The sequence below is a fragment of the Psychrobacter sp. FDAARGOS_221 genome, from assembly GCF_002313155.2.
Taxonomy (GTDB): Bacteria; Pseudomonadota; Gammaproteobacteria; order Pseudomonadales; family Moraxellaceae; genus Psychrobacter.
The window spans coordinates 1,845,489-1,960,831 of sequence record NZ_NWFK02000001.1; the positions used below are offsets into that span (position 1 = coordinate 1,845,489).

Here is a 115,343-nt window from a genome sequence, read left to right on the forward strand (position 1 = left end):
AGCGCACTGTCTAATATCCACAGCTTTTTACCGCACTTATTTAACTCTGAAGATGCCAAAGAAGGGATGATGTCTATGGTTGAACGCCGCGAGGCTGACTTTAAGGGACGTTAGTTAACGCTATTTTTTACCCTGACCACAAGCGGTAGTCTTATTTATGATCGACATTATCAATATCACCGTCCCGATTTTTATCATCATCGCACTGGGCTATTTAAGTGTACGTACCCGTATCATTGACCCAAGCCACTCCAAAGGCATGGGCACTTTGGTATTGTATATTGCACTGCCAGCTTTGATGTTTAATGCCATCGCGCAGATGCCTTTTCAGGAGGTTATATCGCCGCGTTATCTTTTGATCTATGCCATCGGGTCGGTGCTGGCATTTGTGATTGGGGTGATACTGACTAAAGGGGTATGGCGTCAGGACAATGTGTCTGCTGCGCTTAACTCGACAGCTCTGGCGTATGCAAACAGTGCCTTTATTGGCTTTGCTGCGTTGTCAGCGGTTATCGGAGCGACGAAGGCAGCCACTTATTTATCTATGGTGGTACTGATAGAAAGTTTTATCATGCTGCCGATGCTTTTTATCATGGCAGGTATGAGCGCTGACGGCAGTCAGTCGTGGGGTCAGTTATTTCGCCGAATCGCCAAAAACCTCTCACGCAACCCACTGATTATTGCCATTATCGTCAGTGTTAGCTTCTCAGTATTTAGTATTCCCGTACCTCAAGTAGCCGCCAAAACCGCGGAGATGCTGTCAGGCGTTGCCGCACCGGTTGCGCTGTTTGTTATCGGTATGAGTCTATATGGATTAGAGCTTAAAGGTGATTTACCCAAAATCACTACCATTGGCTTAGGTAAGCTGATTGTCCATCCACTCATGATGCTGCTTGCGATTATGCTTATCCCAAGTGCGTCCATAGAACACAAATATGTGGCGATGCTGTTTGCATCTGCACCGACCTTCTCGACCATTGCCATTATTGGTCAGTATTATGGCTTGGTCGATCGGGTGTCGGCGATAGTCATTATCTCAACTGTGGGCTCGTTTTTTAGTATGAGTGCGGTGTTGATGTATTGGGAGATGACGATTGGGTTTTAAGGTGTGCAGGGGCGCTTGTAAATCAAATCAATAGGTAGGGAGCTAATCCCGCTTTTCGCTACTATCTGCAAGCCATGACGAGGCATTCGCTAAGCGATGCTGTGTCGCTAGCTTTGCGCGCCACCGCATCGCAAGCTTATGCAACTCGCCTTGTCATGCAGTATATCCGCTTCAATCGGGGCTAGCGTTGACATTACAATCTTGCAACTATGTATTGTGGTTTTGACTATACTAGCTAGAAAAAATTTTGGTTTGCTTGTTAGGGAGCAGTACTTTAGTAGTATCAAATTAAACGTAATATGAATTTATTTAGTTTTTTTGAATAAGTAAACTTAATTATAATAAAAATATATATTATTCAAGGCAATTATATGGATATCCAACATTTACCAAGTCCAAAGCAGTTTCTTAAAAATAGACGTCCCGAGCAATTCTCTACTTCTGAAGAAAAAACCATAGGTCAACTTGATCGAGTACATCTCGAGAACTATTTGGTTAGTCTTAATACGAAGAGCAAAGAACTACAATTTGAGACATTTGCCAAGGAACTTTGTCAAAAAATAATTTGTCCTAACTTACTGGAGCAAACGGGACCCGTAGCGGGTGGAGATGGCAAGACAGACACTCAAACCTTCCCTGTATCAGAGCAAAATAAACTACTTTGGTATGTAGGTGTAAATGATAATGCTAATAACGAGCGTTGGGCATTTGCTGTTAGTACGCAAAAATCATGGAAATCAAAATGTAAAACTGACGTTAAAAAAATAGTCGAAACCGAACGAGGTTATACAAAGGTATTTTGTATCACTAATCAACTTATTAAAGCTAATCAAAGAAGCGCGCTTGAAGATGAGCTATCGAAACATTACAACATTCAGGTATGTATTTTAGATTTAAGCTGGATACTTGATGAAATCTATAAGAATAAACTGGAAAATATTGCTATTGAGACACTACAAATATCTACAAGCTTTAAGCGAGAGGTTAAATTAAGTGAGGATGATTATAGTAAAAAGCAAAGGTTTGATGAGCTAGAGTGTCAAATTAATAGTGAAATTAAACCTGATAATATTAGCCATAATCAAGTTGGAATTTTTTTAGAAGTTGCTAATTTAAGTAAGCAACTAGAACAACCTGTATTTCAAACCCAAGGATACTATGATCGCGCTGTTAACATAGCAAAGCGTTTTGGTACAACAAACCAACTCTTCAATGCTTATTACAGCTACGCACGAGCATCTTATTACTGGTTTGAGGATTTTGATTTATTTAAAAATAACTTCATTTCTATTTATGAATTAATCACTGAATCTAGCAACTCAATACTTTGGGATGATTTCGTAACTCTCTTAACTATTTATATTACTGAAACGTATATAAAGACTAATAAAGAGGGCATACAAGATGATTCGATAGTAGCACACACAATTCATCAATTAAAAGATATCTCAAAGGACAAAAGTCGCCCAAGTAACTCTTTACAGGCTGAGTTATCCTTAACTAGGATTGAACTAATTTTGTTTTTTCAAGACTATGAAAAAATGAATGAGATTTTTTATAGAATACTAAGTATTTGTGAAGATGGTGAGTATTTAGTAGGCTTCCCATTTGAAAATGTTTATGGCTACATTAACGAGCTAGACAACTTTTTTAGTAAGTATACGGGCTATCAGGCTCTACAAGATTATCTTACTGAGCAGTCAATTAAGAGATATGGAGATACAAAAGTCAGTAGACTGACACTCGAACGTGGTTTGAGGCAAGCTGAGAAGAAAAACTACTACAGAGCTATTCAGTTGATTGGAAAAACACTTGCTCCTCTTAATAAAGAGGAGTCCATAGAAGATGTGACATTTGCTAATATGGCTTTAGCAACCATATATACGCAAGTAGACTTACATTGGGCTGCTAGAGGAAGTCTTTTAATAGTTTCTTCTCTATTAACCAACTACTTTCATAAACATGGAGTCATTTTATCTAAAGCTGTTGAAGCTTACTTTTCTCTAGCTTGGAATGAGTTAGTCCTTGGACGTATAACTCAGTCTCTCACATGGTATGAAACTGCTTTGTTAAGTTCTCAAGCAATTAGTAGCGAATTTATCGATGAAGATAAAATTGAGAATTTTGATGGATGTTTAGCACACCTTTTACTTAATTGTGATTTAAAAAACATTCAGGAGCTAGAATATTTAGTCGAAAGTTTAGAGGCTTTTGGATTATTTTACTCTAAGGTTGCTTTACTATATGTTCTTGGCTATGAAGATGAGGTTAAGAAGCTACTCGACTGTGATGATGAAAAAAGAATATTACAATCAATGGTTGATTTTAGAGACAGCGATATAGGGCATCCATCGTCAAAACTATTGTTATCAACTCCCAAATATATTAGCTACTCATCCAAAGTCTTAGGATGTGAGGTGAAAGTATCCTTTCCTAATAAAACCCCTTTTATTGAGTTAGCGGAAGCTATCTATACTAGCCTTGAAAGCTTTCTTGCCACCGCTTTAACAGATGGTATTTATGCAAAAATACCTATAATTTATATTGATATCTCTTCTTTTGAAGATTCCGATACCTTATTAAGTCATGAGTTCTCTGTACAGGACTGAGCTATGCTGAAAAAACCGTAGACAAAAACTTGGTAAACTAAGGAAGACAAATAGGAGTTTACCATGACAAAGAAAGCTAAAAGATACAGTGAAGAATTTAAAGCAGAAGCAGTTAAAGCAATAGAGAATAATGGTGGCAATGTTAGTGCTACAGCTAGGCGGTTAGGGCTGCCAATGCAGACACTGGCTAACTGGCAACGAAAAGCCAATCAAGGCATGCTCAAGGGTACTAAGCAATACGATCCAGAGCTTGTTTCAGCCCTTGAAGAAATGAAGCGTTTAAAGCGTGAACTAAAAATAGCACAAGAAGAACGAGAGATACTAAAAAAGGCCACGGCGTACTTTGCGAAACACGGTCAGTAAGGTACGCCTTTATTGACCATCACAAATATGAATTTAGCATTACCAGCATGTGTAAAACCCTTGATATTAAACCATCAAGCTACTATGACTGGACCAAGCGTAATATCAGTGCTCAGCAAATACATCGTAACCGCTGTGAGCTGCTTGTAAAAGCTGCGCATAGTGAGACTAAAGAGCGATATGGTTATCAGCGTCTGCATGCACATTTAAGTGAGCATGGACATGAGATTAGCAAGTACATGGTGCGTAGTATCAAGGAAGAACATGACATCAAATGTAGACGTCATAAACGCTTTAAAGTGACAACGGACTCAGACCATAACAAGCGAGTCTATCCTAATTTTCTTAAACAACAGTTTGGCGTTAACCGTCCTAATTGTGCTTGGGTCAGTGATATAACCTATATTTGGACAGATGAGGGCTGGCTTTATTTAGCAGGCGTCAAAGACTTATATACCAAAGAATTGGTTGGCTACGCTATCGATAAACGCATGAAAGCAGATTTAGTCTGTAGAGCCTTAAATAAAGCAATCAAGGATAAACGACCTAGCCAAGGGCTTATTGTACATTCAGATAGAGGCAGCCAGTATTGCAGCGAAGATTATCGCAAAATGATCAGTAAATACGGTTTTAAAGGATCTATGAGTGCGAAAGGTAACTGTTATGACAATGCGCCAATAGAGAGCTTCTGGGGCGTTTTAAAGAATGAGCTGATATATCATCATAATTACAAAACTCGATTTGAAGCAATCAACAGTATCATAAAATATATCGAGTTAGATTACAATCAAGTCAGGATTCAGCAGAGTTTAGGTATGAGATCGCCAAGACAAGTTTGGATGGATTTCTATCGTCAAGCTGCCTGATCAAAATCTCCCAAGTTTAGGTGTACGGATTTGACGGCAGGGGTCAATGGGCGACGTGGCTATATTTACCATACACAAGTCTAAGGGGGCAGAGTTTGCTAATGTAGTGTTGGTACTTGAGAAAGAAGAGGAACTTGATTTTATAACTAATCCTGACTTGCATCTAGACGAGAAGCATAGACTTAGATATGTTGCTATTAGTAGGGCTATAAACAACCTATTTATCACTGTCCCGACTTTAGATAATGGGACAGCTCAAATACTAGAGAGTTTGGATATAGTCGATATCATTCGAGTATAGCATCTTAGTGATTTTGGCTATAAAGGAGCAGTTTAGCCCTGATTGAAGCGGATATACTTGGTGCGGTAAGGCGTTACGGGCACTAGGGTAGAGACAGTATCGAGACAACAGGAATGGCTCTGCCCATTAGCGCCCGTCGCCTTACTAACCAAGATAGTAGCGGAAAGCGGGATTAGCTGCTTAATAAACCTTATCTAACACTCAATCCCTACCAAATGCACAGAGCCTTTTGCATTTTGCTTATCTAAGTCTTCACGGCGTTTCAATGGTTCGGTACATCCACGTGGCTGAATATAAGTCTCAGCAATTAACTCTGCCGCATTTTTACTAATACGTTTTTCATCTGTCCGGCGCACCAACACATAATAAGGCTGCTCAAAAGGCACGATAAAAGTGTCCAAAATATAAGTGTCGCCTGCAAGTTTAGTTTCGAGATGATTTTCCTCAACCAAGCTTAAGTCATAAGTTAATTTTTCTATATCAGTAGCCATCTTGGACTTTTGTTGGGTTGATTGCATATTTGGCTGGTTAGTTGATGTAGTTTGACATGCCGTAAGTGGTACTACAAATGCGAATAAAAGGGCGGCTAGTGCTTTAGGTGATGCTGTATTAAATAAGGTCATAGTGATAAATCTCTGTAAATTAAATCAAAGTATTAATGGGCTGAAAATGGATAGGTAACGCTTTAATTGTAATCTTAATATACACCATAAAAGTGGGTGTTTTAATGTTATTCTTTTAACTATATTAGACCAACTAAGGCCAATCCCATGAGCATCCGCCAAATGACCCTCGACGATTACGAAGCTGTGTACCAATTATGGATTAACACGCCCAATATGGGCTTGAATGACGTTGATGACTCAAAAGACGGTATAGCAAGGATGCTTAACCGCAATCCGACCTTAAGTTTTGTGGCAGAAGTTGACCATGAACAAGGCAAACAAATCGTCGGTGTGATTATCGCAGGAGAAGATGGGCGACGTGGCTATATTTACCATACCGCAGTGGATGTGGCTTATCGAAATCAAGGTATTGGCGAGGCGCTGGTCAATCATGTGATGGATGCGATGAAAGCATTATCCATTAGCAAAGTTGGGTTGTTTATTTTTCAGCGTAATGAGATTGGCAACGCATTCTGGGAGCGATTGGGCTTTGGTGTGCGTGATGACTTATACTATCGTAATAAGGCAGTCATTGAGCTTGAGCGGATTGATACGTAAGACAGCCATTTAAATTAAACATCTCAAATAACCACTTTAAAATTTAGATATTCAAATAAAACAACCTAAATCACCTGAGACGAGAACCACACCATGCAATACAACTTTGATGACATTATCGATAGACGCAATACTGGCTCAATTAAATGGCATTATGAAGATGACACCATTCCATTGTGGGTAGCGGATATGGATTTTAAAGCAGCGCAGCCTATTTTGGATAGCATTAGCAAGGTTGTTGAGCATGGTGTGTTGGGCTATACCAAGCAGACTGACGCGCTGTATGACGCCATTATTAATTGGCATAGCAGTCGTTATGGTCTGACGTTAAACAAAGAAGATATCCTGTTTTCACCGGGTGTGATTCCTAGTATGTCACTGATGTTGAACCTATTCACCGAAGTGGGTGATGCGGTATTAATCAATGATCCGATTTATGCACCGTTTGTGATTAAGACCAAGCTTAATGGCTGTAAGGTCATCAATTCAGCATTAAAAGAAGTAAACGGGCGTTATGAGTTTGATTTAGCGGATATCGAAGCCAAGATTAAAAAGCACAAAGTGAAGCTGTTTTTACTGTGTAATCCGCACAATCCAGGCGGGCGTGTGTGGACCAAAGATGAGCTAAAAGCCATTGTTGAGCTGTGTAAAAAGTATCAAGTGGCAATCGTCAGTGATGAGATTCACCAAGATTTGACGTTAAGCGGACATCAATTTACGCCACTTTTGAGCTTAGCAGATGACTATCAGCACATGGTGGTAAGCCTAACCTCGATGACCAAGACCTTTAATGTGGCCGGTATTAAAGGCTCGATGATTTTTGTCAAAGATAAAGCGCTACGCATTCAAATTCAAAAGCAACAAAAGCTCAATGACGAATATGAGCTGAACTTATTTGCCTATACCGTGATGCAAAGCGCTTATGAGCAAGGCGGTGAGTGGCTTGAGCAAGCACTGGCATATATCGAGAAAAATATCGATTTCACCATTGATTATCTCGCCACTCATTTGCCAGATATCAAGGTGATGCGACCTGAAGCGTCGTATCTGATTTGGCTGGATTGCTCAGCCTATGGCAATGATGATAAAGCCTTGTACGACCAGTTAAGAGAGGCCAAAGTAGAGCTCAACTCAGGCATTCAATATGGACAAGAAGGGCATCTTAAGCTACGTATTAATGTGGCGTGTCCGCAGTCGATATTAAAAGAAGGATTAGAGAGAATGAAGCAGGCGTTAGCGGGTCATTAATTTCGATAGCAATTAGACTGCTACTTAATTGAAAGCGCAAAAAAAAGAGGCTGGATTAAATGATTAATCCAGCCTCTTTACTATCACAATAACGATTAGTTTGAAGACGTTTATTTATCTAAATCTTGACGCTGTTTAGGGTCTAGAGTGTCAAGAACCTCATCGGTTTCAGCGTCTTCCTCTTCCTCACGAATCATCTGTTCCCACTCGTCTTGCTGGGCTAACACAGAGCCTTCAGGTGCTTCAGAAGTAATCCCTTCTTCCCAAGGGGCACTGTCGGCAAGCTCTTCAATATGAATAGTTTTCAGATAATAATCTGGCTGATAGTGCAGATCGTAACGTGCGGCCTTAATCAACGACAGCATCATCATCGATAAGATAACAATCAACGGTGCACCGGCCACGATAGATGCGGTTTGTAGTGTTTGTAAGTCGCCTAAGAACATTAAAATGGCAGGTAACAAACATAGGGTAAATGCCCAGAACAAACGGTTCCAGCGGTGTGGTTCATCATCAACTTCTTTTTGCACCACTGACGCTAAGATGTATGAGATAGAGTCAAAGGTGGTAGCGGTAAAGATAATCGCTAAGAAAGTGAACACAGCAACGACCAAATATGACATCGGTAGGCTGTTCAAAATAGCGAAAATTGCGGCGGTTGCTGACTGATTGTTTAAGATATCAATCACATCAACGAGACCGTTCATCTGTAAATACAGACCATAGTTACCTAAGATGATCATAAACATCGCACAGCCCATTGAGCCGTAGAACATTGAGCCGACGACCATATTTTGGATAGTACGGCCACGTGAAATCTTAGCAATAAACAGACCAATGGTCGGTGCAAATACTAACCACCAAGCCCAGTAGAATACGGTCCAATCTTGAGGGAACGTGGTATGCTCAAAGCCATAGCTACCAAAGTCTTTAAATGGCTCGATATAGGTCATCATGCGCGGCATTTCGGTAATCGAGCGACCGATTGCCTCAAGACCTGTGTTTAAGATAAATACCGTTGGACCGGCAATTAGAATAAACAGTAATAGGGCAACAGCAAGGTAGAAGTTGATATTCGATAACTTTTGAATACCGCCTTTTAGACCTTGATAGGCACTATAAGCGAAAATCAGGGTGGTGATAAATAACACCGCCAACTGCATGGTGATATTACGCGGTAGGCCAAATAAGTTATACAAACCTTCGTTAATCAGTGGCGAAGCTAAGCCTAACGTGGTTGCACCGCCGCCGACCATACCGAACACAAACAGCACGTCGAGCATTTTTGCCCAGTTGCTTTGTGCCAGCTTTTCACCCAGTAAGGGCATTAAGGTTTGACTAACTTTCAGTACCGGCGTTTGACGCACATAGTAGAAATAGGCAATCGGAACCGCAGGTACCAGATAAATGGCCCAAGCCACAGGACCCCAGTGGAAAATACCGTAAGTGGTTGCCCAACGAATCGCATCTGGCGTACCGCCTTCAATACCAAAAGGTGGGGTTTGATAGTAATAGGCCCACTCAATCAGACCCCAATACAGGATACTGGCGCCAATACCACCACAGAACAGCATCGCTGCCCAAGAAGAGTCTTTAAACTCTGGCGTGTCTTCTGGTCGACCCAGTTTGATTTTACCGATATCAGAGAAGGTGATATAAATCACAAACATCATCGCCAGCACGCCAAACGCTAAGTAAGCCACACCGAAGTTGGTGGTGACAAAGTTGCGTGCCAAGCCGACCCATTCTTTCCCTTGTTCAGGGAAGAAGATCAACGGAATACAGATGGCAAATAAGATGGCCAACACCATGCCAAAAGTAAACTTATCGATGCTGGTGTCTGGCTCATGATCCGGACGACGCTGTGAAATCTCCATACCTGCGTTGAACGTGCCCAGACGAGGCGGTTTGCGATGTTTGGTGTTGGTTCTAATATAGTCAGGTATATATTGATATTCGGTTGTTATTTTTTTTGGGGTATTACTATTTGAGGTGTTACTAGAGGTGTGGCTATCGTGCTTGCCACTCGATTTGCTCATGAATGTGCTCCTAGTGTTAAGATAACAGTTGTTGTTTTTAAATAAAACTTACAGGTTCTTATATCTTAACATACTAGCGTGTGCGTCTATCTATTTTGAAACGCGACTGCAGAGGTTGCTTTGGATTATCAAATTTAGGGAGCACAGCTTAAGTCTCATAACCCTGTCATCAGGTGTCTAAGAGGACCAACGACCACGGATGGCCATCATGATATAGAACACGACAGTGGTCAGAATACTGAGTACGAATACATAAGTCAGATCTTGACCAAGTGACATGAGTTTATTTAACAAATAGTTAAGAATAAAAACAATGATAAAGAAGATTAATACGGATTTAATTCTGGTAGCAAGGCTTTTTTTCATAATATGATTCAATCAAGGATAACGGCAAAAAGGTTGAAGGTTAAAGGCTATAGTCAGAGGCTTTATAGAAGATGTCAGTTATTAAAAAACACTATAATTAAAGGCACTATAATAAAAGCCACGGTAATAAAAACTACTAGGATAAAAGACACTATAAAGGCGGATAGCCAGTAATCTTCTGAATACTAAAGTACAACGGCTGTAGTCGCTCATACATTTTTAAATACACCTCATTGTACAGGCGTTGATATAAGTCGACATTTTTTGCAATCGGTAAAAACTCATCACCGACACGAGTCATGGCTTCAGTCGCAGTCAAATGATCGGGATAAATGCCAAGTCCTACGGCACAATTAATGGCGGCTCCCAAGCCTGATGCCTCAAAAGTATGTGGGCGATAAGTGGGCATACCAAAGATATCTGCAGTCAATTGCATCGCCGAATCACTTTGAGAGCCACCGCCTGAAACACGCAAGTGCTTGATGCGCTTACCAGTGCGTCTCTCAATGGTGTCAAAGCCAAGCTTTAACTCATAAGCCAGCCCTTCGAGTATGGCACGATAGACGTGGGCTCGGGTGTGCACATCACTAAAGCCGATCAATGCGCCTTTGCCTTCAAGGCCGGGGTGACGTACACCTGGGGACCAATAAGGCTGCATCATTAAGCCCATGCAGCCGGCAGGAATGTCTTTTACTGCCTCATCGAGTAGCTTCTCAGTATCGACGCCTTGGGTTTTTGCCAGCTGTTGTTCATAGTGCGCGAACTGTTCTTTAAACCAGCTGACCATCCAAAAGCCACGATACACCATATACTCATGATTGTAATAATCAGGCGCTGCCGCAGTATAGGCCGGCATGTGCTTGAGCACCTCAATATAATCTTGTGAAGTGGTATTAATGGTGGCGGTGGTGCCAAAGCTTAAGCAGGCAGTGTCTGTGGCAAGACCGGCTGAACCGAGTGCTTCACATGCCTTGTCACTGGCAGCGGCAATCATCGGTGTGCCTTCGGCAATCCCAGTGGCCGCAGCGGCTTCTGCGCTAATAGTGCCTAACGGTTGACCTGGAGCGACAATTTTTGGCATCTGCTCAGGGCGACAGCTGAACAGTCGCCATTTTGGATTTTTGGGTGACATCCAAGTCCGTGCTTTGTAGTCATAAGGCAGGTAGCCTAAGACATGGCCGGCTGAATCTATCAGCTCGCCAGTTAGCTTGTCGGTTAGATAGGCAGATAAGTTGACGTAGTAAGCGGTTTTGCGCCAGATGTCAGGCTCATGGTGCGCTATCCAATTACAGCGCGCCTTTTGCTGCGCTTCTTTTACCAAATCACCCATACCGATCACTGAGGTGACTGCGCCTAATATGCCTAAATTTTTGGGCTTACCTTGGCGCAAGTCCATCCAAACAATAGCCGGACGCAGTGGTTTTTTATCCTTATCCAAGCACAGCATGGTATAGCGCTGGGTAGCAAGACTGACCCCCGCAATCTGCGACGGCTTGATATCACAGCTTTGCCACAATTGCTGGCAGGCTTCAGACAGCTTTTGCCAATAGTAATCGGCATGCTGTTCAGCAAAGCTGGGCTGGGTTGAAAAGTAAGGCTCGATAGGCACCCGCGCTTTTGCAATCTCAGTGCCAAATTGATCAAAGATAAGCGCTCTGACACTTTGGGTACCGTTGTCTATGGCCAATAGGTAAATGGGCTTGGTAGGGCTGTCGGTCATTGTTGTTATCCATCCTTGGCATTAATCTCTAGTGTTGATTAGCGCTTAGTTTTATTATTGTTAACTTGCTGCGCAGCTTAAGCTCAATTTTTTTAGACACTGCTTAGTGTTTGGCGCACGCTATATTTGAGTGTCGGTTATGTGCGCCGAGGACTATATGCATTGCTATATAGAGTCCTATATAAACTGTTATATAAAGCACTATATAAAATAATAGCGCTGCCACAGCTGACGATAGCGATCAACTTCTTGCTGCCACTGCTCATCACTCCAACCCAGCTCTTGTTGGCAGATGTGTTGTAATCGATCTGAAATCAGAGGCGTCAGTCCACCATTAGGAATAATCAGCCCCAAGCGGGTGCGTCTTAGCAATAAGTCGTCCAAATGAATCACTTGTTCATGGCGCGCAGCAAAGCGAAGCTCTGCCCATAAGGTATTGCTATCAGAGACGTAAGTCAGCTCATCAGGTTGTGCCAATGCCAGTAAGGTATCAAGCTGACGACCATAAAAGCCTTGCAATCTGTGTTGTAACTCAGGGGATAGCTGAGCAAACTTTTCACTGTGTGGTGTGGGGTTGCTAAACACCGCGTCACTGTCAGCATGGCCAGTGTCTGTGTTATGAGCCATTTTAGAAGCGGGCAATAGTGGCTCACAGCGTGCCATCACATCCAACGCAATTAAGCGGAAGGTCGTGAGTTTACCGCCACTGACCGTTACCAAGTTATTATCGAGCCAAACACTGTGATCGCGTTTTTCTTTACTTGGGCTGACTCGCTTACCATTGCCTGCTTCGGAGATAAGCGGACGCACTCCTGCCCAAGTACTGATGACATCTTCGCGAGTGAGGTTGGCTTGTTCAAATAAGTCATTGACTCCGGTAAGCAGGTAGTCCACTTCTGCTTGGGTGATAGCGACTTCATTGTCATCTAAGTCTGGGTGATCTAAGTCGGTGGTACCAATAACAGTGCGATTCTCCCAAGGGAAAACAAACAAGGCGCGATTGTCTTGCGGATGTAATAAAGTATAAGCGTGATCAATCGGCAGACGTTCTTGATTGATGACCAAATGACTGCCACGCGAAGGGCGGATCTGGTTACGTTGCATAGATGGTGTCGAAGACTGATTGTGCGATGCCGCCTGAGTACGCAAGGTATCGGCCCAAGCGCCGGTGGCATTGACCACCACTTTGGCAGACACTTCGTAATGGTCTGCAGTATTTGAATCTATGCCATTTAAGTCAGCGCTGTTTGAATCGCTATCGTTTGAGCTGCTGTCTGTATCATTAGCGCGCTTAGGACCAATAGACAAGTTTGTTGAGGTATCTACTAATCGTGCACCGACCACCAGACCTTGCTCATCGGTCAATAGTGACTGTGCTTGTAAATAATTAATGGCATAAGTGCCATCATTGGTGGCTTCATCTAGCACACGCATTACCAAACGTGAGTCATCGGTCACCGCATCACTGAATTGACTGGCACCCAAGAACTTACGTTGCTTAATACCGGTATTTAAGCTTAAAAAAGCGTCCTTTTTGAAATATTTAAAATAGCGTTTGCCCGCCAGTTTGTCATATACCCGCAGCAAAGTATTAAATATCCAAGGTGGCGGAAACTTGCCTTTATAATGCGGCATCACATAATGCATCTCATTGACTAAGCCACTGGCTTCATGCAATAAACGTTCGCGCTCACGCACACTGAGTCGGGTGGTCTTAAAGTCACCGACCGCAATGTAGCGTAGGCCACCATGCACCATTTTACTGGAACGGCTAGAGGTGCCCCAAGCGAAGTCTTTTTGTTCAACTAATAGTACGTCTAGCCCTCGGCGAGCCGCTTCTCGAGCGATGCCGGCACCGGTGATACCACCACCGATGATTAACATATCCCAAGGCTCAGAACGTGATAGAGGAGCCAGTGCGTGTTGGCGCTGTGTGGTTTGAGTCATAAAAGCCCTTAATCTTCCAACAAAACGCCAGGATTCATACGTTGATCCGGGTCTAAACTGGTGAACATATTCTTCGTCACTTGTAAGCCAAGTGTGCCTTTTTCAGCAGCCAGATAAGGGGCATGGTCTCGGCCCACCCCGTGTTGATGCGAAATGGTAGCCTGACCATTGGCGACACTCAAGCTGGCCGCTTTTTTGATCTTTTGCCAACGTGTTAAGGTCTGCGGATGATCTTTGGCGGCTCTAAAGAAGTAGGTGGTATAAAGACTCGCGCCTTGCTTATATACGTGTGAAATATGAGTAAAGGCCATGACGTTTTCGCCCTCATCGGTTAATGAGGTACGCACCGCTTGCTCCATATCTAACAACTGCTGATCGATATTGCGCCAATTAGTTGCGGTCTCAAAGGTGTCTACCATGATGCCTTTTTGCCAAAGCGTGCCACGCAAATAAGGGAATTTAAAGCGGCCATGCGCCCAAATAGAGCCCATTAAGTCGGCCAATTTACCGCCGACACCGCCGTGCTGCTTTAACAGCTTTTTAAATTGACTAAGCGCCAGCTTATTCTGTGCTTTATCGCCGCTGACACCATAGGTCAGCATCACCTTGTCTGAGCCAAGTCCTCTGGCTTTTAAATAGGTGCTAATGGCCATAAACTGGCTAGGAGTGGTGCCTAGATGTAAGTGAGCGTCGGTTTCGATGGCATTGCTCAGGCGTAGCATAGATAAACGAATGTTGCTTTGTACTGCTTGTTGCAATACGGCTTTACCGGCTTCCCAGTTGGGTAGGAATACCACTTTAAACAGCTCTTGCTCAGGCAAAGGCTGAACCCGCATTTTGACTTCGGTAAATATACCGGCTCGGCCTTCGCTGCCCATCATCATTTCACGCAAATCTGGGCCAGCAGAAGAGGCGGGGATATCGGCAATGGTCATCGTACCTTGTGGGGTGACCAATGTACCACCGGCAAACATTTGCTCAATGCGACCATAGCCCAAAGACTGCTGACCACTTGAGCGTGCTGCAATCCAGCCACCTAAGGTAGACAGCTCCCAAGATTGTGGATAGTGACCAAGACGATAGCCAAGTTGGCTAAGCTGTGCTTCGACCACGGGTCCTTGAGCGCCAGCGCCGAATGTCGCTATCTGGCTGTCTTTGTCAAAGTCTATTAGCTTATCCATTTTGCCCATGGCGATGGTTAACACTGGACGAGAGACCTTATTTTTACCAAAACCATTAGACGCATTTGGCGGATTGATATGACCGACCACTGAAGTGCCACCACCATAAGGAATCAGGTGTAAGTCATGCTCAATGGCCAGTTGCATCAGCTGTTCAACCTGCTTGGTACTGGTTGGAAAGGCGACCCCATCAGGGAACGCGCCAAAGTCGCCACTGTGCATCGCAATCCAATCAGGGAAACTTTGACCACGCGCGTGTCTGAGTCGTACTTCTTGGTCGGTTGAGACCATATCTAATGTGGTGAGCTCGTTAGGCAGGCGAGATTTAGGCACTTTTTTTAATGCCTGTTGTAATCGAACGGACGGCAGCTTTTTGGTCTTACCGATGTGCGAGCGAATCAAGCGAGCGCCATGTTTGGAAACGGCTTTGTTGAAATTAATATTACCCCAACCATTCCAGCGGGTCATTTCTTTTGGCGTATTGCCGTGTAAGGCATTGTCTAAAAAAGGGTTGTTACTGTGGCTGCTGTTTTTATTTTTTTTAGAGTTGCTGTTTTTAGGGTCAGCATTGAGAAGATGATCATCGGTTTGATTGATGTCGATGTTTTTTGAGTCAGGATTGTGAGTAGCGTCTGTCTGATTAGAGGCATCCTTGGTATGACGAGGGGCAGAAGTTTTGCGGAAAAAAGCGTCGATTTTGCTCATAGTGGGTACAACCTATCCATTTGTTATTATTGAGACAATATAACAAAACGCCTCGCCATAGCAACTGTATTACTGCATAAATTGAGTGCTTTAAATTATTTCGGTCATTATTTGGCCGTTGTCACAAAACTCAATTCCCATTAATGGCCAGAATCTTGTTAAAATAGGCAGCTATTAACGGTTTTATTTACCTTACTTTGTGCATATGCCTTTTATTGAGTGCTTATTTAACCCTGATTAAATACCAACACCCCCATTATCAACCTTCTAAGCGTTATAGATAGCGCTTTGTATTACCCTGATTTTATTGGTTTATATCCTGACTTTATCAACTTAACTGGACCCAACTATGAGTAATAACCAGCCAACCATCAAGCAAGACCGCATTTTAGTTATCGACTATGGCTCACAATATAGCCAGCTCATTGCCCGCCGTGTACGTGAAGCCGGTGTGTTTTGTGAAATGTACCCATACGATATCGACAGCGACCGTATCAAAGATTTTGGTGCCAAAGGGGTTATTTTATCGGGCGGTCCTGAAAGTGTGCACGACGAAAATAGCCCAAAAATTAACCAAGCACTGTTTGATTTAGAAGTGCCTATTTTAGGTATTTGTTACGGCATGCAAGCCATGGCCGACCATTTCGGTGGTGAAGTGAAAGCCAGTGATGTACAAGAGTTTGGTGCGGCCACTATTGATGTGACGGGTTCAAGCACCCTGCTTGACAGCTTAGAAGATGAGCATAAAGAGCACAGCCGCTTGCACGTGTGGATGAGCCACGGTGACAAAGTGGTCAAAGCCCCTGAAGGCTTTGAAGTTATCGCCAGCACGCCAAGCTGCCCAATCGCAGTGATGGTTAATGAAGACAAAAAATACTACGGCCTACAGTTCCATCCAGAAGTGACGCACACCTTACAAGGTGACGTGCTGCTATCACGTTTCGTGCATCAAGTGTGTGATTGTGCCGGCGACTGGACACCAGACAACATCATCGACATGCGTGTTGACCAATTAAAACAGCAAATCGGTGATAAACAAGTATTACTAGGCCTATCAGGCGGCGTTGACAGCTCAGTGGTTGCGGCATTATTGCACAAAGCCATTGGCGATCAGCTGACTTGTGTATTCGTAGACAACGGTCTGTTACGCTTACACGAAGGCGACCAAGTGATGCAAGTATTCGCTGAAAACATGGGCGTAAAAGTGGTGCGTGTTGATGCCGAAGATCGCTTCTTAGATGCGTTAGCCGGTGAGTCTGACCCTGAAGCCAAACGCAAAATCATCGGTAAAACTTTCATTGATGTATTCGCCGATGCCGCACGTGACATCAGCCAAGGCAGCGACGGCAAGCCTGTTGAATTCTTAGCGCAAGGTACGATTTATCCAGACGTTATTGAGTCTGCTAAATCACACCAAGGCAAAGCACACGTGATTAAGAGCCACCATAACGTGGGCGGCCTGCCAGACGATCTACAGTTTGAATTGGTTGAGCCATTACGTGACCTGTTCAAAGACGAAGTACGTAAACTGGGTATTGCGTTAGGCTTACCGCACAAAATGATTTACCGTCATCCATTCCCAGGTCCAGGTTTAGGCGTGCGTATCTTGGGCGAAGTGAAGAAAGAATACGCCGACATCCTACGTCAAGCTGATGCCATCTTTATGCAAGAGCTTGAAAAGTCAGGTTGGTATGAGAAAACCGCTCAAGCCTTTGCGGTATTCACTCCAGTGAAATCTGTGGGCGTGGTCGGTGATGGCCGTCGTTATGCGTGGGTTATCGCGCTACGTGCGGTTGAAACCATCGACTTTATGACAGCACGCTTTGCGCATCTGCCATACGAGTTAATTGAGACGGTCAGTAACCGCATCATGAACGAAATTAAAGATGTGTCTCGCGTGACTTATGATGTGTCGAGCAAGCCGCCGGCTACTATTGAGTGGGAATAATTTTATATAGTTAGTTTCTATTTTGATTAAAAAAGCACCCGATTGGGTGCTTTTTTGGTTTAATAAGCAAATACTTCACAATTCGAATAATTATAAACAATCTTGTATATTTTTGGAGTAATACAGAATGGATTTGCGTAATCTTACTAAAAATCAGCACTATATTTCTCAAGTAGAGCAAAGACTAAATGCAATGAATCCTAAAGCTAAAAAAGAAAATCAAAGAATTTATGTGTTTAATGTAGAAAGTCGTGATTTAAATCCTACTGTTGTTCTCAACTCGAAAAAGGGAGTTAAAATAGAAAACAACCTAAGCCTAATTGATTTATTTAGTTTTGATGTTCTGGAAGATGGAGAGAAATATAACTTTGAGAGTTTATTTAATAGGTATGAAAAAAGGATTGCGGATAATACTAAAAGTCTATTAGCTAAAATAGAGTCAAATAAGAATGATATTAAAGATGAAGTAATCTATATATTTATCTCTAAATTTATTAATGCTATTAGAAACCCTTGAGCTATGCTGAAAAAACCGTAGACAAAAACTTGGTAAACTAAGGAAGACAAATAGGAGTTTACCATGACAAAGAAAGCTAAAAGATACAGTGAAGAATTTAAAGCAGAAGCAGTTAAAGCAATAGAGAATAATGGTGGCAATGTTAGTGCTACAGCTAGGCGGTTAGGGCTGCCAATGCAGACACTGGCTAACTGGCAACGAAAAGCCAATCAAGGCATGCTCAAGGGTACTAAGCAATACGATCCAGAGCTTGTTTCAGCCCTTGAAGAAATGAAGCGTTTAAAGCGTGAACTAAAAATAGCACAAGAAGAACGAGAGATACTAAAAAAGGCCACGGCGTACTTTGCGAAACACGGTCAGTAAGGTACGCCTTTATTGACCATCACAAATATGAATTTAGCATTACCAGCATGTGTAAAACCCTTGATATTAAACCATCAAGCTACTATGACTGGACCAAGCGTAATATCAGTGCTCAGCAAATACATCGTAACCGCTGTGAGCTGCTTGTAAAAGCTGCGCATAGTGAGACTAAAGAGCGATATGGTTATCAGCGTCTGCATGCACATTTAAGTGAGCATGGACATGAGATTAGCAAGTACATGGTGCGTAGTATCAAGGAAGAACATGACATCAAATGTAGACGTCATAAACGCTTTAAAGTGACAACGGACTCAGACCATAACAAGCGAGTCTATCCTAATTTTCTTAAACAACAGTTTGGCGTTAACCGTCCTAATTGTGCTTGGGTCAGTGATATAACCTATATTTGGACAGATGAGGGCTGGCTTTATTTAGCAGGCGTCAAAGACTTATATACCAAAGAATTGGTTGGCTACGCTATCGATAAACGCATGAAAGCAGATTTAGTCTGTAGAGCCTTAAATAAAGCAATCAAGGATAAACGACCTAGCCAAGGGCTTATTGTACATTCAGATAGAGGCAGCCAGTATTGCAGCGAAGATTATCGCAAAATGATCAGTAAATACGGTTTTAAAGGATCTATGAGTGCGAAAGGTAACTGTTATGACAATGCGCCAATAGAGAGCTTCTGGGGCGTTTTAAAGAATGAGCTGATATATCATCATAATTACAAAACTCGATTTGAAGCAATCAACAGTATCATAAAATATATCGAGTTAGATTACAATCAAGTCAGGATTCAGCAGAGTTTAGGTATGAGATCGCCAAGACAAGTTTGGATGGATTTCTATCGTCAAGCTGCCTGATCAAAATCTCCCAAGTTTAGGTGTACGGATTTGACGGCAGGGGTCACCTTATTCTATTAAAATGATATTAAATACTTTTTCAGATTTAAAAGGGAGCGTTCCAACCAACCCTATACATCGAGAAAATTTTGAAAGGGTTTTACAAGGGAGTAAGCCGCAGCAATCTTATTTATGTGATGAACTAAATATAACCGAAAGTGAATATAAGGAATGGCTTGGAATAGTATTGTAAATACCCCATTCTTAACACAACATCATCGTAGAATAATTAAGCCACCTGTCTATACTGGGCAGGTGTCATATCATTAAGTGAATCATGGGGTCTTTCGGTGTTATAAACCGTGATCCACTCCTCAGTCAGTTGACTGACTTCATTTAAATCATTGAATAAATAACAATCCAAAACCTCATTGCGGTAACTACGATTAAACCGTTCAATATAAGCATTCTGATAAGGACAGCCAGGCTCAATATAGTCAATATAGATACCGTGAGCCGTTGCCCAATCAGTAAACACTTTAGAGGTGAACTCACTACCATTATCCACACGAATTTGCTTAGGATAACCATGCCACTCGGCTAACTGGTCAAGGTAGCGAATCACTCGGAGTGAGGGAATGCTGGTACCAATATCAATGCCGAGTATTTCGCGGTTGTAATCATCAATCACATTAAAGGTTCGAAAGCGAATATTATTGTGCAGCTTATCGCTCATAAAGTCCATAGACCAAGTATGACCCAATGCGTTTGGCACACTTAACGGCTGGGGGTTACGTGTTGGTAGCCGTCTTTTAGACTTACGGCGTAGGTTTAAGTTTAAAGCTTTATAAACACGGTGTACTCGTTTATGATTCCATGAATAGCCAAGCTTGCGTATACGCTTAAAACACTTTGGGAAACCCCAACGATTGTGCTTATCTGTTAGTTCATTTAAGACATCAATAATCTCACTATCATCAGATAGCTTAGGCTTATAGTAATAAGCGGTTCGACTCATACAGACCACCTGACAGCTCGATGCAATACTGACACCATACTGCGCCTGCAATTCTTGAGCCCAGACTTTGCGCTCACAAGCAGGCGCTATAGCTTTTTTATGATATCTTCCTGCATTTGCGCTTTGAGGCTTAAATCAGCATACATCTGTTTAAGCCTACGGTTTTCTTCTTCAAGCTCTTTTAGTCGCTTAACATCAGAGGCTTCCATGCCTCCATACTTGGAACGCCATTTATAGAAAGTCGAATTAGCAATTCCGTACTTACGGCACAGCTCTTTAGCAGGTATTCCTGCTTCTGCTTCTTTTAAAATGGATACTATTTGGGTCTCAGTCATTCGTTTGCTCATATTAAAACTCCTTATGGGTATTTTATAAGAAATTCTACGTTTGAGCTGTGTTATTTTAGGGGATAGTTACAGTATTTCTTTTATTAACTCCTATGGATGAAGATAGACAGCTTAATCTTCTGGAAATGATTGTTAAAAACATTTTGGAAAATCCTAATCTTTGTATAAGGATTCGCATATATACTTTTAATAATGAAACATGCCTTCTATCGGATCGGGGGTTTAACTTGAATCAAAGTAATGACTTTGACAAGGAAATGGTGTGGGAGTTTAATTTAAGTAGTAAAAGTTTTATAAGGTATATCTTTATAAGAGATGATTTAGAGAACTTAATACCAGATAATCCTAATATTCTTTGGAAAGAGATTCTTGACTTTTACAAGTCCCAGCCTAAATCTATTAGTTATGAAAGCAAGAATAATGATTTAAGAGAATTAGAGCAATATAACCAAAATACTGTTACTTATTGCCATGAAAGGGTATTTAACTCACAGTCTAATTGTTATGGTGTTGAAGTTATTAAGTCTTGAATAGAAAAAGCAGTGATTCTGATACGACTTTTTCACTACTTCTATAAAATAAAATTTTTTTAGGCTTTAATGCTCTATTCACTTTCCTAATTCAAAGCCACCATACACAACACCCCAACAATCAGTTGCAGATACAGCACTTTGTGTATGCTTTTATCAGACCAATAACACAAATACGTTTCTATTAAGTAGATAAGCCTTACAACAAGTATTATTCTTTTGGATAATATTAAGAGCAAGCATTCAAGCTAAAAATATAAATACACCCAAATAGGTGCTTTCTTAGGTTCGATCAGTCATTAAGTTCAATCGCACTTTTCAAAGTTAAAATAGCGTCAAAATTATTTAGTAAAGAAACTATTCCGACATTAACCAACGTTCACCGTCCCAGACAGCGTCACTATCATCTAGGTGAACATGCCATGAGGCATTGTCAATCACATGACGTATTTCGGATAAGCAGGCAAGCCAGTAGTCTATTGAATGTAATATGGCATGCACATCATCAAATGCAGAAATTTTTACTGAACCTGAGAAAATTTCTGTTGGCTCATCAGTATCATATTCATAGGGAGTGAAGGTCTCAGCTTCGTCCGCATATTCAAATTCGTTATTATATTTACTGATAATGGTATTTATTTGAGACTGCTCATTTTCTGTTAATTTAGTATCACGCTCTGCCGTCCAATAAATAGAAACGCCCATAACTTACTCCTTGTTATTTGTAGTGATTTTAATTATGCACACTTTCTTATACTAAACCAAGAATTGATATATAAATTCATAAATAATTAATAATTCTCTCATCTTTTTGTTCTTGGATATTTGTCTTTATTGTTTGCAACTACGCTTACTTTTTTAATCATCACTGATGCTAAAAGCTGTATTTCATCTCTTTTCCATAACTGCTACTTAGCAATCACATATTCAAGGTTTAGCATGATGTTATTAACAGTTATATAGCTTAACTATAAAAAATGACTTTAAAAATAAATCAAGGTTTTGGCGTATGAATAGGGATAGCTCAATAGCTCTAAGATGGATTAAGTTTCTTGCAAAACCAGTCGTTTTAACGTTACTGATTATTATTGTTTTTAATGGTCCTTGGCTTGGCACCTTCGGTGAGGTTGTCTTGTTTTTTGGATTTATTATTTATTTGGTAGTTGCTGTCATTCGTTGTGTTGTAGAGGTTATGGCAATAGGCTTTAAAAAACCTGAAGCCTATGTGGAACTAGTCAGACTATCCGTTATTTGTGCTGTCTTTATAACATTTGCTGGGTTCGAAATGGGATATAGGGTGCATTATCTGATCAATAAAAACAATTTTGAGACGATAGAGGCTGTCAGTGAGGCGCAAGGTATTTATTCGTTAAGCGATATGCGACGATATCACAAGGTGCTAAACAGCACATTAATTTCAAATGATGAGCAGTATTTAACAAGAGCAGCTATCGAGAAGGCGTATGCGACGACGATTGAAGCGGATAAGTTAGATATTGATTCAGTAGTCATGCTACGTGACAAGCTCGATTCGGTTTTGGCGATACAGTTAGATAATGAACAAGGATATACGGTGTTAACGGTCGGTGGGTTTTTGGATAATGAATATGGTTATATTAAGTCTGATATCTATGGTATTAAGGTTGGCGATATGATTCCGCCTTATGGTTCAACCGTTATTTCTTTAGAAGCTATGGGCGGCGGTTGGTATATGTATCGCACCACTTAAGGTAGGACTCCCTTCCTTTTCCTATTAACCAAGCACAGCTTGGCTCTTGCGAATCTAAAAAACTCCGCAGAGCTTTTATTAATATATCTCAGTGCATACACTATCCTACTTAACCCTACATACCTGAAGCGAGCGTTAGCACAATGCCAAACAAGATCAAGGCGACTACCATAGGAGCCAGTTGCAGATACAAAGGCTTGCGTATGCTTTTCTCAGACCAATAGCGTGAATAAAATATGACCTTAATCGCTAATAAAGCAACTCCCAATACCTGATAAAAACTACCAGCAACGATAAATACAAGAGTTAAGCCCAGCAGTAAAAATTCCTTCTTTTTACCCATGCATACCAGCTCCCAGATTTGTCCAATCATAGAGATTAGTGCCAGTATGAGACCTAAGGTGCTTAAGTTGAGATTCATTTTTAGTCCTTTTAAATAATGTTGTGTGCAAGCACTGTTTTATTTTATTGAATGATTAAACCGCAAGCTGATAAGCAAGAAACAAATGTTAAATTAAATCATAACACCCTATACCCATAAAATTATTAAGGATTTAATACTATTGTCATATTAAGGTTGTATTCTGATGATAGCCGAGGTGTTGCCTTAATTTTGTAATGCAAAAATGAGCATGACAAGATTTAGTATTACACAATTTATCGGTGCGTTTGTCTTTTCTTAATAGACGATAAAGAGGGTGTTATGATTAAGGATCCGATTTATACCATCAGAGCAGTGTCACTGATTGTGTTGATTATTACGTTTGCCCTGATACTGTAAGCTGCTGAGGCGGTATTAACATCAAGTCGGTGTATATAAGCCATTAAGTCGTGGCATATAAACGGTTCGAGATTTAAATAGCTCGATAATAACCGCAGCGACCAGCCTCTTTTAGTGAGGCCTAACAGTGACACGCTCATCAGATATGCTAGGATACGATGAGTATATTTTATGATTTAGGCTTTGATGATAGAGGTTGGTATATGCTATGCACAACTATTTTGACAGCCCTTTTAAAGGCATACCGCTAAAGGAGCAGGTCACCAATCCTAATATTATCGTTGGTGATTACAGTTATTATTCTGGCTATTATCACGGTCACAGCTTCGATGACTGTGCCCGCTATTTGGCGCCAGACAGAGATGATGTGGATAAACTCATCATTGGCCGTTATTGCTCTATTGGCTCTGGCGCGGTATTTATGATGGCCGGTAATCAAGGTCATCAAGCGTCTTGGGTCACCACCTTTCCCTTCTTTTATCAAGACAATGTCCACTTCGTTGATGCCGTCGATGGTTTTGAGCGGGCAGGTGATACTGTGATTGGCAATGATGTTTGGATTGGAACAGAGGCGATGATTATGCCAGGTGTCACCGTTGGCGATGGGGCGATTATTGCCAGTCGTGCAGTGGTTACCAAGGATGTCGAGCCGTATGCAATCGTGGGCTCAAACCCTGCAAAGCTGATTCGTTATCGTTTCTCACAATCTGAGATAGAGCAGCTACTTGAGATGCAGTGGTGGTTTTGGACAGAAGCACAAATCAAAGATGCCATGCCGTTATTATGCTCTGCCAAAATTAATGAGCTTTATGAGTATTGGCAGCGACAGATATCAGGTTAAAATTTGATTTAATAAAAAAAGCAGCGGTGTCACCGCTACTTTTTTTATGGGTATGATGTTTGTTAAACCTGCCCGAATTAAGCACTTTTAATCTTTTAAAATCTAAGTAAAGCCTTACGCCTCTATACCTTCTTACAGATACCGTTTTTAATATCTGATACACTGCATATACCTATAAATCAAATATAACAGCCTGCCAATTAGAGCCTATATGACCACAGATGACATCGACAAACCCTCGAAGAAAATAAAGCACCCTACGCCTGTAAATCAAGCGGATGAGCTTCTTTCAGCATTTGTTGGTGATCAATATAACCGTTACTATCGCAATAAATGGTTTAAAGGCAGTCAAGCCCATCTTAATTTCTCTAAGATAGCGTTATCACTACCAAGCTTTAATCTTGCTGGTCTTATTTTTAATATAGCTTGGCTTTGTTATCGCAGAATGATTATCTATGCAGCACTTTATTTGTCATTCGTTAGCCTCATCGATGTCATGCTGATGCATGTATTGGGCAGGGCTGCCTATAATGAGCTACCTGTCGCATCCTATTTTATCTTCGGCGTTATCTTAGCCTTCTTTTGTAACCATATTTATTTATACTTTAGTATCAAACAAGTCAACAAAGCATTGGCGCAGTCCGATAATATCGAAACAGCCAAGGCTTGGTTGATTGAACGAGGTGGTACCTCTCTAGGTTCAGCAATTGGTGGTACGCTACTTATATTAATAATATCTGCTATTTTAAGATATATGCTTGCACCTAATTGGTATGGGTAATTTAAAACATCGAAAATATCATTATAGATAACCAAGATAGACTAAGGTGTTGTGATTACACCGGCTATCACTGTTGCTGATGGAGCAGAACCTACGCTATTTTCAATAGTTAATTTAAACCCTAGAGCTATTACTGGCTTAATATTAACTACTCTGTCTCTTCTTCTGTCATCATTCCGCCTTTAATCACTTCAAATTCGCTATTTACCATATCCGCTAATAAAGGCTCGCCTTGCTGGTTAACTCGAAACAGGCCATATTCAGCCGCTTCATAGTCTTTTGCATGACCTTCCTGAAAGAAAAAGGCATTGGTCGCAAATTTGATGCTACCATTGCGAATCCTAAAGTGTAACGCCATTTCATCAGAGGCAAGGCTAGCCCTATCAAAGCTGTCTACCGATTCAAAAGGCACCAAGCGTTCAAAGTGGGCCACGTTATGGTCATCTACTTTGACAATGGCAATGCCGTCACTGTTGTATTCGAAGTCATGGGTGATGTTTTTATCGTCTGCTCGGTTTTTTCGAATGTCTTTTAATGCCTCAGTAATATCATCAGCAATGGCAAAGTTAAGCCGCATATAATCGCCTTGCATCAGTCCTCTAGGGTCAACTGGCGCTAGCTCTAATAGCACAGTATCTCCTGTGTTCAGATGCGTTTCATACTTGTTAATGGTGACATTCATTATCACTAAGACAGCAATCAAGGTCAGCAAAGCGATGCTAATTTTAATCGGTGTCGATAGTGGTTTGTTTACACCCGATCCATTATTAGAAATAGCAATACTCATTCGCCTGACTCCTTGTCGTTAGCCTGACCTTGGTGGGTGTTAAGACTGTGATTGTCAGTTTGCATGGTTTTAGTGTTTGTTTGAGATACTAAGTCGGTATAACTAAGCGACTTAGCAAAATAATTACTGATCAATAGCCAACGGATTACTAGCAACGCCACACCGACGGCAAGCATTGATAGTGATTTGACCAGTAGCGTGGTATCTAGCTGATAGTAATACCAAAATATATAGCCGACCAGTGCGATGGTTGCCAATGCTATGATGCGCTTTTGCTGATTTGCCATAGCAATCACGATGACCAAGCAGGTTGCTAGTAGCCCTGAGACATAGACCGATAAGATGCCCAGTGTCATCACTGTTGCTGCGATAATGACGCCAGTTTTGGAATTTAAACCGCTGTTATAACGGCGCAATAAAATATGTGTCGCATATAAGCTGACAGCAATCAGTAAGCCTTGAGCTAGAGGGTAGTGGTAATGGAATTCATTGACTGTGTTGGCAATAGCACCGCCATATTCAGCGGAGATAAACAACACTGAAACCACCAGTAACAGTAGCATGCTGGCGTAGGCCAACGGTTGGAATAATGCACGCGCTTTAGGACGGTTGCTGGGTTTAATAAATTGTAAAAACTGATCAGCTTGTAAGCTAAACACACATAAAGTAAGTGCCAATAGCGCAGCAGAAAGCTCTGGCGCTTGATAGTAAGCCAGCAGCCACAGCACGCAGGATAGGGCAACAGCCGCATTCATTAAACGATGCAAGAAGTCATTAACCAATAAATATAACAGCAGCTGTAACACAATCAGAATGGTCACGCTTAGTGGTGCTGAGTCGAGTGTGCCAAAAAGTGCCACTGTTAAAAATAGTTGACCAGCCACACTAAACGGATAGGCAAGGCTATTGATAAAGGTTTGGGACTGTTGGCTATTGATTTTAAAAACGAGCAAGCTTATTGATAATAAAATAAACCCGACAATCATTTGTGTGATAGTGCTATCAAGACTGTTAGACATTAATAGCACCAAAAAGCCAATCATTAATAGCCCGGATACCAAGCCACTCAAGCCTAAAAATAGGTGTAAATACCAAGGCGTGGACTCTGATGCTTGGTTGCTGTCTATGCTGTCTAATACGGCTGAAGGCTCTGATGTGGCATCGTCTGATGGGTGCTGACTGGCCGTATAGGCGGGTGAGTCTGACTGAGTTTCTTTAATCTTATCAGCCTCTTTAATCTTAATAACCGATAGAAGCCAAGATACGGTACCGGCACTGATTGCACTAAATAAAATGGTTAATAGGAAAAAACCAAACACATCTAACGAATCTAATAGGAAGTCTGCTGACCAAGCCATCACCACGATGATTATTGAGCCACACAAATAGGCCAGCATTAATATATCAATCTGCTTTACCCGAAAGCGCCAATATAGGTATCCCATAAAGCCCGCCCATAGTAGGAAGGTCACAAATACTGAGAGGTGATTGTCATAATAGCCCCAGATGCCAAATAAGCCCAAATTAGTGGTGTAAAAAGTCGCTACTGCTCCAACCACATAGGTGCTCCAGTGATACTCGCTATTGAGTAGGCGAGTATGCAGTGCTTTGTATTGTGCTAATCCACTATGTTCAGTATTGTGCTCGCTAATATGCGCGGTAGGGTGTTCACCATTTAATGAGACACCATGCGCTCGATTGGGCATAAATACTAGCCATAAAACCAGTGCTGCGATGTTTAATACAGCAGACGCCATTAAGTAAACCGATGTAATATCTAGACCCATCAACCCATGGGTGGCCAACCAAAAGCCAGCGCTACCAGCGGACAAACTCAAGCTTAGGTTGAGAAGACCGAGCCAAACGAGCCACAGTGCTGGCAGGCGTGCAATCAGCACCCAAGGGATGATAAACAATGCCCAATTAAAGAACAGTTGCCAAGTATCTGCGCCTGTTTGATAGACCTGACCAAATAACGCTAATAAGCTGCCGGTTAAGATACTAGCGACAACCAACAGTAACTGCTGCGCTAACTGAAAGCGGCGCTGATAGGCAAGCAGTGCATAGCCCAAAATACTAGCAACCAATGACCCCTCAACCAGTGCAAACTTTGCCATCTTGCCCATATCTGACCAGTTATAAGCCACAAAAAACACCAACGCCAATACCACGGCAATGGCGCCAATAATCAGTAATGACTTATCAAAGAACTGTAGCCAACTCTGACGGCTGGGGAGATGGTCAGTTTGGTTATGATGGGGATAACCAGACAGTGATTGGTTTTGAGATTGAGTAGCGTCGGTGCTGCTATCTAAAGCGTCAGTAGCTGAATGAAGCGGTGGCCTTGAGGGCATGAGTAAATACGTCCTGTAACTTGTAGCCTGTAATAATAGGGAGTTTGAGTTTTCAACACTATAAAGCTGTAAACCCTATTAAGCGTTAAACAATAAAGGTTTTAGAAATATAGATAAATAATAGCATTAATAACAACCACTGATGATGACAATCAGTATAACCATTGATATAAAAAAAATAGCGCTGCCCAGATGGACAGCGCTATTTTTTGTAGTGAATAGAACTCTATTCAATAAGTGATTTAAAGCTTTAACAATACCTTGCCTGCTTTGCCTTTTTGCACCTTACCTGATACCGCTTGTTTGATATCGTCTAAGTCATAAACCGCTTCAATCGGCAGAGTCATTTGACGGTTCAGCGCACGTTGAGTAAGTTCATTAATGAGGCGGCGTTTGTTTTGCAAATCCATCTCACGACTGGTTTTACTGCCCCAAAAACCTTTAACAACTGCTTGCTTAAAGATAAGCATGCTGGGGTTTAAGATCATCGGCTGACCCGACATCACCCCAAAAGATACCAGCGTGCCGCCTTCGCCAAGTAGTGATAGCAAGTCACCACTGGCTTCACCACCAAGCGAGTCTGCTGCGGCACTGATTGGCGCGTCACCAACGATGCGACGTACTTGATCCTTCCAGTCTGACTCTGAGGTATCGACCACATGCTCAATACCCAAGTTTTTTAATGCTTGCACGGCTTCGGCACGGCGTACCAAGCTAATGCTGTGCACACCGCGCGCAGCGGCGAGCATGGCAAAGGTTTTGCCCACTGCACCATTGGCGGCATTTAATATAGCCCATTGACCGGGTTTGACGTCTAAAAACTCAAGCAGCATTAAGGCACTTAACGGCATCGCAATCAGCTGAGCGGCCATCTCATCTTCTAGTTCATCAGGCACGGGGAATACCATTTTCGCAGGCGCGGTGAAATACTCGGCCCAAGTGCCAGTGACGCTGGCTGCGGCAACCCGTTGACCGACCTCAAAGCCCTCAACCTCAGAGCCAATGGCATCGATAACCCCAAGAGCCTCACTACCGGCAATGGCTGGCAGCTCAGGTTTATCACCGTACTGCCCTCTGATGGTGACCAAATCATGGTTATGGATAGAGGCCAAGATGGTTTTGATACGTACTTCATGTGGCGCTGGTTCAGGTTTAGGCGCATCGACAATCTCTAATACGTCAGAGGGTTTGCCATAACTATTATAAGAAGCTGATTTCATAGTGAATGTCCTTAAATTTTTATCATTAGAATTTTTGTCTTTGTTATTAGAGCTTAGCTATCAAGTAAGCTTAAATTTATCAATCAATAGATAAGTACTACCGTAACAAGCGTGACGGATTATTCTCAGTTAGATTTTGGTTACTTTGTGGCTATTGAAGCAGTATTCGGCTGTTTATGGTGTCAGATTTGATGGTTTGAGGTTTTATGATGTGAACGGGTGTTTTAGCCTATTATTTGTTTTTATCCTATCGATGTTGATAAACCATACTCTGATTGTGGTTAAGTTTATAAGCGTATATTGATCATTAATTTTAATAAAAGCGTAATAAAAACAATATTTTATGACTATAAGCAAAGTGAATAGCGAGTATAGCGTTAATAAATTGTATTTCTGTAATGCTCTAAAAACCTAGCCTAACAGGTCGCTGATACTGCCTATATAACAGGTTGTTATGAAAATTTATTGACAAGCACATATATTTTTTTTATTAATATGTTTACAATCTAAGACAACCGTTAAGTTTTGTCAGTGTCATAATGACAAATGTTAAAATAATTCTCTAAAATAAAGCCCGCTATCAAAGGGCTTATTACTATTTTATACAGTCCCTAAGATGACAGGTCATATTCTTGTCACTTAAGGCCTTTTATTATTTTTATATAACGGATGATATTAGAATTTTAGCAATTTATTTACTCGCTCCCAATAAAAAGGACTTCATTGTGCATAAAACAACTGTATTAAATCGTCTATTTCTACCGACTACCCTTGCGCTATCAGTAATGATGGCAGGCTGTGGTGGTGATAACAGTGCAACCAGCAGTTCAGCAGATATTGACCCGAATGTCATGGCAGACAAACAAGAGATGGTCATCAATAATGGCGCTGAGCCTGAATCATTAGACCCGCACAAAGTATCGGGCGTACCAGAAGCCAATATCTTACGTCAAATATTAGTCGGATTGGCCTCGACAGATAGCGAAGGCAAAACTGTACCAGGTATGGCTGAGAGCTGGGAGTCTGAAGATAACAAGGTATGGATCTTCAAATTACGTGATGCCAACTGGTCGAATGGCGATCCAGTGACCGCCGAAGACTTTGCTTACAGTATGCGCCGTGTGGTGGATCCGAATACCGCATCGCCTTATGCCAGTTACTTCGCTGATGCCAAAGTGGTTGGTGCTGATGCCATTATTAATGGTGAAGCCTCGCCTGACACTCTAGGGGTTAAGGCTATTGATGATAAGACGCTACAGGTGACTTTATCAGAGCCAGTTCCTTATTTTCCTGACATGCTAATCCATACCTCAACCAAGCCGGTGCATAAGAAGACGGTTGAGCAATTTGGTGATAAATGGACAGATCCTGCCAATATGGTAGTCAACGGTCCTTACAAGGTACAAGATTGGCAAGTTAATGATAAGATCGTATTAACCCGTAACGAAAGTTATTTTGACAATGCCAATACTAAGCTAGAACAAATTACCATGTTGGCCATCCCATCAAGTACGACCGATGTGTCACGTTATCAAGCTGGTGAGATTGATGTCACTTATAATGAAATTCCAGCAGAGCAGTTCAGCTCACTAAAAGATCAGTTAGGCGATCAGGTGCAGGTATCTCCAATGCTATGTACCTATTATTATGAATTTAATACAGTTAAAGCGCCATTCAATGATGCGCGTGTGCGTCGTGCGTTAGCGTTGGCATTAGATCGTAATACCATTACCGATAAGGTAGTGGGACAAGGTCAAACTCCAGCCTATCAGCTGACGCCTGTGGCAACCAATAACATGAGCAATAACACGCCTGAGTGGGAGAGCTGGGATCAAGCAAAACGTGTTGAAGAAGCGAAGAAACTGTTAAACGAAGCCGGTTATAGCGCCAGCAATCCTTTAACCTTTGAGCTACTTTACAACACCAATGATAACCACAAGAAAATCGCTGTAGCGGCAAGCTCGCTTTGGAAACAAGCACTTGGCGAAGACATGGTGAATGTGGAGTTGGTCAATAAAGAATGGAAAACCTATCTAGACACACGCCGTAACGGTAACTACCAAATATCACGTGCCGCTTGGTGTGGTGACTATAATGAGCCGTCTACCTTCTTAAATATTGTCAAATCTGGCAACAGTAATAACCATGGTAAATATTCAAGCACTCAGTTTGATAACTTAATGACTCAAACCCTTAAGACTGGGGTGACTGCTGAGGAGCGTGCTGAGCTATATAAGCAAGCAGAAGTCCAGTTAGATACTGATATGCCATTATTAAATATATATCACTATGTTAGCCCACGTTTGGTTAAGCCGTATGTTATTGGATTCCCAACCAAGGATGCGTTGGATAACTGGCAGGGCAAAGACATTCATATTGCTAAGTATTAGACCTTGTTATAGATTTTAATTGCCTTAAACCCAAGTCGGCTGACCAGAGTCAGCCGACTCACCTCAGAATAAGGTAGCTTTGCTTGGTGTCATTGCAACGATGCAACAAGCTTGCACCCGCCATGCACAGTGCCTTCTTCTACCGGTGGTATTAATATCGTTATTCAGCATTAAATCGTTACAGTGTCAGACTCGCTTAACGTACGCCGTACTGTCTCCTGTCTGCTTTGTATCGGCTTAACCGCTGACTGACTGTTGCTCAGAATTTCTTATTTTTAATTTTATACTTTATTTTAAAATCTCGGCTGAGAGGCCGACCCCATTTGCCTCGTGCTATTGATATGCGTTGTGCTAGAGTCAGAGAAGTCTAAAATGGTTACAAGGCAACCGAGCGCAAGTACTACATAATGTAGGCTTAGCGAGGTTAACACCGTAACCGTTTAGTCTTTCGCTGACTATATCGAAATAGTACTTGGCGTCTTGTTATGTATCGTTTCATCGATATTGCCGTTAACTTAAACAAGGACGTCTATATGATTAGGTCTCCGCGTATCCAGTCAATCGCTAAGCCATTGGCCAAACCATCGTTAGCATTGGCTTTAACCGCTTTACTCAGCATATCTTTAGTCGGGTGTGGTGATAAAGAAGCCGTCAATAATCAAAGTATTGACGATACCGTGCTAGCAGAGGACCAAAGTATTGTTATTAACAATACCGCAGAGCCTGAATCTATTGACCCGCATAAAGTTTCCGCTGTGCCTGAAGGCAACATCATTCGCCAGTTATTTATTGGTCTGGTTGATACCGACCGTCAAGGTAAAACTGTGCCAGGTATGGCAGAGAGCTGGGAGAGTACCGACAATAAGGTCTGGACCTTCAAGCTACGTGATGCCAAGTGGAGTAATGGCGACCCGGTGACGGCCGATGACTTTGTTTACAGTTGGCAGCGTTTGGTAGACCCAAATACCGCCTCGCCTTATGCCAGTTACTTGGTCGATGCCAAAGTAAACGGTGCAGAAGCGGTAATGAATGGCAATGCCAGTGTCGATACCTTAGGTATCAAAGCACTTGATGACAAAACGGTACAGATTACGTTGATTGAATCAGTGCCTTACTTCCCAGATATGCTAATTCACACCTCGACCAAACCGGTGCATAAAAACACCGTTGAGCAGTATGGTGATGATTGGACCAATGCCGATAATATTGTCGTCAATGGTCCTTATACCTTGAGTGATTGGCGAGTCAATGACCACATTGAGCTTAAGCGCAATCCGCAGTATTTTGATGATGCCAATACGGTTATCGAAACCGTAACTATCCTTCCTATCTCTTCTCCAACGACTGACGTTTCTCGCTACAAAGCAGGTGAGGTGGACGTGAGCGCTGAAGTACCGCCAGAGCAATTTGACGATATCAAAGCGTCAATGGGTGATGAGCTTCGCGTTGCACCGCGTCTGTGTACCTATTACTACAAATACAACACGGTCAAACCGCCATTTAATGATGCGCGTGTTCGCCGTGCGTTAGCGCTTGCGTTAGACCGCGACATTATCGCTGAAAAAGTAATGGGGCAGGGGCAAGAGCCTGCTTATCAGCTGACACCGCCATCGACCAACGGTATGAATAACTTCACGCCGCAGTGGAAAGCGTGGAGCAAAGAGAAGCGTATCGAGGAGGCGAATAAACTATTAACGCAGGCCGGTTATAGCGCTAGCAATCCGCTTAAGTTTGAACTGCTTTATAACACCAGTGACAACCACAAAAAAATCGCCGTCGCCTTCAGCTCTATTATCAAAGATGCGCTTGGCGATGACACGGTAGATATCGAGCTGGTGAACAAAGAATGGAAGACCTATCTAGATACGCGCCGTAATGGCAATTACGACATCGCACGTTCGAGCTGGTGTGGTGACTATAACGAACCATCGTCATTCCTCAATACCTTAAAGACGGACAACACGAATAATCACGGTAAATATAGCAGTATGCAGTTTGATAGCTTACTCAATCAAACACTGCTTGAGGGTGTGGACGCCAAACAGCGCGCCAGTTTGTATCAGCAAGCAGAAGCTCAGCTTGATACCGATATGCCAAATTTAAATATGTTCCATTATGTAGGTGTTCGCTTGGTTAAACCGTATGTGATTGGCTTCCCAGACCAAGACCCGCTTGATGTGTGGCACATGAAAGATGTGTCCATTGCAAAGCACTGATAAATCGTAAGTAATAAGCACAAAATATAGTCAGCGAAATACTAAACGGTTACGGTGTTAACCTCGCTAAGCCTACATTTGTAGTACTTGCGCTCGGTTGCCTTGTAACCATTGTAGATTTCTTTGACTATAAGAATGACAGATTAACGGACTATTGATAACTAGAGCGTACGTTTTAACTAAATCAACGGCCACAACGCCGCAAACAGTTACCACTACGCAAATAGGATTACTTTAAACAGAGGGTTTATGTTAAAGCTTATATTTCGGCGGTTATTAGAAGCCATTCCGACCATGTTTATCCTTATTACTGTGTCGTTTTTTATGATGCGCTTGGCTCCAGGTAGTCCTTTTAGTGGTGAGCGTAGCTTTTCTCCAGCGGTCATGGCCAACATTGAAGCCAAGTATCATCTAAATGACCCGATGTGGCTACAGTATGTGAACTACTTAAAGCAGATTATGGTGGGCGACTTCGGTCCGTCTTTTAAATACAAAGACTACACCGTCAACGAGCTATTGGCTCAGTCGCTGCCCGTATCTATCGAGCTTGGTTTGTACGCCTTTATCTTAGCCGTCGTACTTGGGCTGATATTTGGTATCGTGGCGGCGCTTAAGCAGAACTCATGGATTGATTATATCGTGATGGCGTTTGCCAACATTGGTGTGGTGATTCCAAGTTTTGTGAAAGCCCCATTATTGGTGCTTATCTTCGCCATTACCTTAAAGTGGCTGCCAGGTGGTGGTTGGAACGATGGCGCTATACAAAACCTTATCTTACCGGTGACCGCGCTGGCCTTGGCTTATGTCGCCAGTATTGCTCGTATTATGCGTGGCTCGATGATTGAGGTGATGAACAGCCAATACATCCGTACCGCACGCTCCAAAGGTTTACCGATGCAGCGCATCGTGCTCAAGCACGCACTGCGTCCGGCGCTGCTGCCTGTTATTTCTTATTTAGGCCCTGCGTTTGTGGGTATTATCACCGGTTCAATTGTGATTGAGACCATCTTTGGTCTGCCCGGTATTGGTCAATTATTCGTTAACGGTGCACTAAACCGTGACTACGGCATGGTGCTGAGTCTGACGATTTTGGTTGGTGTATTAACCATCGCCTTTAATGCCATCGTCGATATTTTGTATGCCGTTATCGACCCACAAATTAAATATTAAATGTCTGTGAGTAAGTCTCAGGTACGTTAAAAGAGGCGCACGATTTGTCCTCACTATTAATGACCCAAGAGCTCTTAAACACCTTAATTTAAATAGCAAGATTTAAGCAACAAGGACGACTATGAGTGTTATCACTGATAAGCCAATTGATTTAATAGAGCCAACCGCTCAGGCAGTTAAGGGTAGAAGCCTATGGCAGGATGCATGGCGTCGTTTTTACAAAAACAAAGCCGCCATTGCCAGTTTAGTGATCTTATTTTTGGTCACCTTATTCGTGCTTTTTGTACCTATGTTTGCACCATTTGGCTATGCAGAAACCGATTGGGGTTATATGCAGGGTGCGCCCTCATTAGAGAACAAGCACTATTTCGGTACCGACTCTCTTGGGCGTGACCTGTTAGTGCGTACTGCGATTGGCGGGCGTATTTCTCTGTTAGTCGGTATTGCCGGTGCAACCGTTGCGGTATTATTTGGTACGGTTTATGGCGCAACCTCAGGTTACTTAGGTGGCAAAATCGACGCAGTGATGATGCGCTTTTTGGAAATTCTAAACGCTTTCCCATTCATGTTCTTCGTGATTCTGCTAGTGACTATTTTTGGTCGTAACTTGATGCTGATTTTCGTAGCGATTGGCCTTGTGTCATGGCTAGATGTGGCGCGTATTGTGCGTGGTCAAACTCTAAGCCTTAAGAGCAAAGAGTTTATTGAAGCGGCACATGTCGGCGGTGTGTCTGGTTTTAACATCATCATGCGTCATATTGTGCCAAACGTGTTGGGTGTGGTTGTGGTCTATGCCTCACTATTAGTGCCAAGCATGATTTTGTTTGAATCTTTCTTAAGTTTCTTAGGCTTGGGTGTGCAAGAGCCGATGACCAGTTGGGGTGCGCTATTGCAAGAAGGCTCACAAACCATGCAGGTTGCACCGTGGCAGATTTTGATTCCTTCGGTATTTTTGGTTGTGACGCTGTTCTGTTTTAACTTTATTGGTGATGGTCTGCGTGATGCGTTTGACCCGAAAGACCGTTAATACAGCAACTAGCCAATTCCAATTATCTGACAGTATTGCAATCGTCAGAAGCCAAAATAGGTAGACTTATTATGACAGCACAACACAACACGATAGGACAACAAGCGAGCGCTCAAAAGAGCCTCATTGATAGCTCGATAGCGAGCGCCCCTGAGTTATTACAGGTGAAAGATTTATCCGTAAAATTCAGCACCGAAGATGGTGAAGTAACCGCCGTTAACGGTCTAAATTTTAATCTACACCAAGGCGAGACCTTGGGTATCGTTGGTGAGTCGGGCTCAGGTAAATCACAAACTGCCTTTGCCATTATGGGTCTGTTGGCCAAGAATGGTAAAACCAACGGCTCGGTATTGTTTGAAGGGCGTGAGTTATTAGGCTTATCGGAAAAAGAGCTGAATAGACTGCGCGCCGAGCAAGTGTCGATGATCTTCCAAGACCCAATGACCTCGCTTAATCCGTACATGAAGATTGGTGATCAGCTGGCCGAGGTGCTGATTTTGCACAAAGGGATGAGCAAGAAGGACGCGTGGGAAGAAGCCATCAAGATGCTTGATGCGGTGAAGATTCCAGAAGCACGCAAGCGTATTGGCATGTATCCGCATGAATTCTCAGGCGGTATGCGTCAGCGTGTGATGATTGCGATGGCACTGTTATGTCGCCCTAAGTTATTGATTGCCGATGAGCCAACCACCGCACTGGATGTAACGGTACAAGCACAAATCATGACGCTGATGAATGAGCTGAAGCGTGACTTTGGTACCACTATTATCATGATTACCCATGATTTGGGTGTGGTTGCCGGTATCTGTGATCGCGTCTTGGTGATGTATGCCGGACGCACCATGGCCTATGGTGAAACCGACGATGTTTTTTATAACCCAAGCCATCCTTATACCAAAGGCTTGCTGCGTGCGATTCCACGCTTAGACAATACCAGTGGCCACCTAGAGACGATTCCAGGCAGTCCGCCAAACTTGCTTAATCTACCAGCCGGTTGTCCTTTCTACGAGCGCTGCACCTATGCGATGGATATCTGTAAAGATGTACCGCCACCATTGGAGTTCTTACCACACGAGCGTCAACGTGCGTGTCACTGGAAATCAGAAGATGTCGCCAAAACGGAACCAAAAGATGCACAAGCGCAAGTTGTGACAGGGATGGAGGGATAAGCCATGACACAGACAACGAAGATTAACGTGGTAAATGACGCGCCTTTATTACAAGTAAGGGATGTGGTGACCAGCTTTGATATCAAGCAAAAGGGCAGTTATTTTTGGCAAAAGCCAGCGACGCTAAAGGCGGTTAATGGTGTGTCTTTTGACTTATATGCTGGCGAGACCTTAGGTGTGGTCGGTGAGTCGGGCTGTGGTAAATCAACCTTGGCGCGTACCATCATTGGACTGGTCAAAGCCCGTTCAGGCAGTATCAAATTCAACGGTCAAGAAATCATGGGCGCCTCTAAAAAGCAGATGCGCTTAACCCGTAAAGACATTCAAATGATTTTCCAAGACCCACTGGCATCACTGAACCCACGTATGACAGTGGGCGATATTATCGCTGAGCCACTGCGTACTTATTATCCTAAAAAGCCCAAGGCTGAAGTGGAGCAAGAAGTACGCGATATGATGACTAAAGTGGGCTTACTTGCCAACCAAGTAAACCGCTATCCGCATGAGTTCTCAGGTGGTCAGTGTCAGCGTATTGGTATCGCGCGTGCGCTTATCTTACGTCCAAAGCTGATTATTTGTGATGAGCCGGTATCTGCACTCGACGTGTCGATTCAGGCGCAGGTGATAAACCTACTGCAAGAAGTACAAAAAGAGATGGGCTTGGCACTTATCTTTATTGCGCATGATTTGTCAGTGGTGAAGCACATCTCAGACCGTGTACTGGTGATGTATTTAGGTAATGCGGTCGAGCTTGGTATCGATAAAGCGGTGTATGGCCATCCAACCCATCCTTACACCAAAGCATTGATGTCAGCTGTGCCGATTCCTGATCCTGAGATTGAGCGTAACAAGACCATTGAGCTGTTAGAAGGTGACCTGCCCAGTCCGATTAATCCGCCGTCAGGGTGTGCGTTCCGTACCCGTTGTCCGATTGCTGATGATGGCTGTGCTCAAACCAAACCGGTGTTAGAAGGTACGGCTGAGCATCAAGTTGCTTGTTTAAAAAATAAAGTGGCGGGTGTGCATGAGGTCGCTTAATAAAGCGACTGACCACAGCACTGCCTGATACAAAATACGAGGTGTTTGATAAAAATAGATTGCTACTACATAGACTATGCAGTAATATTAAATCATTAATAATCATAGGGAAATGACATGCAAGTCAATCAACAACCACAAAAACACTCATCAAATTTCGTTAAGTCTAACGCTAAATCACTGCTATTCGGTAGTTTGGCAGTTGCTGCTTTAGGACTATCAGGCTGTGCAACTTCTGAAGTATTAAACTCAGGTAGTAGCAGCACCCGTACTACCAGTGCCACTCAAGTATTGGTCGAAGATCAACTGGTTGCTTTTGGTCGTCCGGCTACAGCGTTACCAAATATGCCGGCCAGTAGTGTGGTCATCGTTGGTGAAAAGAACAGCTATGTGCTGAGTCAAGGCGGCCCAGAGATGGTTAAGCTGCTAACCAACCTAACCCCACAAAATATCCGTGTCGACAATGAAATGAGCTTTTATTCACCGAACAATGACGGACATTTCCAAGGTGAAATGAAGCTGTCTTATGCCAAGCTGAAAGATGAGTTTAAGCGCAGTGACTATCAGTTCTTCTTACAAAGTGGTGGTAAGGAATGTACCGATGCCAGCGATGAGCGTATTCAAGCGCAGCGCTTCTGCTTTACTATTCCTATCAAAGGCGGGGTCTATCCTGCGGTCAGTAATCTGAGTCTGATTCAGTCAAAATACAATGCGTTGACCAAGCCATATCCAGTCTCTATCTATACCAAGACTGAAACCACACGTACCACCAATGATGGCGCAACGACAGCTGGTAAGCTGGTAATGTTACCGTTTGCTTTGGCGTTTGATGTGGTGACTTTCCCATTCCAGCTATTAGATGCGGCAAGCAAGTAGCTCAGCAGCCAAGCAGTAAGCTCATTAGCTAAGTGCTAGGTAAATGATGCCCCAATATCGATAAAAAAGCAGAATGGTTAGGAAGTATAAAAATGACTAGAGGTATAAAGACGTTGGCTGTGGCGCTGGCTTCGCTGTTAACGATTAGTGGCTGCGCAACCCTCAAAGAGGTACAGGAGCGAAATATAGAAAAACAAGCTATGAGAAGCTTGCCTACAGCCGAAGAGTATCAGGATATCTTGGATGCGGTTAAAACCATTCAGCCTACTACGTTAGTGGGTTCGGAAAAACCCAAGCGTTGGCTGTTGGTCAATGAAACGCCACCGCTATTTGGTAATGCTGAAAACGAAAAAGAGTATTTGGATGTGGATAGTCCTTACCGCTCAAGCAATGTGGCATTTGGTGACGTGAAGAGTGTGAAAGCCAGTGGCGCGTATACTGATACCAGTTATCGCGTATTTTGTGAGGATGGTTACTATCGAGCCTATACAGTCACTCAATATACTCGAAACCATAATAAGATACCGTGGCTATTGTCACGCAGTGACGATCATGACACAGGTGTGTTTGATCATCATATTAAAATGGCGAAGCATATCTGTGCGCTATCTGGATTCTATAAAGGTATGCCAGACTCTAGCAAAAAATAACTGCATGCTTATGATTGGCTGCTCATTAGAGCAGTGACTCATTAAAGTGAAAAACTAGTCTATTAAAAAAGCCCCAAGCGTCATGTTTGGGGCTTTTTTTATCTAATATGTGCGGTGTTGCTGATGAGCGTTACTCATCATCATGGAAGTCAATACGGGTCAGCACCTTAGTCTGGACCAGATACGCACACACATAGGCACTGGGCCAAGCGAATGCAAACGAGGTGCCCCATGAACGCAGCAACTCGTGAAAGAACTGATCGCTATAGCCTTGTTTTACCAAAATAAGTGCGGCTGAAATAATCAGCGACATCAATAGCGCCATCAGACCAGTAAAGATGAGACGCTGATATTTGCGGTGAATCCGCAAAACAGTCGACTGAGATCTATGGGTTGTCATTTATGTTAGCCCTATCATTTTTGTCTTGTATTTTAGTACTGATTATTGTGATTTTGTATGGCAATTGGTTATGGTGTTTGCGATTAAGCATAACTGATTTGTCAGCAATGATTAAATTGTTAATTTTAATAATTGCGATTAACAAAAGGTCAGCGTAACTATTACGGGCTACACAGCGAGGTTATCTTCATTTAAGTGCAGACAGGTTTAAAGAGCAATCAGGTTAAAACCATCAGGCTAAAAAAACAAACAGACTAAACAGCAAACAAGTTATACACCAGTCAACTGCGTCATTAGCTCATGCACCGATAACGCTTGCACCTGACTTACGCCTTGCCCAGCCCATAGCGACATATATTCTGGATTGCTGGCTTGTGCAGCAGCCGCTCGCATCGGCTTGGTCATGGCATTGAGTTGTGGATACGCAGGCAGGCTAGTGTTGTCATAGGCAGCAAATTGTTCAAGATAATCATTTACCAAGCCGCGAGCTTGTTTGCCAGAGAATAAACGTGTTAATCGGGTGCGCCCATCACGCTGACCATTGGCTACTTTGAGCAGTTCGCTCTTGTAGGTGGCGCTGATACCACTTTCAGTGGTGGTCAAAAATACTGTACCCATCTGTGCCAACGCTGCGCCTGCGGTCTGTACCGCCTTAATGGCATCAGCAGTCATAATCCCACCGGCAGCGATAAGCGGCACATCAGTGATGGCTTTGGTTTGGCTAATTAAAACTAATAACCCCATTGGATCTTGCTCACTTTGTGCAAGCCAACCGCCGCGGTGACCACCGGCTTCAGCCCCTTGCACACAGACCGCATCGGCGCCGATATCTGCCCAGGCTTTGGCTTCTAACGGATGGTTTGCTGTGCCTACCACTTTGGTTCCGACCGCATGTAACACATCGACCTGTGCTTGGCTGATAATACCAAAGGTAAAACTGGCCACCGCTACTGGATTGTCTAGCAACACTTGAAACTGCTCATCAAACAGCTGAGCAGGCTTATCGGCCAATACGGGCTCAATGCTTGCCTTCTGATAATAGCCGCTTAACCAGTCCGGCATCGATGTATCAAAAGTAGTGGATTCTGCTGCGGATAGCACCATTAAATTCACCGCAAACGGCTTGTCTGTCAGTGCTTTGATTTGGTTAATCTGCTCATTAATGGTATCAGGCGCTGTCATTCCAGCACCCAAGCTGCCCAATCCGCCAAAGTTACTCACCGCAGCGATCAGCTTAGGTGTGGTTGCACCGCCTGCCATCGGGGCTTGGACGATGGGGCAGGTTAGGTTCAGGGTCGTGAGTAGGTTGTCGGTGCTCATAGTCTCTCCGCGGGTTGTGTTTGGCGATAGGCTGCTGCTTTAGCCGAGTGTTGGTCATTGCTACAATCGTCTGGGCTGATGTCACAGTCTAGCTATGGCTATTAGGCTTAGAGTTAGGATTAAGGTTACGGTTACGATTTACTTTAACAAAAATCGGGCGGTTAGCGGTGATAATACTGTTTATTTAGTTGCGAAATACACAATTGCGGTCCGTCATTAACTATCCAAACAGTGATCATTCAGTGTTTAATAATAAATCCAATCAAGCTGGCTAAAGAACTGTGGCTGTGTTAAAAATGAATCATACCAACCTGTCTTTGAGCGATTAGGATTTAACCATGGCATCTAAGAAATTTCTGCTCGTCTTCACACCGTATCTGCTGATTTATATCGGTTATATCCTTTATGAGCTCACCGTTGCTAATAATGCTGATGTTAAGGGGTGGTGGCCGCTGGCTTTACTGGTGACAGCCTTGTTCCATGGCATCGTGAGCAGGGTGTATTGTGCTATTGATCGTCGTCAGCCATCGTCTTATGGCTACACCGCGCTTTATGGCGTGCTGTTTACGCTGCCTTTTATCGGGCTGCTGTTGATGAATAAGCTATGGCAGCCGATTGATTGGTATGCCGTAAATACTGGGCAGGCTGAGCTGACCATGACCCAAGCCGTAGTCAACAGTATCTTTTATTTGCCGATTATGGCGGCTCTGATTTTATTGAGTCACTTTATTATCAGGCAGGTGGTGCGTGCCAAGGCTGATCGTTAAATCAAGTTGAAAAACCGACTGATTTATATCACCAGTCAAGCGGCTTCAATGTTAATAAGCTATCTAAAACACTTTAGCAGCGAACATCATCACACAGCGCTAACCATAGGAAACCTATCCCATCATGAGCTTGATACTGCGCAAAACCATCTGTCTTGGCCTAGTGTTTGCCTCAACTTACAGTTTTGGCTGTTTGCCATTATCAGCCGATAACACGTTACTGGCACGATTAGAGAGCATCGAATCGGCCAATCAAGTGCCGTCTTATACTTCGGATAAAACCGGCTATCTTCTTAATCTGTCACAGCCTAAATTTGTGTTTGGCTCGATGTGGGATAGGCTAACCAAAACAGCACCGCCGCAGCTTGAAGCGACGTTTCATCCAAACAATGTACAGCCGCCGCAGTTAGTCATCGCTCTAGCGGATACTTATAGTGACCCTAAGCCTGTGAAATATCGAGTTTATGCCATCGCTGCAGTGACTTGTGATAATGATGTGATTGAACTGGGTAAGCCGATATTGGCGCCGGACAATCCAGGTTGGAATCGACAGACTCAGCAATGTGGTGCGAGTGCGTCGGCGGGTATTTTGGATGGGTTTGTTGGTGAGAAAAGCCAAGCCGATTATTTGGCACAGTTACAGGCCAAATATCCGACTTGCGAGACGCTATACGCTGCATTTAGCAATGATCAGTCTGCTGAGGGCCGTTCTAATGATAGCCAAAAAGGGTTTTGGCACTGGCTTAAGCAGTTGTTTGGGTAGAGGCTTGAGAAAAGGTACAAGGTGCAACTTAGAGCAGTTACTTATTCCACAGGCTTCGGGTTAGTCTACCGGTTTGACTATAAATACCGACTTGATCGATAAAAGCTTCGTAATCCTGATTCTCTTCTACGATACGGTTCACTGAAAGCCAGTCAATATTAGTACGCTCTCGAGCAGGAATTAGAATTTGACTGTCAAATAAAGACTGCTGGTTTAATAATAAAACACCAACGCCATGTAGCCCCGATAGCATTTGTAGTTCAGCTTCTACCGATGAATCCAAATGAGCGGTTACCAAATAAGCGAAATTTGCCCAGCTAGAGTTTGATACAGCTTGGAAGAAACTTTTGCGTACATTGCTTTTATTTAATGTCTTTTTGACCTCAAATGACCACAGTCTGAAAAACGAGTCGTTACTACCTCGCACACAAGCACGAACCACATCGCTCCAACCTTTATCCAGTGTTTCTAAAGCGACGATATCTGGATGCAACCAATGGTTACCTCCTGAACCACGCGTGTTTTTGGACCGACGCTCATCAATTCTACGGCAATACAAACCAACATCTTCTGACAAATAAGAGATGAGCATCGGATATAAATCATGCTCTGTAAAAGAGGCGTCATTAGATGAGGTGTTATCTGCTACGTCCTCGTCATCACTATTGTCATCATCGTTCAGCAAGGTATTGTTTTGCAGTGTTTGCCAGTAGTATTTTCGAGGTCGTGGTTTGTCTTGAGTGGCAACATTAGGACACAAGCGTTTGGCAGCTTCAGTACGCTCACCGCCAATCTCTGCGGCAAGCTGTACGATAAGATCTTCTTCGGTTTTATAACGAGGGTTAAGTCTTTTTTCAGCTAAGTCTTGTGGGTAACGGTCTAGGAATAGTTCTGCCAGTTGTCTTGCTGTAAACATCTGGTCTGGATAATCGCGTAAAGTTTCTATTATCATCTGAACACGAGTGGTCATGTCATCTTCCTAGTATCTAATGTCGAATAAATAAGATTATAGCAGCCTAAAGCAAGCTTTTAACCCCTTTAGACTTATGACTTCATACAGGAGTGACATGACTTAAATAAACCCACAATCAAGACCGATGAGCCACAGGCGTTGATTCCTCAGAGCGCTCCCAAGCAGTCGTCGGCTCATAATCACGGCAACAGGCATTACAGCCGCCATGAGCACGGTATCCTTCAGTAATTTGTGCGGCTTCTTTGGGCGGTAATACTTTACCTTTACGCCACGCACCATGTAGATACAGCCCTGCACCCATAATAGCCGTCGCCATCATACCCGCTGGGAATGACAGCCAAAGCGCATCGGAACCAAGCTTAGAATAAAAGCCAAAAGCAAAGCCAAGACGCACCGGATACATAGAGATAATCATCACGATGAGTGGCCAAATCACATAGCCGTTAGCGCGCATGGCACCAAACAGAACCTGTGCGATGCCAAAGAATAAAAAGCCCCAGGTTGCCATCAGCTGAATATGAGTGGCAATGGGCAGCGCGGTACTGTCATCGCCTAGGAATAGACTTAAAACCGGCTTATCAAAAATGGTCATCAGTCCAATCAGAGACCCTGTCAGTACGATATTAAAGATAAGACCCCAACGTGTGATGCCGGATACTCTGTCCCACTGATTAGCGCCAATATTTTGAGCGACCATCGCACTTGCTGCCGCACTTAGCGCCATGGCTGGCATCTGCACATAAGTCCAAAGCTGCTGAGTGGCACTATAAGCCGCCGTCGTCTGCACGCCCTCACGGTTAATCAGCGACAGCATGGTCAATGCCGCTGAAGAGATGACAATCATTTGCAGCCCCATCGGTAATCCTTTTGAAAACATCGATTTAAGGATATCTCGGTTAGGGCGTAAAAAGCGTAAATCAGACCTATTGAGCGCCAATACAGAGCCGCGCAAATACAAGGTGGTAATCATACCGACCAGCGCGACGGTGTTGGCAGTCGCTGTGGCAAAGGCTGAGCCAAAGATACCCCACTCAGGGAAGGGGCCGATGCCCATAATGAGTAGGGGTGTCAAAATCAAATCGATAGCCACGGATAACGCGATGAACCACAGTGGTGTTGTTGAGTCACCCGTTCCCCGCAGCGCCATCATCAGTAACGTAAAGGTCAGCGTGATTGGCATGGCAATAAAAATCATCCGCAAGTAGGTCAATGCCAAGTCAAAAGCACTGCTTGGCGTGCCTAATATTTCTAGCAGTAACGGCCCAAGCAGCCAACCGGTCGCCGCTAATATCATGCTTATCGGAACGATACTACCAAGCGCTGTGCCCAGTGTTCGCTTGACCATCACAGTGTCTTTTTGGCCGATGGCTTGACCAATCAAAATGGTAGAGGCCATGCCAAAGCCAAACACGAACGAGATGAGGATAAACATTAAGATATTGCCATTGGTGGTGGCCGCAAGCGCTTCTTCACCCAAAAATCGGCCTACCCAGATGGCATTAATCGATCCATTTAACGACTGTAATACCGATGATCCAAGTGTTGGTAGAGCGAATAGCAGCATCGTTTTGGCAATCGATCCTGAGGTTAGGTCACGTTTTTTGTCCCTGGGTATTGTGTCACGCAATGCGAATCCTTTTATGTCATCTAACAGGTTTAAGGGGAGGTCGATTGAATAAAAAGCCAGTAAGCCAAAGGCCAGTTATATTATTAAGTAGAAAGCTTATGTGCTTACTTGGGCTAAATCTGACTATGGTAAGAAATAAGGCGCGTAACGTCATTATTAGAGCTGTAATGATATTTGTATGCGGGTTACAAAGTGGCTTAGAAACAGAGTGTGAGGTAGGTAAGCACGGTAGCTATTAAGACTAGACAATAAAGATAGAACAATAAAAAAGAGCCATCAATAACGATGGCTCTTTGCTGTTCGGACACACAGATTACATCTGCGGTGGCCACGGTCTATCCGCATCACTTTCAATCCATTCAGCAACATAGCCTGCTGGCGGTAAATCCCAATTTGGTCTGCCAATGGCATCCAATACTTGTTGAGTGTCAATCACACGACCGCCTTTGGTCACACCGGTACGCAGCAGTGCCGATGAACACGGCTTGCCCTTAACCCACATTGACTGTTCAACATAAATCCAGCGCTCATCAATCGCCGCAATACGGGTCTTAATAGTCACCAAATCAAAGGCTCGAATACGCTTACGGTATTGAATGGTGCTACCGGCAACGACCAATCCCCAACGCTTTTCCAGTAGCTTTTTGCCAAGCCCAGAGCGAATGGCAAAATCGGTACGGCCCAAGTCGTATAAGGTAAATACACGGCCGTTATTCATCTCAAGATAGTTATCGATGTCGGTTAAGCTGCAACGAAACTGCATCTCTGCGACATCATCTAAGTCAACCGTATCGCCCTGCTTGCGTGCTGCAATCGCTTTAACGATAGATTTTGTATAACGATAAAAGGGATACATAAGTAGATCTCAAAATTGAAATAGGACACTGATTATGCGCAAAAAAATCATCATTTCAAAGCATCAGGCGTGCCTAGTCCGTCATTAAAAGTGTCGGTTATTAAAATAATTTAGTCAGATCAGATCAGTATCAACCATCGATACCGACAGATTTAAAGTAAGCACTGACTGTTTCTGGTATCCAATTAATATCAAAACGTTTTTTGGTGACAGGGTCAGGCTTATGTTGATAACGCAAATAGCCAATGTGGCCGCCATGTGCTGTTTTTAACAGCGATACCTGATCGGAGACATCATTGGCAGTGGCAGTAAAGCCAATAAACGGATCATCATCTGCGCTAATTAGTAACAGCGGATGAGTAACATCAGCAAGGTAGGGCAGCGCGGATGAACGGCGATAATAGTCATTGTTCGAGCGGTAGCCGTGGCGTGGCGCGGTGAAGATGTGATCAAAGTCGCTGATACGGTCAACCGCTTTAATGGCGGCAATCTCTTCATCACTGATTTCGTTTTTTAGGGCTTTTTTGATAATAGGATTGAGCAGATACGGGGTGTATATCTTTTGTCCTAAAAAGCGGTGCATATTCATTGCCGCAGATGACATATCAACCGGCGCAGAGATGGAGACCGCAGCGTTACAAATGGCATCATCACCATATTCACCCATATATTTGGCCAGTGCATTACCGCCAAGCGAAACCCCAACGGCGTAGATGTTGGCGTAATGTTGTTGCAGCTGGGTGAGCATATGATGTACTTCACCAGTATCACCGGCGTTATAAAACACTCGACCACTGGCAGGAATACCACCACAGCTACGGAAGTGAGCGACCACAAAGTGCCAGCCTTGAGCGTGAATGTAGTGCGCTAAGGCACGCGCATAATGACTGTCGCTACTGCCTTCCATCCCATGAAATAGCACAATCAATGGGGTGGTGTCTTTATCACTGCCTGTGATTGAGGCTGGCGGGTGCGCATCATAGAAGTCATAGGCCACATCGCTTTCATCCAGTGAGTCACGGTATATTTCACGTCGATATGACGGCACTTCTGGTGCAAAAAACTTAGGCAGGATGGTTTGTAGGTGAGGGTTGGTTAACCAAAATGGAGGCTTAAACGTATGTGGTGGTTGAAATTGAGATGCTGCTTGTGTGGTCATAAATACTACCTTTTGTGTGAATAAAAAACAGCCCTGTTGTCAGCCGTTGGTCTGAGCCAGTGAGCTGATCCAATGCTTAACCAGTCGAGTCACTGATTGGGCAATGAATCGACTGGTTAACATTATTATGGGTGCTGTAGCCGTTGCTGTTGGTACTGCTGCTGTTGTTAATGCTGTTAAGGGTTCTATCATTGCACCTGCAACGCGGCTTATGCTTGAGGCTATTATTGACCTTGTAAGCGTTGGAAGAACTGTAGCGTGGTTTCGGGGAACCAGGAGGCGTCGAGTTTCTTATTTTTCCAACGGATAAAGCCAATATGGCCGCCATATTTGGGCTGATAAAGAGTGACCTGCTCTGAGATATCACCCGGCGACGGAATAACCCCGACAAAGGGATCATCCTGCGCATTAATAATTAATGTGGGCTTGGCGATGTTATGCAAGTAGGGCATGGCTGACGCTTTATGGTAATAGTCGTTTTCTGAGCGATAACCATAACGAGGCGCTGTAAACACGCGGTCAAACTCACCAATATTGCGACTGGCCTTAATGTGCTGTATCTCCTCTTCGGTTAACTGCTGCGCTAACGCTTTGGAGACAATAGGGTTTAACAAATAAGGGGTATAAATCTTACGCCCCAAGAAGTTCTCCATGGCGGTGGCCGCAGAGGACAAATCAAGCGGGGCTGACAGGATAGTAGCCGCATCACACACGGCCTGCTGTGCATACTCACCCATATATTTGGCCAAGGTGTTGCCGCCCAGCGAGATGCCAACGGCATAGATGGTCTCATAGTATTGCGACAGATGTTGCAGGGCGTGATGTGTCTCTATGGTGTCGCCGGCACTGTATAACAAGGGTCCTTTTGCATCGACACCGCCGCAGCTACGGGTGTGCGCAACCACAAAATGCCAGCCCTGTTGATGGACAAACTTCGATAAGGTGCGCGCGTAATGACTCTGACTGCTGCCTTCCATACCGTGAAACAATACGACCAAAGGTGTCGATGAACGCTGAGTAGAGGCCGGCAGTGTATCGGCTGCATTATTGATATTGGTGGCATCAATAAAGTCATAAGCTACTTCGCTCTCATCACGCGAGTCGAGTACCAAGTCACGGCGATAAGGCGGTGGCTCGGGCATGATGTATTTGGGCAAAATGGTTTGCAAATGCGGATTGCGCAGCCAAATGGGAGGATCAAACGCTGCGGGTATAAACGGAATCGGTGTCGGCATAGGCGTTGGTTAATCTGTGAGCTTGTTGTTATAGGACTGAGTTATGGGACTGAATTATAGGACTGATGTTATTAATATACTTTAAATCATGTGTTTAGTATTTTATACGCTTATAACGAGCCATGCAGATTTTTGAAGAATTTTAACGACGCCTCAGGCATCCAATTGGCATTAATCTTTTTGTTCTCCCAATGGATAAAGCCAATATGGCCGCCATGCTTAGATTCACACAGCAGCACATTGTCCGAAATATCTGCTTGGGTAGGAATAATACCCAAGAAAGGATCATCCAGCGCGCTAATAATCAGAGTAGGCTTTTTGATGGCAACCAGATGCGGCATGGCGGATGCTTGACGGTAATAGTCATTCTTGGAGCGATAACCATGGCGCGGCGCAGTGAATACTTGATCAAAGTCGCTCAAGCGACGACAGGCTTTAATACCAGCTAATTCTTCCTCTGACAGCGCATACTGTAAGGCTTTATTGACGATAGGGTTAAGCAAATAAGGGGTATATACTCGGCGCCCTAATAGCTTATCCATTGCCATCGACCATGACGCCAACTCAAGCGGTGCTGAGACGATACTGGCGGCATCACATAAGGCGTCATCGCCATATTCGCCGACATATTTTGCCAATACATTGCCGCCCAATGAGGTACCGACCGCATATACCGTTTCATAGCGTTTGGTTAAATATTCAAGTGAGTGGTGTAGCTCAAGCGTATCGCCGGCTTCATAAAACACATTGCCATTGACGCGCGTGCCGCCACAGCTGCGGAAGTGGGCGACCACATAATGCCAACCTTGGGCGTGAACGTAATGACCTAAAGTGCGGGCATAGTGGCTTTGGCTACTGCCTTCAAGGCCATGGAATAAGACTACCACCGGTCTTTTATAGCGTTTGCCTTCAGCAGGTGCCGGCTCAGAGGCGTCATAAAAATCATAGGCCACTTCACTTTCATTGAGTGAATCCAAAAGCAATGCCCGGCGATAAAGCGGAGCATCTGCCATAGTGAATTTGGGCAATATGGTTTGGATATGGGGGTTGGCAAGCCAAAACGGTGTTTTAAAAGGTTTGATATTAAAGTCAGCTAATGAGTTCAGCATGGGATAACAGGTCTCGTTTTTATAATAAAAATGACAAGCTGGATTGGCATTCATTATAAAGTGAATATTTTCAGTGTACAATTGATTACTGAAAATATTATTTGTCGAGACCAATAACCGCGCTCAATTAATTAATGTGGTAACTCTGACTCTGTGACGGCTTCGATAAACTGTACGATGGTTTCTGGTATCCAGTTGGTGTCGAGACGCTTGTGCTGCCAACGTATAAAACCAATATGACCGCCATGAGCCGGCTCGTATAACACCACACTGTCAGAAATATCGCCTAAAGTGGGCTTAATACCTAAGAAGGGATCGTCTTTTGCAGTAATAATTAAAGTCGGTTTACGGATCTTATGTAGATGCGGCAATGCTGAGGCTTGACGATAATAGTCATAAGGAGAGCGATAGCCGAGACGGGGCACTGTAAAGATTTCATCGAATTCAGCAATACGCTGGGTGGCTTCGATACGAGCCAATTCATTGAGATCAAGCTGTTGATCGAGCACCTTATGCAGCATCGGGTTTAATAAATAAGGGGTGTACAGTTTGCGACCAAAGAAGCTTTCCATCGCTGTGGTGGCCGACGCTAAATCAAGCGGTGCTGATATCACAGTGGCTGATTCACAAATGGCATCGACGCCATAATCACTCATATATTTGGCCAATAAGTTACCGCCTAAAGAGACACCAGCCGCATGAATGGTTTCATAGCGCTTGGCCAATAGCTGTAAGTTGTAATGGGTTTCTGTGCTGTCGCCGGCGTGATAGACCACATCATCACGCACTTCGACCCCGCCACAGCTGCGAAAGTGGGCAACCACAAAGTGCCAGCCGCGTGCTCTGACATAAGCGGCCATATTACGCGCATAATGGCTTTGACTGCTGCCTTCCATACCGTGAAATAAGACCAATAATGGCGTTTTGTAGCGGCTGCCATCTGCTGCATGTAGCTCATCTGTGTCTAAAAAGTCGTAGACGACGTCGCTTTTGTCTGCGGCATCTGGGACAAGTTCGCGTCGATAAGGTGGCTGCTGTTTGATGACTAATTTGGGCAATATGGTTTGGATGTGCGGATTATTTAACCACATCCGCGGGTCGAAAGGGGTAGGCTTAAAGTTTAAGTATGAGCGAGCGGTGCGGTGGGGATTTTAATGTTTTCAATGGGTATACTCATGGCGGGCATCTTAGTTATTATCTGATTCGTTATGGGTGAACGATGGATATGGGTTTATATTTATAATGAAAGCAGCAGGTGTTTGTACAAAGGTATCTGTATATGGTTGCTATTGACTGGGGTTTATTTTTAGCCAAAAAATGAATGAAGGTGTTGACAGCATAGCAGTTTTTGAAGCGTGGGCGTGTGGTGGCAGTGTACAAAAGCTTTAGGTGGCGCTGACTGTTTGTATATCGATTAATTATTGCTAGTATTCATCGTATAACCAATAACTAAAGTTGGTAAGTCTAACAACGGCAATTTAAATCCAATATAAACAACAAGGTGCAAATCAATGTCTATCAAACAATGGATTGTGTTAACTCCGTTATGCATCGCCGCAGCCGCCTGTCAGGCAACTAGTACTCAAAATAGCAATAGCGCAGCGGTATTCAATGAGCAAGACTATTCGCAATTGCTGCCTGTGTTGCAACAAGAAGCCAGTGAGGGCAGTGCCGATGCACAGTATAAGCTTGGGCTGATGTACAATCAGGATCAAGGCACGAAACAAGATGATGCCAAAGCCATTGAGTGGTTTAAAAAGTCAGCCGCCCAAAACGATGCGCGCGCAATACGAGCTGGGGCTTAAGTATGATAATGGTGAAGGCGTCGCCACTGATAAGAATCAAGCAATGGCTTGGTATCAGCAGTCCGCAAACCAAGGATATGCCAAAGCGCAGTATAACTTGGGCACCATGTACCGACTTGGGGAAGGGGTAGCAAAAGATGATGCAAAAGCCGCCTATTGATATCAAAAAGCAGCGGCTCAAGGCGTTGCGATAGCACAGCACAACCTTGGTTTTATGTATGAAAAAGGCTTTGGTGTGGAGCAAGATATATCCAAAGCAAAGCAGTGGTATAAACAGGCCTGCGATCAAGGCACAGCGGTTAGCTGCCGGGTGTATCGTGCTTTATCTGATGCCGGACGTTAACCTTGTACGCTTGTTTTAAGATTAAACCCAAAGCTCACATTAAAACCAACACCAATAATTGAGTTAACCAATAATCTAATCTTAAGCTAACGACAGCCGGTTCTGGCCGTGGTTAGCTTAGAAATACTAGTTTAATAGTCATTAGTTTGATAGTTGTTAGCTTAGGTCAATCATTCTCATCAAGCACTCGGCCATCCATACCTAATCGTTCTTTTAACGTCTCCACATCCGCCTGCGGCAAGGTCACATTTAGGGTAACCAGCTTGCTATAACCGACCTCATCGATGCTGCCACCCATAGCTTCTACCACATAACGCACTTGCGATTCATTGGCAAAGTCGGCCTCAATTGCCACTTGTGTCATTGGCACATAATCGGTGAGCGTCATTTGATCGACCGCTGCTTGGGCAGAGCCGGCGTAAGCACGAGTCAGACCGCCCGCACCAAGTTTGATACCGCCAAAATAGCGCACCACAATCACAATCACGTTACCGATGCTTTTGTGCTGGAGCACATTTAAGATAGGGCGACCGGCCGTACCTCCGGGCTCACCGTCATCATCGAAGCCGGCACTGGTAGTATTATCCGGATCACCAATGATATACGCCCAGCAGTGGTGGCGAGCATCGGGGTACTTTTCACGCAGTTGTTCCACGTGGAACATGGCTTGTTCACGGCTGTGTACGGGGTACGCATAAGTGATAAATTCTGACTTTTTTATTCCAAGTCTGGCAGTTACCGGTTTGGCTAAAGTTTGATAGGTCATAAGTTTTTCTATTTTTAAGGGTGTCGTTATCAATAACGGTCTATCAATTGTCACTGGTGAGCGGTTTATTCTGAGTGTTTAACAAAGCGGTTTAACAAATTACTTAAACGCGGTTTAAAAAGTCATTCATCTTGATAACAGCGGGTGTGTTAAACTGTGGGTCATCATAGTTATAGAACAGCTATAGAATAATTATAGAACCAAGGATACCATAAATGCGTTTAGACAAATTTATTAGCAAGGCAACTGAGCTATCACGCAAAGAAGCCAAAAAAGTACTACACGCCAGTGAAATTACGGTCAACGACAAGGTCGTTAAAGACGGCAGCCTTCACGTTGATGTACTCAATGACGAAGTAATGTGGGCCGGCGAGCCATTATCGGTTGCTGCCGGTAGTCGCTATCTTTTATTGTACAAGCCAGAAGGTTTTGAGTGCACGCTTAAGCCAAAAGAATACCCTATCGTTACTGAGCTGATTGCAGTGCCTGAGCTCGACAGCTTGCGTATTGCAGGCCGACTCGATGTGGATACCACCGGCGCACTGATCTTAAGTGATGATGGCCGCTGGTTGCACCGTGTGACTAGTCCAAAACATCTACACGAAAAGGTGTATGAGCTGACTTTGGCCGATCCAATGAGCGAAGAAGAGCAAGCTCATGCGGTCAAAAAAGTCGGCCAAGGCATCTTATTAGACGGTGATTTTGAGCCGACCAAGCCGGCAACGTTAGAGTTCATCGATGACACTCATGCGCGTTTGATTTTGACCGAAGGCAAATACCATCAAGTAAAACGCATGATGGGTTACTTTGGTAACAAGGTCACTGAGCTACATCGTGCCAGTATTGGCGGCATTACGTTAGAGGGATTAGAAAAGGGCGAAAGCCGCTTTTTAACCGAAGAAGAAGTCGCTAGCTTCTAACGTTTTTGGCGTTAAGCTGAACCCCTAAAAAATGGATGCTATTGGCGTCCATTTTTTTGTGTCAAATGTGCTGATAACTGTGCAATATGCTCGGTCCCGATGCCGCAGCAGCCTCCGATAATGGTTGCTCCTGCTTGCTGCCATTGTTTTGCCCAGCTGAGATAGTTTTCTGGCGTGGTGTCTTGACGCAGGTTTTGCAGCGCACTGTTGGCCTGTGCTTTAGACTGCTTTGGCGCAAAGGCATTAGCATAAACGCCGAGCTCAATATGACGGCTGGATGAATGAATTAATAATCTGGCAGTTTCCAACGCACGCATCATCACTTCAGGTTGGCTACAGTTAAACAAAATAGCATCGACGCCCAGCTCTAGCATCACCATAATCGCTTCAGTCAGGGATTCGCCAGAGCGTAATTTGGGAGCGTCCGCAGTCAGAACATCCTCACTTTCAGTATCGGTCACCGCATCCAGATGGCTGTCTTCTAAGGTAAAGGCTATCCAAAAAGGTTTAGATTTTGATTTAGATGCTGTTCTGGATTCTGAAATTGGGTCTGGGTCTGAGTTTTCAGTGGTCGCAGCAGCAGGGTGTGTATTAGCAAACTGGGTCACAAATTTGTGCCAATATACCGCTTCTTTGACACTACTGACTGTTTCAGCCAACCAAATATCAGCCACTGCTTGTTGATGAATAATAAGCGGCTTGGCAATAGATTCTGCTAATTGTTCATCAAATAAATCAGGACGATATGAACCAAATAGGGGCGGTAAGCAGCCAGCAATGCGAACCTCAGGCGCTGTTTTGTTTTGCTGTTCAGCTTGTTTTTTTGCTTCTGAGACAGCGGCTATCGCCATGTCACTGGCTGTGTTAATCAAAGTTTCGGCTTGATTATAGAAGCGATCACCTAAGTGAAATGGCGTAACTGCATAGCTATTGACGGTAATCACTTGCGCGCCGGCATCAATAAAATCAAGATGGGCGGCAGCCACTGTTTCAGGCGCTTCTATTAGGGCAATGCCGACCATTCTGGCTGACGAAACGGGGCGCCTCGTTGCTCAAGTTCACGGCCCATACCACCGTCTAATAGTGTCATAGCACTGGATGCAGGCTGGTGTACCGAAAGGCTGTTTTGAGAATGAGTCATAGTCTAACCGTCCTGTAATCGCTTGGCCTTTAATAAGTCTGGTCTTTAATAAATAGTCAGCTCCGAAAGTCGGGAGTGATACAGTCAATAGCATATCAAATTTGCAACCTGTCATGGCTTCTATATAATAGCCAGAATATTATATAAAAAATTAATACATTAAAAAGCATAATAAGGTGCCGTATGTCCAACCTCAATAGCAACCACAACCATAGCCACAATCAATCAAACCTAACCACTGGTTTGAAAAAATCAGTGATACAGTTAATGAGGCTAGGGGTATTGGCACCAATGCTATTAGCAACTCCGGCATTGGCCGATCTGGATGCCTTCAATGACGCTTATGATAAGTTGGTCCTGTCTAGTGGCACTGCTACTGTGGGGCAGTTGCCACCGCCGTCTACTGCGCAGAAGCAGAAGATTCAACAGGTGTTAATCGGAGCTGGTATGGCAGCACCTATTGCAGACATTGTGCCCTCTAAGCTGCCATCCATGTATCAGGTCACGCTCGCTGCTCAAGGCGGTCAACCTCAGCCACCGCTGCATATTAGCGCAGATGGACAGTATATCCTGCAAGGGGTGTTACAAGATAATCCGAGCCCAAAACAATCTACGCCACCAACGGCAAAGCCAAGTCAAATGCTCAGTGGTATGCCGGTGAGTGCATCGCTGCGTGAGTCACTGTTAGCCAATAGCAGTCAGTTAAAGAACATCACGTCGGATGCGTCCTTTTATCATACTGCCGTGCCAGGCGTGATTTGGGGTATTACGGTGGAGGGGATGCCGTTTTTGACCAATATGGATGCCAGCGTGTTTACCAATGCTGAGATATCAGTCATCAAAAATGGTCAATTTTCTGGATTGGACAGTCAATTTGAGCAGCGCAAAAATCAATACATTTTATCCAAGCTCAATGAAGATGACTTGGTGGTGTATCCAGCTACTGGAGCAGAAAAAGCGGTGATTTATGTGGCAACCGACATCAATTGCCCTTATTGCCGCATTATGCACAATGACATGCAGCAGCTCAATAATAAGGGCATTACGGTCAAGGTGATTGGTTTTCCGGTTTATGATGAGTCACAAATACCGATGCGCCAGATTTGGTGTGAAACCGATAAGGCGGCTCGCCGTCAGGCATTAGACACTGCCATGCAAGGTGAGGAAGTAAACCTGTCTTGCAATGGCTTTAACGACATAAACGACAGTCCTTTGGTTGCCAGTCAGCAGTTGGCCGCGGGTTTGGTGGTTGATGCCACACCAGCCATTTATCGTGAAGACGGTGTGCCATTCCAAGCGCCTTACAGTGATCCTAACTTCTTCCCATTCTTGGGCATAAACTAAGCATTTAAGATTACGTTAAATTAACAATAGTTTGACTAACGAACAAGAGCAAGAACCAAGCTCAGACTGAGCTTGGTTCAATTTTAGCTTGGTGTCATTAAGGCAGCACCACGTTCACTATTTTCCAATCTACCCAGCCTTGGCGCTGCATCTCAAGGGTCAACGGATAGCCTTTTACTTGTCCTGAAATGGTGAAACAGTTGATACCACAGTAGTTGAGGCTTGGCTTAGCGCTGTCCTCTCCTGATTGAACATGCTGTTCTAACTCAGCAGATTGTTCGGTCATAATTTGCTGTACCTGGTTCTTAACCACCGCGTCGATATCACCACGTTGCGCAATAATATCTTGAATTAAATGCTGTAAATTAACCTTATTAGTGGCAATCGCCCAGGCTGCTGCCAGCTCTTTAGTGGCGGTATTGGCTTGTCCTTGGGTAGCGATTAGGCTGCTAATATTGTCCGCAGTCAATGCTTGAGACACGGCATTATTAATAAACTCATCTGCTGCTTGCGCTAGTGGCTCACCACCCAGCTGTGCGACCAACGGATATTGTCCTAAAGTCACCTCAAATCGGCTATCCAACTGTTGTTTAATATTGGGCTGTAATTGCTCAAAGTCGATGTAAGTCACCAGAGTATCACCGTCATTGGCGTCATAAGCGTTTTTTAGCTGATATGCCGTATAGTAAGGCGAGGCGGCGTAGTAGCCAATAATAGCTAAAACAATAATCACTATTAAGGTGGTTAATTTTTTCATTTTTCCTCATCTGCTAGAGAAGTCATACTGTTTGGGTTGATTTTAAGCCAATATTTTACGCTTGAAACCATTCGCTTTAACCATAATTTAGATAAAATTTGTATACCAAGGGGTAGATTTTAGCACGAGTGCTTGATAAATGAGGTGTTTGCCACCATTAATGGGCAAAGTATTGATTATTTTTTGATTTATTTAGCCTTAAATTATTTAATTATTTTATTTAACATTATGATGTCGCCCTGTGACCCTCTTTGAGGTGCTGCGGTGTACATTTTATGTCCAAACTAGTGTTTCACGTGAAACAGTTGGACAGACGGATAGGAGCCTCCATGAGCAAGAGAGATTTTTACGAAATTTTAGGTGTCGACAAAAATGCAGACGAGCGCGAAATCAAAAGAGCGTATCGTAAGCTGGCGATGAAATACCATCCCGACCGTAATTCAGATGACCCAGAAGCAGAAGAAAAATTTAAAGAAGCCTCTATGGCTTATGAGGTATTGAGTGATAGTGACAAGCGCGCTGCTTATGACCGCATGGGACACGCTGCTTTCGAAAATGGCATGGGCGGTGGTGGTTTTGGCGGTGCTGGCGCTGGCAACTTCCAAGACATCTTTGGCGATATCTTCGGTAACTTTGGTGATATCTTTGGCCAATCACGCGGTGGCGGTCGTCAACGTCGTGGATCAGACTTACGCTACGTCATAGAGCTGACCTTAGAAGAAGCGGTACGCGGCTGCAAAAAAGAAATCAGCTTTACCGCACCAGCTCCTTGTGAAACCTGTGATGGTAAAGGCGCAAAAGACGCTTCAGATGTGGTCACTTGTAGCACTTGTGGCGGTCATGGCCAGGTACGTATGCAGCAAGGATTCTTTGCTGTACAGCAAACTTGTCCAGACTGTCATGGCTCAGGTAAGCAGATTAAAAACCCATGTCCAGACTGTCACGGCTCAGGTGTGAAAGACAAGTCACGCACACTAGAAGTGTCAATCCCAGCCGGTGTTGATGATGGGGATAGAGTGCGTCTGGCTGGTGAAGGGGAAGCTGGCGGTGCAGGGGTACAAAGCGGCGACTTATATGTCGAAGTACGCGTTAAAGAACACCCTGTATTTAAGCGCCAAGGTGCTGATTTATATATGGATGTACCAGTTAGCATCACTGATGCAGCCTTGGGTAAAGAGGTTGAAATTCCAACCTTAGATGGCAAAGTGAAGATCAAAGTGGCTGAAGGCACTCAAAGCGGCAAATTGCTACGTGTGCGTGGCAAAGGCGTGACTCCAGTGCGTACCACCATGAAAGGTGATTTAATCTGTCGCATCATGGTGGAAACGCCAGTGAACCTGACACGTGAGCAAAAAGATTTGCTACGTCAGTTCCAAGACACGTTAGATGGTGACATCAAACATCATCAATCACCTAAGAAAAAATCATTCTTTGAAAAACTAGGTGATTTATTTGACTAGTAATTGTTATTAAAATAACACTCAGTCGATAGCAATACAGTAAGCCCATAGGTCAGTGATATACCTATGGGCTTTTTTATGACTTAATCATTTGATGGCTTATTAATTTAAAAATAGGTTGTGATAACCGCTTAGCAGCTTCAAATTTAGGATGATGACGAATCGTGCTATTATTGCTTTTATTCAAAATAACAGCACTCAATAACATCGTTTAAAAACACCACTAACAACAATCACTATCATTCAATCTTAAGGAATATCCTCATGACACACTCTGATTCAGCGACCATCAACGTTGGTATTATTGGAGCAGGCGGCCGTATGGGACGCATGTTGATCGAAGCGGTTGATCACAACCCGCGTACTACTTTGACAGCAGCGATTGAGCGTAGTGGCTCTAGCTTGATTGGTGTTGATGCTGGAGAGCTGATTGGTCTTGGCAAAAATGGGGTCGCACTGAGCGATGACTTAGAGGCGCAGCTTAGAAACACAGATGTGTTGATTGACTTTAGCTTACCTGACTCTACTGAAAAAAATGTGCAATTGTGTGCTCAGCATAAAGTGGCCATGGTCATTGGTACTACTGGCTTATCCGAGGCCCAAGAGCAGGCATTGAATGATGCCAGTAAGCAAGTGCCTATCGTTTATGCTGGCAACTACTCAACCGGAGTCAATGTGTCATTAAAGCTGATTGAAATGGCCGCCAAAGCCTTTGGTGATACCGCAGATATTGAAGTGGTAGAGTCGCATCATAAGCACAAAGTAGATGCGCCTTCTGGTACCGCCTTTATGATGGCCAATGCCGCCGCCACTGCTCGTGGTCAGGACTTAAAGCAAGTGGCTATCTATGGTCGTGAAGGTCATACCGGTGAGCGTAAGCCTGGCAGCATTGGTATTCATGCCATTCGTGGCGGTGAGATTATCGGTGATCACAGTGTGATGTTGATTGCCGATGGTGAAATGGTTGAAATCAAACACCATGCCCGTGAGCGTATGACTTTCGCAGCCGGTGCGGTACGTGCCGCTGTATGGGCGGTTGAGCAATCTGCCGCACGTTATGACATGCAAGATGTGTTGGGCTTAAAGTAAGGGTGTCAATACATTGACTCTATAGCCATCAATGTCTATAGCAATCAATGACAGTGAGTCGCAGAGAAAGGAGGCTCTGTATCGTCGCGATAGCCAACGGATAATATGAAAAAGGAATTTCGATGACAGCAATCTATGGCATCATATTACTGATAGTGCCGATAATACTGATTGCGCTGGCACAGCGTTTTTATTGGTTAGATAAGATCGGTGTGGTGATATTGGCTTTTGTCAGTGGTCTGCTGTTTTCTGTGGGTTATCAACCGACAGATGCCTCGCTATCTACTGAGCTATTGGCGGTGAAAACTCAAGTGTCTGAAGTGGCCATCGCCGTTGCCATTCCGTTATTGCTATTTTCGATCAATATACCGGCATCGATTAGACTGGCAGGCAGTGCGGTGAAAGCCATGCTGTTGGCTTGTCTGGGGATGTGTCTGGCAACACTGGTGACCTCGTTAATGTTTCAACAGCAGGTAACCCACATCTGGCAAGCGGCAGGAATGATGGTCGGTGCTTATACTGGTGGCGGTCAAAACATCGGTGCAGTGAAGGCAGCCATCAATGCCGATCCGAGCTTGTTTGTTGATATGCTGACTTACGACATCATTATCTCGGCGCTGTATTTACTGTCAGCGATGACCATTTTAAAGCCGATAGCGAGCAAGTTTCTAACCCCGTTTGTAGAGGCTGATAAGCCAAAACAGGGTTTAACAACGCAGAAGCAGTCCCACTCTCAACAATTAAATGCTGAGTATACTGACACAAGCGCCGATGATTTTGACCATCTAACCGAGGATGGCGCTTCGATGTTTACCGCACTGACCCATCGATCGACCTTGGCCAAGCTTATTGTCGCTTTACTATTAGCTGCTGCTTGTATTGGTCTGTCACTGGCAGTATCTGAGTTATTCACCAGTCCCATGCAGTCGGCTATCACTATTATCTGCTTAACCACGCTTGGCGCAGCGTTGTCATTTATTCCAAGTATTCGCAAGCTAACCTTAAGTTATCCACTGGGCATGTTTTTTATTATCGTATTCTGCTTTGCTTCTGGCAGCATGGCGGATTTGTCAGTGGTGACTGAGATTAAGTGGGGTTTATTTGGTTATATCAGTAGCAGCTTACTGTTGGCGATTGTCTTGCATGGCCTGCTGTGCAAGCTGTTCAAAGTAGATGCAGATACCTTTGTGATTACCGGCTCGGCGGCGATCATGTCAGTGCCTTTTATTCCTATGATTGCCAGTAGTATCAATAACAAAGCATTGCTATTCCCTGGCATTGCGGCAGGTGTGATGGGATATGTCTTGGGTAATTATTTAGGCATTGCGATGGCGTATCTGGTGTTAGGCATGTTGTAGATAGATCAAGACTTAAGATGCTCAATATACGCGTATAAAAATAGCCTAGAGTTCAAAATGGCTCTAGGCTATTTATATTTAACCTATACAGGCTAAAGTGTAGCAAGCGTTAAGCTTGGTGGTTTAGGCCTTATTTTGCTGCATTTGTCTTTCACGCACTTTAAGGTATTTTTTGACCTTGTCGCGGGCACGAGTCTGTTTTAAACGTGACAAGTAGTCGACGAATAGCACCCCGTTTAAATGATCCATTTCGTGTTGGATACATACCGCAAGCAATCCTTCTGCCTCTTCGACAAAAGGTTTACCCTCGCCATCTAATGCTTCAATTTTAACTCGAGTTGGGCGCTCGACAGAGTCATACACGTCAGGCACTGATAAGCAGCCTTCTTCATACGGCTTTTTGTCTTCGACCAAAGGCGTTACCTTAGGGTTGATAAACACTCTTGGATTGTCGTTATTTTCAGACAGGTCCATCACGATTAACTGAATATGACGGTCAACCTGAGTCGCTGCCAGTCCAATACCTTTGGCGTCGTACATGGTTTCAATCATGTCTTCGATCAGCTGCTTAATCTCAGCATCTACGGTTTTTACAGGCTCGGCGATAGTGCGCAAGCGAGGGTCTGGATAACTTAAAATGGGTAAAATGGCCATAACAGATCACATTATTGGTTAATTTAGAATTTGAAAAATTTGTAATGATAGTTAAATGAGGGGTGTTTGCCAAAATATCAAGGTATTAGGCTCAAACCATACCGAATTTACAGCAATCAATTACTAGATAGCTATCTGTATAACTATCAATAAATTCAGTTTAACGGTTAGCAAACAATTAGGCGCAGAATAGCACAAAAAAAGCGGACGTGAATCAATCAGTCCGCTAGGGGCGTATTAAACCCATTTGTTGTATTTGAGAGTGATGTCTCTGCTAAGGTCAATCTACCTCATAACCTTATTTATATTGAGTACCGTTTAAGCAGAGGTTTTGCTGGTCAGTAGTTCGTAAACGAACAGTAAGATAACCGCACCAATCACTGAGAAGGCTAAGCGCATAAAGCCGCCATCAGCACTAATACCGATAACACCGGCTAAGAATCCGCCAACAAGCGCACCTGCGATACCAAGGATGATGGTCATAATCCATCCCATAGCATCATTACCAGGCTTAATGGCACGCGCTAATAGGCCCGCGATAAAACCAATAATAATTGTCCAAATCATTTGAATATATCCTTTTGATTTAATATTTAATTAAAAGCTAAGTTGTTTACTTATTCTATTTATGTCGTATATTTATTCATTCATATGTTAGTGTCATACACTGTCATAGAAGAAGGGCATGAGATGAGACATATGGCATATAAATTGCTACTTAAGAATTGTAGTCAATAAGCCCACCTAGTGATAAGCATGATTTGTTAAGTGTGTACAAGCTCTGTTAGTGTTGCTTATATCTTTATGTTGTGCAGGGCATTGAGTTAACTGTTTGTAACTATTGTATTAAATTTTGTTTTTAGCGCTGGTTAAATCAATTCAAACTTGATACAGCCTTTTGTTGTCCCTATGTTTGATGCTGGTTTGTGAGTTTGGCTTTCTGATGTAGGCATAAAGAGGTTTAATGTATGTATCAAGGGAGCTAATTAGGCATAAAAAAACAGGCCCTCTATACGATATAGAGAGCCTGCTAATAACATCAATGTTAACTTACAGCGGTACGGCTAAATGTTAGCCATTAATCGCCGCCAGTAGGCGTTGATGAATACCTTCAAATCCGCCGTTAGACATGATAATCACGGCATCATCTTTTGATGATTGACCTAACTGGGACACGATATAATCGATAATCTTCTGGGTGTCGTTCATTACATACTGAGTATTGTCGATGCCTTTGGCTTGCTCAATAACCTCAGTCAGGCCCCATTCTAGACCCGCAGGTTCATACCAAATGACTTCATCGGCCAGCTGTGCAGATGCGGCCAAATTATCTTTATGCACACCAAGTTTCATGGTGTTGCTACGTGGTTCAATGATAGCCCAGATTTTGTGATCTTTAAGCTTTTTCTTAGCGCCATCTAGGGTAGTGGTAATCGCAGTAGGGTGATGTGCAAAGTCATCGAAAATCTGCACTTGCGAGGTATTGCCGTTTTGGCTGTACTCGATATCTGCGATTTGTTCCATCCGGCGTTTGATGCCAGAGAAGTTAGATAATGCTTCACAGGCTTTGGCAACATCGATGCCGATATTGTATGCAGCAGCCACAGCGACCATCGCGTTTTCGACATTGTGACGGCCACTCATGCCCCAGTCAACTTCTGCGCTGGTGCTCTGACTGTCATCATCAGCATTAAAGTGGATACGGAATTGGCTGCCATCTTCTGATATCAGCTCTGCACGCCACTGGCTATCTGTGCTTGGAGAGTCTGAGATTTGAGTACGCCAAATCGGTGTCCAGCAGCCTTTATCAATGGTCGCCTCTAAACTTGGCGTATTGGCTGGCATGATGATTTGACCTTGGCTAGGAATCATGCGAATCATGTGATGGAACTGAGTTTGAATGGCATCTAAATCTTTGAAAATGTCAGCATGATCAAACTCTAGGTTGTTTAAAATAGCGGTACGCGGACGGTAGTGAACAAACTTAGAGCGTTTGTCAAAAAAGGCAGAGTCATACTCATCTGCTTCAATCACAAAGTAGCCACGTTCACCTTGTGCATTGGTATCAGAACCTAAGTAGCTACTGTGAGCAAAGGCCTTGGCCAAGTGCGCATCCTCAGTATCAACCAAAGGCACACCGCCAATTAAGAAGCCGGTATCGATACCACAATATTGTAGTATCCACGCCAACATAGTAGTGGTTGTGGTCTTACCATGAGTACCTGCAACTGCCAATACATGGCGGTGCTGTAGCACATGCTCAGATAAAAACTGCGGACCAGAGGTGTAGGGGATACCGGCATCGAGCATATACTCTACGGCCTCAATACCACGGGTCATGGCGTTACCAACGATGACCAAGTCAGGCGCAGGCTGTAGGTGGCTGGCATGGTAGCCCTCTTGAATTTCAACACCTGCACGTTGCAGCTGCGTTGACATCGGTGGATAAATACCGGTATCAGATCCTGTTACCGTATGACCTAGGTCACGAGCCAATAATGCCAATGAGCCCATAAAGGTGCCACAAATACCTAAAATATGAACGTGCATGAAACCTCTGATTTTATGTCAATATAATGAGAAATATAGATAATAAGAAAAATAACTAATCCGAGTAATCTAACTAATTTAAATAACGGATCGTCGGCTGTTAACCTAAGCGCTAGTTATGTCAAACGTCAGACGTCAAATGTATTAAGTTATTAAGCGCGCTGTTTAACAATACGCCAGAATAGGACCAGATTAATCAAAATTAATGCGCTAAAAAAGATCAGTCCTTGTTCTGGAATGGTCAATCCTAAAAACTTCCAACTGATTTCTGCACATTCTCCAGAACCTGCCAATACTTGATCGATGACCTGCTTCATCGGTAATGCTTCAAGCCAATAATCTAAGCCAGGACCACAAGCAGGCACTTGATCGGGTGGCAGATTTTGAATCCAAACATGGCGAGCTGCTACGCCCACTGACCACACAATACCAGCCATCGAGCCGATCCATAATATCAGTCTTGCAACTAACTTTTTCGGATTAAATACGGCAGAGATAAAGGCAAATGCGCCCATTACCATCAAGCCAACACGCTGGAAAATACATAAAGGGCAAGGCTCTAGGCCTTTATACATTTGCAAATAAAAAACAGCAAATGCCATTCCGACAACAGAAAAAAACACCAAAAGTAAATTTAAGGTGCGATAGGTCAGGATACGCTGCATGGGTTGCTCCTTGGCAACTTAGTAGAGTTATAGATTAAGAGGTTTAACAAACACAACAAATTGTTAATGTGTCTTTTTATAATCTATCTGTCTTGCTGTTTTTCTATATTTTTGTTGTTTTTCGTTAGTTAAATTATTGTTGCGCCAGTAACGGATAAGTTTATCAATACTACACGACGCTCTAGCAGGCGGTCATTGTGTCAATCTAATCAGCCAAGTTAGACAGCCAGTTTCAGCTAGATAGCTTATCTGATCTAAGCTAAGTTTAAATTAGCGATACTGCTGAATATAATCGTAGAAGCTTTGGGTATCGCTTTGCTCTAAGTCATGTTGTTGTATCCACGACTTTTCTGCAAGCACTTCATATTGCGCTTGTTTTTTCGGGCTTAGCGTATTACGCATAATGGTTTCACGATGTTGTAATGCCAACGCATGACCTAACTTCCAAGTGCTGCCGAGACGTTGGGTATCGGCCAATACTTGTGCGGATAAGGTGGCGTCAGGATAGACAGATTTACCCAGCATTAAGGTAACCGCCACTCGGTAATTGTTACCGCCATACTCTTCATCTAATAGGGTTGCGATAGGTAGCATGGCCTCTAAGTGACCTTGCATCCACTGCTTAAGCGGTACTTCGCCCTCAGGGGTTTTGACCGTTAAATCTGGTTCACGACCATTATTCACCACACGCTCTAGGTTCTCTGCCAATAGCGCATCTTCTTCTGGGAATAAGTCTGGTGAATCAGTCAGCAGACAGTACAGCGCCAATACTTCTAAGAAGCAAGCGGTAGATAGGCGAATACCGATGTCGCTATAAGGGTCTAAGTCAACCGCTCTAAACTCAACATAAGCAATGCCGCGTGCTTCTAGGGCATGGCTTGGCGTCTCTTCTGACTCTGCAATTTGCTTAGGACGAATGGGGCTATAGTATTCGTTTTCAATCTGCAGAATGTGATCGTTAATTTGAACCGGATTGCCGTCTTCATCATCAACACCAAGCTGACTAAAGCCTGAGAACGGGGTATTAATCGCGCTGCGCAAGCCTTCAACGTATTCAGGTAAGTTGTTATAACGGATGTCGAGCTGATCTTGAACACTATTGGTGTAGCCAAGTTTGCCCATGCGTAAGCTGGTTGCTTTTGGCTTGTAATAGGTAGTGTTATTCATTAGATCAAGGTCATGCTGACGACCGGTCAAGAAGCAAGGACACACAGATGGACTGGCGCCAGTTAAATATAGCACTAGGCTACTCATGCGCTTAAAGTTACGGATCAGGCCCAGATATTTGTCATTCTTAAACTCAGTTAGCGACGCTTGTTGCTCAGATTGCGGTAAGCTGTCACGCCAGGCATTAAATAGGTCATCACCAAACGATAGGTTGTAATGCAGTCCGGCAATGGTCTGCATGCGGCGGCCATAGCGGATACCTAAGCCACTGCGATATAAGGTTTTTAAGCGACCAACATTAGAGCTGCCGTAGTCTGCTAACGGGATATCGTTGTCATCGGCAGACAGCAGGCAAGGCATAGACAGTGGCCACATCAGCTCACCGTCTTCTAGTGATTGATACACTAGAACGTGTAGCTCACGCAGCATATTAAGCGTCTCAGCGACCGTCGGCTTTGGTGAGGTAATCAGCTCAAGCAGACTTTCTGAGTAATCGGTGGTGATGTAAGGATGCGTCAGCTTCGAACCCAAAGACTTTGGATGCGGCTGTTGTGATAAGAAGCCATCAGACTGTACTCTTAACCCTTCTTTTTCGATGCCACGCAACATCCCAGCCAACTGCCTGCTGGTTAACCAAGAGGGTATTAACGGTTGCTGGTTTTGGGCGGTTACGTTGGTCATACTATCGTCTCAAAATCAATTAGGAGTCCAGAATCAATAGGGCTCATCAAACGAATACTTGGTTAAGCATACGCTTGATATACAAGTAATTTTTATTATGTCTGATGGCTTTATTATTGGATTATTTAGTTATTAAATTAGTGTAGCGTAAAGCAATTAAAAAATCATGTGCATTTACAAATAACCGCTGTGTCACAAGCGGTTTAAACTTAATGCACTCAGTCTGTTATACTCAATCGCTTAATTGCTACCATTTTTTATTATAGCTACTTTGTATGGTTATCATTTTTAATACAGTAGCTGTTAAGTATTGTCGCTTTTAAATACTGTCACTTTCATACAAAGCTAAATGCAACTGAATATAGCCGCTTAGTTTCAATCGTTTACACACTCAATGCTTTAAATTGAGAACGATGAACCACAGCCACATTGGGTAACCGCATGTGGGTTGTCGACAATAAAGCGAGCGCCTTCAAGGCCTTCAACATAATCAACTGTTGAGCCTTCAAGGTATTGATAGCTTAATGAATCAACCAATAAGGTCACATCATCATTTTCAAATACCGCATCATCTTCGCCAACTTCTTCTGCAAAGTTAAACCCATATGAGAAGCCATAACAACCGCCGCCGGTGACATAGACTCGTAGCTTAAGATTGTTATCCTGCTCTTCTTCACGTAGTTTACGTACTTTATTAGCCGCACTGTCGGTTAGTTTAATCGTTGTTGTCATAATATCCTCGTCAGGTAGATAATTTCACGATCCGTAAAATTATTTCGCGTAAAGCAGGTAACCCAGTATGCTCAATCTGCTTTTTTAAACGCAAGCACTTTTTGTATTGATAACATATTTTAACCAGCGCCTCATCATTGTTATTGATAACACCTTACTGTCGTAGATATTAAATGGATATAGATCTATATCTAGAACAATAGCTTAGGCTCAAAGTGTCATCTCTATCATACTGATACAGTGACATCAGCGCATAGTGACCATCAACCCAAGAACGGCGTGTCTCAATGCGGGTGTTGCCAGTGCTATCAGTTAGGTAAAACAGGATGTATCAAATGATAGGGTGATGGTTGTTTGCTGGGTACTAATTTTACGATTGTTTAAATTATTCGTCATTCATTATAGCATAATGAGGCATAATGCTTGATTTTCAATATACTATTACAGCGCATTTGTAACACAGGGTCTCACCTGCTAACACTATATATAAGTACGGTATAAAAGCCATAACCAAATAAGACATAACCAAAAGTGATTATTATCCATGATTGAATTTAACAAAGTGAGTGTTCGCCGTGATGGCAGAGTACTATTTTCAGAGGCCACGTTCCAAATACACCCAGGTCAAAAAGTAGGGTTAACAGGCAACAACGGTACCGGAAAATCTACCTTGTTTGGGGTGCTATTGACCCAAATGGGAGAGCACAGTAGCGATGAGCTGACGGTTGATGCCGGCACTGTCAGTATCCCAAGTGGTTGGGAAGTGGCGCACATGGCACAGGAAGTAGAGGGCAGCAGTCAGCCTGCCATTGATTATGTGCTCAGCGGTGATAAAGAGTGGTATAAACTCAATCAACAAATGATGGCGCCAGACAGTCTCAGTGACAACCAGATAGCGCAGCTGTATCAGCGCTTTGACGACATTGATGGCTATCGCACGCCAACCAGAGCCGCTCAAGTCATGGCCGGTCTAGGCTTCAAAACCAATCAACATGAGCTGCCGGTTAATGACTTCTCAGGTGGGTGGCGCATGCGTCTGAACCTGGCCAAAACCTTGATGAGCCGTGCTGACTTATTGCTACTTGATGAGCCGACTAACCACTTGGACTTAGATGCCATCTTATGGCTAGAAGAATGGATCGCTAAGTTTGATGGTACGGTGTTATTAATCTCGCATGACCAAACCTTTTTGGATGCGACGGTTGGTTTTATTTTACACATTGAAAATCAGCGATTGACCTTATATACCGGGAACTATTCACAGTTTGTACGCACCCGCAGTGAGCGCTTAGCACAACAGCAACAAGCATTTGCTAAGCAGCAAGAAACTCGAGCGCATTTAGAAGACTTTGTGCGCCGCTTTAGAGCCAAAGCGTCTAAAGCCAAGCAGGCTCAAAGCCGTATCAAACAGCTTGAGCGTATGGCAGATCTGTCGCCTGTGATGGCAGATAACCCGTTCACCTTTAGATTTTATGAGCCAAGCCACATGAGCTCGCCACTGATTACCCTAAAATCAGCCGATATCGGTTATGGCGATGCGCCTATTTTGACCAATGCCAGCGTGCAGATTACGCCAGATACGCGTATTGGCTTACTGGGTATGAATGGCGCTGGTAAATCGACTTTGATTAAAGCCTTGGTCGGTGAGCTTGAGCCGTTAAGTGGCAGTTATAAAGTGTCGGATACGCTGCATATTGGTTATTTTAACCAGCATCAGATGGACAGCTTAGATGCTGAAGCGACGCCGATGATTATGATGCGCCGTATCGCTGGCAAGACCTCCGATGCCGAGTTGCGTTCATTTTTGGGCAGCTTTGACTTTAGAGGCGACCGCATTGATACGCCGAGCAAGCTGTTCTCAGGTGGTGAGCGTGCACGCTTAACATTAGCGCTTATTGTATGGCAAAAGCCGAACGTACTGGTGCTTGATGAGCCAACCAACCATTTAGATTTACAGATGCGTCAAGCATTAACCATGGCGCTGCAAGGCTTTGCTGGGGCAGTGGTACTGGTATCGCATGACCGTGAACTGATTGCCAACGTCTGTGATGAGTTGTATCTGGTGCATGATGGCAAGCTGCAAGAGTTTGATGGCGATGTGTCAGACTATGGCAAATGGCTGTCTGAGCAGCGTAAGTCGGATGCTAAAGAAGCCGCCAAAGAGACACGAGATGCCAAAAACTTGTTAGCTACGGCAGCCAAGCAGGCAGAAGCCGCCAAAAAAGCAGCAGAAGCCAAAGCCAAGGCAGAAGAGCCGCAATTAACCAAAGAAGAACGCCGTAAATTGGCAGCCGAGCAGCGTAAGCTGACTGCACCGATTCGCAAACGTATTGAGCAGGCAGAAAATAAGCTCGATAAAGTGGCAACAGGCTTAAATGATCTGGAAGAGAAGTTGGCGGATACCTCGCTTTATGATGATGACCGCAAAGATGAGTTATTAAAACTACTCGACGAGCAGGCCGTATTACAACAGCAGCAAGCAGAACTTGAGGAAACGTTATTAATGGCGATGACTGAGCTGGAAGAAGCTGAGGCTGATTTGCCTGCGATTGATTAATATATTGGTAATGACTATTAAATAATGTTTTATAAGTAAATTTATAAGTGGTGTTTTATAGCCAGTTATTAAGTTCGAGTTTGAATAAGATAGTTTGATTAATGTTATTAGAACCTAAAAGGCAGATACTTGTCTTTTAGGTTTTTTTATTACTTAAAATATATGATTTGGTTTATCTGACTGTTAAATTAATATTAATCCGCTCGGCCATTTTCTTGAATTATAAAATAGCTTGGTTTTAGTAATTTTTCCTTGCTAAATCGTAACTATATTGTAAAATTAAAAACAGACTTAGTGTTGTCTAAATGAATGGAGTATTTATTTTAAATAACGCTTAGTCTGGTCGTTTAAAAATTTTAATATATTTTGTTATTAACTAAAGCATACAGTATTAAGGAAATTTTATGCTAAAGAAGGTTGCTACTGTAGCAATGCTTGCATTCTTGACAACAGGTTGTGCAACGCAAACATATCTTGTTTCTCCAGAAGCAAATACTACTATTACAGCACAGACTTCTGCAGATGATGAGTCTATGCAGACATTCTTTGTAAATGGCCTTGGTCAGGAACAAACAATTGATGCTGCTGAAAAGTGTGGTGGTAAAGATCAAGTAGCTGGGGTGCAGACTAAATTGACTCCTTTGAATTGGGCGTTAGGTTTTATCTCTTCAGGAATTTATACCCCACGTCAAATTCGCGTTTTCTGTAAATAAGGAGCAATTTAAAATGAGAAAATTATTAACATCAGCGATGTTAGGCTCAGTATTGTTAGCATCAGGCTGTGCTACTCAAACCGCGACTTTACAACCTACCCAAGCAGCAACACCTTCGATGACAACATCGCATAGTTTCTATATTGGCGGTATTGGTCAAGAAAAAACAGTTGATGCGGCGCAGGTTTGTGGCGGTGCATCAAATGTCACTAAAGTTCAAACTATGCAGACAGGTAAAGAGGTTTTATTGAGCGTAGTAACACTTGGTATTTATACTCCACGCACAGCGCAGGTGTACTGCAAGTAGTCACTTTGTAGATAGTCAGTCTACAAATAATAAAAAAGGGTAAGCAAATTGCTTACCCTTTTTTTTGATTTTACTATTATTCCTAACAACTAATTGGATAATCACCCCAAAAAATATTAACTCAGCAAAGTGCCTTAATTAAAGTGCTCTAATAGACCTGAACAGAGTAGCTTCTCTTATCAATATACAACTTGTCACTTGAAACTACTATATTTTATAACCATTTAATACTCATAATAAAAGTACAGTTACCTTAAGGATAATAATAATGGCAGAAAAAAGTTTTTATGATGTATTAGGCATCAGTAAAGATGCCACGGAAGCAGATATTAAAAAAGCTTACCGCAAACTGGTACGCAAATATCATCCTGATGTCAGTGATGACCCTAAAGCGGATGAGAAAATTGCAGAAATTAATAATGCTTACGAGACCTTAAGAGACCAAGACAAGCGCGCAGAATATGATGCGATGCAGTCCAATCCGTTTGCTAGACAAGGCGGCTTTGGTGGTGCAGGCGCTGGCGGGTTTGCTGGTGGCGGTCAAGGCGGCTTTAGATGGGAAGACATCAAAGATCAGTTCGGAGAAGGCGCACCGTTTGGTAGTGGCAGCTTCCGCTTCGATGATATTTTCTCAGCGTTTGGCGGTGGCGGTCAGTCGACATCGCGTCAACCAGGCTTTGATGGTTATGACCATTTTGGTAGCGCCTTTAAAGACGCAGGTCCAGCGCCAGGACAAGACCAACATGCTGAAATTAATGTCAGCCTAGACTCTGTCTATCAGGGTGATGACTACAGCATTAAGCTAAATGTACCGACTCGTCAAGCAAATGGCAGCGTCGCTCATGAGCAAAAAACATTAAAAATTAAAATCCCGAAAGGCATCACCGAAGGCAAGCAAATTCGCCTAAGTGGTCAGGGTGCTGCCAGTATGGGTGGCGGCAAAAATGGTGACTTATTCTTAAAAGTGGTGATTGATCATCCAGACAATATTCGCCTAGAAGATACGGATGTCTATCAAACGGTAAATATCACACCTTGGGAAGCGGCTTTGGGTGAAAAAATCAATGTCACCACACCAGCAGGAACGCTTGGGGTGACCATCCCAAAAGACAGTAAGTCTGGCAGTCACTTACGGATTAAAGGCAAAGGCATTCCTGCTAAGCAGGCGGGCGACTTGTATTTGACATTAAATATTGTCAATCCAGAAGTAACCACTGAGGCACAGCAACAGGCATTTGCCGCGTTAAAAGCGAGCTTTGCTGATACTAAGATTAGCCGCTAATCGATAAAAAATGGCCGTTTATAAGTGCTAATAGCGTTAAAAGTTATAAGAGTTATAAGGGTTATAAGCGATCTATAACAAGTCGATTGCCATAAAAAGCCAATAAAAGCATAAGAATAAAGGAAGGTTATCATGCAGCATTCTAATGAATTTAACGACATTATTATGACTTTAGATGAGCTCATCACGGCATGCGGTGCAGAGCCGAGTTGGGTGATGGCATTAATAGAAGAAAATGTCATTGAATATGATGTGCCAGAAACACGTCAGTTTACCGGTTATCAATTAGCTACTGTGCGTCGTGCGTCACGCTTAAGTCGTGATTTTGATGCCAGTGTGCCTGCCATCGGGCTGATTTTAGAGTTATTAGAAGAAGTTGAGCAGCTGCGCCAATTCAAGCGTCAGTGGGAATCTCAAGACAGTAATAAACAAGTGATTGAGATTAATATTGATTTGGATTAGTGCGCTAACATGAGTTTCAACTTTTTAACTTGAATGAACAGTTTAGCTTAAATGGTTTGGTTTGAATGGCCTAACACAAGTTAGCCAGTGAAACGGCAACCAAATGTCAGGCAAACGCCGAGCAAATAAAAAGCCTCATCTAATGGTAGATGAGGCTTTTTATTTGGGTCGAATCTCAACAGGTCAGTCAGGGTTTGTGTTACTGACTAAGCTAAAACATTAGACTGCAGATTTGCTGGTATTCAACATATCGCGGATTGATTTTGGATCGGCTGTTGCGGTGAACAACACATCGGTTGATGAGTTTAGCGCAGTTTCAGCAGAGTCTTGAACCACACCAATAATAAAGCCAATCGCAACCACTTGCATCGCGATATCGTTTGGGATGTTGAACAAGCTACATGCTAGAGGAATCAATAGTAGTGACCCACCGGCCACCCCTGATGCACCACAAGCACTCACGGTAGCGATGACGCTCAGTAATAATGCTGAACCAAAGTCAACGTTAACGCCAAGTGTGTGTGCTGCCGCTAAAGTTAGGACGTTAATGGTAATCGCAGCACCGGCCATGTTAATGGTCGCACCCAGTGGCAAGGTGACCGAGTAAGTGTCTTCGTGCAGACCCAATTTGGCAGCAAGGTTCATGTTTACTGGGATGTTAGCTGCAGATGAACGGGTAAAGAAAGCGGTAATACCTGATTCACGTAGACATTTGAACACCAATGGATATGGGTTCTCTCTCTTTCTAACCGCCACAATAACAGGATTCACAACCAGCGCAATGAATAGCATACAGCCAACCAATACGGTTAGTAGATGTGCATAACCTTTTAATGCTTCAAAGCCAGTCTCAGCAACGGTATTAGCAACCAAGCCGAAGATACCAATCGGTGCAAAAGCAATCACAAAGCGCACTACGCTTGAGATGGCTTCAGCCATATCTGACACCATAGTACGGGTTGATTCAGATGCTTGGCGTAACGCAAAACCGATGATAATAGCCCACGCTAAGATACCCATATAGTTGGCATTGGCAATGGCGCTGACTGGGTTATCCACTAAGTTCATCAATAACGTGGTAAGGACTTCTTTTAGGCCAGAAGGTGGCGCACGGTCCGCAACGGCTTCGATGGTGTTCAAACCAATCAGCTCGGTTGGGAATAAGAAGCTGGCGGTTACTGCGGTTAAAGCTGCCAAAAATGTACCAAATACGTACATGACGATGACAGGTTTGACATGAACTTTACCGCCGCTTTGATGCTGGCTGATGGCAGCCATCACTAAGGCGAATACCAAAACTGGGGCCACTGCTTTTAAAGCGCCGACGAATAAAGATCCTAACAGTCCAAGCATAATGCCGACAGAAGGTATTAGCCATCCTATTAAGACGCCAAGCACCAGCCCAACAATAATCAGCGGTACTAAGCCGATGCGATTGTACATGTCAATAATGGCTCTCATAATCACTCCATGTGTTAAGTCGTAAATACTGCATATAGTCAGCCCGTTGACGCTTGCTTGTGTCGACTAGAACGTAAGTTTGACTTCAAATGAGTATGTACAAAGAATTAAAAAAGAAAAAACATGAGACGATTATACAAAACTTGAACTCATCTGCAACATATTACTATATATAGCAATAGAGTATTGCCAGTGGTTAACGAGACTAGCACAGACCAGTAGTGGCCTTAAGCCGGTATTAACTTATTTTTAATTAGGCAAAAACGATCACTGATAAGCGCTTAGAAAGCGTATAAAAGAGCAGATATTAAGAAGTAGAACGCAGTAGAAAAGAATTGGTAGAGGCAGGCAAGATGAAAAACCAAGGATAATGGGTAAAGGGTAGAGTGGCAAAGCAATAACGAGAGAAGGGGATAGAGGAGTAATAATTATTACTGATTAATATTATGGTGAACCAACTCAAGACCAAGGTCTCGATAAATACGATACTTTTGTCGACCTTGTTCTTTACTGGTCTCATCGGGTGAGATAATCTCTAGTACACGTTCTGGACGCACACTGTTTTGATTTGAATCATTTGCGGTGAGCGGTAAGGCTGCTGCAGCCAAATTAAGTACGACGCCATCAAAGCCTTCAGGCATAGATGATACCAAAATTACTGGTGCTGAGAGCATCGCAGTGGTCGGTGCCTCATCTAAGATAAGCTCATGTGGAATAAAGCTGGTCGCATCAAAGGTCCACAGCTGCGCATCGAGCTGTTGCAGGCGCTGCGGTTGATCATCGATAACGATTAGACTGTAATCGCTTTTTTTGACCACAGTTTGGATAAGCTTACATACAAACAAAAGCACCGCTTCAGCAGAGGGGTCCGTCGTTGATAAACTAACCTCTGAGGCGGTGGTATTTGTCGCGTTAACAGGTGCGGCGTTACTCGATAAGTAACGCGCACCCAACACATAAAAGCTAACTTGCATCTTCAATCGACTACAGTCGCATTACTGATTGATGCTGTTTTTTAGGTATTGCATGAATAAAGGAACAGGACGGCCAGTGGCGCCTTTTTCTTTACCTGATGTCCAAGCTGTTCCGGCAATATCTAAGTGAGCCCAAGCCTGACCTTCTTCGATAAAGCGTGATAAGAAGCAAGCAGCAGTGATTGATCCGGCAGGACGGCCACCGATGTTTTGCATATCAGCGATAGATGAGTCTAGCTGGCTTTGATACTCGTCATCTAATGGCATGTGCCAGATTAAGTCACCAGATTGGCTGCTGGCATTTTCAAGTTCAAACAGCACGTCTTCATTGTTACTAAATACTGCTGAGCGGATATGACCTAAGGCGATGACACAAGCACCGGTTAAGGTCGCTACATCAATAATCGCACGTGGGTTATAACGCTGTACGTAGCATAGGGTATCTGCCAATACTAAGCGACCTTCGGCGTCAGTGTTTAAGATCTCAACACTCTTACCATTCATAGCAGTCACGATATCGCCTGGGCGAGTCGCTTCACCTGATGGCATATTTTCTGCACAGGCTAGAGCACCGACGACATTGATTGGTAGACGTGCTTCACATAAGGCTTTGATTGTACCTAATACAGACGCTGAACCGCCCATATCAAACTTCATCTCATCCATAGCTGCGGCTGGTTTTAGTGAAATACCGCCGGTATCGAAAGTAACGCCTTTACCGACTAGTACGATTGGTGCTTCTGCATCGCTACCAGCTGCTAGGGTGTTAGCCGCTTTTGATTTGGCTGCTTTTTTAGGTAGCTTATCAGCCACGACTTTTAGGTTGCTGGCTAAGGTATCTGCTAGGCCTGAGCTGGCAGCTTGTTTTGTTTGAGTGTTGGCTTGAGTGTGGGCTTGACTAGCGCCTTGATACTCAAGGATAACCAGTTTACCTTCACGCGCAGAGCCACGTGACACCGCTAAGAAGCAGTTCATGCCAAGTGATTCCATTTCGCTTTCACCAACCACAGTCACTTTTAATAAGTCTGGGTAGGCTTTTTCTAATGCTTTGGCTTGATCGGCCATATATTCAGGGAAGCAGACGTTACCTGGCTCATTGGCAACAGTACGTGCCAGTGATTGACCTTGGTTGACTGCGCTGACGTAATCAACGATGGCTGGATCTACTGAGCTAACCAAAGTTACTTGAGATAGGGTAGCTTCTGTGGTTTCTGATTTGTATTTGTCAAAGCGGTAGCTGGCGTTTAATAGGCTAAGCGCAAATTGTTGCACACTATTTTCAGATAGTGCATCGCCAATCACCACAATGAGATCGCTGACACGCTTGTGTGCATTTTTATAAACAGCAGTCGCTACTTTTTGTAGGTTGCTGGCCGATAGTTTGTCAGGGTTACCTACACCAACCAATAACAGTTGTAGCGGTGCTTTTTTAGCATCTGCTGCTAATGCATAATCTGCTACAGTTTGGCCCACTTTACCTTCAAAGTCAGACGCTTCGATAAGCGCGTCAATACGCTGTTGATAAGCGTCTAGCTCTTTTGATTGGCCCAATACGTTTGAGTTTTCATCAACCAAAACCGTTAGGCACTGAGTTGAGGCATCAAGGCTTTGGCTTTTTTTAAGACGTTTTTTAGTAGTTAACTTAGGTAATTTGTTATTGATAGACAAAGATAAGCTCATAATTATTCCTATATTTATTATGTTTAACAAGTGAGGTTAAAAAAACCAGGTCTAAAGAATGATATTCAACAATAGATGTGTTTGTGGCTGCTGTTTTACGTTTAACAGACTGTTTAACAGGCCTTGATTTAAGTCTTAGCAAGGTTCGAATGGTTTGGCAGCCACTGTCTTTTATAGGGTGTTTTTATCTTATTAGAAAGGTCTATAGTCTAACATATTGGCAAAAAGTGTGGACAGGCTAAGCCGCAATAGACCCTTATCATCTCCTTATTGGCTTCATGCCAGCCCCGAAACATGACAACACCAAAACATGCTAGGATAAGACCGTTATCTTACACTGAATATGACTATCATCGCGACAGTGCTTACGATTATAATACGTGCTGACTGTCAGTCTTGTCTGTCTGATAGATAAACTGTAATAGATTGCTGTATAGTCTTTGTTAAAAAGCACCCAATGATTGCCTTTTATCTTTATCTTAACTTCATCTAATCAACTTATAATTTGAGTTTGCCTGTGATTCTACGCCGATACATGACCCGACAAGTTGCTTCAACTACCGCATTGGTATTGGGGTTTTTGGTGATATTACTTTTGGGCGGACGCATGATCCGCTATTTTGGCCTTGCTGCTGAAGGACGCCTTGATGTGGGCTTGTTGTTTACCATTATTGGTTACAACCTGCCTTACTTCTTAGAGCTGGTACTGCCTTTATCATTTTTCATTGGCCTAATGCTGGTATTTGGTCGCTTATATGTCGACCATGAAATGGCGGTATTAAACAGCAGTGGTATCTCTAGAGGTCGATTGGCTCGCTTAATGACGCCGCTGATTGTGCTGCTATTTATTGTCGAAGCAGGTCTGTCACTCTATGGTAAGCCTTGGGGTGTCAAAAGTGCGGACGAAATTTGGCAGCAGCAATCGATAAGCAGCGCTTTTGACTTAATTCGCCCTCAGTCCTTTATTAGTAGTGATGACTACCATCTATATGTCGGCAGCATGAATGAAGACAGAACTGAGCTGCAAGATGTCATCTTAATTCAGACTGCCAAAGACAAACAAGCGGTCGATGGCGCGTCTATGCCAGACGACTTACAACCGCCAGAGACACAAGCTGCGGCCGAAGCACCTGCTGCTAATACAGATGGCAATGTTGATAACAACACGGATGCAGTCGATTCAGACTCAGAGCAACTTTCATTAAAAGAAGATAAAGCAGTCACCGCCTTGACTGATCCAGTTGTAACCGCACAAACCGGTAGCTCAGAAAATCGTTCTGGCAGCCGTGATGTGATTGTGCTTGCGAAGCGCGCGGTGCAAGTGGGTGACCGAATCAATAGTGACAGCACACAGTTGGATCTGTATCAAGGTCGTCGTTATGAGGTCGGTGCAGACAGCTTGGTTTACAATCAGATTAGTTTTGAGCGATATCGTATTACTATTAATCAGCCGCCAAATGATGTAATTACCGAGGACAATGTGGCGACTTTACCGTTACCTATCTTATGGGAAGCAGCAACTGGTCAAGCGATGCCATTATCAGATATCGAGCAGGGCACACCAGCATTTGATGAAATGGTGTCACAAAATAAGCAGCAGGTATTGGCGGCAAAAGCTGAGCTTGGTTATCGTCTGTCACTGCCTTGGTTAATCATTATTGCACCGATGCTTGCTGTGCCGTTGGCGCAGGTGCGTCCAAGACAAGGCCGCTGGTTACGCTTATTGCCAGCGATCATGATATATACCAGCTGTGCGCTAGTGATTATTTCATTAAAGAATGCGGTGACCAAAGGCAACATTTCCGTAGCCAGTTATCCCTTAGTGATTATTGGCTTTATGATACTGGCGCTCTATCTAAACTGGGCCAGCCGTATCCATCACAGAGTAAGATTTAGATTGGGACAAGGTGCGACTCAAACGACGACATCACATGATAATACAACGAACAAAGGAGGTCGGTCATGAAGCACAGTAACTCCGGCCGTACCACTACCTTTAGACAGGTTGATGCTGGCAAAATATTGTCACGCTATGTCAAAAAAAATGCGCTGTTCGCGATGCTGTTTTCAGTATTGGGGCTTTGGGCATTACAGGTGGTCTTCTCTTATTTAGCTGAGCTAGAAGATATCACCGACAGCTATACTTATTTGGACGCGTTGACCTATATTGCCTACCGCTCACCTTACTTCTTAGAGCAGTTCACCCCTACAGGTGCGTTATTGGGCGCAGTGATAGGTTTGGGCTTATTGGCCAATAACTCTGAGCTGATTATCATGCGTGCGGCAGGGCTGAGTATTTACCGCATTGTTGGCTGGGTATTGCAGCCGGCGATTTTGTTTGTGGTCATGGCATTAGCGATTAACCAGTATGTACTGCCAGATACCAACTTAAAAGCCAATCAGATTCGTAAGCCAGATACCTCTATGTTGGCTTCGGTCAATGGCTACTGGACCTTACAAGATGCATCAGAAGCCGCGGTCAGCGATGACTCAGGCGTTGTCTCTGATCACAATATTATCTTTATCGACTATGCAGATGCCAACGGTAATATTGGTGAAGTGAAGCGCTGGCATTTGGATGCAGATAACAATTTAACCGCGGTATCAAAAGCATCAGGCGGTATTTATTCAGCCAATGATGCTGAGGCTAGTGGTAACACTGACGCAGGCGCTAAACCTAGCTTAAGTGCTGATGAAGATCAGGCCAATTATCAATGGCAGCTACAAGATGTCACCACTTTGAAGCTTGCTGAAAGAGCAGTCAGTGTCGATGACGATCAGGCAGCGAATCAAACAGATGCTTCAGTGGATCTATTACAAAGCAATGAGCCTTTGGTCGCCACTAACACAGAGTCAAGCGATGTGATTAGTTTGCCAATTTCACCGAGCTCAGTTTACTTGCTGACGCGCCGCGCTGAGGATTTATCGTTAACTCAGCTGTATGAACACAAGCGCTTTAATGCGTCACAAGGCACGCGCTCTTTAGAGCACGAAGTTGCCTTCTGGCAAAAGCTGTTGTCACCATTTGCGATTTTATCGTTGGTGATTGTGGCCTGTTCGTTCGTCTTTGGCTCACTGCGCACCCACAGCTTAGGTCTGCGTATTGTGGTTGCATTAATCTTTGGTCTGTTGTTTAGCTACATCCAAGATTTGACCGGCTATGTGGCGCTAGCAACCGGCGCATCACCGTTGTTAATGGTACTGCTGCCTATCATCGGTAGTGCGGCTTTAGGGCTGTATTTAATCAAGCGGCAAGGTTAAAAAACAGCTGGCATAATGCAAAACTCCAGTATCAATACCAAAAAGCCCCGACTCAATGAGTCGGGGCTTTTTATTATATTTGCTAGAGCAAACTATGTTATCGACTGTTGTAGCGAGGTTTAGTCTTTAATCGCCATGGTGACAGTGTAGGTTTTGCCCTGTTTTACTTTATCGGCATTACCAAACACTTCGGTACAAGCGCGCTTCATAAACTGGCGTAGGCCATTGATGGTGACCACATAAAAGCGGCCGCCAGAGCGCAGCTTGCTGTAGGCGTCGAGCAAGTACAGATAGTGCTGCTCTTTACCGACTTTGGCCGGCAAGTTGGTCATAACCAGGCTGAAGTCTTTGTTTGGGTCAACATGATTAAAGCCGTTTGATAAATGCACATCGACGTTTTTAAGACCATTTTTCTCGCAGTTACGGCGGGCATATTCCACCGCCATAAAGTCTTTATCAATCAAAGTGTGCTGACCTTGCGGACATTCACGTGCAGCCGCCATGCCCAGCACCCCATAACCACAGCCCAAATCGATTGAATCATCATCAGGTTGGAAGTCGATATAGTCGAGTAGCATCAGGCTACCAGCGTCTAGTTTTTCTGGTGAAAAGATGCCCCACGTGGTGGTGAAGTGCATCGGCTTACCCAGTACGTCTTGGGTAAAGGTGATGTCTTCACGCCAGTGTTTGGCTTTTTCTAATAAATCTGCAGGAGGGGTGTGGGTCATGAGGTTGCCTTAAAGGTTACAGTGTTGGTTCTATATGAGCGTCAAATCAAGAATGATAAATAAAGAACGTCAAATAAGATTAGCGATATTGTGACATCACCCAATCAACTAGGCTTTGAAAATCATCAAACGCCATGGTTGGATTTAAGTCGCGAATGTCTTGACCGTAATTATAACCGTAAGACAGCCCCAGTGTGTCAATATTGGCATTTTGACCGGCAAAAATATCGTTTTTAGAGTCGCCAATCATTACCGCATGCTCTGGCGCAATATCTAAGCTGCGACACACGTGGCGCAAAGGCTCAGGATCTGGTTTTTTGACTGGTAAGCTATCACCGCCCAGTACTTCGGTAAATAAATCACTCCAGCCAAAAGACTCTAAAATCTTAGGCACAAAGCGGATTGGCTTATTGGTGACCAATGCGAGAGTAAAGCCGGCTTGTTTTAATTGTTTTAAGCCTTGATCGACATTTGGATAAGCAACGGTGTTATTGCCACTGACTTTGGCGTAGGCGTCGAAGAAAACCTGTTCGGCATGGTCAGCATCTTCTTTGCTTAACTGGCCGTCAGCGACCTCTACAGAGCCAACCAGCGCACGTTCTACTAACATACGTGAGCCATTACCAACCCAGTTACGTATGGTGTCGATGGGGTAGGTCGGCTTGCCCAGGGTGCTTAGCATGTCGTTGGTGGCTTGGGCTAAATCAGGCACGCTATCGATTAAAGTGCCATCGAAATCAAAAATAAGCAGTTCTTTTTTTACAGCAGTCATAGTTATCTCAGGTTATAAGTAATAAAAATAAGAAATAGGTTAAACGGATGTGTGTTTATAGGGTTTAGAAGATCATTTATTCAACGTCTTTGTATTTTTCGCGGTGTTCTTTTTTCATTTTTAAATAGGTGTCGTTTTCACGGCATAAGTCCCATTTTTGTTTAAAAATACGAGCTGACTCTGCTTTGACAGGGTCTTCCTCATCACGAGGCAACTCCTCTCGGCCATGAGCGCCGCTTTGACCCTTTTTATCATCTGGTACAGGGCCTTTGTATTTTTTGCCGCCTTTGTGATTGGCATAACGGCGTGCACGGGTATAGCCCATTTGTAAAAACTTACGTGCCATGTCAGCGCCAACAAAATCATTATTGTCCAAATAATCTAAGAACATTTGATAGATTTTGTCGCTACTCTCAGTGGCAACATCAGGTGTGGCAAAGCGCCAATACGGTAGGATTTCCGATTTGTAAGGCTCAACCAATAGTACACCTTGCTCACCGCGACCGACACGGTAGAGTTCTGGATGCTCGCGCAGATTCAGTTTTTTGTAATCTAGGTCGTAATCAAATTCACGCATAGGTAAAGGTGTTATTTGAATGTCTAATATCAGTATAATGGTTAGTGACGCGCAGTAAATATGGACTCTGTTACATTATGGTTTATCAAGATATTAAATAAAAGGTGCTCACGTAATGGATACATTGGTTTTTTATTCAAAAATAGACTGGTGGATAGGTGGGTTACTGGTGTTGATGGCTATTATGTTTCTGCTATTTCCCTTATGGGAATGGAAATATAATACAGAGCGCTCTATTCACAGTAAGATTTTGATTGGTATTTTGATTTGGCCATGGGCGTTGTTGCCACTGTGGTTACTATTGAGTATTGAGTATAGAGTGACAGAAAGGCAGTTAGTGGTGGAGTCGGGGTTAGGTGAAACTGAAATTAATATAGAAGATATTACTGATATTACACCCACTCACAATACACTCTCAGCACCAGCATTGTCTCTGGATCGATTAGAAGTGGTCTATGCGGATAAAAGCATTATTATATCGCCTAAGCACAAACAGGCTTTTTTAGAAGCGATAGAACAACGAAAACAACAATTAGATAAATAAGAAGCCTATATCAAAGTAACTTATATTAAAAGTAGCCTATACCCAAGTGATTAGCCATAAAAAAACCCTCAAACTAAATTAGTCTGAGGGTATTTTATGCTGTTAAGCAGAATTCGGTATAAAGATGGTGGCTCGAGGCAGAATCGAACTGCCGACACAAGGATTTTCAATCCTTTGCTCTACCAACTGAGCTATCGAGCCGTCTTTATGAGGTCGCTATTAAACTAAATATTCGCAGGTCTGTCAACCCTTTTTTGAAAAATAATGCAAAAAAAGTGCAAAAAAGTGAAAATAATCGCCAAAACAGCGAAAAAACGACTAAAAGCCAAGTTTTATTAAAAAAATACAGCGTATTCACAATGTTAGGGTTAGGGCATGAAATATCACGATAAATATCAAAAATGAGCTTCAATCGCTAAAACAAGTTACGATTTGACCCGTAATAATTCATACTCCGTCATAATTTGATGAATATTATCATCGACCGGCACAAATTGACGAACCCCTTTGCGAACTTCTTGATCATATACCAATTTAATAAATTTGGCATCAATACCACGATTGACGTTTTCTGGATGTATGGCCAAATATTGTAAGCGTTTTGCATCGGTCTGACCATCATCAAAGCAGCCGACTGCCGCAATTGGCTTATCATTAAACATGCCCACATACATCAGATTGCCACGTTTAAAAGCAGCTTCAAACAAAGCCATCACCGCTTCGGCATCAGCTAAGTCACCTTTGTTGGCATCAGGGCTGTCGTACAACTTGGCAATACGATCGCGCAGCTCATCTTCATGAGTGGTTTCGCGCATTAAGGGCGCATCAAAACGATTAATAGCAACGGCTTCTAGAGGCATGATTGTTTTAACCTTAATCAATAGTTTATTTGGGCGTGCTTATTTTACAAATGCGAGTAGCTATAAGTGCAAGTACCAACAAATGCTAATAGCGATAAAAGGTAGTAAAAACAAGAACAACACTTATATTTTAACAAACATTGATTCATTACAGGTCATAAAAGTGGCTTGACTATGGTTTAAGTGCAGGGGGTTTGCTATTATCAAGAGCGTGTTCCTTTATTTTTTACCTTTTTTTAATCCGCTACTGACCATTATTGGTTTTTTTATCGACTAAGTGAGCCAATTTGTTATGACTACCTCTATTGATGCAAATCCAGCCAATCGTCCACAACGTATCGCCAGTGTTGAGCGCAATACCGCAGAAACTCAAGTTAGCGTCACCGTTAACCTTGATGGTACCGGTCAAGGTACTATCGATACCGGTGTGCCTTTTTTAGACCATATGCTTGATCAAATCAAACGTCATGGTTTGTTTGATTTAGACGTCAAATGTAATGGTGACACCTATATTGATGATCATCACAGCGTAGAAGATACTGGTATTACCATTGGCCAAGCCTTTGCTAAAGCGTTAGGCGACAAAAAAGGCATTCGTCGTTATGGCCACTTTTATGCGCCACTTGATGAGTCACTAACCCGTGCGGTAGTTGATATCTCAGGCCGCCCTGGATTACATATGGACATTCCATTTACTCGCTCGCATGTGGGCAGCTTCGATGTGGATTTGTTTAGTGAATTCTTCTTTGGGTTTGTCAATCATGCGTGGATGACAGTACACCTAGATAACCTAAAAGGTAAAAACAGTCATCACCAAATTGAGAGTACCTTTAAAGCCTTTGCACGTGCTTTACGTATGGCCTGTGAATACGATGAAAGAGCATTAAACACCTTGCCATCAACCAAAGAAGCGCTGTAATATGCATCATAAAATCAAAGCGGTAGTCGCTGTGTCCGTAGTTACCGCTTTGATTGTGAATAGCATTGCATGAGTAATGCTAATAGGTTTATATGACTAAAATATCAATATAAGACATCCTTTATGACAAAAATTGCACTCCTAGATTACGGCATGGGCAACCTGCATTCTGCCAGTAAAGCATTGGCCACAGTAGGCGCAGATGTCTCTATTACCAATGATGCAGCGGTGATTAAAGCGGCTGATAAGATTGTATTCCCAGGGGTCGGTGCCATGCGTGATTGTATGGCGCAGATGCGTGAGCAGGGTATTGATCAAGCGGTACAACAAGCGGTATTTAATAAGCCAGTGATGGCCATTTGTGTGGGTATGCAGGCGTTATTTACTGAGTCTCTAGAGTTTGAGCGTACCGCTTGTTTGGATGTCTTACAAGGGCAGGTCAAAAAGTTTGATTCAGCTTGGCAAGATCAGGCTAGCGAAGCCATTAAGATTCCACACATGGGCTGGAATACCATATCAGAGATGGATTTAAGCCATCCGCTGTGGCAAGGCATTGATGAGCATGCTCACTTCTATTTTGTGCACAGTTACTACTGCGCACCAGAAGATGAGTCAGTGATTGCGGCTGTGTGTGACTATGGGCAGCCGTTTTGTGCCAGTGTTATCAAAGACAACCTATTTGCCACTCAGTTTCATCCAGAAAAAAGCCACAATGACGGGCTACAACTGCTAAAAAACTTCGTTGAGTGGAAAATATAAGCCTGCCAACCCTTTAAAACCTCTATTTTGATGGTCTGTTAATATTGCAACCGCTGTTAACAGACCGTTAAGCCATATAGAAAACATCAACAAATCATAACCCATCTTTTTAATCAGTCTCTTATACTATGGCGTTCGTCTAGTACGATTGCTTTTGCTTGGCTTTTAATGAGCAAGCTGTTCAAGATGAGCCGTGTCTGTGTGTCGCATCAATCTGTTGCGGCGGTAGGATATTTTAAAAATCTAAGATAGATATAAAACAATTAAGATGGAAATAAGTTAACGTGGTAGGTTTTCAACAATTTAAAATACAAGTGATTGAGACGACAGGTCTTGAAAGGGATGCCTTACATATCTATGTGGGTATCAGTGTGTTTTTAATCAGCTTAATGCTGACTAAACCCTTGTTCCGACGCTATCTTACTCGGCTTAATATTGCCCTATTGATGGCCACTTTCTTTGCCTTATTGGGTGAGTATCTCGACCTAAGCCATAACTATCCGCATATTACTGGCGATCATTTAGAAGCCAGTATTCATGATATTTTGAACACCTGCTTTTGGCCTTATATGTTATATGCAATCAACCGCTGGACCTCTTTATTCGATAAACAGTCCTAACTGGTTGCTGAGTAATAGAGAAAACCAGAGCCACTTAATAGAAGTGACTCTGGTTTTTTTTATGTAGTCTATTTAAACAATGTGCTAAAGTTTGACTTTGATGTCGTCATTAGAGTTTGACGTCGTTATTTAAGTTTGGTTTATTTTATTTAGTCTACTGTAGAGGAATGAAATGTGAATACAAAACTACTGAAACTGATGCTGGCCACTTCTTTATCTATTACCGCCCTTCCAGCAATGGCCGACACCTTACTGTGCACTTATACTGCAGAAATTACAGAAGGTGATAAATATAACTCTAGTGGCACACGTTTAAACTCAGTGTCTGCCATTATTAGACAAGACAGAGCCAATCTATATGCCTTTGATATGGGCGATTATGGTGACGAGTATGATTGCCTATTTAGTAGCAAATCACAACGTGCACGTATTCCAAAAATGCTTTCTGCTGGCTACATTTCTCCTCAAACCAAAAAAGCCATTTTATATGGTACGCCATACATTCAAGTGAGAGTGTACAAAAATAGCATCCGTGTTGATCGCTATTAATAGCTAAGCAATAAACAGCTAAAAAAATGCCCGACCAATTGGCCGGGCATTTTTTATTATTAATGGTTTACTAAACCGCCTAACTGATCACTAAGATCAGAGATCATTAAGATCTATTAGGCTTGGTTTTCAGCGGCAAGTTGACGTAACACATAGTGTAATACGCCGCCATGACGCACATATTCACGCTCTTTTGGTGTTTGTAGCATGACATTCACTTCAAAGCTCTCAGTGCTACCATCGGCACGAGTAGCGGTGACAGTGGCGGTCTTGCTTTCACCATTTTCTAGACCTGTGATGCTCAATACTTCTGAACCATCTAGGTTGTAAGTGTCTGCATTTTCACCCTCTTTAAAGGTCAATGGCAACACACCCATACCCACTAGGTTAGAGCGGTGAATACGCTCAAATGAGCTGGTCAATACCGCTTTCACGCCCAATAAGATGGTACCTTTTGCTGCCCAGTCACGGCTTGAACCTGAACCGTACTGCTCACCGCCTAATACTACCAATGGACGGTTGTCTTGCTTGTACTTCATCGCTGCGTCATAGATGGCCATTTCTTCACCATCTTGTAACGTCGCTTTGTCGCCGCTGAAGTAGTAAGTATAACCACCTTCTTTACCACCCATCATTTGGTTCTTGATACGGATGTTGGCGAATGTACCACGCGTCATAATTGCATCGTTACCACGACGTGAACCATAGCTGTTAAAGTCTTCTTCTAACACGCCACGCTCTTGCAAGTATTTACCAGCAGGTGAATCTGGATTGATCTTACCGGCAGGTGAGATGTGGTCAGTAGTGATAGAGTCACCGAATAGACCTAAAATACGAGCATTTTCGATGTCTTTAATACCTTCTGGTTCCATCGTCATGCCATCGAAGAACGGTGGGTTCTTGATGTAAGTAGATGCTTCATCCCATGGGTACAGCTGACTGTCTGCTGAGCTGATGGCGTTCCACGCTGAGCTACCATCGAATACTTCGCCATAGTTCTTACGGAACATATCAGCGTCAATGTTGTTAGCGATTAGCTCATTAATCTCTTGCGAGGTTGGCCAGATATCTTTTAAGAATACATCGTTACCGTCTTGGTCTTGGCCAATTGGGTCTTTAGTCAGGTCAATATTAACCGTACCCGCTAGCGCATACGCAACAACCAGTGGTGGCGATGCTAAGTAGCTGGCTTTCACGTGTGAGTGAATACGACCTTCAAAGTTACGGTTACCTGATAGAACAGCAGAAGCAACCAGATCGTTTTCTTCAATACCTTGTTCGATAGACTCTAATAATGGACCTGAGTTACCGATACAAGTGGTACAACCATAACCGACCAGATAGAAGCCTGTTTTTTCAAGCGCATCCATTAGGTTGGTTTTTTCAAGATAGTCTGTAACCACTTTAGAGCCTGGTGCTAATGACGTTTTAACCCATGGCTTGGCTTTTAGCCCTTTCTCAGCTGCTTTTTTCGCAACCAGACCGGCACCTAGCATTACTGCTGGGTTTGAAGTGTTGGTACAAGATGTAATCGCAGCAATTACAACTGAACCATCACGTAGCTCATGGCTTTCGTCTTCGATATCTACCGTTGAGAATACATCTGGCTTAGCAGATAAATGCTCAGCTTGTTCTTGCTCACCGCCTTCTTCGTCAAAGCGCTCTTTACCTGCGATTTCTGATTTACGGTCTTTAGTCATTACTTGTAGCGTTTCATTAAACTTCTGATGCATATCAGATAAGTTAATACGCTGCTGTGGCAAGTTTGGACCAGCTAGAGCAGGCTGTACGGTTGATAGATCTAAGTGTAGATTGCTTGAGTAAGTGGCTGCTGGCGTGTTTTCGTCATGCCATAGGCCTTGGGCTTTAGCATACTTCTCAACCAGTTCAATTTGTGCTTCTTCACGACCTGATAGACGTAAATAGTCGATTGCCATTTGGTCAACTGGGAAGATACCACAGGTAGCACCATATTCTGGTGACATGTTAGCGATAGTGGCACGGTCAGCCAGAGGCATGCTGTGTAAGCCTTCGCCATAGAATTCAACGAACTTACCAACCACGCCGTGTTCACGTAGCATTTCTACCACACGCAGTACTAAGTCAGTTGCGGTAACACCTTCTTGTAGCTTACCGGTCATTTCAAAGCCGACCACTTGTGGGATAAGCATCGATGATGGCTGACCTAACATCGCAGCTTCTGCTTCAATACCGCCAACACCCCAACCTAAAACACCGATACCATTAATCATGGTGGTGTGGCTGTCGGTGCCGAATACAGTATCTGGATAAGCGGTTAGCTCACCATTTTGCTCACTGGCCATCACAACACGGGCTAAGTACTCTAAGTTCACTTGGTGAACAATACCGGTTGCAGGTGGTACGACCACGAAGTTTTCAAACGCGCTCTTACCCCAGTGTAAAAACTCATAACGTTCGTTGTTGCGTTTAAACTCGATCTTCTCGTTTAGATCCAGCGCATCTGCACGGCCATAAGTATCGACTTGTACAGAGTGGTCAACGACCAACTCACTTGGAATAAATGGGTTAATTTGCTCTGCATCACCGCCAAGCTTAACCACCGCATCACGCATCGCTGCTAAGTCAACAACAGAAGGTACACCGGTGAAATCCTGTAGAACCACACGTGCTGGCATAAAGGCAATTTCTTTAGAGGCTTCAGCAGCAGCGTCCCAGTTGGCAACGGCTTCAATGTGCTTTTCGCCAACAGACTGACCACCGTCTTCGTTACGTAATAGGTTCTCTAGTACGATTTTCATGCTGTATGGCAGACGATTAATATTGGGGTATTTTTCAGCAAGCTTTGGCAGACTGTAATAGGCATACTCTTTGCCATCAACAGTCAGACTGTCTTTAACATTAAAAATATCGCTCATAGTGGCTTCCTTTTCTATTTATTAACTTATGTTTTTTTGAAGTTAGTATTAATTGAGGTGGCTGACAATGTATTCGTAATTATTAAAGACTCCTCAACAAGAGGCTTTATGTGTTAGTCGAATAACGTGAGCTTTTCCTTGAAGAGACATCCTCCCATCGCTTTTTGCGACAATGGCTAGGAGAATATGACAAATATAGATGGTGACATTTGCCATTACTAATAACATAACAAATATCGAGCAGATTATTAAGGGCATCTCGTGGTCACATCGTGGTGATATCGTAACAATTGGCCTTAAGTGGTGCTTAATTTTGGCCATAGACTCAGCTTGTGGTTTTATTAACTGGTTTAACTCAAATAGCAGTTGGTGAGGGTAGGCATGATGAGACCACAATATAAAATGACTGAATATAACGTTATCGTTATAAAACTCTTAATGGCTATAAAATCTAAATAGCCATTAAAAACTATATGGCCATTAATGAGCAGACACAAAAAAACTGGGCTAATGAATAGCCCAGTTTTTTATTGATAATGTTCGATAGCTTTTATGAACAGCCCATTTTATGAGCAAATCACTAGCAAATAAGTATTCGCAAGTTAGTGTCAGTAATAAGCCATCGAACCACCATTAGCTTCTAAATAAAATACTAGCGTGCGGCTGGTTTTTCAGGGTTATGATAACCACCATAGTATTTCACTGGAGACCAGCTAGGAGAGATAGGTGGTAGTTGAGGGTCTAGCTTGCTGTATTCGCCAGCACCATATACCACGTCGCCGCCAAGTACGGTTAATACCGACTCGATGGTTTTGATTTTCTCTTCTGGAACGGTGAAGTAGTCGTCAGATAATAGAACGAAGTCAGCATACTTACCTGGCTCTAGCGTTCCTTTAACGTTTTCTTCACTTGAGAACCATGCACTACCGCTGGTATATACTTCTAGCGCATCTTCTCTTGATAAGATGTTGTCTTTATCATAAAGCTGAGTGCCGCCAACTGTTTTACCAGTCGTCATCCAGTATAAAGAAATCCAAGGGTTATAACTGGCAACACGTGTACCGTCGGTACCTGAGCCTAGTGGGATACCCATATCAAAGATTTTCTTGAATGGTGGAGACGTTTTGGCTGCTTCTGCGCCGTATCTTTCAACGAAGTATTCACCGGCATAGGCCATACGATCCTGTACTGAGATACCGCCATTTAAGCGCTTGATTTCACGTAATGTTTCATCAGTCACTGTTTCAGCGTGGTCAATTGCCCAGCGCATTTCATTACGGATTTTACCGTTATTTTCACGGTCAATCTCATCAACAAGGTCAACGATTAGCTTGGTGTTTTGACCATAAGTTGAATGCTGTCTAAACGGCCAACCTTCATCAACGTGCATTTGGATAACTTTTTTGGTGTCTTCACGCCAGCCTTCGTTGTCTTCAATAGATGGCTTATCGGCTAAGAAGTTTTCAAAGTCACCTGCCGCCCAAGTCATGTACTCTCCGCCACCTTTAAGCTCGTAACCGTGCTCTAGTGAAGGATCTTCGTTAACAGAAGCGGTGTTGTTTGCCATCCACTGTTCAAAGGCAGAAATCTCTTTACCGGCTTCTTGTGGGAACAAGTAGTAAGAGATGCGCATTGATAAGTCGCCACTGGTGGCAAGCGCTTTAGAGGCTTCATAGTTTTCTGGGAAGTGGTGACCGCCGCCGCCAGCATCAATCGCACTGGTTAAACCAAAGCGGTTTAATTCATGGTAGAAGTGCTTGGTTGAGTTAATCATGTCTTCTTCTGATAACGCAGGCAGTTTACCGATTACTTGGTATAAAATCATTGCGTTTGGTTCAGCTAGAAGTACACCCGTTAACTTACCGTTTTCATCTTTTTCATAACGGCTGTCATCATTTGGTGGTGGCGTATTTTCATCAATACCCAGTGCTTCAAGACCGGCTTGGTTTAACCAACCACGGCTGTATAGATATAATACGAATGCTGGTGTATCACCAGTGGCTTCGTTAATTTCTTCAACCGTTGGCATACGCTTTTCTTCGAACTGATAAGGTGACCAACCGCCGATAACACGTACCCACTGACCTTCAGGCGTTCTGTCCGCTTGCTCTTTTAGCATGCGTAACGCTTCTTTTAGTGAGGTCACACCGTCCCAGCGTAGCTCAGTATTGTAGAAGCGACCGCCGCGAGTGATGTGTAAGTGAGAGTCGTTTAGGCCAGGAATAATAGTGCGGCCATTAGCGTCAATCACACGTGTCATCTTACCTTGAAGATTTAAGATGTCTTCATTGCTACCGGTGCGCAATACCTTACCGTTTTTAACGGCAATGGCTTCGGCTACGGTTCTTTTATCGTCCATCACCGCTACTTTGGCGTTGGTCACGATCATATCAGCGACTAAGTTCTTAGGTGTGCTCACTGAGCTTGGTGGATTCTGTACCGCACAAGCCGTTAACACACTGACTGAGCCGGCAAGCATAAGGAAGTTTTTTATCATAATAATGTCCTATTAACCGTTAAAAATGAAAAGGATGCTTTAATTTTGCCTCTAATTTTCACAATTTAGTAATTTGTTAATGTCGACTAAATCTAAGAATGTTAATTTAACATATAAACTTAACAGTGGCAGCCTATTGTAAAATTTAATAAACAAGAAATACAAATTGATACAATTTTTACGTTTCAGAAACGATGTTTCTACAGCATAAAAAAAGGTAGGGGCTTTATAACCTATGCGGCATATAGAGCACAAAAGGAGGCATAAAAAAGGGGCAGTCAATTGATTGACTACCCCTGATTGGTTTTCGAATATGGCTTATCGTTTCAAATAAGGCTAATCGGATACAGCGGATTGCTATTAGATTCTAAACGCTGGGAAGCGGCTATTAATCACGCTTTCGGCTTCGATTAAATTCATAATCTCATCGGCGATATTCTCTGACAAGCCTAAGTGAGTGGTAAAGCCAACACAAGAAGAGTTAATTTCACCCAGCACGTAGATGTCATTGCCTTTGTCATCGGTGTCCAAAATAAAGTCGGCCGTCCACAATAAAGGCAACGCATAACCACCTAAGCGTGCTTGTAGCATAGGAATGCTGGCCTCAACTTCATCGACCATCTGTTGCCACTGCTCAGGCTCATCATAGCGATAAGTGGCCCCTGAGAATAAGGTAGCAGAGAAGGCATCAGCAGAGTCGTCCGGCTTTTTGTGTACCACAGACACGGCTTTGTCACGAAGCATTAGGACACGAATTTCGCCTTCTTTAATACGTGGCAAAAATGGCATATCCAAGATTAAGCCGCTATCACCTTCTAAGTACTGATAACAAAACTCGATAAACTCACCCAAGGTTTTTTCTTCGGTGTGGTTGTCACGCGCTTCGGTCAGTTTCAGTACCGCTTCGTCTGGTATTTCAGCGACGTCTTTGTATTTTTTAGGATCTTTTAGCTGAACGCGCCAAATGCCTTCACCGGTTGAGCCACGGTTTTGTTTTAACACACGTTCGCCTCTGGCTAGGGTGGTTGGGAAGTGTGCTTTCAACTCGTCATATTCATAATAACAATACACATCTTCCGGTACTAACGAGGTACCTTTTAGACGTTCAACCACGTTTTTGGCACCATAATTAATCATCACATCTGGATGCGGTAGGCCTTTAACGCCTTGATGTACCAGTTCGCGTAGCATTTGAAAGTAACCGGTTTCATCTTTTAGATTTCCTGGGTTAATACGGCTCACGTATGCATCGGCTTTATCGATGGTGTAGCGGTAAATTTCACCACGATTTTCATCGCTATAAAAAATAACCTCGGCACTCCAGCCACGCTTTTTAAGCGATTCAATAATAGGGTAGGTATCACGGCGATAGCCATATTTACTCTTGTCAGAGCCACCGCGGGCTTCAAAAATGACAACGTGTTTTTTCATAGTGAACTTCCTTTTTAAGCAATTGTATGTAGCAAATATTGTATGTGGTAGATAGCGATTAAATAGATAGCAATTAAATAGATAGATAGTGATTAAGTAATTAGTGGTTAAAGCTTTTGGGTTATTGGGTTTGAGTTTTAAATTGGGTTTATAGCGTCTATGTTATATAGCAAGGCTGTAGAGCACGTTTAACTAAAGGTCACTGACAATATGCGCTGTACAGTCTATCTGGCGAATATAAAAAACAGATGAAACATAAGCACTAAAAATAAAAAAATTGAAATATAAACAGATACTCAATAAGAGGTCGGTGAGGTAGGTTTGATTATACAGACAACACCAGGGTCTATAAGGTTTACTTGCGAGGGTAAACAAAGAGGGATGAGACAGAGATTAGCGCTCTATTTCAGAGCGCGAAAGTGTATACAAATGTGTGATGAAAAACAATACGTAAACTAACTTTTTTTACTACCTTAAAAGCAGCCATTGATGGCTTAGTAAAGCTACTAACTTAAAAGGGGTTAGCTAGACACTAGATATCCGTTAGCACAACAGCCAGTGACAAGGTAAAAATTAAAGCAGCTAAACTTGCTGAGTGTTTAAATACTGGATAACCAAGCGGTTAAATGACTCTGCTTTGCCAATGTGCGGCCAATGACCACAACCATTAAACACGTGCGCTTCAGCGTCAGGTATCGCTTGTAATAGCTGCAAGGTATAGTCTAACGGCACTACCTTATCATCGGCACCATGTATTAATAACACCGGTAACGACAATTGAGCCAAGGCCGATTTATCGAGTGGAAGTTGCTCCCGATCTCTATCACGTGCAGCCAATAGGATAGGACGTAATCCGAATTGAACTTCTTTTTGAGCGGCTTGAAGACGCAGTGACACCAAGGTATCACTAATGATGGCATCATTGCGAATATTCTTTTGTAAGTCTTGCTCTATCACTGCAGCGCTTAATGGCGGCTTCGCTGGTTTGGTTGACTTAGTGGCTGTGAGCGACTTATCCGCCTTTGTATCGCTTGCTGCCAGTAGAGCCTTGGTAACAGAGGGCTTGCGTGGCGCACCGCCGGTACCAATAGAGATAACACCCAAAATACGCTCTGGATAATCGAGTGCAAGCTGTAGTCCTACCCAACCGCCAAGCGAGCTACCCATCACCCACGCCTTTTCGATACCTAACGCATCCATTAAACGCAGTGTGTGTGCGCCCCAAGCTCGGATGCCATACTGACTCTCTGGTTGCGACTGTTCATCAGCTACTATCCCGGTTTTCGTTTTGCCATAACCGATAAAGTCAAACGCAATACAGCGCATGGCTTGGCTCAGCGTAGGGATGTTTAACCACCAAGTCACTGCTGCAGATGTGCCAATACCTGAGCCATGTAATAATAAAACAGGCACGCCATCACCCTGTTCATAGTAATGGGTCACTTCATTTGCTGAGGTGTTAATCCACTGATCTTTTAGATTAAAAAAGGGGTCAGTTTGATAGTCTGGAGCGGTAGCAGTCATAGGGTACTCATAATGAGATATTAAGTAAAAAGAGATTAGCTAAAGGCAGTGGTTCAATCAGCAGTGGTTTAATAAATAACGATAAGATAAACCAATGTCCGATAAATAATTATCAAATAGGGCTGCCAGCGTGATGGTTAATTTTTGGTTAGATGATTAATTTTGGGTTATTTGTTGATATCAACCATATCTATCTGAAAGGGGAAAGTAATGATATCAAAGGCTAGGGTCAAAGGTATTAGGGCTTGCATGCCTCTTCTGGCGACAATGCCGTTGTGTTCATCATAGCGATAAAACTTGATGGGCATCGGCTGTTTTAACCTATGTTGTAGTTGCTGCTGATTGGCAACAGGGGTGGTGATGGTGAATTTGAGGTTTTGAAGCATATTACGGTAGTAAGTAACGCCTTCTATCTCATACAAGTGGCTAAACTTCAGCTCTCTGAGCACCGCTTTTTCTTGATCCGTCAGCAATGCGGTTGGTTTTTTGAAGGTCAGCGTCATGTCGCTACAGCCATGCGAGGCAACGCAGTTATGCTTTTCTTCACCCATTTGTACTTGAATAAAGTTGACCTTTTGACGACCGATGCTGTCTGGCTTAATAGATAAGTAATTGAGGTCTAGTTTTTCAAAGATAGCAATCAGATTATCATTTTTGCTGTCGGTAGGCTGTATTAAATAGCTGTTTTTATTACCAGCCAATATCAAGGCATCCTCATAGCCAGCAATCGGCTGACTGGGTTTACCAATGGCAATAATCGTATCGTTTAGCGCCTCGTCTGCAACCCAACGTTTTGCAGTATTATCTTCAATTTTATCAGTGATATAAGAGGTAGTAATGCAGCCTGATAAGCTCAAGGTTGATAGTAACAGCAGCATGGAAATCTTTGATAGTGTCATAGTAAACTCTCAATGTTCAGCAGTAATACGCTCGACATACAGGCTAGTAATGATTTAAATGTTATTGTAAATTTGGGGGGTGCAAAAAGCCAGATTATTTTTAATATTGCTCATATAAAACCAATCTATTCACCGCACATAGGAGCTGTTATGACCATTAAGCCAATGAAACGACGTCAATTTATCAAGATCATGGGGCTAAGCTTAGGCGCAGTGGGTGCCTCAGCCACTGTTACTGGCTGCCAGACCATTAGTGGCATGATGAGTAAGCCCCTACCAGAAACGACGCAAGAGATGGGTCACTTTAGCAATATTATCGTTGGCAGTGGTTATGGTGGTGCAGTCGCAGCACGTCGTTTGACTGAGAAAGGTCATGAAGTGTTGATTTTAGAAATGGGTATGCGCTGGGACAGAACCCCTGAGAATGACACCTTTTGTAAGATGATCAATCCTGATGAGCGCTCGAGCTGGTTTAGCAATTTGCCGCATGCGCCCATTACCATTCCAAAGCCGATTAAAAAATACCCAGGCGTGTTGGATTTGGTCGAATACGATGAAATCAGCGTATTCACCGGGCGCGCTTATGGCGGCGGCTCTATCGTCAATGGTGCGATTGCCATTCCGCCAAGACGTGAGCATTTTGAAAATGTATTCCCATGGATTGATGCCGATGAGATGTACGACACCTATTTTCCATTGGCAATGAAAGAGTTAAAGGTCAGTCAAATTCCAGAAGACTTCTTTAATAACTCAAAATTCTATCAATTTACCCGCGCTGCAGAAGAGCAGGCAGAAAAAGCAGGTCTTAAAACTGAATTCTTCGCTAACAGCTATGACTTTGACTACATGCAACAAGAAGATAAAGGCGAAGTGTATCGCTCAGGCTTGGGCGGTGAAGTCATCTATGGCAACAATGCCGGCAAGTACTCACTGGATTTGACCTACCTAAAAGATGCAGAAGACACTGGTAAAGTGACCTTAAAAACCTTGCGTCAAGTGGTGTCTATCGAGGCGCTAGATGATGATAAATTGGCATTAGAAGTGCATGTCATTGGCAAGCGTGGCCACGTTGAAGCCATTGAGCGTTACACCTGCGATAAGCTGTTCTTAAACGCAGGCAGTATGGGCACCTCGGAGCTGTTGGTCAAAAGCGAAGCTGAGGGCAAATTAAAAAACTTAAACGAGCACATCGGCAAATACTGGGGCCCTAACGGCAATATCATGACCGGCCGCAACTTTGTTAACTCTGCCGGCTCAGACCAATCGACCATTCCAGTGAAAGGCATCAATATGTGGGATGATCAGCCCGAGTCTGAGGTCAAAATCTTTGCTGAAATTGCACCGCTACCACTGGGCATTGAAACATGGTCGACCTTATTCTTAGCCATTACTGACAACCCAGAGCGTGGTAATTACTACTACGATGAAGATTCAAAAACGGTGAAACTAAACTGGAAACGCTCGCAAAATGAGTATTCAGTCAACGGCGCTAAAAAGCTGTTAGACAAGTTAGAAGTCTCTAATGATGGCACCAAAGCAGGTTTGCTGTTTAATAACGGCTTTGGTGATGATTTTTGCTATCACCCGCTAGGCGGTTGTGTATTAGGTAAAGCCACTGACGAATTTGGACGCGTCAAAGGTCACAGTAATATTTACGTGCAAGACAGCTCGCTGATTCCAGGCAGTGCTGGCGTCAATCCATATGTGTTTATCACTGGCCTTGCCGAGCGTAATATGGCGACCATTGTGAAAGAAGATTTCTCGTAAGCCATTTTTTATAGTCAGAGAACTATTAATAGACTAATTTTAGATTAATACAAAAAAACGCCCTGATTGGGCGTTTTTGTTTTTTATTACACAACTAATGAACCCTTTTTAAAGCCACGCAATATAAGCCATTATCACAACCACTAAAGGTTTGCTCGGCTTGTTATTAACTGAGTTAATCCACATCATATATAACGGATATGGCAAAATCAGCTGAGCCGTTACCGTCTTCTGTAAAGGTAATCGCAAAATAAGCAGGGGAGTGGTCAGGCGAGGTCACCCACAGCTCACGCCATGTTTTTTTGGCCGGTAGGACCGGTTGGTTGATCAATAATAAACGGCATAATGTTATCTAATGGTTTGATATATCCTTTCTCAACCAGTGCAGCGGCAGTATCTTGGCGTAATATTTGATTGGCATAAGAGCCGGCTATCAGCTCAGGCTCGGGTTTAGAAGTGGTTGCTGATGATGAGGGCGATTGAGCCGATGCAGGGACAATGCCTGCCAATAACAGGCCAGTCAAAATGAATACGGGTGAGACAAGAGGCTTCATGAATAATCCTAAAGGTTGATTGGGTTTATCAGCAGACTGCTATAAAGTGGATATTCATCTGATAAAAAAATAACCTATTCTAATTAAATAATATCTTTTTAATTAAACAAGATTGCACTGATAAAAACAATGTCAGTTATAAAAAATGAAAACTCTAAAACAAGCTATAAAAACAACCCATACCTATACTCATACCTATAAAAGCATTAAAAAAGTATAAAAGGAATCGATAATGAAACTACGTATTCTAAAATCTGCAGTGACCAACCCTTGGTTTAATCTGGCTACCGAAGACTGGATATTTCAGGAGTTAGACCCAGGCTCACATACTTTATTTTTATGGCGCAATAGCGAGACCGTGGTGATTGGGCGCACTCAAAACCCGTGGGTAGAGTGCAAAATTAATAAGATGGAAGAGGACGGGATATATCTGGCACGTCGTCAAAGTGGCGGCGGGGCGGTGTTTCACGATTTAGGCAACACCAATTTTACTTTTTTATCGCCCAAAGATGATTATAACCAAGATGCCAACTTTACGATTATCGTTAATGCGCTTAAAAAGCTCGGCATCGATGCGACGCAATCAGGGCGTAATGACATGCACGTGGGTGAGCGTAAGATTTCTGGCAGCGCCTTTAAACATGCCTCTGACCGCAGCTTTCATCATGGCACGCTGTTGGTAAATGCCAATATGCAAAAGCTTGGTGATTATCTTAACCCGCATCCGCTTAAGCTCAAGGCCAAAGGCATTAAGTCGGTACGCTCACGTGTCGCTAACTTAATTGAGTTTAATCCGGATATTAATCATGAGATGTTGTCCGATGCCATTATCGAGGCGTTTTGTGAGTATTACGGACAGCAGGTCGAGGTCGAGGAGCTGGATGAAGCCAGTTTGTCGAAACAGCCGCATTTAAATAAATACTATCAGCAAATGGCCGATTGGGATTGGCGCTTTGGTAAGACGCCGCAGTTTAGCCATCACATCGAGACTCGTTTTGATTGGGGCATTATTGATCTTCATTTAGATGTACAGCAAGCGATTATTAAGGACGTGGTTATCTTCTCAGATGCATTGAATGTTGAGCTGATTGATGCGCTTAAGCAGACATTAACTGATACCAAATATACCATCGATGAGGTCAAAGCTAAGCTAGAAGCTTTAAAAAATAACCAGCCTGACATGGCCAATCAAATAGATGATTTTGAGAAGTGGTTAATCGGTGAGATGACAACCTAACCCTCGAAGTGTTTGCCAATTATCAACGTAGCTTTACACTTTATCACTTAATTATCACGCATCCTTCTTATAGTATAGATTAATAGCCAGTGACCTATTGAGTGTATTTGAGTCGCTTATTTTCATAATTTAGGAGTAATCATGTTGGATATAAAATCATTATTTAAACAAGAAGTAGAAAAAGAATTGAGTGATGTTGATGACTTTATCTTTATTCCTGAGCGCATCGAATTAAACATCGATGGTGGTGATTTGATTTGCGTGCTAAATACCGATGGTAGCGTTGATATTTTCTATATTAAACAAGGCGTTACTGAGGCGAGAGTGGCTGCGCGTAAGCATCCATTAACTGCTTTTGAAACCGAGCTACATCACGGTATTTATGATGACGTGATTGAAGATTTAATCAAAAGCGTCAATGAAACCCTAGAGGGCAAATCTAAGTATTTCGTTGATATCGTATTGCCATCAACAGCATCATTGAATGCGCCACAGCCAGAGTCTATCACTCCATCAAACACTCTGGATTAAAACAGCTAAACAGCTAAACAGCTAAACAGCTATATATACTGATATAAACAATGATGACAGTCTAATTCAGGCCAATCTTTGTTAATAAAAAGCCGAGTATCATTAAGATACTCGGTTTTTTATTTTATTAATTTGCTAGCTTTATTAATTTACTAGTTCTATTCATTTGCCAGATAAGTCCCGCTAGTTTATAGGATTAACCGTAAATGAGCGTGAAGCGCCGCGATACGCAGTGATGCTTTGGTCGGCGCCATTTTTCCAGTCGCCTTGATGTACGATGCGATAAGTGCCAGCTGGGGTATCCGCACCAATGCGCCAGTCGATAGTAACCTTGCTATAGCTAATGCCTTCACGCTGCCAGCTATAGGTCGTATCAAAGTCGGCATCGCTGAGGTAATCGACCCATTGACCATCAATCTGACGTTGGATGATTAAAAAGCTGTCTTCACTGCGTAAGTTATTCTTAGGATGGGCCCCACGGAATACAGCAGTGGCGGTATCACCCGTGTTATAGCTACTATTGGGCTGAGTAAGCACTTGCCCCCAGTGCTGGCTTGGTGGTGTATCATCAAAGCTGACACCTGGACGCTCAGCAAATGAGTAATCCGACAGCTGTGGTGTTGGCGCCCTATTGTCGCTATTACTAACAGCAGTATTGTCTCGCATGGCTTGTGCTAATTGCGTGTATTCTTGCAGATAAGCATTGCTCTGATAGGGGCCGTAAGCGGTAGAGGCGCCTTCATAATGCTGTAAGGCGTATTCTTCGCGCGTTGTCACGTAGCCGCTATAGTTGTTGGCCAAGCCGTTAACGATAACCGTATCGACGCCTGTGTCTTGCAGCTGGGTTAATACGGCCTGGCGTAATCGACGACCAACCATGGTTGTGGGCTCACCCGGGATGGCAACGATGGCCAAGTTACCAATGCGCATTAACTGCACAGGCTGTTGGCTATCGACCCAGCCCAACTTGCCCGTAGGCAGCAGGACTTTCTTTTCAGCTTGGCAATCATCTTGACTAACCGCTGACACCAGTGAAAAGGCACCGCGAGTGATGCTGCCAAGCAGTGTGGCAGGTGGCGGTTTTGGTTGAGAGTCGCTACGCTCACGGGTCATGCCTTCATAGATACCAGGAATGTTAGATGGGCCATTTTCGGCACCAGCAGCGAACGAGTAGCCTCGAGCGGCTTGGCATAAGCGCTGAGCACCGGCGCCTTGGGTATATTTGCCGTCTACTTGATAGCCTTGCAATTCAACCCAGCGTGCACGGGTCGCGATAGGACCAGATACGGTTTGTCCTTGTGACCACAGCTGTTTTGCTTTGTTCAGTTGCAATGAGCCATCGCGAATGACGTTTTCCCATTCATTGTCACTGCCTTCATAGCCAGCAGCAGAGTAGGCATTACCGCCAGCCGCGACCACATCGCCTGAGTCCGCATTGGCAAAGGCGGCGACAAAAGGTTTGCCGGTTTGGTTACTGATATAATCAGCGAAGCCAAGCTGTGCATAGCCTTTGTTGTCAGCACTTAGGTATTTGAATTGGCTACTAAAGCTGGTTGGATGTATCGCAAACCAGTTGATTAGACCCAAAGGGGTGCCGTCTGCGCTATCAAAGCGTAATTGAGTCATGCGCTCATTGACGTTGCTGGTGTATTTGTCAGCGTCTGCGTTGTTGTTATACGCCGGCTCAGAGCGATTGCGGGTAGCGCCTGATAAGTTGTCTTGTGCCAGTGATAATTGCCCTGGAGCGAGGGTATCGTGAGCACGCTCAATAGCTCGGACGATACCGTCAACAATGGCATTAAAGTTTTGACGGCTATAACCGGCTTGGGTGTCATCCATACTGGCAACTTGATACAGGCGTTGATGCGAGTAGCCAGCATTACCCACGTGGGTGTGGGTAGCGGTAAGCATCACATTGGTGTCATTATATAAGTCGCCATATTTGGCATGCAGCTTGTCGAGTACCGCCAATTTGACAGCGGTAAACATGGCGCCCATATCCGCTGAGACATACACTATACGGTCGTTAGCATTATTGATGCCCGTGTTAGCATCAGCATGAGTGTCAGTGCTAGTATTATCAGCGGTTGCGACAATATAGGCGTGCGCATACAGTCGATCGTTTAGGCCTTCGACCACTTGTTTGGCAGCATAACCAAACATGCCAGTTTCTGCTGCCGCACCTGTGATATCGGCTTGTCCCACACCCAGTAAATAGTCGCTGGCGTGTTGAGAGTTGGTTAATTCATGAGCTGGCGGGTTAGACTTTGATTCTGCTGCCAGTGCTGCGTTACTGACGGTCAGACTTAAGATACTAAGCAGTGTTGAGGCAGATAGGGTTAGCAGCGGCTTAATCAGTGTCTGATAGGCTTGATGATGAGAGGAATTGATGGTCGACATGAGCGGTTCCTTTGCTTGATACGCAATATATTCTTATAATTTTTTAGACGGCGATGCCTATACTTTTTATATTGGAGGTTTCACATGACATCCGCATCTGTTTGCCCCTGCCGCATCCAACCGGCTATTAGCCCTGTTTTAAATGATACTGATCAACCGCAGTTGCAGCAGCAACAGAATCTGGCTTATGCCGACTGCTGTCAGCCTTTGCACCAAGGTACCGCGTATGCGAAAACCGCTGAGCAATTAATGCGCTCTCGTTATAGTGCTTTTGTGATGTGCTTAACTGACTATATCGTAGACACCACGGTGCCGGCGCAGCAAGCCTCACTTGATAAATCCAGCATTGAGCGCTGGGCAAAAGAGACGCAGTGGGCAGGTCTACAAATTTTACAACATCGTCCGAAGTTGGGTAAGCGACATGCGCAAGTTGAGTTCAACGCTTATTTTCATCATTTAGATCAAGGAACACTGGCATTAGATGCGCATCATGAGCTGTCAGGCTTTGTATTAATTGACAATAAGTGGTACTTCCTAGATCCCACTGTCACTATGCCCGTTACTCAAAAGCAGCCTTGTATTTGTGGGTCAGGTGAGAAGTTTAAGCGTTGCTGCGGACCATTTATTTAGACACAGTTATTTAAGCTCTTGTATTTAGATACTGTGGTTTAACCTAGTTTGTTTAACGTTGCTTCTAGGCTCTGCTTTTATTAAGTCTTGCTGCTTTTATAAATCTAGTTACTAAATACTGGCACCGACTTCTCGAGCGATGGCAATCCCTTCTTCAACGGTTAAGTATTTGCGCAGGCTAGGGGTGTCTTGAAAGATGATATCGCCATCTTGGAATACCAAGCATTCATTCACCGCCAGTTGTTGCCAGTCTTCGTTATTGGTTAATGGAACAGTGACTAAGATAGTGACTTTATCATTTTCAGTGGTGACATCACTAAAGTTAATCGATAAGTCATCATCTGCCAGCTTCGCTTCACCAAATGGCGCTTTACGGGTCAGATAAAACAGCAACGAGTTGGCATATGCCAATTGCCAATCGCCATTTGATAATAGGCAGTTGAATAAACCATTGGCGGCTAAGTAGCGACATTGAGTGGTCAAAAATCGGAACAGCTCTTGGTCGGACGGACGCTCTTTGTAGGTCGACTTTAAGCGATTGATTAAATAACAAAACGCCGCTTCGGAGTCGGTTGTACCGACCGGACGACAGTGCTCGCTGTTGCCATTTTTTTGTAGGCGCTGACAACGTTGGATAAAGCTTTCATTCATCTGACCGTTGTGGGCAAATACCCACTGCTCACCCCAGACTTCACGGACGAACGGATGGGTATTGGCCAAACAGTTGGTACCTTGCGTGGCCTTGCGAATATGAGCAACCACATTGAGCGCTTTGATGGGGTAGTTTTTGACCAGCTCAGCAACCGGTGATTGAGAGCTTGGCTTGTCGTCATGAAACAGTCTTAGCCCACGCGCACGATTGCGGGCTAGGGTTTGTTGTTGAGTCAGTGCTGGATCATTGATGTCGCAAGCGTTAGGTTCAAAAAATGCAATACCAAAGCCATCGTTATGATGGTCTGTCTTGCCACCACGGTTATGAAATCCAGTAAAGCTAAAGCCAATATCGGTTGGGGTATTGGCGTTCATCCCTAATAATTGACACATCTATTGTTTACCACCTATTTATGTTCATTACTTATTGATGCCATTACTGGTTGTATCAGCATCATCAGAACCAGAGTCAATGTTATTTAAAATCTGCTTGGCTTTGTCAAGGTCTTCAGCACGCACCCATAGCGTCGCACCAGAATTCATACCTGGAATAGCACTGAGTGCTTGTACAGACACATTTATATCGTTATTTTTCAATAAGTTAGCATGAATCTCACCTTGTATGTTGGTGTCGTAGCTGGCCAGTCTGTGCCAATCATCAACCTGATTGCTCATGTTTATACTCCTTAATGTTTCACGTGAAACAGCATGCTAAACCGCTAAGCAATAAGCTGTAGATTATTGGGTAGCCGTTTATTGAACGGCCACTTATGAAACAGGCATTTATTAAATAGCCGTCGCTGTCACTTGGCTCCAATGGTAAGCTGCCAGACGCTTCATCAAGTCTGGGTTTTTGACCATAATATTGTCACCAGTACGGCCTTGCTCACGGTTGTAATGAATGACGTTAAGACGCAATAACCAGAAGGTGACCGCTGCCATGGCTAACATAATAGGGAGCGCTTTTTGCTCAGCAGCAGTCAATGGACGAACCGCTTGATATCCTTCCACAAACGCCTGCATCTTTTGACGGTCAAATTCGACCAACTCGCCATTGCTTGCAGTGCCCCAAATGGTACAGAAATCATTGATAGTAATGGCAATATCCATCACATAATGCTCGACACTGACTTCGGTGAAGTCCAACAGGCCGGTTAGCGTTTCTTTGCCATCGGTTAAGTCCCATAGCGTATTGTCAGCGAACATATCTAAGTGACATAAGCCTTTTGGCAACTCATCTAGTGGTAAGGTTTCATAGCTTTGCCAGATATCTTGCATCAGCTTAGCTTCATCGGCTGGCATGTATTGAATCTCACGATCGCGCACTTGGTCCCAAGGATATAACGGCACGCCGTATTTTTCAGCAGGGGTCAGGCTTTGAAGCTCATTGTGTAAGGTAGCCAACGCTTGACCCATACTGCGACACATCGCCGCGCTGATCTGCTGCGGATGACCACCAGATAAGCAGGGCACAAGGGTAATGGCTTTGTCTTCGTACTGAATTAGATAATCCGGTGAGCCATCAGCTTTTGGCGTGCTTTTAGCCAGTGGCGCTGCTACCGGCAAGGTGCCTTTGAGACGGTTTAAAATGGCGGCCATTTTGGCAATATCTTCTGGTGGGCGCTCTTCAAATAAGGTGAATACGTAGGAGTAGCTGCCCTCTGCATCCTCAGTGGTTTGGATAAACCAGTTAGAGTTTTTGATGCCCTGAGTAATGGGAATGGCCTTGGCAAATGAAACGCCAAAGGCATGGCAAAAAGCGGCAAATTGGTCATCTGATAAGTGGGTATAAACAGACATAGGGCTCTCTTGATTTGAGGGTTACAGGTTAATTAGTTTATGACATTTATTGTTTATTATACCTAAAATTAGTGATCTGTCGCCTATGCTGATTTTGATTAAGGCTGTTGGCTATGTTGATCCTCTAATGCGTCAGGTGTTGCCTCTTGTTGAGACTGTTTTGATTTTTTTGACGATTTTTTCTTCTTTTTCTTTTTAGATTGGCTTTTTTTGTCTTGTGGTGTCGCTAAGCTAATTAAAATCTCTGATAAGCCACTGCTGATACGACGCACATAGTTCATATCGTTAATCAGCGATGAGGCTTGCAGCTTGTCTAGCCCCTCGGCTCTAAGCTTTTCTAGTACCTGTGCGTGTAGCGGTGAGGTATATTCACTTTGCTCAATAAAGCGGTCGATATCCGACTGCTGCTCTGAGTTGTCATTTATTTCACTGCGGATCTGATTGAAGCTTAATAACATCTCAAACAAGCTTTGACGCAGCTGCATATAGTCTTGATATACCTGAGCCTCAGGATGACTTAAGAAGTGCTGCATATTTTTCTGTAAGTGTTTGCTTTGTTTGACAATTTCGACCACGTGAAACGCTGCTATGTGAGCATCGGTCAGCTTTTTTTGCAGCTTTTTATTGTCTTGAATATCAATCTTACTGGTAAAGCTTAATATGTCGCTATATAACGGCTTAATTTGCCATTCATACAGGCTTTGTACGTCCAGTTGTAATGGCGTTTTAGGGACAGGCAGTCTGTCGCTGGGGTGATATAACTCTGCATTAGGAATATAAATGGCATGACAGACCACTTCTAGTCCGAGTATCGCAAGATGCTGCACTTCTTGAGTAACCGCATAAATAGCGGTGTCTGTCGACTTCAACATGTTGCTATGCAAGTGGCGCGGTAGGACTGCTTCAGAGTCATCAGGCAGACGTTTTTTCGGTTTTTTGTCAGGCAATATCTTAACCAGCACCTGCACCAGTTTGTTTTGCAATCCCCAAAATACTGACAGACCTAAGACGTTAAATAGGGTGTGAAACAGTGCCAGCTGCAATAAGGGCGATGGCATGCGCGCCTGAATGGCAATCCAAGACACCAAGTAAGTCAAAGGCAACCACAGTATCAATGACAGTAACGCGGTGACCCAGTTAAATATTAGGTGAGCCAGCGCCAATCGTTGTCCATTGCGATCACTACTGAGCATACCAACCAACGCGGTGGTAAAGCTACTGCCTAAGTTTGAACCCAGTGCAATGGCAAAGCCTTGAGGCAGTGTAATTTGCTGTGCGGATAGCGCCGCTAAAATCAAAATCAAGGTGGCGTGTGAGGATTGCAAAACACAAGTTAGGATAAAGCCAATAAAGGTAAACAGCAGCACTTGTGAGACACCGCTGGCCTCAATGCCACTGAGCTCAATGGTATTAAAGGCACCAAAGCCATCTTTAATAGAGTCAATACCTAAGAAGATTAGCGCAATCCCGATTAGCGCTTGTCCAAGTGCTTTTAGACGACTGTCCAAAAAGCCAAGCAGTACGCCGACCACTAACATAGGGATAGCGGCAGGGCTTAAGCTGATACTTTGACCCGCTAACGCCAGTAGCCACGCACCACTCGACGCCCCTAAGTTGGTGCCTAAGATTACCGCCAAACCACCGGCCAAGGTAATCATACCGGTACTTAAAAAAGCAATGGTCAATAACGAAACTAGGGTAGTGGACTGCAATAAAAAAGTAGAGCCGATACCAAATAAAAAGCCTTTGACCGGTGTCTCGGTACTTTTTGCCATTAATCGCTCTAATGTACCGCCTGCTGCATTGTGCAGCCCACTTTCAATACACTGCATACCAAACAAAAATAGCGCCAGACCATAGCACAGGACCAGCCAAGCAGAGCTCATTAAAAATGAGTACACCAACGCCGCAATAAGTAGCGTCAAGCCTAAGTATTTAAGCTTTGAGATGTGCCTTAAAACAAAAACGGGCACCATGCTGTTGAGGTAGCGGTTTTTCATAGAGTGGCTGCTATCGGTTGCTGCAGAATAATATTAAATGATAACTCATGGTCTATTAGGTAAAACTAAGAGCTTAGTAGAGGTTAGGATCTAAAAGTCGTGGGCCAGAAGAGATGTTTGTTCATGCACTTAGATTATAGCGCAAACCTGAATGGGTTTTTTTGTTAAAATGCGATATAGTCAAAGTTGTATCATAAAACCATATTATCAGTCATATCAAACCATGACACTATTGTAGGAACAGTGATGTTAGCTAAACGAATTATTCCATGTTTGGATGTGGATAATGGCCGTGTGGTCAAAGGGGTTAAGTTTGTTGATATTAAAGATGCCGGCGACCCTGTTGAAGTGGCCAAGCGCTATAACGAACAAGGTGCTGACGAGATTACCTTTTTGGATATTACCGCCACTCACCATGGGCGTGATACTACCTATGAGATGGTTGAGCGCATCGCAGAAGCGGTATTTGTGCCATTAACCGTCGGCGGTGGGGTGCGTAAAATTGAAGACATACGCAACTTACTTAATGCCGGCGCTGATAAAGTGGCGATTAACTCAGCAGCGGTATTCACGCCTGAGTTTGTCGGTGAGGCAGCAGAGAAGTTTGGCAGCCAGTGTATCGTTGTCGCCATTGATGCCAAGCGTGTGGATGATGTCGATGGCGCACTAAGATGGGAGATATTCACTCATGGCGGTCGTAAGCCAACCGGTATTGATGCCGTCGCTTGGGCAGAAAGAATGGCCGACTTAGGTGCCGGCGAGCTACTAGTCACTTCTATGGATGGCGATGGTACCAAGCAAGGCTATGATTTGGCATTGATGAAAGCCATTACCAGCCGCGTCAATGTACCCGTGATTGCCTCTGGCGGCGTCGGTAATTTGCAGCATTTGGCCGATGGTGTGCTACAAGGCGGCGCAGATGCAGTATTGGCCGCCAGTATTTTCCACTTTGGCGAATACACCGTGGCAGAAGCGAAGCAGTTTATGCAGCAGCAGGGTATTGAAGTACGCCTGTAACAGCACCCATTAAGCGCAAATAAGCGACTTATTGGTATTGCCTTATTCGTGCAACGCTACTTGCTCAAACGAGCAACCAATCAACTCAAAACAGTCACATAAAAAATGCTATTATAGCGGTAATTTTTGATGGCGACTTTTTTGGACGCTAATTCTCACTTAAACATATATTATTAGGATGCTGTTATGCAAGATTTACAACAACAACGCGACGACATTACCCATATTGAAGGTAACTTATATCAAAACACAGAAGCCCGTATTGGTATCGTGGTCGGTCGTTTCAACGCTTTCGTCGTTGAGTCCCTAGTCGATGGTGCAATTGACGCTTTATTACGTCATGGTGTTTCAGGTAGCAATATCAGCGTAATCCGCGTACCAGGTGCATTTGAGTTGCCTTTGGCCGCTCAGCGTGCTGCAGAGTCAGATCGTTTTGACGCCATTGTTGCCTTAGGCGCAGTGATTCGTGGTAGCACGCCACACTTTGACTATGTCGCAGGCAGCTCAGCCAATGGTTTGGCCAGTGTGTCTATGGACTACAATATCCCAGTGATTAACGGCATCTTGACCACGGATTCGATTGAGCAAGCCATTGAGCGCTCAGGCACTAAAGCGGGCAACAAAGGCGCAGAAGCGGCGATGGTTGCATTAGAAATGATTGCTGTTTTATCACAGCTTGATGTTGATTATGACTACGAAGACGAAGACTAATCAACACATAACACCAGCTATTTAACGCGTAATAATCCATAGTAAATGTCAAAGCGCTTTCTTTGATGATAGGTATTTATATACATGAGCAACCAAAATCCGGCACAAACTGAAGAAAACAATCAGTTCGATATCAACGAATCCAGTTATAAGACCAGCCATGCTGCCGTCCGCAAGGCACGTCGTTTTGCGCTACAAGGGCTATACGAGTGGTTGATGACAGATCATCGCTTTGAGCAAATGGGTGAAGCCCAATGGAAGGCCAATCCGCCACATGATATCGCAGCGCGTACCCGTGCTACTAATGCGATGCATACGGTACATCTGGGCTATTACCATACATTGATGCGTGATATTCCTCAGCAAATCGATGAGCTAGAAGCCTTGATTAAGCCTTATCTGGATCGTGAAATCAGCAAGATTGATATGGTTGAGCATGCCGTACTGCTAATCGGTGCTTATGAGCTGCAGCATAGCCTGCATATCCCTTATAAGGTAGTGCTTGATGAAGCGATGAAGCTAAATACCCACTTTGGGGCAACCGATGCGCATAAACTGATTAATGCGGTGATGGATAAGCTAGCGGCTCAGCTGCGTGAGGTTGAAGTTCAAGCTGATATCGGCGGCGGCTATAAGCAAAAGCAAAAGCAAGCATCAGCTTCTAAAGCGCAAGACGCTGCGGATGCGGCTGAAGCAAGCACTGACAGTGTAGATGTGGATAAAGTGACGGCAGACAATGCTCAAGATGGCGAGCAAAAAGCGCAAGCTAAGCCAAGACTGAGCCTTAAGTCGAAAAAAGACGCTTAATAGCGGTTAACTCAATACAAGAGTAATCAGTAGAAGTGTCAGCAGCAGGAAACCAGCGTTAGGATGCACAGTAATGACTGAATTTGAGCTCATTTATGATTATTTTAAGCAGCAAATGCAGTCATTTGTTGCCACCGAAGCTCTGCAACAAGCCCTGGTCGTAAAAAGCCTAGGTGATGATGCTGCAGTGGTAGAGTTGGCAGCGAACGCTAAATGGGTGACCTGTGTCGATACCTTGGTACAAGGTCGTCATTTTAGTACAGAATGGGACCAGATTGAGCAGTTGGCCTTTGCCATCGGTTATAAATCGGTGGTGGTCAATGTGTCCGATTTGGCAGCGATGGGTGCCCAGCCACACAGCATCCTATTGGCACTGGCACTGCCGCAGCGCTTGGCAACAGCAGATTGGTTACAAGCTTTTGCCAAAGGATTATTCCATGCTTGTACGCAGTATGGAGTGCGCCTAATTGGCGGTGATACCACCCGTCATGACAATCTGGTGATTAGTGTCACAGCCAATGGGGTAATGGCCGATCAGGCGTTGCCTATTTATCGTCATGGTGCACAAGTTGGCGATAAGGTTTATGTCTCTGGAACGCTCGGTGATGCCAACTATGCGTTGCAGCATGCAGATACTGAGATTGGTCAACAGTTGGCGCATCGCCTGCATATGCCGACGCCAAGAGTGACCTTGGGTACAGCGTTGGCTGCTCAAGGCTTGGCAACGGCTATGATCGATGTATCTGATGGATTGGTTCAGGATTTAGGTCATATCTGTCAGCAAAGTGGGGTAGCGATGCAGCTGGAGTTAACACAGCTGCCGGCCAGCTCTGGATTACAGCAAGTAGCATTGCCAGTCAGAGCGTTGTGTCAGCTGACCGGAGGCGACGACTATGAGTTAGCGTTTACCTTGCCGGCGACGGCCAGTGTACCTCAGTCTTATCTTGATGCGGGCCACAAGGTGACTTGTATCGGCGAGGTAGTGGCAATGTCTGCTACTGACCAGCAGCACCCGAATACAGCGATTACTTTGCTTTATCAAGGTCAGCCGCTGAGTGCGCAGCAGCCATATCCATTTTCACAGCTACCAGATTTAGGTGGTTATCAGCATTTCAGCAAGGAGTAGCGATGTCATCTAATCGGTCATCAGACCCGTCCTCCTCTCATTCAGCTAAGCCTGACATTCGTCAATCCAACGCTTGCCCTCCATTACCTACCGATGCAACCTTATTTGATAAAGTAGTCTATGGGTTAGGCATAGGCTTAGGCAGCGGTCTGCCTAAGCGTGCGCCAGGTACTTGGGGTACGCTTGGTGGGGTCATTGTGGCATTGCCGCTAATGCAGCTTGGCTTTATTGCTTTTTTCTCAATTACCTTGGTGTCCAGTGTAATTGGTATAGCCATTTGTGAACGCACTTCAAATTTGATGCAGGTGCATGACGACCCGCATATTGTGTGGGACGAGTGGGCAGGGATATGGATCAGCTTGTTGCCAGTGGCATTTTTGTTGACCTACGCACCAGAGTATTTGTCTCAGGCCAGTTATTGGTTTTCGATTGTGTTGGCGTTTGTTTTATTCCGCCTATTTGATATTGCCAAACCAAGCCCCATTAAATGGGCAGATGAAAAGCTGTCTGGTGGCCTTGGTATCATGTTAGATGATATTCTAGCAGGTATCATGGCATTGGTAGCTTGGCTGATGATCGTGGCCAGTATCCTGATGTTTTATCCTAATTCTGGTTATTAATTATTTTAGTTATTAATTTTCTCGGCTATTAGGTATTCCAGTTATTAAGCCACATTAAGTTTGATTTCGAAGACAGGTTGTTGATTGTTAATGGCCAGTGCTAGAGCAGTTATTTGCTAGACTATGCTTTGTTAATTTATAATTCACAATTCATATTTTTTTAATACACAACGGTTTAAATAGCTGTTTTTTTAAATTAAACACATACTAGGAAGCTACGCTAGCAATAGCGACCATAAATATAAAATTTATCGATTCACCCCAATAAACAATAGTGATTTCTTATGAACGATACGCTTACCACCATTATTCTTGCTGCCGGTAAAGGTACCCGCATGCAATCGTCTAAACCTAAGGTATTACAAACATTGGCGCACAAGCCATTGTTGGCACACGTGCTCGATACCTGTCAAACTATTCAGGTGGACAAAACCATCGTGGTTTATGGTTTTGGTGGTGATCAAGTTCAAGCAGAAATGACAGATTATAGTGTCAGTTGGGTTGAGCAAACAGAACAGCTTGGCACAGGTCATGCGGTAAAAGTCACTTTAGATGAGCTACCGCAAACCGGCAAAAGCCTTATCTTATACGGCGATGTGCCTTTAGTCAGTGCAGAGACTCTGACTCGACTTAAGCAGGCCAATGTCGATGGCATGTCGATGCTAACATTGACTGTGGATAATCCTTTTGGTCTTGGCCGTATTAAGCGTGATGACCAAGGCAATATCGTGGCTATTGTTGAGCAAAAAGATGCCAATGAACAAGAGCAAGCCATTCGTGAAATTAACAGCGGCATTTATTGTGTTGATAATGCATTGCTGCATAAATATCTGCCTAACCTGTCCAATGACAATGCGCAGCAGGAATACTATTTAACCGATATCGTAAAAATGGCGGTTGCTGATGGTATCGCCATTACTGCCATTGAGCCTGAACATGAGTTTGAGATTGAAGGGGTTAATAACCGTCAACAGCTTGCGCAACTAGAACGTCGCTGGCAAGCCAAGCTGGTAGAAGATTTACAAGTTAAAGGCGTTCAGTTCGCTGATCCGACACGCGTTGATATTCGTGGGCAGGTCAATGTTGGCCAAGATGTTTATGTCGATATCAATGTGGTATTTGAAGGACAGGTGACACTGGGTGATAATGTCACTATTGAAGCCGGCTGTGTTATCAAAGACACTGAGATCGGTGATCACGTACATCTAAAACCTTATTGTGTTTGTGATCAAGCGCAAATCGGCGATCATGCCAGCATTGGACCTTTTGCGCATTTACGCCCGCAGACGCAACTGGGTAAACACACCAAGCTGGGTAACTTCGTTGAGATTAAAAAATCAACAATCGGTGATGGTAGTAAAGTAAACCATTTAAGTTATGTTGGCGATGCGCAAATTGGTGCAAACGTTAATTTTGGCGCCGGTGCTATTACCTGTAACTATGATGGGGTTAACAAACATCAAACTGTTATCGGTGATCAAGCGTTTATTGGTACCAATACCTGTTTAGTAGCGCCTGTAACTATTGGGCGTACTGCTACTATTGGTGCGGGTTCAGTGATTACCAAGAATGTTGAAGACAATGCTTTGGCCATTGGTCGTGGTCGTCAGGTTCAAAAAGACAATTACCAACGTCCAGTTAAAAAGTAGCTTGTTGATCAGCACTGGAAGTTAGTATTGAAAACAAACAAACATTAGAAAACGATAAAGTTTTGCTTTGATAACAGGGTGTGGTTAACCATAAATAACCCATTAGCTGTGAATCTAACTATGTCACTCTAAACTACTTATGTCATTCTAAAACAGGCAAACGTTAACCAGTGGGATGACTAATAGCGTGATAAATAGCGCAATGAGAAAACAGTTACCCCTGTTATCAGTCATGAAAATAAGGATAAATTATGTGTGGAATCGTCGGTGCAATCGCTGAGCGTAATATCTCAAATGTTTTGCTTGAGGGCTTAAAGCGTCTAGAATACCGTGGCTATGACTCAGCTGGATTGACCGTTATCCGCGATGGTCAGCTACACCGTGAGCGTCAAGTGGGTAAGGTACAAGCCTTGGTTGATGCGGTTAATGACGATGCCACAAGCTTTAAAGGCAAAATTGGTATTGCCCATACCCGCTGGGCAACGCATGGTGAGCCAGCTCAGCATAACGCACACCCACACATTTCAGGTAAAGTGGCGGTAGTACATAACGGTATTGTCGAAAACTATGGCCCTTTAAAACAAGAAATGATTGAAAAAGGCTATACCTTTACCTCACAGACAGATACTGAAGTGGTTGCCCACTTAGTGGCTGATGCTTATGAGCAAACCCAAGATCTTCTAAAAGCCGTTGAAAAAGTAGTGCCACGTTTGCACGGTGCTTTTGCATTGGGTGTGGTGCACGTTGATAATCCAGATGAATTAATCACCGTGCGTTTAGGCTCTCCATTGGTAATCGGTGTGGGTATTGGTGAGAATTTTATAGCCTCAGATCAATTGGCACTATTGCCAGTGACTAACCGTTTTATGTACCTAGAAGAGGGTGATATTGCGGTTATTAGACGTGATGGTATTCAGGTATTCGCAGACGGTAAACCAGTACAACGTGCCATTACTGAGCTTGATGCTAAGCATCATAATGCCGACAAAGGTGAGTTTAAGCACTACATGCTTAAAGAAATCTACGAGCAGCCAGATGCCGTTGCACGTACTTTGGCAATGGGTATCGATGCCACTGATTTAAAAGCAGACTTTTTACAATCTCACGAAGCGCAGCTGGCAAAAGTTAAACACATTCAGGTGTTGGCTTGTGGTACCAGTTATCATGCGGGTATGGTAGCCAAGTATTGGTTCGAGAATCTAACGCGTCTGCCATGTTCAGTAGAAGTTGCCAGTGAGTTCCGCTATCGTAACCCAGTGGTCATCGATGACACCTTAGTGGTGTGCTTATCGCAGTCAGGCGAAACTGCTGATACGCTATCTGCACTGCGAGAAACTCAGCGCAGAGCCAAAGCAGGTGAAATTAATAACTTGGTGAGCTTAAGTATTTGTAACGTGGCGACCTCATCACTGGTTCGTGAAACTGATATTTTTGTTCCGACATTGGCTGGCGTGGAGATTGGTGTGGCTTCAACTAAAGCCTTTACCACTCAATTGGCCGCTTTGATGTTATTAGTGTTGAAAGTGGGTAAGGTGCAACAGCGCATTGATGCCAATGAGCTTAAAACTATTGTTACCGAGATGCACAACCTAAAAGGTCAGCTGGATAAGAGCTTAACGCTGGATCAGTCGATTGAGAAGATGAGTGAGAAGTTCGAAG

The 115,343-nt window shown here is 43.7% G+C and carries 103 protein-coding genes and 1 tRNA gene (2 of these 104 cut by a window edge); 54 read left to right on the forward strand and 50 right to left on the reverse strand.

Features of this window, described 5'->3' with window-relative positions; all coding sequences use genetic code 11:
* The 5 genes from A6J60_RS07715 to A6J60_RS07735 all read left to right on the forward strand — a co-directional run.
* A protein-coding gene (locus A6J60_RS07715; protein ID WP_096065471.1) for a crotonase/enoyl-CoA hydratase family protein crosses the window boundary here: on the forward strand, positions 1–114 show its 3' portion. 687 nt of this gene lie to the left of the window's left edge; the window shows 114 of its 801 coding nt (coding positions 688–801); the start codon falls outside the window, past its left edge; the stop codon is at positions 112–114.
* A 43-nt stretch (positions 115–157) separates the two neighbouring features.
* Positions 158–1,105: an AEC family transporter gene (locus A6J60_RS07720; protein ID WP_096065472.1), complete on the forward strand. Its 948-nt coding sequence runs from the start codon at positions 158–160 to the stop codon at positions 1,103–1,105.
* Between the two features lie 371 nt (positions 1,106–1,476).
* A complete protein-coding gene (locus A6J60_RS07725) occupies positions 1,477–3,714 on the forward strand; it encodes a hypothetical protein (protein WP_096065473.1) in 2,238 nt (745 codons plus the stop codon).
* 63 nt (positions 3,715–3,777) lie between these two features.
* A protein-coding gene (locus A6J60_RS07730; protein ID WP_096064200.1) for an IS3 family transposase occupies positions 3,778–4,943 on the forward strand; the annotation gives its coding sequence in 2 pieces (ribosomal slippage) (positions 3,778–4,036 and positions 4,036–4,943; 1,167 coding nt in all).
* Between the two features lie 46 nt (positions 4,944–4,989).
* Positions 4,990–5,244, forward strand: a complete 255-nt coding sequence (locus A6J60_RS07735) for a 3'-5' exonuclease (protein ID WP_096065474.1) — start codon at positions 4,990–4,992, stop codon at positions 5,242–5,244.
* 194 nt (positions 5,245–5,438) lie between these two features.
* Here the strand turns inward: A6J60_RS07735 and A6J60_RS07740 are convergent, their stop codons facing one another.
* Positions 5,439–5,762 carry a hypothetical protein gene (locus A6J60_RS07740; RefSeq protein ID WP_127891440.1) on the reverse strand — a complete coding sequence of 108 codons (324 nt, stop codon included), beginning with the start codon at positions 5,760–5,762 and terminating at the stop codon, positions 5,439–5,441.
* A gap of 252 nt (positions 5,763–6,014) precedes the next feature.
* Here A6J60_RS07740 and A6J60_RS07745 point away from each other — a divergent pair, with 252 nt between their 5' ends.
* Both A6J60_RS07745 and A6J60_RS07750 read left to right on the forward strand, forming a co-directional pair.
* Positions 6,015–6,467, forward strand: coding sequence for a GNAT family N-acetyltransferase (locus tag A6J60_RS07745; protein WP_193778038.1), 453 nt, complete (start codon positions 6,015–6,017; stop codon positions 6,465–6,467).
* 93 nt (positions 6,468–6,560) lie between these two features.
* Positions 6,561–7,715: a MalY/PatB family protein gene (locus A6J60_RS07750; protein WP_096065476.1), complete on the forward strand. Its 1,155-nt coding sequence runs from the start codon at positions 6,561–6,563 to the stop codon at positions 7,713–7,715.
* Positions 7,716–7,825: 110 nt separating this feature from the next.
* Here A6J60_RS07750 and A6J60_RS07755 read toward each other — a convergent pair whose 3' ends face one another.
* From A6J60_RS07755 to A6J60_RS07770, 5 genes are all read right to left on the reverse strand, one after another.
* Positions 7,826–9,754: a BCCT family transporter gene (locus tag A6J60_RS07755; protein WP_102993965.1), complete on the reverse strand. Its 1,929-nt coding sequence runs from the start codon at positions 9,752–9,754 to the stop codon at positions 7,826–7,828.
* Between the two features lie 177 nt (positions 9,755–9,931).
* Complete coding sequence (locus tag A6J60_RS13315; protein ID WP_127891441.1) at positions 9,932–10,120, reverse strand: hypothetical protein; 189 nt, start codon at positions 10,118–10,120, stop codon at positions 9,932–9,934.
* 151 nt (positions 10,121–10,271) lie between these two features.
* A complete protein-coding gene (locus A6J60_RS07760) occupies positions 10,272–11,840 on the reverse strand; it encodes an FGGY-family carbohydrate kinase (protein ID WP_096065478.1) in 1,569 nt (522 codons plus the stop codon).
* A 201-nt stretch (positions 11,841–12,041) separates the two neighbouring features.
* A complete protein-coding gene (locus tag A6J60_RS07765) occupies positions 12,042–13,787 on the reverse strand; it encodes a glycerol-3-phosphate dehydrogenase/oxidase (protein ID WP_096065479.1) in 1,746 nt (581 codons plus the stop codon).
* 8 nt (positions 13,788–13,795) lie between these two features.
* Entirely contained in the window at positions 13,796–15,673 is a 1,878-nt protein-coding gene (locus A6J60_RS07770; RefSeq protein ID WP_264755571.1) for an FAD-binding oxidoreductase, read from the reverse strand.
* Positions 15,674–16,022: 349 nt separating this feature from the next.
* On the opposite strand from A6J60_RS07770, the gene guaA reads away from it, so the two are divergent.
* The 3 genes from guaA (at position 16,023) to A6J60_RS07785 (ending at position 19,367) form a co-directional block, all read left to right on the forward strand.
* A complete protein-coding gene (guaA, locus tag A6J60_RS07775) occupies positions 16,023–17,621 on the forward strand; it encodes a glutamine-hydrolyzing GMP synthase (protein ID WP_096065480.1) in 1,599 nt (532 codons plus the stop codon).
* Positions 17,622–17,748: 127 nt separating this feature from the next.
* Positions 17,749–18,138, forward strand: a complete 390-nt coding sequence (locus tag A6J60_RS07780) for a hypothetical protein (RefSeq protein ID WP_096065481.1) — start codon at positions 17,749–17,751, stop codon at positions 18,136–18,138.
* A gap of 63 nt (positions 18,139–18,201) precedes the next feature.
* Positions 18,202–19,367 (forward strand): IS3 family transposase gene (locus A6J60_RS07785; protein WP_096064200.1). Its coding sequence is split into 2 segments (ribosomal slippage): positions 18,202–18,460 and positions 18,460–19,367, totalling 1,167 coding nucleotides; the frame shifts between segments, so codons are not numbered across the junction.
* A gap of 268 nt (positions 19,368–19,635) precedes the next feature.
* On the opposite strand, the gene A6J60_RS07790 is transcribed toward A6J60_RS07785, so the two are convergent.
* A protein-coding gene (locus A6J60_RS07790) for an IS3 family transposase (protein ID WP_413772355.1) occupies positions 19,636–20,711 on the reverse strand; the annotation gives its coding sequence in 2 pieces (ribosomal slippage) (positions 19,636–20,456 and positions 20,456–20,711; 1,077 coding nt in all).
* An 887-nt stretch (positions 20,712–21,598) separates the two neighbouring features.
* Positions 21,599–21,946 (reverse strand): hypothetical protein, encoded by a 348-nt coding sequence (locus A6J60_RS07800; protein WP_096065483.1) that lies wholly within the window; start codon positions 21,944–21,946, stop codon positions 21,599–21,601.
* A 304-nt stretch (positions 21,947–22,250) separates the two neighbouring features.
* Here A6J60_RS07800 and A6J60_RS07805 point away from each other — a divergent pair, with 304 nt between their 5' ends.
* Positions 22,251–22,970, forward strand: coding sequence for a hypothetical protein (locus A6J60_RS07805; RefSeq protein WP_096065484.1), 720 nt, complete (start codon positions 22,251–22,253; stop codon positions 22,968–22,970).
* 115 nt (positions 22,971–23,085) lie between these two features.
* Here A6J60_RS07805 and A6J60_RS07810 read toward each other — a convergent pair whose 3' ends face one another.
* Positions 23,086–23,391 (reverse strand): hypothetical protein, encoded by a 306-nt coding sequence (locus A6J60_RS07810; protein ID WP_096065485.1) that lies wholly within the window; start codon positions 23,389–23,391, stop codon positions 23,086–23,088.
* Positions 23,392–23,959: 568 nt separating this feature from the next.
* Between A6J60_RS07810 and catB the strand changes: the two genes are divergently transcribed.
* Both catB and A6J60_RS07820 read left to right on the forward strand, forming a co-directional pair.
* Positions 23,960–24,592 carry a type B chloramphenicol O-acetyltransferase gene (gene catB, locus A6J60_RS07815; protein WP_096065486.1) on the forward strand — a complete coding sequence of 211 codons (633 nt, stop codon included), beginning with the start codon at positions 23,960–23,962 and terminating at the stop codon, positions 24,590–24,592.
* 211 nt (positions 24,593–24,803) lie between these two features.
* A complete protein-coding gene (locus A6J60_RS07820) occupies positions 24,804–25,373 on the forward strand; it encodes a hypothetical protein (RefSeq protein WP_096065487.1) in 570 nt (189 codons plus the stop codon).
* Between the two features lie 148 nt (positions 25,374–25,521).
* On the opposite strand, the gene A6J60_RS07825 is transcribed toward A6J60_RS07820, so the two are convergent.
* From A6J60_RS07825 to A6J60_RS07835, 3 genes are all read right to left on the reverse strand, one after another.
* Complete coding sequence (locus A6J60_RS07825; RefSeq protein WP_096065488.1) at positions 25,522–26,160, reverse strand: GDYXXLXY domain-containing protein; 639 nt, start codon at positions 26,158–26,160, stop codon at positions 25,522–25,524.
* Positions 26,157–28,514: a DUF4401 domain-containing protein gene (locus A6J60_RS07830; RefSeq protein ID WP_096065489.1), complete on the reverse strand. Its 2,358-nt coding sequence runs from the start codon at positions 28,512–28,514 to the stop codon at positions 26,157–26,159. Before A6J60_RS07830 ends, A6J60_RS07825 begins: the two co-directional genes overlap by 4 nt.
* Before the next feature lie 242 nt (positions 28,515–28,756).
* On the reverse strand, positions 28,757–29,734 hold the full coding sequence (locus A6J60_RS07835) for a zinc-binding dehydrogenase (protein ID WP_096065490.1): 978 nt from the start codon (positions 29,732–29,734) through the stop codon (positions 28,757–28,759).
* A gap of 785 nt (positions 29,735–30,519) precedes the next feature.
* Here A6J60_RS07835 and A6J60_RS07840 point away from each other — a divergent pair.
* The 8 genes from A6J60_RS07840 to A6J60_RS07875 all read left to right on the forward strand — a co-directional run bounded on the left by A6J60_RS07840 (position 30,520) and on the right by A6J60_RS07875 (position 40,270).
* Positions 30,520–32,124, forward strand: coding sequence for an ABC transporter substrate-binding protein (locus A6J60_RS07840; protein WP_096066524.1), 1,605 nt, complete (start codon positions 30,520–30,522; stop codon positions 32,122–32,124).
* Between the two features lie 533 nt (positions 32,125–32,657).
* Positions 32,658–34,340 carry an ABC transporter substrate-binding protein gene (locus A6J60_RS07845; protein ID WP_096065491.1) on the forward strand — a complete coding sequence of 561 codons (1,683 nt, stop codon included), beginning with the start codon at positions 32,658–32,660 and terminating at the stop codon, positions 34,338–34,340.
* 249 nt (positions 34,341–34,589) lie between these two features.
* Entirely contained in the window at positions 34,590–35,510 is a 921-nt protein-coding gene (oppB, locus tag A6J60_RS07850; protein ID WP_096065492.1) for an oligopeptide ABC transporter permease OppB, read from the forward strand.
* Positions 35,511–35,631: 121 nt separating this feature from the next.
* Positions 35,632–36,537 (forward strand): oligopeptide ABC transporter permease OppC, encoded by a 906-nt coding sequence (gene oppC / locus A6J60_RS07855; RefSeq protein ID WP_096065493.1) that lies wholly within the window; start codon positions 35,632–35,634, stop codon positions 36,535–36,537.
* 71 nt (positions 36,538–36,608) lie between these two features.
* A complete protein-coding gene (gene oppD / locus A6J60_RS07860) occupies positions 36,609–37,706 on the forward strand; it encodes an oligopeptide ABC transporter ATP-binding protein OppD (RefSeq protein WP_227526096.1) in 1,098 nt (365 codons plus the stop codon).
* Between the two features lie 3 nt (positions 37,707–37,709).
* On the forward strand, positions 37,710–38,744 hold the full coding sequence (gene oppF, locus A6J60_RS07865) for a murein tripeptide/oligopeptide ABC transporter ATP binding protein OppF (RefSeq protein WP_096065494.1): 1,035 nt from the start codon (positions 37,710–37,712) through the stop codon (positions 38,742–38,744).
* A gap of 117 nt (positions 38,745–38,861) precedes the next feature.
* The gene (locus tag A6J60_RS07870; protein WP_193778039.1) at positions 38,862–39,620 is read left to right on the forward strand and encodes a hypothetical protein; all 759 of its coding nucleotides are present in this window, start codon (positions 38,862–38,864) and stop codon (positions 39,618–39,620) included.
* A gap of 92 nt (positions 39,621–39,712) precedes the next feature.
* Entirely contained in the window at positions 39,713–40,270 is a 558-nt protein-coding gene (locus A6J60_RS07875) for a hypothetical protein (RefSeq protein ID WP_096065495.1), read from the forward strand.
* Positions 40,271–40,400: 130 nt separating this feature from the next.
* Here the strand turns inward: A6J60_RS07875 and A6J60_RS07880 are convergent, their stop codons facing one another.
* Positions 40,401–40,670 (reverse strand): DUF2798 domain-containing protein, encoded by a 270-nt coding sequence (locus A6J60_RS07880; RefSeq protein WP_096065496.1) that lies wholly within the window; start codon positions 40,668–40,670, stop codon positions 40,401–40,403.
* A 270-nt stretch (positions 40,671–40,940) separates the two neighbouring features.
* On the reverse strand, positions 40,941–41,990 hold the full coding sequence (locus A6J60_RS07885) for an NAD(P)H-dependent flavin oxidoreductase (protein WP_096065497.1): 1,050 nt from the start codon (positions 41,988–41,990) through the stop codon (positions 40,941–40,943).
* A gap of 338 nt (positions 41,991–42,328) precedes the next feature.
* On the opposite strand from A6J60_RS07885, the gene A6J60_RS07890 reads away from it, so the two are divergent.
* The gene (locus A6J60_RS07890; RefSeq protein ID WP_096065498.1) at positions 42,329–42,757 is read left to right on the forward strand and encodes a hypothetical protein; all 429 of its coding nucleotides are present in this window, start codon (positions 42,329–42,331) and stop codon (positions 42,755–42,757) included.
* 124 nt (positions 42,758–42,881) lie between these two features.
* Entirely contained in the window at positions 42,882–43,520 is a 639-nt protein-coding gene (locus tag A6J60_RS07895) for a hypothetical protein (protein ID WP_096065499.1), read from the forward strand.
* Between the two features lie 37 nt (positions 43,521–43,557).
* Here A6J60_RS07895 and A6J60_RS07900 read toward each other — a convergent pair whose 3' ends face one another.
* The 7 genes from A6J60_RS07900 to A6J60_RS07930 form a co-directional block, all read right to left on the reverse strand.
* Positions 43,558–44,490, reverse strand: coding sequence for a COG2958 family protein (locus A6J60_RS07900; protein WP_096065500.1), 933 nt, complete (start codon positions 44,488–44,490; stop codon positions 43,558–43,560).
* A gap of 118 nt (positions 44,491–44,608) precedes the next feature.
* A complete protein-coding gene (locus tag A6J60_RS07905; protein WP_227526097.1) occupies positions 44,609–46,120 on the reverse strand; it encodes an MATE family efflux transporter in 1,512 nt (503 codons plus the stop codon).
* A gap of 313 nt (positions 46,121–46,433) precedes the next feature.
* The gene (locus A6J60_RS07910; protein ID WP_096065501.1) at positions 46,434–46,976 is read right to left on the reverse strand and encodes an acyl-CoA thioesterase; all 543 of its coding nucleotides are present in this window, start codon (positions 46,974–46,976) and stop codon (positions 46,434–46,436) included.
* Between the two features lie 130 nt (positions 46,977–47,106).
* Positions 47,107–48,135 carry a YheT family hydrolase gene (locus tag A6J60_RS07915; protein WP_096065502.1) on the reverse strand — a complete coding sequence of 343 codons (1,029 nt, stop codon included), beginning with the start codon at positions 48,133–48,135 and terminating at the stop codon, positions 47,107–47,109.
* A 224-nt stretch (positions 48,136–48,359) separates the two neighbouring features.
* Positions 48,360–49,370 carry a YheT family hydrolase gene (locus A6J60_RS07920; protein ID WP_096065503.1) on the reverse strand — a complete coding sequence of 337 codons (1,011 nt, stop codon included), beginning with the start codon at positions 49,368–49,370 and terminating at the stop codon, positions 48,360–48,362.
* 110 nt (positions 49,371–49,480) lie between these two features.
* The gene (locus A6J60_RS07925; RefSeq protein WP_096065504.1) at positions 49,481–50,479 is read right to left on the reverse strand and encodes a YheT family hydrolase; all 999 of its coding nucleotides are present in this window, start codon (positions 50,477–50,479) and stop codon (positions 49,481–49,483) included.
* Between the two features lie 131 nt (positions 50,480–50,610).
* Positions 50,611–51,570, reverse strand: a complete 960-nt coding sequence (locus A6J60_RS07930; RefSeq protein ID WP_096065505.1) for a YheT family hydrolase — start codon at positions 51,568–51,570, stop codon at positions 50,611–50,613.
* Positions 51,571–51,990: 420 nt separating this feature from the next.
* Here A6J60_RS07930 and A6J60_RS07935 point away from each other — a divergent pair, with 420 nt between their 5' ends.
* From A6J60_RS07935 to A6J60_RS13645, 3 genes are read left to right on the forward strand one after another with little or no spacing between them, the layout of a single operon-like run.
* Positions 51,991–52,284 carry an SEL1-like repeat protein gene (locus tag A6J60_RS07935; protein WP_096065506.1) on the forward strand — a complete coding sequence of 98 codons (294 nt, stop codon included), beginning with the start codon at positions 51,991–51,993 and terminating at the stop codon, positions 52,282–52,284.
* The gene (locus tag A6J60_RS13640; RefSeq protein ID WP_193778040.1) at positions 52,256–52,444 is read left to right on the forward strand and encodes a tetratricopeptide repeat protein; all 189 of its coding nucleotides are present in this window, start codon (positions 52,256–52,258) and stop codon (positions 52,442–52,444) included. The genes A6J60_RS07935 and A6J60_RS13640 overlap by 29 nt, the downstream gene beginning before the upstream one ends.
* Before the next feature lie 30 nt (positions 52,445–52,474).
* Positions 52,475–52,627, forward strand: a complete 153-nt coding sequence (locus A6J60_RS13645; protein ID WP_102993966.1) for an SEL1-like repeat protein — start codon at positions 52,475–52,477, stop codon at positions 52,625–52,627.
* A gap of 166 nt (positions 52,628–52,793) precedes the next feature.
* On the opposite strand, the gene A6J60_RS07950 is transcribed toward A6J60_RS13645, so the two are convergent.
* A complete protein-coding gene (locus A6J60_RS07950) occupies positions 52,794–53,393 on the reverse strand; it encodes a YigZ family protein (RefSeq protein ID WP_096065509.1) in 600 nt (199 codons plus the stop codon).
* Positions 53,394–53,608: 215 nt separating this feature from the next.
* Between A6J60_RS07950 and A6J60_RS07955 the strand changes: the two genes are divergently transcribed.
* Complete coding sequence (locus A6J60_RS07955; RefSeq protein WP_096065510.1) at positions 53,609–54,313, forward strand: pseudouridine synthase; 705 nt, start codon at positions 53,609–53,611, stop codon at positions 54,311–54,313.
* A gap of 38 nt (positions 54,314–54,351) precedes the next feature.
* On the opposite strand, the gene A6J60_RS07960 is transcribed toward A6J60_RS07955, so the two are convergent.
* Together A6J60_RS07960 and A6J60_RS13735 are read right to left on the reverse strand one after the other, a co-directional pair.
* On the reverse strand, positions 54,352–55,335 hold the full coding sequence (locus tag A6J60_RS07960; RefSeq protein ID WP_413772362.1) for a homocysteine S-methyltransferase family protein: 984 nt from the start codon (positions 55,333–55,335) through the stop codon (positions 54,352–54,354).
* Positions 55,317–55,454, reverse strand: a complete 138-nt coding sequence (locus tag A6J60_RS13735) for a hypothetical protein (RefSeq protein ID WP_413772363.1) — start codon at positions 55,452–55,454, stop codon at positions 55,317–55,319. The genes A6J60_RS07960 and A6J60_RS13735 overlap by 19 nt, the downstream gene beginning before the upstream one ends.
* Positions 55,455–55,637: 183 nt before the next feature.
* Here A6J60_RS13735 and A6J60_RS07965 point away from each other — a divergent pair, with 183 nt between their 5' ends.
* Positions 55,638–56,798: a thioredoxin fold domain-containing protein gene (locus A6J60_RS07965; RefSeq protein WP_227526098.1), complete on the forward strand. Its 1,161-nt coding sequence runs from the start codon at positions 55,638–55,640 to the stop codon at positions 56,796–56,798.
* Between the two features lie 97 nt (positions 56,799–56,895).
* Here the strand turns inward: A6J60_RS07965 and A6J60_RS07970 are convergent, their stop codons facing one another.
* Positions 56,896–57,555 (reverse strand): DUF2939 domain-containing protein, encoded by a 660-nt coding sequence (locus A6J60_RS07970; protein ID WP_096065512.1) that lies wholly within the window; start codon positions 57,553–57,555, stop codon positions 56,896–56,898.
* A gap of 329 nt (positions 57,556–57,884) precedes the next feature.
* Here A6J60_RS07970 and dnaJ point away from each other — a divergent pair, with 329 nt between their 5' ends.
* From dnaJ to A6J60_RS07985, 3 genes are all read left to right on the forward strand, one after another.
* A complete protein-coding gene (gene dnaJ / locus A6J60_RS07975) occupies positions 57,885–59,015 on the forward strand; it encodes a molecular chaperone DnaJ (protein WP_096065513.1) in 1,131 nt (376 codons plus the stop codon).
* Positions 59,016–59,279: 264 nt separating this feature from the next.
* A complete protein-coding gene (gene dapB / locus A6J60_RS07980) occupies positions 59,280–60,104 on the forward strand; it encodes a 4-hydroxy-tetrahydrodipicolinate reductase (RefSeq protein WP_096065514.1) in 825 nt (274 codons plus the stop codon).
* A 122-nt stretch (positions 60,105–60,226) separates the two neighbouring features.
* A complete protein-coding gene (locus tag A6J60_RS07985) occupies positions 60,227–61,462 on the forward strand; it encodes a DUF819 family protein (protein WP_096065515.1) in 1,236 nt (411 codons plus the stop codon).
* Positions 61,463–61,585: 123 nt separating this feature from the next.
* Here the strand turns inward: A6J60_RS07985 and def are convergent, their stop codons facing one another.
* The 6 genes from def to erpA all read right to left on the reverse strand — a co-directional run bounded on the left by def (position 61,586) and on the right by erpA (position 67,911).
* Positions 61,586–62,116 (reverse strand): peptide deformylase, encoded by a 531-nt coding sequence (gene def, locus A6J60_RS07990; RefSeq protein WP_019672078.1) that lies wholly within the window; start codon positions 62,114–62,116, stop codon positions 61,586–61,588.
* Positions 62,117–62,434: 318 nt separating this feature from the next.
* Complete coding sequence (locus A6J60_RS07995; RefSeq protein ID WP_193778041.1) at positions 62,435–62,683, reverse strand: GlsB/YeaQ/YmgE family stress response membrane protein; 249 nt, start codon at positions 62,681–62,683, stop codon at positions 62,435–62,437.
* Between the two features lie 504 nt (positions 62,684–63,187).
* On the reverse strand, positions 63,188–64,666 hold the full coding sequence (gene mpl / locus A6J60_RS08000) for a UDP-N-acetylmuramate:L-alanyl-gamma-D-glutamyl-meso-diaminopimelate ligase (RefSeq protein WP_096065517.1): 1,479 nt from the start codon (positions 64,664–64,666) through the stop codon (positions 63,188–63,190).
* A 152-nt stretch (positions 64,667–64,818) separates the two neighbouring features.
* Positions 64,819–65,331, reverse strand: coding sequence for a disulfide bond formation protein B (locus A6J60_RS08005; protein WP_096065518.1), 513 nt, complete (start codon positions 65,329–65,331; stop codon positions 64,819–64,821).
* A 270-nt stretch (positions 65,332–65,601) separates the two neighbouring features.
* A complete protein-coding gene (gene gshA / locus A6J60_RS08010; RefSeq protein ID WP_096065519.1) occupies positions 65,602–67,179 on the reverse strand; it encodes a glutamate--cysteine ligase in 1,578 nt (525 codons plus the stop codon).
* Positions 67,180–67,578: 399 nt separating this feature from the next.
* Positions 67,579–67,911: an iron-sulfur cluster insertion protein ErpA gene (gene erpA / locus A6J60_RS08015; RefSeq protein ID WP_096065520.1), complete on the reverse strand. Its 333-nt coding sequence runs from the start codon at positions 67,909–67,911 to the stop codon at positions 67,579–67,581.
* A 544-nt stretch (positions 67,912–68,455) separates the two neighbouring features.
* Here erpA and A6J60_RS08020 point away from each other — a divergent pair.
* The 5 genes from A6J60_RS08020 (at position 68,456) to A6J60_RS08040 (ending at position 73,232) form a co-directional block, all read left to right on the forward strand.
* A complete protein-coding gene (locus A6J60_RS08020; protein ID WP_096065521.1) occupies positions 68,456–70,468 on the forward strand; it encodes an ABC-F family ATP-binding cassette domain-containing protein in 2,013 nt (670 codons plus the stop codon).
* 404 nt (positions 70,469–70,872) lie between these two features.
* Positions 70,873–71,181, forward strand: coding sequence for a Bor/Iss family lipoprotein (locus A6J60_RS08025; RefSeq protein WP_096065522.1), 309 nt, complete (start codon positions 70,873–70,875; stop codon positions 71,179–71,181).
* A 13-nt stretch (positions 71,182–71,194) separates the two neighbouring features.
* Complete coding sequence (locus tag A6J60_RS08030) at positions 71,195–71,488, forward strand: Bor family protein (RefSeq protein ID WP_096065523.1); 294 nt, start codon at positions 71,195–71,197, stop codon at positions 71,486–71,488.
* A gap of 268 nt (positions 71,489–71,756) precedes the next feature.
* Positions 71,757–72,770, forward strand: coding sequence for a DnaJ C-terminal domain-containing protein (locus A6J60_RS08035; protein ID WP_096065524.1), 1,014 nt, complete (start codon positions 71,757–71,759; stop codon positions 72,768–72,770).
* 132 nt (positions 72,771–72,902) lie between these two features.
* Positions 72,903–73,232, forward strand: a complete 330-nt coding sequence (locus A6J60_RS08040) for a chaperone modulator CbpM (RefSeq protein ID WP_096065525.1) — start codon at positions 72,903–72,905, stop codon at positions 73,230–73,232.
* 219 nt (positions 73,233–73,451) lie between these two features.
* On the opposite strand, the gene sstT is transcribed toward A6J60_RS08040, so the two are convergent.
* The 3 genes from sstT to A6J60_RS08055 all read right to left on the reverse strand — a co-directional run bounded on the left by sstT (position 73,452) and on the right by A6J60_RS08055 (position 77,347).
* Positions 73,452–74,693, reverse strand: coding sequence for a serine/threonine transporter SstT (gene sstT / locus A6J60_RS08045; RefSeq protein ID WP_096065526.1), 1,242 nt, complete (start codon positions 74,691–74,693; stop codon positions 73,452–73,454).
* Positions 74,694–75,124: 431 nt separating this feature from the next.
* Complete coding sequence (locus tag A6J60_RS08050) at positions 75,125–75,667, reverse strand: DNA polymerase III subunit chi (protein ID WP_096065527.1); 543 nt, start codon at positions 75,665–75,667, stop codon at positions 75,125–75,127.
* Between the two features lie 21 nt (positions 75,668–75,688).
* Complete coding sequence (locus A6J60_RS08055; RefSeq protein WP_096065528.1) at positions 75,689–77,347, reverse strand: leucyl aminopeptidase; 1,659 nt, start codon at positions 77,345–77,347, stop codon at positions 75,689–75,691.
* A gap of 535 nt (positions 77,348–77,882) precedes the next feature.
* Between A6J60_RS08055 and A6J60_RS08060 the strand changes: the two genes are divergently transcribed.
* Both A6J60_RS08060 and A6J60_RS08065 read left to right on the forward strand, forming a co-directional pair.
* Positions 77,883–79,313, forward strand: a complete 1,431-nt coding sequence (locus A6J60_RS08060; protein WP_096065529.1) for an LPS export ABC transporter permease LptF — start codon at positions 77,883–77,885, stop codon at positions 79,311–79,313.
* Positions 79,310–80,608 (forward strand): LptF/LptG family permease, encoded by a 1,299-nt coding sequence (locus tag A6J60_RS08065; RefSeq protein ID WP_096065530.1) that lies wholly within the window; start codon positions 79,310–79,312, stop codon positions 80,606–80,608. The genes A6J60_RS08060 and A6J60_RS08065 overlap by 4 nt, the downstream gene beginning before the upstream one ends.
* A gap of 119 nt (positions 80,609–80,727) precedes the next feature.
* Here the strand turns inward: A6J60_RS08065 and A6J60_RS08070 are convergent, their stop codons facing one another.
* From A6J60_RS08070 to A6J60_RS08080, 3 genes are all read right to left on the reverse strand, one after another.
* Entirely contained in the window at positions 80,728–81,336 is a 609-nt protein-coding gene (locus A6J60_RS08070; RefSeq protein WP_096065531.1) for a class I SAM-dependent methyltransferase, read from the reverse strand.
* A 79-nt stretch (positions 81,337–81,415) separates the two neighbouring features.
* Entirely contained in the window at positions 81,416–82,108 is a 693-nt protein-coding gene (locus tag A6J60_RS08075) for a phosphoglycolate phosphatase (protein WP_096065532.1), read from the reverse strand.
* 76 nt (positions 82,109–82,184) lie between these two features.
* Positions 82,185–82,685 (reverse strand): DUF4385 domain-containing protein, encoded by a 501-nt coding sequence (locus A6J60_RS08080; RefSeq protein ID WP_096065533.1) that lies wholly within the window; start codon positions 82,683–82,685, stop codon positions 82,185–82,187.
* A 115-nt stretch (positions 82,686–82,800) separates the two neighbouring features.
* On the opposite strand from A6J60_RS08080, the gene A6J60_RS08085 reads away from it, so the two are divergent.
* A complete protein-coding gene (locus A6J60_RS08085) occupies positions 82,801–83,229 on the forward strand; it encodes a PH domain-containing protein (protein ID WP_096065534.1) in 429 nt (142 codons plus the stop codon).
* Positions 83,230–83,354: 125 nt separating this feature from the next.
* Here the strand turns inward: A6J60_RS08085 and A6J60_RS08090 are convergent.
* Both A6J60_RS08090 and A6J60_RS08095 read right to left on the reverse strand, forming a co-directional pair.
* Positions 83,355–83,430: transfer RNA gene (locus tag A6J60_RS08090), tRNA-Phe, on the reverse strand.
* 224 nt (positions 83,431–83,654) lie between these two features.
* A complete protein-coding gene (locus tag A6J60_RS08095; RefSeq protein ID WP_096065535.1) occupies positions 83,655–84,089 on the reverse strand; it encodes a hypothetical protein in 435 nt (144 codons plus the stop codon).
* Between the two features lie 292 nt (positions 84,090–84,381).
* Here A6J60_RS08095 and hisB point away from each other — a divergent pair, with 292 nt between their 5' ends.
* From hisB to A6J60_RS08115, 4 genes are all read left to right on the forward strand, one after another.
* Positions 84,382–85,008, forward strand: coding sequence for an imidazoleglycerol-phosphate dehydratase HisB (gene hisB, locus A6J60_RS08100; protein ID WP_096065536.1), 627 nt, complete (start codon positions 84,382–84,384; stop codon positions 85,006–85,008).
* A gap of 123 nt (positions 85,009–85,131) precedes the next feature.
* Positions 85,132–85,767: an imidazole glycerol phosphate synthase subunit HisH gene (hisH, locus tag A6J60_RS08105; protein ID WP_096065537.1), complete on the forward strand. Its 636-nt coding sequence runs from the start codon at positions 85,132–85,134 to the stop codon at positions 85,765–85,767.
* A gap of 284 nt (positions 85,768–86,051) precedes the next feature.
* The gene (locus A6J60_RS08110) at positions 86,052–86,387 is read left to right on the forward strand and encodes a hypothetical protein (RefSeq protein WP_096065538.1); all 336 of its coding nucleotides are present in this window, start codon (positions 86,052–86,054) and stop codon (positions 86,385–86,387) included.
* Positions 86,388–86,561: 174 nt separating this feature from the next.
* Positions 86,562–86,936, forward strand: coding sequence for a hypothetical protein (locus A6J60_RS08115; RefSeq protein WP_096065539.1), 375 nt, complete (start codon positions 86,562–86,564; stop codon positions 86,934–86,936).
* A 116-nt stretch (positions 86,937–87,052) separates the two neighbouring features.
* On the opposite strand, the gene acnA is transcribed toward A6J60_RS08115, so the two are convergent.
* From acnA to A6J60_RS08140, 5 genes are all read right to left on the reverse strand, one after another.
* Positions 87,053–89,833 (reverse strand): aconitate hydratase AcnA, encoded by a 2,781-nt coding sequence (gene acnA, locus A6J60_RS08120; protein ID WP_096065540.1) that lies wholly within the window; start codon positions 89,831–89,833, stop codon positions 87,053–87,055.
* Between the two features lie 652 nt (positions 89,834–90,485).
* Positions 90,486–92,330, reverse strand: a complete 1,845-nt coding sequence (locus A6J60_RS08125; protein ID WP_096065541.1) for an amidohydrolase — start codon at positions 92,328–92,330, stop codon at positions 90,486–90,488.
* Between the two features lie 360 nt (positions 92,331–92,690).
* A complete protein-coding gene (locus A6J60_RS08130) occupies positions 92,691–93,761 on the reverse strand; it encodes a Cj0069 family protein (protein ID WP_096065542.1) in 1,071 nt (356 codons plus the stop codon).
* Positions 93,762–94,343: 582 nt separating this feature from the next.
* Entirely contained in the window at positions 94,344–95,285 is a 942-nt protein-coding gene (locus A6J60_RS08135) for an alpha/beta fold hydrolase (RefSeq protein WP_096065543.1), read from the reverse strand.
* A 167-nt stretch (positions 95,286–95,452) separates the two neighbouring features.
* Entirely contained in the window at positions 95,453–96,184 is a 732-nt protein-coding gene (locus A6J60_RS08140) for a hypothetical protein (protein WP_127891442.1), read from the reverse strand.
* Positions 96,185–96,334: 150 nt separating this feature from the next.
* On the opposite strand from A6J60_RS08140, the gene A6J60_RS08145 reads away from it, so the two are divergent.
* Positions 96,335–97,951 carry a GMC oxidoreductase gene (locus tag A6J60_RS08145; protein ID WP_264755572.1) on the forward strand — a complete coding sequence of 539 codons (1,617 nt, stop codon included), beginning with the start codon at positions 96,335–96,337 and terminating at the stop codon, positions 97,949–97,951.
* A 287-nt stretch (positions 97,952–98,238) separates the two neighbouring features.
* Here A6J60_RS08145 and A6J60_RS08150 read toward each other — a convergent pair whose 3' ends face one another.
* Positions 98,239–98,505 carry a hypothetical protein gene (locus A6J60_RS08150; protein ID WP_096065545.1) on the reverse strand — a complete coding sequence of 89 codons (267 nt, stop codon included), beginning with the start codon at positions 98,503–98,505 and terminating at the stop codon, positions 98,239–98,241.
* A gap of 232 nt (positions 98,506–98,737) precedes the next feature.
* Here A6J60_RS08150 and A6J60_RS08155 point away from each other — a divergent pair, with 232 nt between their 5' ends.
* Together A6J60_RS08155 and A6J60_RS08160 are read left to right on the forward strand one after the other, a co-directional pair.
* Positions 98,738–99,742 carry a lipoate--protein ligase gene (locus tag A6J60_RS08155; protein ID WP_096065546.1) on the forward strand — a complete coding sequence of 335 codons (1,005 nt, stop codon included), beginning with the start codon at positions 98,738–98,740 and terminating at the stop codon, positions 99,740–99,742.
* A gap of 141 nt (positions 99,743–99,883) precedes the next feature.
* Positions 99,884–100,273 (forward strand): hypothetical protein, encoded by a 390-nt coding sequence (locus A6J60_RS08160; RefSeq protein ID WP_096065547.1) that lies wholly within the window; start codon positions 99,884–99,886, stop codon positions 100,271–100,273.
* A gap of 183 nt (positions 100,274–100,456) precedes the next feature.
* Here the strand turns inward: A6J60_RS08160 and A6J60_RS08165 are convergent, their stop codons facing one another.
* Positions 100,457–102,673 carry a neutral/alkaline non-lysosomal ceramidase N-terminal domain-containing protein gene (locus tag A6J60_RS08165; protein ID WP_096065548.1) on the reverse strand — a complete coding sequence of 739 codons (2,217 nt, stop codon included), beginning with the start codon at positions 102,671–102,673 and terminating at the stop codon, positions 100,457–100,459.
* A gap of 84 nt (positions 102,674–102,757) precedes the next feature.
* Between A6J60_RS08165 and A6J60_RS08170 the strand changes: the two genes are divergently transcribed.
* Positions 102,758–103,303 carry a YchJ family protein gene (locus tag A6J60_RS08170; protein ID WP_096065549.1) on the forward strand — a complete coding sequence of 182 codons (546 nt, stop codon included), beginning with the start codon at positions 102,758–102,760 and terminating at the stop codon, positions 103,301–103,303.
* Between the two features lie 111 nt (positions 103,304–103,414).
* On the opposite strand, the gene A6J60_RS08175 is transcribed toward A6J60_RS08170, so the two are convergent.
* The 4 genes from A6J60_RS08175 to A6J60_RS08190 form a co-directional block, all read right to left on the reverse strand.
* Positions 103,415–104,347 carry a class II glutamine amidotransferase gene (locus A6J60_RS08175; RefSeq protein WP_096065550.1) on the reverse strand — a complete coding sequence of 311 codons (933 nt, stop codon included), beginning with the start codon at positions 104,345–104,347 and terminating at the stop codon, positions 103,415–103,417.
* Between the two features lie 27 nt (positions 104,348–104,374).
* Positions 104,375–104,629, reverse strand: coding sequence for a hypothetical protein (locus tag A6J60_RS08180; protein WP_096065551.1), 255 nt, complete (start codon positions 104,627–104,629; stop codon positions 104,375–104,377).
* Positions 104,630–104,740: 111 nt separating this feature from the next.
* Positions 104,741–105,754, reverse strand: a complete 1,014-nt coding sequence (locus A6J60_RS08185) for a homoserine kinase (protein WP_096065552.1) — start codon at positions 105,752–105,754, stop codon at positions 104,741–104,743.
* A gap of 98 nt (positions 105,755–105,852) precedes the next feature.
* Positions 105,853–107,754 (reverse strand): Na/Pi cotransporter family protein, encoded by a 1,902-nt coding sequence (locus tag A6J60_RS08190; RefSeq protein WP_096065553.1) that lies wholly within the window; start codon positions 107,752–107,754, stop codon positions 105,853–105,855.
* A 243-nt stretch (positions 107,755–107,997) separates the two neighbouring features.
* Here A6J60_RS08190 and hisF point away from each other — a divergent pair, with 243 nt between their 5' ends.
* From hisF to glmS, 7 genes are all read left to right on the forward strand, one after another.
* Positions 107,998–108,771, forward strand: a complete 774-nt coding sequence (gene hisF, locus A6J60_RS08195; protein ID WP_319830058.1) for an imidazole glycerol phosphate synthase subunit HisF — start codon at positions 107,998–108,000, stop codon at positions 108,769–108,771.
* A 186-nt stretch (positions 108,772–108,957) separates the two neighbouring features.
* Complete coding sequence (gene ribE, locus A6J60_RS08200) at positions 108,958–109,482, forward strand: 6,7-dimethyl-8-ribityllumazine synthase (RefSeq protein WP_096065555.1); 525 nt, start codon at positions 108,958–108,960, stop codon at positions 109,480–109,482.
* 84 nt (positions 109,483–109,566) lie between these two features.
* A complete protein-coding gene (gene nusB, locus A6J60_RS08205; protein WP_227526099.1) occupies positions 109,567–110,289 on the forward strand; it encodes a transcription antitermination factor NusB in 723 nt (240 codons plus the stop codon).
* Between the two features lie 73 nt (positions 110,290–110,362).
* Positions 110,363–111,415 carry a thiamine-phosphate kinase gene (thiL, locus tag A6J60_RS08210; protein WP_096065556.1) on the forward strand — a complete coding sequence of 351 codons (1,053 nt, stop codon included), beginning with the start codon at positions 110,363–110,365 and terminating at the stop codon, positions 111,413–111,415.
* Between the two features lie 2 nt (positions 111,416–111,417).
* Positions 111,418–112,035 carry a phosphatidylglycerophosphatase A gene (locus A6J60_RS08215; protein ID WP_096065557.1) on the forward strand — a complete coding sequence of 206 codons (618 nt, stop codon included), beginning with the start codon at positions 111,418–111,420 and terminating at the stop codon, positions 112,033–112,035.
* Positions 112,036–112,319: 284 nt separating this feature from the next.
* Positions 112,320–113,684 carry a bifunctional UDP-N-acetylglucosamine diphosphorylase/glucosamine-1-phosphate N-acetyltransferase GlmU gene (gene glmU / locus A6J60_RS08220; protein ID WP_096065558.1) on the forward strand — a complete coding sequence of 455 codons (1,365 nt, stop codon included), beginning with the start codon at positions 112,320–112,322 and terminating at the stop codon, positions 113,682–113,684.
* A 251-nt stretch (positions 113,685–113,935) separates the two neighbouring features.
* On the forward strand, positions 113,936–115,343 hold the 5' portion of the coding sequence (gene glmS / locus A6J60_RS08225) for a glutamine--fructose-6-phosphate transaminase (isomerizing) (RefSeq protein ID WP_096065559.1). The gene runs 440 nt beyond the window's last position; the window shows 1,408 of its 1,848 coding nt (coding positions 1–1,408); the start codon lies at positions 113,936–113,938; the stop codon falls past the right edge of the window.

Bases quoted from the DNA above. Each gene is read 5' to 3' on its own strand.
- A6J60_RS07720 (WP_096065472.1), top strand. From the start codon at position 158: ATGATCGACATTATCAATATCACCGTCCCGATTTTTATCATCATCGCA.
- A6J60_RS07725 (WP_096065473.1), top strand. From the start codon at position 1,477: ATGGATATCCAACATTTACCAAGTCCAAAGCAGTTTCTTAAAAATAGA.
- A6J60_RS07735 (WP_096065474.1), top strand. From the start codon at position 4,990: ATGGGCGACGTGGCTATATTTACCATACACAAGTCTAAGGGGGCAGAG.
- A6J60_RS07740 (WP_127891440.1), bottom strand. From the start codon at position 5,762: ATGCAATCAACCCAACAAAAGTCCAAGATGGCTACTGATATAGAAAAA.
- A6J60_RS07745 (WP_193778038.1), top strand. From the start codon at position 6,015: ATGAGCATCCGCCAAATGACCCTCGACGATTACGAAGCTGTGTACCAA.
- A6J60_RS07750 (WP_096065476.1), top strand. From the start codon at position 6,561: ATGCAATACAACTTTGATGACATTATCGATAGACGCAATACTGGCTCA.
- A6J60_RS07755 (WP_102993965.1), bottom strand. From the start codon at position 9,754: ATGAGCAAATCGAGTGGCAAGCACGATAGCCACACCTCTAGTAACACC.
- A6J60_RS13315 (WP_127891441.1), bottom strand. From the start codon at position 10,120: ATGAAAAAAAGCCTTGCTACCAGAATTAAATCCGTATTAATCTTCTTT.
- A6J60_RS07760 (WP_096065478.1), bottom strand. From the start codon at position 11,840: ATGACCGACAGCCCTACCAAGCCCATTTACCTATTGGCCATAGACAAC.
- A6J60_RS07765 (WP_096065479.1), bottom strand. From the start codon at position 13,787: ATGACTCAAACCACACAGCGCCAACACGCACTGGCTCCTCTATCACGT.
- A6J60_RS07770 (WP_264755571.1), bottom strand. From the start codon at position 15,673: ATGAGCAAAATCGACGCTTTTTTCCGCAAAACTTCTGCCCCTCGTCAT.
- guaA (WP_096065480.1), top strand. From the start codon at position 16,023: ATGAGTAATAACCAGCCAACCATCAAGCAAGACCGCATTTTAGTTATC.
- A6J60_RS07780 (WP_096065481.1), top strand. From the start codon at position 17,749: ATGGATTTGCGTAATCTTACTAAAAATCAGCACTATATTTCTCAAGTA.
- A6J60_RS07800 (WP_096065483.1), bottom strand. From the start codon at position 21,946: ATGGGCGTTTCTATTTATTGGACGGCAGAGCGTGATACTAAATTAACA.
- A6J60_RS07805 (WP_096065484.1), top strand. From the start codon at position 22,251: ATGAATAGGGATAGCTCAATAGCTCTAAGATGGATTAAGTTTCTTGCA.
- A6J60_RS07810 (WP_096065485.1), bottom strand. From the start codon at position 23,391: ATGAATCTCAACTTAAGCACCTTAGGTCTCATACTGGCACTAATCTCT.
- catB (WP_096065486.1), top strand. From the start codon at position 23,960: ATGCACAACTATTTTGACAGCCCTTTTAAAGGCATACCGCTAAAGGAG.
- A6J60_RS07820 (WP_096065487.1), top strand. From the start codon at position 24,804: ATGACCACAGATGACATCGACAAACCCTCGAAGAAAATAAAGCACCCT.
- A6J60_RS07825 (WP_096065488.1), bottom strand. From the start codon at position 26,160: ATGAGTATTGCTATTTCTAATAATGGATCGGGTGTAAACAAACCACTA.
- A6J60_RS07830 (WP_096065489.1), bottom strand. From the start codon at position 28,514: ATGCCCTCAAGGCCACCGCTTCATTCAGCTACTGACGCTTTAGATAGC.
- A6J60_RS07835 (WP_096065490.1), bottom strand. From the start codon at position 29,734: ATGAAATCAGCTTCTTATAATAGTTATGGCAAACCCTCTGACGTATTA.
- A6J60_RS07840 (WP_096066524.1), top strand. From the start codon at position 30,520: ATGATGGCAGGCTGTGGTGGTGATAACAGTGCAACCAGCAGTTCAGCA.
- A6J60_RS07845 (WP_096065491.1), top strand. From the start codon at position 32,658: ATGATTAGGTCTCCGCGTATCCAGTCAATCGCTAAGCCATTGGCCAAA.
- oppB (WP_096065492.1), top strand. From the start codon at position 34,590: ATGTTAAAGCTTATATTTCGGCGGTTATTAGAAGCCATTCCGACCATG.
- oppC (WP_096065493.1), top strand. From the start codon at position 35,632: ATGAGTGTTATCACTGATAAGCCAATTGATTTAATAGAGCCAACCGCT.
- oppD (WP_227526096.1), top strand. From the start codon at position 36,609: ATGACAGCACAACACAACACGATAGGACAACAAGCGAGCGCTCAAAAG.
- oppF (WP_096065494.1), top strand. From the start codon at position 37,710: ATGACACAGACAACGAAGATTAACGTGGTAAATGACGCGCCTTTATTA.
- A6J60_RS07870 (WP_193778039.1), top strand. From the start codon at position 38,862: ATGCAAGTCAATCAACAACCACAAAAACACTCATCAAATTTCGTTAAG.
- A6J60_RS07875 (WP_096065495.1), top strand. From the start codon at position 39,713: ATGACTAGAGGTATAAAGACGTTGGCTGTGGCGCTGGCTTCGCTGTTA.
- A6J60_RS07880 (WP_096065496.1), bottom strand. From the start codon at position 40,670: ATGACAACCCATAGATCTCAGTCGACTGTTTTGCGGATTCACCGCAAA.
- A6J60_RS07885 (WP_096065497.1), bottom strand. From the start codon at position 41,990: ATGAGCACCGACAACCTACTCACGACCCTGAACCTAACCTGCCCCATC.
- A6J60_RS07890 (WP_096065498.1), top strand. From the start codon at position 42,329: ATGGCATCTAAGAAATTTCTGCTCGTCTTCACACCGTATCTGCTGATT.
- A6J60_RS07895 (WP_096065499.1), top strand. From the start codon at position 42,882: ATGAGCTTGATACTGCGCAAAACCATCTGTCTTGGCCTAGTGTTTGCC.
- A6J60_RS07900 (WP_096065500.1), bottom strand. From the start codon at position 44,490: ATGACCACTCGTGTTCAGATGATAATAGAAACTTTACGCGATTATCCA.
- A6J60_RS07910 (WP_096065501.1), bottom strand. From the start codon at position 46,976: ATGTATCCCTTTTATCGTTATACAAAATCTATCGTTAAAGCGATTGCA.
- A6J60_RS07915 (WP_096065502.1), bottom strand. From the start codon at position 48,135: ATGACCACACAAGCAGCATCTCAATTTCAACCACCACATACGTTTAAG.
- A6J60_RS07920 (WP_096065503.1), bottom strand. From the start codon at position 49,370: ATGCCGACACCGATTCCGTTTATACCCGCAGCGTTTGATCCTCCCATT.
- A6J60_RS07925 (WP_096065504.1), bottom strand. From the start codon at position 50,479: ATGCTGAACTCATTAGCTGACTTTAATATCAAACCTTTTAAAACACCG.
- A6J60_RS07930 (WP_096065505.1), bottom strand. From the start codon at position 51,570: ATGTGGTTAAATAATCCGCACATCCAAACCATATTGCCCAAATTAGTC.
- A6J60_RS07935 (WP_096065506.1), top strand. From the start codon at position 51,991: ATGTCTATCAAACAATGGATTGTGTTAACTCCGTTATGCATCGCCGCA.
- A6J60_RS13640 (WP_193778040.1), top strand. From the start codon at position 52,256: ATGCGCGCGCAATACGAGCTGGGGCTTAAGTATGATAATGGTGAAGGC.
- A6J60_RS07950 (WP_096065509.1), bottom strand. From the start codon at position 53,393: ATGACCTATCAAACTTTAGCCAAACCGGTAACTGCCAGACTTGGAATA.
- A6J60_RS07955 (WP_096065510.1), top strand. From the start codon at position 53,609: ATGCGTTTAGACAAATTTATTAGCAAGGCAACTGAGCTATCACGCAAA.
- A6J60_RS07960 (WP_413772362.1), bottom strand. From the start codon at position 55,335: ATGGTCGGCATTGCCCTAATAGAAGCGCCTGAAACAGTGGCTGCCGCC.
- A6J60_RS13735 (WP_413772363.1), bottom strand. From the start codon at position 55,454: ATGACTCATTCTCAAAACAGCCTTTCGGTACACCAGCCTGCATCCAGT.
- A6J60_RS07965 (WP_227526098.1), top strand. From the start codon at position 55,638: ATGTCCAACCTCAATAGCAACCACAACCATAGCCACAATCAATCAAAC.
- A6J60_RS07970 (WP_096065512.1), bottom strand. From the start codon at position 57,555: ATGAAAAAATTAACCACCTTAATAGTGATTATTGTTTTAGCTATTATT.
- dnaJ (WP_096065513.1), top strand. From the start codon at position 57,885: ATGAGCAAGAGAGATTTTTACGAAATTTTAGGTGTCGACAAAAATGCA.
- dapB (WP_096065514.1), top strand. From the start codon at position 59,280: ATGACACACTCTGATTCAGCGACCATCAACGTTGGTATTATTGGAGCA.
- A6J60_RS07985 (WP_096065515.1), top strand. From the start codon at position 60,227: ATGACAGCAATCTATGGCATCATATTACTGATAGTGCCGATAATACTG.
- def (WP_019672078.1), bottom strand. From the start codon at position 62,116: ATGGCCATTTTACCCATTTTAAGTTATCCAGACCCTCGCTTGCGCACT.
- A6J60_RS07995 (WP_193778041.1), bottom strand. From the start codon at position 62,683: ATGATTTGGACAATTATTATTGGTTTTATCGCGGGCCTATTAGCGCGT.
- mpl (WP_096065517.1), bottom strand. From the start codon at position 64,666: ATGCACGTTCATATTTTAGGTATTTGTGGCACCTTTATGGGCTCATTG.
- A6J60_RS08005 (WP_096065518.1), bottom strand. From the start codon at position 65,331: ATGCAGCGTATCCTGACCTATCGCACCTTAAATTTACTTTTGGTGTTT.
- gshA (WP_096065519.1), bottom strand. From the start codon at position 67,179: ATGACCAACGTAACCGCCCAAAACCAGCAACCGTTAATACCCTCTTGG.
- erpA (WP_096065520.1), bottom strand. From the start codon at position 67,911: ATGACAACAACGATTAAACTAACCGACAGTGCGGCTAATAAAGTACGT.
- A6J60_RS08020 (WP_096065521.1), top strand. From the start codon at position 68,456: ATGATTGAATTTAACAAAGTGAGTGTTCGCCGTGATGGCAGAGTACTA.
- A6J60_RS08025 (WP_096065522.1), top strand. From the start codon at position 70,873: ATGCTAAAGAAGGTTGCTACTGTAGCAATGCTTGCATTCTTGACAACA.
- A6J60_RS08030 (WP_096065523.1), top strand. From the start codon at position 71,195: ATGAGAAAATTATTAACATCAGCGATGTTAGGCTCAGTATTGTTAGCA.
- A6J60_RS08035 (WP_096065524.1), top strand. From the start codon at position 71,757: ATGGCAGAAAAAAGTTTTTATGATGTATTAGGCATCAGTAAAGATGCC.
- A6J60_RS08040 (WP_096065525.1), top strand. From the start codon at position 72,903: ATGCAGCATTCTAATGAATTTAACGACATTATTATGACTTTAGATGAG.
- sstT (WP_096065526.1), bottom strand. From the start codon at position 74,693: ATGAGAGCCATTATTGACATGTACAATCGCATCGGCTTAGTACCGCTG.
- A6J60_RS08050 (WP_096065527.1), bottom strand. From the start codon at position 75,667: ATGCAAGTTAGCTTTTATGTGTTGGGTGCGCGTTACTTATCGAGTAAC.
- A6J60_RS08055 (WP_096065528.1), bottom strand. From the start codon at position 77,347: ATGAGCTTATCTTTGTCTATCAATAACAAATTACCTAAGTTAACTACT.
- A6J60_RS08060 (WP_096065529.1), top strand. From the start codon at position 77,883: ATGACCCGACAAGTTGCTTCAACTACCGCATTGGTATTGGGGTTTTTG.
- A6J60_RS08065 (WP_096065530.1), top strand. From the start codon at position 79,310: ATGAAGCACAGTAACTCCGGCCGTACCACTACCTTTAGACAGGTTGAT.
- A6J60_RS08070 (WP_096065531.1), bottom strand. From the start codon at position 81,336: ATGACCCACACCCCTCCTGCAGATTTATTAGAAAAAGCCAAACACTGG.
- A6J60_RS08075 (WP_096065532.1), bottom strand. From the start codon at position 82,108: ATGACTGCTGTAAAAAAAGAACTGCTTATTTTTGATTTCGATGGCACT.
- A6J60_RS08080 (WP_096065533.1), bottom strand. From the start codon at position 82,685: ATGCGTGAATTTGATTACGACCTAGATTACAAAAAACTGAATCTGCGC.
- A6J60_RS08085 (WP_096065534.1), top strand. From the start codon at position 82,801: ATGGATACATTGGTTTTTTATTCAAAAATAGACTGGTGGATAGGTGGG.
- A6J60_RS08095 (WP_096065535.1), bottom strand. From the start codon at position 84,089: ATGCCTCTAGAAGCCGTTGCTATTAATCGTTTTGATGCGCCCTTAATG.
- hisB (WP_096065536.1), top strand. From the start codon at position 84,382: ATGACTACCTCTATTGATGCAAATCCAGCCAATCGTCCACAACGTATC.
- hisH (WP_096065537.1), top strand. From the start codon at position 85,132: ATGACAAAAATTGCACTCCTAGATTACGGCATGGGCAACCTGCATTCT.
- acnA (WP_096065540.1), bottom strand. From the start codon at position 89,833: ATGAGCGATATTTTTAATGTTAAAGACAGTCTGACTGTTGATGGCAAA.
- A6J60_RS08125 (WP_096065541.1), bottom strand. From the start codon at position 92,330: ATGATAAAAAACTTCCTTATGCTTGCCGGCTCAGTCAGTGTGTTAACG.
- A6J60_RS08130 (WP_096065542.1), bottom strand. From the start codon at position 93,761: ATGAAAAAACACGTTGTCATTTTTGAAGCCCGCGGTGGCTCTGACAAG.
- A6J60_RS08135 (WP_096065543.1), bottom strand. From the start codon at position 95,285: ATGACTGCTACCGCTCCAGACTATCAAACTGACCCCTTTTTTAATCTA.
- A6J60_RS08140 (WP_127891442.1), bottom strand. From the start codon at position 96,184: ATGACACTATCAAAGATTTCCATGCTGCTGTTACTATCAACCTTGAGC.
- A6J60_RS08145 (WP_264755572.1), top strand. From the start codon at position 96,335: ATGACCATTAAGCCAATGAAACGACGTCAATTTATCAAGATCATGGGG.
- A6J60_RS08150 (WP_096065545.1), bottom strand. From the start codon at position 98,505: ATGAAGCCTCTTGTCTCACCCGTATTCATTTTGACTGGCCTGTTATTG.
- A6J60_RS08155 (WP_096065546.1), top strand. From the start codon at position 98,738: ATGAAACTACGTATTCTAAAATCTGCAGTGACCAACCCTTGGTTTAAT.
- A6J60_RS08160 (WP_096065547.1), top strand. From the start codon at position 99,884: ATGTTGGATATAAAATCATTATTTAAACAAGAAGTAGAAAAAGAATTG.
- A6J60_RS08165 (WP_096065548.1), bottom strand. From the start codon at position 102,673: ATGTCGACCATCAATTCCTCTCATCATCAAGCCTATCAGACACTGATT.
- A6J60_RS08170 (WP_096065549.1), top strand. From the start codon at position 102,758: ATGACATCCGCATCTGTTTGCCCCTGCCGCATCCAACCGGCTATTAGC.
- A6J60_RS08175 (WP_096065550.1), bottom strand. From the start codon at position 104,347: ATGTGTCAATTATTAGGGATGAACGCCAATACCCCAACCGATATTGGC.
- A6J60_RS08180 (WP_096065551.1), bottom strand. From the start codon at position 104,629: ATGAGCAATCAGGTTGATGATTGGCACAGACTGGCCAGCTACGACACC.
- A6J60_RS08185 (WP_096065552.1), bottom strand. From the start codon at position 105,754: ATGTCTGTTTATACCCACTTATCAGATGACCAATTTGCCGCTTTTTGC.
- A6J60_RS08190 (WP_096065553.1), bottom strand. From the start codon at position 107,754: ATGAAAAACCGCTACCTCAACAGCATGGTGCCCGTTTTTGTTTTAAGG.
- ribE (WP_096065555.1), top strand. From the start codon at position 108,958: ATGCAAGATTTACAACAACAACGCGACGACATTACCCATATTGAAGGT.
- nusB (WP_227526099.1), top strand. From the start codon at position 109,567: ATGAGCAACCAAAATCCGGCACAAACTGAAGAAAACAATCAGTTCGAT.
- thiL (WP_096065556.1), top strand. From the start codon at position 110,363: ATGACTGAATTTGAGCTCATTTATGATTATTTTAAGCAGCAAATGCAG.
- A6J60_RS08215 (WP_096065557.1), top strand. From the start codon at position 111,418: ATGTCATCTAATCGGTCATCAGACCCGTCCTCCTCTCATTCAGCTAAG.
- glmU (WP_096065558.1), top strand. From the start codon at position 112,320: ATGAACGATACGCTTACCACCATTATTCTTGCTGCCGGTAAAGGTACC.